This window comes from Bradyrhizobium sp. SZCCHNS3052 (genome assembly GCF_032484495.1).
In the GTDB taxonomy this organism is placed as follows: Bacteria; Pseudomonadota; Alphaproteobacteria; order Rhizobiales; family Xanthobacteraceae; genus Bradyrhizobium.
In genome coordinates this window covers 171,312-286,654 of sequence record NZ_JAUETB010000007.1, presented here as the reverse complement: position 1 = coordinate 286,654, position 115,343 = coordinate 171,312, and the positions used below count along the sequence as shown (strand labels likewise).

The window sequence follows — 115,343 nt, the reverse complement described above, 5'->3', positions numbered from 1 at the left end:
GGGCGAGCCCGGTGTCGATGGTCGATCCCGTCAGGACGATGCTGCCGCTGCGCGCCGTGATGGTCCCGTCGATCCGCTCGACGTTGCCGAGCGTCACGCTGCCACCGGGCAGCACGGTGAGCGCGGCATCTGCGGTCATCTGCAGCATGGCATTGCTGCCGGTGTTGATGCTGACACTGCGGAAGGCTGACGATGTGAGGAGGTCGCTGAACACCGGGAATGCCAGCGTGCCGTCGGCAAGCGCGACCAGCGTCGGAGACCAGGATGTTCCGAGCTTGAACGTCGACATGCCGAACGGATCCAGGCCGGCGTCGGCCCGCGGTTCGAGCAACACTGTGTAGGTCGTGCTGTTGGTGCCCGACAGGGTCACGCCGAGTCCTGCGCCATTCGGCATGCTTTCGAGGCCGGCGCGCTGGCGCTCACCGACAACGATCCCCGATACGAACGATCCTTCCAGAATTGGCGCGGCCGCGGTGAAGCCGGCGGAGCCGGCGCTTCGGCCGGAGACGTAGCCCGGATCATAATAGCCGGCCGCCAACATGCTGGCGTAGGTCTCGGTCACGCCCCAGCGTGCATGATCGACCGTGAAGCCGCTGAGAACGGTGTAGCTGAGATCGGACGGCGCGCTGCCAATGTTGTAGACGCGGCCGTTGGAGCCGACCACCCGTGTCGTGGCCACGAAGCCCGGGGCATATTGGACATAGCCGCCGGAGAGGTTGATCGAGGAACCAGGCAGCGTGATCGCGTTCTGTCCCGCAGTGATCGTGAGCTTGCCGCCCACGGTCAGCAACTCTTCGATCGTCTTCGGAATCAGGCCGGTAAAGCCCTGGGCATTGAGAAGCGGCGAACCGACCCACGAAAATCCGTCGGCCCGCGTTCCGCTGAGCCGTGCATCGATCGTGACGGTGCTGCCGATCAGCCCCCGCGCCAGCGGCGTATCCGCGACCTCGGCAGCAGTCACCTTAAAGCTCAATATGTAGTTGGAAGTCGGCAAGGTCACGCCGACGAGACCTGACAGGTCGATGCTGCTGCCCGTTTCCATCAGAACGGTGCCGCTCGTCCCACTTGACAGAACTCCGGCCGCCAGTTCGACCGCCGCTCCGGGCGCCCTGAGGAACGCCCCTCCAGCACCATCTGCAGTGCCTTGCAGGTCGACGTCACCGCTCGCCTTGATCGAGATCTGCGGCTGGATGTTGGCCGCGAAATAGGTCGACGTGGCCGTATTGGTGGGGATGGTGCTGCTGGTCTCGTCCGGCAGGATCGTCGTCAGGCTGCTCGGTCCGAGCACGATGCTCCCGATCGCTCCGTTGGCCGTCGGAGCCGTGTAGGATGTGCTCAGACCGATCGACCCAGGTCGGGTGACGCTCGTCGTAGCTTCGATCACTCCGAGTTGGCGGATGCTATCGGCGACCACGCTGACCGCACCGTCGTTGGAGACGATCAGGCCATCATTGGTAACGAGGCCGCCATTCGGCAAAACCGTGGTGAGAGATTTGGTCGCGATCGCCGCCGAGAGCGCGATCTGGTCCTGATTCGCCACGTTGACAAACACTGTGGTCGTGCCCGGCGTGAACGAGGTCGCCGTCAGCGCCTGCTTGACCCCGGTCGCCGACGAGAACGGCTCGGTGAGCACGATCCCGCTTCCAGCTGCGAGGACGATCTGGCCATTAATGGCGGTCAGCGTGCCGGAATTGGTGACCGTAGGTCCGATCAGCGCTACATAGCCGTTGCTGGTCGTCGAGCCACCGGGGTTGGCGGTGATGTTCGCACCCGGCTGCACCACGATGCCGCCGCCGCCGAGCGATCCCAGCGTCTGGTCGCCCATCACGAAGACGGCAGATTTGCCGCTGGCCACCGAGAGTCCGTTGGAGTTCGTTGCGGCCGTGACGAAAAGCCCGCTCTGCAGGAAGAAGTCGTTAGCGCCGCTCTCGTTGGCCGGTGCGGCAAACGAGTACGACGTACCGTTCGCGGTGACGCTCTGCAGGCTGTAGTTCGGGCTGGTACCCGAGAAGGCCGAGGCAGCAGCGGTCGAGGTTCCAGCGATATCGTGGGTGGTCGCAATCAGTGACCCGACATTCACCTGACTGGCGCCGCCGAAGATGATGCCGTTCGGATTGATCAGCAGAACCGTGCCATCGGCCTTGATGTTGCCGAGGATCTGGCTCGGCTTGCCGGTCGCATCCACGCGGTTGAGAGCAACCCAGCCGGGATTGCCCTTCTGATCGAAAACGAGTGTGGTGTTCTTGCCGACATTGAACTGGTACCAGGTCATGATCGCCTGAGAGGCGGTCTGCTTGATCGTGACCGTGGTCTGGCCATTGCTCGCGGACTGAACCGGCTGGTCGGCTCCGCTCCAGAGGTTGGTGGCCGTGCCGGCCTGGGAAGCGTTCACGACGCGTGGATCGACCACGAGGCCGCCGGGCGACAAACCGTCGGTCACAGCCGGAAGGCCGACGCCGAGGCTGTTCGACGTGCCGGTCGTCGCGACATTGCGGGCAGCAGCCTGCGCCGCTTGCATCGCCTTCAGCATGGCTGCAGCCTTGGTCATCGCATCCTGCGACTGCTTTGCGATCGTTGCTGCCTGTTGAGAGGCGGCCGAGGCTGCAGCGCTCGCCGCGGCGGCAGCCGACGCCGCCCCCGACGCACCGAGTGGTCGCGCCTGGACGGCAGCGCCATTCAAGAAGAGCGCGATTGCACTCACGCAACCGAGCCATACCAATCGCTTGAAGCGGGACGTATGCGCCCCGCACGCAGCGTGCCGGTACGCGACGGCGGGACCTGCAGCCGGCGCCTGTACCCCGATGTCCGGCGAGCGCCGGCCGCTGTCGCCCGCATGCACAGCACGTCGCTGGCACGTGATCGCCACTGCTGCCCGCCTCGCGTGCATCGACCTGCCCTGCGACATCGTTCGCTCCTGATTTCCGGCGCGCGCAACCTCACCTCCAAGCGCGCGTCCGGGACGCGCGCCGCTGTGGGTCGGTTCACTGGTAAACAGACGATTGATCGGGACCGGCACCGAAAGAGTTTCGGTCGCGATCGGCGGAATGTCGACGCCGCGTGCCGGCCGGATGCGCGATCCAGTCGAATAACGCAACCTGAGCGCATGACCGCCGCCAACGTCCACGGCGGGACGGTCGACCAAGCGAGAACCGAAACGTCAGTACGTCCGGACACTGACGCCGACACGGACCGGCTGCGCCGTTCCGGGCGGTTGTGGGCGACTCATGGTGAGCCCACGCAATGCCGCGATCAAGGATGTATCCCGCGCCGGATCGCCGGATGTGGCGGCCACCTCGACCTGCTCGATGGTGCGCTCGTTGTTGATCCACAGGTTCACGACCGCGCGATAGTTGCCGTCGCGCGTCCGGGGGTTGCTGCGCAGCGCGTTATGGACATCCCTCCGCACCGAGTCACTGAACTCCTGCGAGTGTGACGTGCTCGCCGCTTCGCCCCGGACGTGCAGCGTTCCGAGCGACAGATCCGCGCCAAATCGTGGCGTGACACCATCGGAACCGGTCGGAGCATCAAGCATCAGCGTCACCGCTCCAGGGCGGCTGTATTGGATTTTGAGATCGGTGCCCGCCAGGAGCCTGATCAAGGCCTCACGGGAGGTATAGAGTCCGTCGATCGCCGCGGACTGTCGTCCTTCAGCCGACCTGCTTTCATAGAGCAATTGAACTCCAGCCGTCTGGCCGAAGGCCTGTAGCGCCGCCGCAAGTGGCTGCGCTGGAATTGTAAAGAAGCGGGGCTGCTCGTCGCCTGGGCTGCCGGCTTCGACAGCCAAACTCGCCGCCGCATTGACGAGCATGAACGCCATGGCGACCAGCAGCGGCAAGACGGTACGATGCAGCACGCCGCTCCTGGCCGACACAGCCGCAATTTGATGGTGACGCTCCCTCCCCATCGAACGCTCTGGAACACCTGCAGGCTAATGTTAGACCATGACCGAGTTATGAGCTTAACACGGAGATATGACGGGCATTCGAGACCGTCCGCTTTTCCTTGTGCTCCGTCCGAAAGTTCTGCCGCAAAGGCTGCCGCCGATCAGGCAGCCGGTGCCGCCGCGACCACGTTCGCTCCGTCAAACTCGGAATCCTGCAAGCTGCGCCAGCTCGCCAGCTCCGCGAGTTCGGCTTCAGGCCGCCGCGCGACGATTTCGCAGCGACCGAGATAGATGCAGCCTGCATTGCCGTCGACGGTGATCCAATCACCTGCGGAAATGACCGCTTCACCAATGCGCGCCTGACGAGCTTCGCCATCAACCCGGATCGCGCCACACCCGACCACGCATGGTTTGCCCATCTGTCGGGCGACCAGCGACGCATGTGCGGTGCGAGCACCCACGGCGGTGACGATCCCGGCGGCGGCATCAAAACCGGCGACGTCAGCGGTGCTGGTGTCATGACGCATCAGGATGACTGGATCGCCCGATGCCGCGAGCCGCTCTGCGGAAGCGCTGTCGAATGCAACTCGTCCGGTTGCGACGCCGCTCGACGCCGGAATTCCGACGGCTGCGGGCTGCCCGGTTGCGACAAGCGAGGTCTCCGTGAGCGCGGTGAGGTCGATACCTTCGATCCTTCCGATCGCCTCCGCGCGCGTGGTCAGCCCTTCATGCACCAGATCGACCGCAATGCGGGTCGCAGCATACGGGGTGCGCTTCGCTGCTCGTGTCTGCAGGATCCACAGCCGGCCTTCCTCGATCGTGAACTCCACGTCCTGCACATCGCGAAATTCGCCCTCGAGCCGCTTGAGCGTGGCGCGCAATTGCTCCGCCACCGCCGGCAGCGCCCGCACGAGAGCCGCCTCCGTCTCCGGCGTCCGTCGGCCGGACACGACGTCCTCACCCTGCGAATCGAACAGCACGTCGATCACCGGCTCGCGCGCTCCTGTCGAGGGATCGCGCGAGAATGCGACACCCGCACCGGACGACGTGCCGCCATTACCGAAGACCATGGCTTGCACGGTGACGGCAGTGCCCTTCAGATGCTCCATCCCCTGCAGGCCGCGATAGGTCTGTGCCCGCTCGCTGGTCCAGGATCGATAGACGGCTCGTGCCGAACGTTCCAGCTGGAGCGCGGCATCCTCCAGCCAGCCGTCGTCGTCGAAATCTTCCAAGAGCTTGCGCTCATCGGAAGCCAGGCGCTCGAGCGCCTCGCTGTCCAGCTCGCGATCGTTGCTGACGCGTTCGGCAGCAATCATCTGGTTCAGACGCTCGGCCAGCGGAGCGGGATCGATCCCGAGGACCGTTTCGGCGTAGCTCTCGAGCAGGCGCCGCCTGCAGTCCCATGCCAGGCGGAGCCGTCCGGTCGCGCGAATGAGACCGCGCACGGCGCGGGACGTACAGCCGACGTTGAGAACAGTGTCCAGCATGCCGGGCATCGACCGCGCGGCGCCAGAGCGGACCGAGACGAGCAGCGGGTTGCGGGAGCAGCCGAACGATTTTCCGGTCGTCTGCTCGAGAAAGGCGATCCCCTCCTTCAGTCCTTCGACCAGTTGGCGCGTTGCGTGGCCCTTCCCGGCCACCACGTCCGCGCAAAGTTGCACGGGCAGCACGAAGGCAGGCGGAACCGGCAAGTCCAGCGCCGCCATTCTGGCGAGATTGGCCGCTTTTGCGCCGATGTCTTCCGCCGTGGGCAGCTCACGTCGGCCATCACCGATCCGTACGATCATCATCACATCATTCCTCAAGCCGAGAGGTCACTCATCGTGTAGCGTCGCAGCAGGTGGCCGAAGCCCGCCAGACAATCGGTTGCGCGCTCGATCGCTCGCGCGAGCTCCAGCGCAGCCAGCGATGCGGCGACGTCGAGCCCGCCGGAGAACACGCTCGCGGTGATCTCGCGCTCCCTGGCATCGGCCTCATGCTCCGCATCCATCAGCCGGGCAACGGCCGCAAGCGCATCCTCCGAATCCGCGCGGCGGCCTTCCTGGACCTCTGCGGCGGCAGCCAGTCCAGACGCCGCCTGCTCAGTTGCAGTGACGGTGATGGAGGCCAGACTTCCCAGCGCGGATCTGATCTCCGGCTTCATCGGCCCCGGCGCCAAAGACGCGATGAACGCGGCTTGTTCCAGCTCGTCGATCGTCTGCTCGATGCGATCAACGAGCTCGCCGATGACTGGCTTCGCATTGAGCCGTGCAATTTCAGCACGCGCTTCGATGGCGATCTTGTCGGCCTTGCGCTCGATCCGGCCAGCCCGTTCCGCTAGCTGTCTGACTGCGACCGGATCCGGATCAATCATGGACAAGGATTGCAGAACGAGCGCAGCGACATCGCGCGATAGGCCGATCTGTCGGAGTACCATGGCAAGCAGTGCGCTATCGACGCGATCGAGATGCCTGACGAGGTCGGCGCCGATCCGGTCACGCGCCAGCCGCGAGGACTGACCTCCAAGCAGAGCCTCGGTCGAAATCTGCAATGCCGTCTTGAGGAAGCTGACCGCGCCGTCCCGTCCCAGCACCTGATCGAGCCTCTCGCCGAAGCCGATGCGCGTGGGAGCCGCGCTACGAACGGCTGCACCGAGCAGTTCGTAGCCGCCGAGTTCCAGGAAGCCGCGGTGGCCGATCCGCTGGCGAGCCGCCCACTCCAGGATCCGTACCGCATCGTTCTTCGCGACCCAGCTGCGCAGCAGCTTGCGGGCTTTGTTCCAGTCGATCAAGAACACCAGCGACGCACCGATGACGGCGAGCAATTCGTCTCGATCATCAGGCCTGCCATACTCGTAGGATCCGGTGATGAGATAGAAGGTCCCGTCGTCCTCGAGTCCGGCGGCGGCATGCTTGTCCAACCCGCTCCATTTCAGCGGCCGACCATCGAACAGCGACACGAAGAATTTCGCGCGCGCAAGATGAATGTCGGTATAGGTGATCGTGACAGTACTTGCCGTTACGACGATGACGATCACATGGGCATCGGTGGTGCCGATGTCGTTCTGAATCACCAGGCGATCGCCCGCCCGTATCGCGGTCGCATCCAGCCCAGGATGGTTGAACTTGAGCGGTCGTGTCTCGTTGAGGCCACGCATGAAACTCGCGATCGGAGCGCGATCGGAGTCCTGGATGCCGAACACATGGGCCCCCGCGATGACCGCCTCTGACTGACTTGCGGCCAGACCGTTCAAAGCTTTGTGCAGATCCATCACCAGCCGATGGAGGCTGTCCGGCCCTTCATGGTCCACGCCCGTAAGACGACCAATGCGGGCGATCTCGATTTCCGGCGTCGCGTCGAGATGACCGGCGCTGCGGATCGAAGCCAGGCGCTTTTCGAAGTGTTGGCCTTCGGCCGGATCGCCAGCGGCCGCCGCGCTGATCATCGCGACGATATCGCCCTCGATGCTCTTCAGCAAAGGCGCCAGTCCCGGTGCAACGACCTTGTCGTCGCCGGCGAGATGAGCTCCGCTGATCAGCGTGACCAGCGCGGCAGGCGCAATTCCGGCGGCGCGACTCTCCATCGTGAGATCAGGCACGTTGCCGCGCGGTTGCTTTGCATGTTGTGCCGCCGCCTGCAGCGCACTGAGACGGAGCTTGATGCGATCGTTCGCCGCCAAGCCTTCCGCAACCAGTTGCGGCAACAGGATGTCGGGCTGTCCGAGCTCTTTGACGATGTCTGTCTTCATGGGCTGATGTCGCAGTCTGATGAAGCGCTTCGTAACAGCCATCGACCACAAAGGTCTTGCGCTGGATCATTCATGAAATTGTCACACTCGAAATCGAGCGCGCGGCATCCGCGGCTTGGCCATGAGGATGTATTGCCTGTTCAGAACGTCGTGGTCGTGCGCAGGCCGAATACGATCGCATCTGGAATTCGCCGAGTCTGCGTTGGATTGTTGGGATTGAGCCTTCCGCCACCTGGATGCATCACATATTCGATGATGCGCTCCATGGCTTCGGCGACGTTTTCGACGATCTGCTCGAACAGCACGGCTGCACTCTGAACCCGCTGACCGCCTTCGATCGCACGTCGCGTCACGTCGACCGCATGCGGTGCCTGATGACGTCCGCTGATGAGCAGACGCTCGGTCATCGCAAAGCGCAGCAATCCCGCCTCTTCGGTGGATCCGCCGATATCGCGCGCCAGGTCGGCGATCACGCCGTGCACGCATGCGTCGGATCCGTGCAACTGTTGATAGGTCTCCTTCGACAGCAGCAGCGCCCGGACAGCCGGCGACGGCTCAGCATTGGCCAGCCAGTGCAACGCCCGCGCATCGGCCAGATTGAAATGCAGCCAATACCACCCTTCATGGTCGAGATGCAGCGGGACGTCGTGGCCCAGCGCCTGGGGTGCGCCATCCGCCGTGAAGCGGAAGGCCCACACCAGTCCTTCGAGAGGCGGCACGGTCACAGCAGCGAGGGCCGCTCTGTCAGCGCACATCTTCAGAATATCCGGCTGAAGATCACGTAGAGCGATCCCGAGAGCAGGATCGCGGCGGGCAGCGTCAGCACCCAAGCCATCAACATGTTGCGCACGGTCGACATCTGAAGCCCGGAGCCGTTGGCCGCCATCGTGCCGGCCACGCCGGACGACAGCACGTGCGTGGTGGAGACCGGCAGACCGAACACGTCGGCAGCGCCGATCGTGGCAGCGGCGACCAGCTCGGCCGAGGCACCCTGCGCATAGGTCAGATGCGACTTACCGATCTTCTCGCCGACCGTGATCACGATGCGCTTCCAGCCGATCATGGTGCCGAGCCCCAGCGCGATCGCGACCGCGATCTTGACCCAGGTCGGGATGAACTTGGTGACGCTGTCGAGCGAGGCCTTGTACGCGTTGAGGGTCCCGATCTCGTCTTTGTTGAGATCGTTCTCCTTGTCCTTCATCAGGAAGCGGATCGCCTCGGAGGTCAGGTACATGTCGTTGCGGGTATTACCGACGGCGTCAGCAGGCACCTTGTTCAACGAGCCATAGGTCTGCACCTGGTCGCCGACATCCTTAACCAGCACGGCGAGCGAGGGATAGGTACCCTCATTGATCTTGCGCTGGGAGACGTAGAGCGTCACCGCGGGACGCGGATCACCGATCACGTTGTAACCGGCGCCTTCGCCGCGACCACCTTGGAGGCGGCCTGCGAGGTCTCCTGGAATTTGGCGATCTACGACTCCGGCAGCGTGCGGTTCAGCGCATAGGCTGTCGGAACCGTGCCGATCAGGATCAGCATGGTCAGGCCCATGCCCTTCTGACCGTCGTTTGAACCGTGAGCAAAGCTGACGCCCGTGCACGTCAGGATCAGCAGGCCGCGGATCCACAATGGCGGCGCCTTCGGGCCCTCCGGGGCGGCGTAGAGCGCCGGGTTATGAACGAGGAATTTGAGCAGATAGAGAAGCGCCGCGGCGCAGATGAAGCCGACCAGCGGCGACAGCAGCAGCGCATAACCGATTTCGATCGCCTTGCTCCAGTCCACCCCGGAGGTGCCGTCGCGGCCGCGCAGCAGCGCATTCGCGATGCCGACGCCGATGATCGATCCGATCAGCGTATGCGAGGACGAGGCCGGCAGGCCAAAATACCAGGTACCGAGATTCCACAGGATGGCTGCGATCAGCAACGCGAACACCATAGCGAAGCCGGCGCTCGACCCGACCTGGAGGATCAGCTCGACCGGCAGCAGCGAGACGATGCCGAACGCCACCGCGCCGATCGAGAGCAGCACGCCGAGGAAGTTGAAGAAGCCGGACCACGTCACGGCAAACTCGGCCGGCAGCGAATGAGTATAGATCACAGCGTCCACCGCCTTGGCAGTGTCATGGAAGCCATTGACGAATTCGAAGCCGAGCGCAATCAGCAGCGCGACGAACAGCAGCATATAAGGAAGGTATGTAGTCACCTTGACGCCCGTGGCGTCGACGTCGAGATAGATGCTGTAGGCCACGAACAGCAGTCCCGCGGCAAGAATGCCGAGGAAGAAAATCAGGGTCAGTGGGTTGAAGCCCTTGTCCAGGTTCGGCCGTCCGGCCGGCTCGATCGGCCGTTCGTCTCCGACGGCTTGGTTGAGGGTGATATCGGCCATGTCGCTCGCCTTTTACTTGAGAGCCCGATAGTGAAGCGCGGATTTAAAGCGCAGATGACACCCGGTCGCACCGGCGCAACACAGCCTCTTTTGAGCTGACGGGTAACCTCGCTGGAGAGTGAGTCGCGAAGCATCGGATCTAGGACCCGCTGATTAAGAATCAGCAGTCAAGAATGATCTGGCTTGCTTGGGCCTTCCCGGGCACCGCACCAGTTTCGCACCAGAAACAACGAGGACAAAACACAACGAACGCGATCCATCCGGCATGAAAACGCAGCAAGATCAACGGAGCCGATTGATCTTCTGCCGCTCATAACGATCTGGTTGCAAGTTCAATTCCCCGGGCTTCCCGTGTGTACAATCGGTTGCGGGTGAGTGGAGGCCCGGCGGATGGGGTGCGACACCAGGAACGCACCAATTTGCGGTAAGTCGGGTTGCTTCGAGATCGGACTGGTGCCGCGCCTCTTCGTGCATCGGATAGGTGTTCTGCTTCCCCTCTCGGGGCTCTTAGTCAGAATTGCCCGTCCTTTGCGCGCGAAAATCTGCGACAAGCTTCGACCTGGCAAGTTCGTCTCTGATTTGGGAAGTCTGGCGATGATAGATGTAGGTCGCTTGTGACCGGACAAGTCCCACGAACTGCGCTTGGAATCCATACGACTGCCGCGGCTGTCGAGATTGAGGCCCTTAATGTCGAAACGAGTCATGCAGCCTACGGCTGACACGATCGACCCATCTGCGCCGCTACGTCTAGATGTTGCCGCCAAAATAGCCTTCCCGGATGGATCTATGACCGCTTCTGGCCTGCGAAGAGAAGGCGCTAGAGGTCGACTGACTCTCGAACGGATCGCGAATAGAGACTATACTACCCTTGAAGCTATCAAGGCCATGAGGGAGTTATGTCGCGTCCAAGCAAAGGGATCAGACTCTACAAGAGAAAGGCCCGATACCGAGACGGAAAACTTGTTCACCAGGCGGTCTGGATTATCAAAGATGGAGATCGCCACATCGCCACGGGATGCGTTGCAAGCCCGACTGAAACGAAACCGCCTCGAGAGGCAGAGCAGGCCCTAGCGGATTACATCGCCGAAAAGTATCAACCCGAACGCCGCCGGCAGGATATCGAGGATATCGACTGTGCTGACGTACTGTCGATCTATCTGACCGATATTGGCGAACCGAGCGACCAGTTCGAGATCGGAGCTAGGATTGACCGCCTCAATGAATTCTGGGGCGGCAAGAGACTGTCCGCGGTCAATGCCCAGACCTGCGCCGCATATGTCAGGCATCGTGGCAACCGCGGTGGTGCACGCCGGGACCTGGAGACATTTCGTGCTGCCATCAACCATCATGCGAAAGAAGGCTTTCACCGGGGCTTAGTGCGCGTGTCACTTCCGCCGAAGGGAGTTCCGCGCGACCGATGGCTTACGCGACAGGAAGCTGCGGCGCTTATTTGGCATTGCTGGCGGCATCGAGAGAAGCAGACGATCCATTCAGGAGCGTCGAAAGGTGATCCGGTCAGCACGAACCGTCGGCCACTGAGACATGTGGCCAGATTTATTCTGATCGGCCTTTACACTGGCACTCGGGCTGGGGCTATTGCGTCAGCCTCGCCGTATACGGAGCGGGACCGCTCTTACGTCGACCTTGAGCACGGGATATTCTACCGAAAGCCGATCGGGAAGCGTGCAACCAAGAAGCGCCAGACTCCAGCGCCCATACCCCCGCGGCTGCTCGCCCACCTGCGGCGGTGGAAAGATCGCAAGCTGATCGCCACGTGCTTCGTCGAGTTCAACGGCAAGCCAGTCGCATCGGTAAAGAAGGGGTTCAGCAGAGCCGTCGGGCTGGCTGGCCTGCCCGGCAAAGTCACCCCGCATACCTTGCGCCATACCGCCGCGACCTGGCTGATGCAGCGGGGCGTATCAATCTGGGAAGCAGCCGGGTTCCTAGGAATGTCCCCGGAGATCTTGCAAGACACCTATGGCCACCATCACCCCGACTACCTGCAAGGTGCGGCGGTTGCGATCGGTCAAAAGGGCTTCAATGTTTCGGTGGCCAAAACGGTGGCCAGCCCCATCGAAGATCGTACGCAGGAGAGAAACTCTGGGAAAAAATGGTCGGAGCGGCAGGATTCGAACCTGCGACCCCTGCGTCCCGAACGCAGTGCTCTACCGGGCTGAGCCACGCTCCGACTTGGGAAGCCGGCTTATAGCGTCGGGTTTCCGTCTTCGCAAGGACACAAGGCAGGAAATCGCATCGAAATCGTCGATCGTCGACGGAGGGGTTAACTGCTTGAGGCCGTGGGGCTTTGTCCGGCGGCCATGGCGCGAGCGCAAGGCGACAGGCGATTTGCGCGCTTCATTCGGACGTCCGCGCCCGCTATAGCCGAGCGCGGAAGCCACCGCCGTCCCGTACCATCGATGCCCGCCCCAGACATGCAAGCGATCGAGACCAGGATCCTGCCCGCCGACGCGGCTGGAATCGCGCAAGCCGCGGCGACGTTCGCGCGCGGCGGACTGGTCGCGTTTCCGACCGAGACCGTCTACGGCCTCGGCGCCGATGCGGCCAATGCCGCGGCCATCGCACGCCTCTATCAGGCCAAGGGCCGGCCCGCCTTCAATCCGTTGATCGCCCATGTCGCCGATATCGCAGCGGCGCAGCGCATCGGCCGCTTCAATGCCACCGCCGAGCGTCTGGCCGCTGCGTTCTGGCCGGGACCGCTGACCCTCGTGGTGCCGCAGAGCGACGGCTGTCCCGTCGCCGACCTCGCCACCGCCGGCCTCGATACGGTGGCGATCCGCGTGCCGGCGCATCCGACCGCACAAGCTTTGCTCACGGCGTTCGGCGGCGCCGTCGTGGCGCCCTCCGCCAACATCTCCGGCCACGTGTCGCCGACCACGGCGGCGCATGTCGCGGCCGATCTCACCGGGCGAATCGACCTCATCGTGGACGGCGGGCCGGTCGAGGTCGGAGTCGAATCGACCATCGTCGGCTGCTTTGATGCGCCGACGCTGCTGCGCCCGGGCGGAGTTCCGAGCGAGGCGATCGAGGCCGTGCTCGGCCGTGTGCTGGCGCGGCCCGCCGCAGAGACCGAGACGTCCGAGCAGCCTCTGGCACCGGGTATGCTGGCCTCCCACTATGCCCCGCGCGCCCGCGTGCGCCTCGATGCCAGCGAGGTCGCGCCCGGCGAGGCGTTGCTCGCCTTCGGACCCACCACCCTGCCCGGAGCCCACGAGGCCGCCGCGATCCTGAACCTGTCGCCCTCTGGCGATCCGGCAGAGGCGGCGACGCATCTTTTCGGCTATCTTCGCAGCCTCGATGCCAAGGGAGCGCACAGCATCGCGGTGATGCCAATCCCGAACGACGGACTGGGCGAGGCCATCAACGACCGGCTGCGCCGCGCCGCCGCGCCGAGATAACACTGGAAGCGACCAACGATGAACATTAGCCCGCCTGCCCTGCCGCCGCTGCCGCCCGATTTGATCGCGCAATTCGCCGCCATCGTCGGCGAGCGCCAGGCGCTGACCGCGGAGACCGACGTCGCGCCTTACGTCACCGAGGAGCGCAACCTGTTCCACGGCCGCTCGCCGCTGGTGCTGCGCCCAGGCTCGACGGCCGAGGTCGCCGCAATCTGCAAGCTTGCCAGCCAGCATCGCATCGCGCTGGTGCCGCAGGGCGGCAACACCGGCCTCGTCGGCGGCCAGACGCCGCACAATGGCGAGGTGGTGGTGTCGCTCAGGCGCATGGACAAGATCCGCGACGTCGACACCGCTTCCAACACGATGATCGCCGAGGCCGGCGTCGTGCTGCAGGTGGCGCAGCAGAAGGCCGCCGAGGTCGACCGCCTGTTTCCGCTGTCGCTCGGCGCCGAGGGCACTTGCACCATCGGCGGCAATCTCTCGACCAACGCCGGCGGCACCGCCGCGCTCGCCTATGGCGTGGCGCGTGAGATGGCGTTGGGGGTCGAGGTGGTGCTGGCCGACGGGCGGGTGCTCAATGCGCTGTCCAAGCTCAAGAAAGACAACACCGGCTACGACCTGCGCAACCTGTTCATCGGCGCCGAGGGCACGCTCGGCATCATCACCGCGGCGAGCCTGAAGCTGTTCCCGAAACCGCGCGCGATCGAGACCGCCTTCGTCGGCCTCAAGTCGCCGGAGGACGCGCTCAAGCTGCTGGCGATCGCGCAGCGCGAGGCGGCCGGCAATCTCACGAGCTTCGAGCTGATCGCCGCGATCGCGCTCGATTTCTCGATCCGCCACGCCGCCGGCAACCGCGCGCCGCTCGCGGGCCAGCATCCCTGGTTCGTGCTGATGGAGCTGTCGTCGTCGCGCGACGATGCCCGCGCCACGCTCGAGACCATCCTGGAGCAGGGCCTCGAAGACGGCATCGTCGACGACGCCACGATCGCCGACAGCCTCGCCCAGCGCATGGCGTTCTGGAAACTGCGCGAGGACATCTCTGCGGCGCAGAAGCCGGAGGGCGGCTCGATCAAGCACGACATCTCGGTGCCGGTCGCCGCAGTGCCCGCCTTCATTGCCGAGGCCAATGCCGCCGTGGTGAAGCTGATGCCCGGCGCGCGTCCGGTGCCGTTCGGCCATCTCGGCGACGGCAACATCCACTACAACGTCAGCCAGCCGATCGGCGCCAACACCGCCGACTATCTCGCGCGCTGGCACGAGGTCAACGCGGTCGTGTTCGAGATCGTGCTGCGCATGGGCGGCTCGATCTCGGCCGAGCACGGCATCGGCGTGCTCAAGCGCGACGAGCTGCCTGACGTCAAGGATCCGACCGCCATCGCGCTGATGCGCGCGATCAAGGCACAATTCGATCCGCTCGGGATCATGAATCCCGGCAAGGTGCTCTAGGCTGTCGACGCTCCCATGGATTCTGCTCCCGCTCTCGCCATTTCCGACATCACCGATGCCGACGTGCCCGCGATCATTTCGCTGTGGCAGCGCTGCGGCCTGACGCGGCCCTGGAACGATCCGGCCGCCGACATCGCGCTCGCCCGCCGCGGCGACAGCTCCACCGTGCTGGTCGGCCGCAGCGGCGGCGCCATCGCAGCCTCCGTCATGGTGGGCCATGACGGCCATCGCGGCTGGGTCTACTATGTCAGCGTCGATCCGGAGCATCGCGGCCGCGACCATGGCCGCGGCATCATGGCCGCCGCCGAAGACTGGCTGCGAGCGCGCGGCATCGCCAAGCTGATGCTGATGGTGCGCGGCGACAACACCAAGGTGCAGGAATTCTACCACGCGCTCGACTATGCTGTGCAGGACAGCGTCGTGTTCTCGAAATGGCTCGACGGGCGCCCGCCGACGCCCGGCATGAAATAGAGGCGAGCGATGAGCATCTCCGACCGCATCCGCGTCCACGAGACGCGCGTGCTCTCCGACCATTACGGCACGCTGACCTCGACGAAGTTCGAGTGGCGGCGCGACGACGGCACGTGGCAGATGCAGAGCCGCGACGTGTTCGACCGCGGCAATGCGGCGGCGATCCTGCCCTACAACCTCGCCCAGCGCAGCGTCATCCTGGTCAAGCAGTTCCGCTATCCCGCGTTCGTCAACGGCCATGACGATCTGCTGATCGAGGCGGCGGCCGGCCTGCTCGACGACGCCTCGCCGGAGGAGCGCATCCGCCTCGAGGCCGAGGAGGAGACCGGCTTCCGGCTGCACGACGTCAAGTTCGTGTTCGAGGCGTTCATGAGCCCGGGCGTCGTCACCGAGAAGATCCATTTCTTCGTCGCCGAATACGAGCCTCACATGCGCGTCAGCGCCGGCGGCGGGCTCGCGCAAGAGGGCGAGGAGATCGAGGTGCTGGAACTCTCGATCGACGACGCGCTGGCGATGATCGCCGACGGCCGCATCCAGGACGCCAAGACCATCATGCTGCTGCAGCACGCCGCGCTGAGGATCTTTGCCTGAGCGCGGCCAACGCTCGGTCGCGGGTCTTGCTCCTCTGTCGTCCTCCGCGAAGGCGGGGGACCCAGTATTCCACCGGCAGCCGTTTCGGCGCGAGAGGCCCCGGCGTACTGGATCCCCGCTTTCGCGGTACTGACGATCTTCTCTGTCGAGATATCCCGCCTCAGAACAAACTCCCCTGCCCGTCATCCGCAGGCGCGGGCGAAACTTTGCGGGATGCAACCTTCTTCGCCGGCTTGCGCTGCGCGTCCTCGGCGGCACGCAGCTCCGCGGTCATCGGCAGCAGCAGCTGCTCGTCGTCGTTGGCCACCGTGTTGACGCGCGTGGACACCTCGTACCACGCGAACTCGCCCTCGCGAGGCGCGACCAGCAGCCTCATGGCCTCGTCAGGATCATCGGAACGGCAGTCGAGCCACAGCGCGAAATCATCCGGCCTGATCGTCACGGGAACACGATGATGCAGCGTGGCGAGGTCGCGGCTCGCAGCCGCGGTGACGATCGCCACCGTATCGACCTCCTCGCCGTTCGGCCCGCACCAGGTCTCGGCGAGGGCCGCGAAGCCGAGCGGCGCGCCGTCACTGCGGTGGATGAAGAACGGCCGCTTGCGACCATCGATCACCTGCCACTCGTAATATCCATCAGCGGGCACCAGCACGCGGCGCCGCCGGATCGCATTCTTGAACGCCGGCTTCTCGCGTACGGTCTCCGAACGCGCATTGATCAGCAGCGTGAAATTACGGGGATCCTTGACCCAGGCCGGAATGAATCCCCAGCGCATGAGCCGAAAATGCCTGATGTCCTGATCCAGAAGAACTACGGGAATCGGCTGGGTCGGAGCAATATTGTGCCGCGGCGGAAAGTTCGGCTGTTCCTCGTAGCCGAAAATCTGCCTGAGAGCCGCGGGTGGTGAAGTGATCACGAAGCGTCCACACATAATCTCACTCAAATCGTCGTGTGTTCAGCACCTTTTAACTTGGGTTGCCAACACTGCAGCGGATGACCGCAGCGGCGACCCATTCCGTGCCTACCGATCGCACGACCCAACGACCGGCGGGCAGCGCCATTGACCCGGCGCGGGCCGCGATGCTGCGCGCCGCCAACATCAATCCGCGCACCGGGCTCGCCACCGACTATCTGAATCATTTCAACGAAGCCGTGATGCTGCTCGAAATGATTCCCGATATTCCGGAATGCGCCGAGGATTTTCTGGCGTGGTCGCCGCTGACCTATCCAGAACATTTCACGCACACCAATTTCAAGGCCCGCGATCTCGTCATCGAGGCCTATGAGCAGGCCGACCCGGCGATTCGCGACAAGTTCGATCATCTCACGAAGACCATGACCGACATCCTGCTCGCGGTCGGCAGCGCGATGCGCGCAGCCAAGCAGGACGCCACCAAGGCCAAGCTCGCCGAGCAGGCTGCGGCGTGGGTCAAGCCGCTGGTGACGCAGGCCGGCGGCATCATCAATGGCGACATCGAGGTCGACCCTGACCCGGTCGACGAGGTCGACACCGTCGATGCCATCATGGCAAGCTTCTGAGCAGCACGGGCTACCGGCCCGGTTGTCTTCACGCTACGGTGCAGACCACGCCTGGAGCCATTGGCATGACCGCCCCGACGCCGCCCCGCCACCCCCAGCTCGCCGTCAGCGCCGCCATCTTCCGCGACGGCAAGCTCCTGCTGGTGCGCCGGGCGCGTTCCCCCGCCAAGGGCGTCTACACGCTGCCCGGCGGCCGGGTGGAGCTCGGCGAGACCCTGCACGAGGCCGTCGCGCGCGAGGTCATGGAGGAAGCCGCACTCTCGATCGCAATTGTCGGGCTGGCCGGCTGGCGCGAGGTCCTGCCGGCCCAGGGCGGCGGCGGCCACTATGTGATCCTTCCCTTTGCGGCCCGCTGGCAGGCCGGAGAGCCCCGCCTCAACCCGGAACTGGACGACTTTCAGTGGCGCCTCCCCGATGCGCTCGAGGGCCTCACGCTGACTGACGGACTGCCGGAGATCATCGCCGCCGCACGGACCCTGGTGTAGGCGCCTTGCGTCCGCCGTCCGGCAAAGGCATATGACGTCGGTGTTCCCCATGATCCCCAAGCGCCTCCTGGCCGCCCTCATGCTCGTTTCCGCCTGCGCCATCGTGCCCGCGCGCGCGCAGGATGCGGCCGCGCCGTTCGATGGCGATCTGCAGCGGCTGGCCGAGATCCTCGGAACCCTGCATTACCTCCGCGGCATCTGCGGCAGCAATGAAGGCGCCAAATGGCGCAACCAGATGCAGGCTCTGATCGATGCCGAGACGCCGTCGGGCGAACGCCGCGCCCGGATGATCGCCGGCTTCAACCGCGGCTATAACGGCTTTCAGCAGACCTACCGGACCTGCACGCCGGCGGCGATGGTGGCGATCCGCCGCTACATCGACGAGGGCTCGAAGATCTCGCGCGACCTCACGGCGCGCTACGCCAACTGATGGCCCATGGTTGACGGCGCGCGGGCGTTATCCACGTTTGCGTTAACCTTGTTAACCTTTCCTAAAGAACTGGCCTAGGCGTCCGCCGCCTGCGTGGTAAACCTCACTGGTCCGGCGCGTCCGCGTTCGGAATTCAACGCGCCTCGCGGCCCCGCCAGACTGAATTCAATGAGCTTTCCCGTCACCTTCAGCGCCCTCCCCGCCGTCCTGCCCGACCACGAGCAGAAGCAGGCCGCGCTCAGCTACCTCAACGAAGCCTGGGCGGAAGCGCGCCATGACGGCGTCGACGGCGACTGCCTGGCGCAGGCCAGCCTGTTCGCGGCGCTGGCCGAACTCGTCACCACCTATGGCGAGGACGCGGTGGCGACCTTCGTCGAGGGCCTGCCGGAGCGCGTCCGCAACGGCGAGTTCTCGCTGTCGCGCGCGACGCAGTAGGGTCTCCCGCTCCTCGCGCGTAGCCCGGATGCGCGCAGCGACATCCGGGGTCCCATCCGCAGCCTCGTTGAACCCGGATATCGCTGCGCTCGTCCAGGCTACGACAACTACGTCGACAAACTCCGCGTCATTGCGAGCGCAATGACGGAGCCAAAACGGAGAGCGCCCATCGGGGCCGAGATCCGTCTCCACATCTCAAACAGCATCGAGACACGCCTCATCGTCCTCGCGGCGCGATGCGTCCGAGCGATGACCGACGTTCGGCCCTCGCGACAATCGAGGGCGCAGGGAAGGCTGGGCGTCGGCTGACGCCCATGGCCCCCGTGCGAACAAAAGTGCACGGGGCAGGAACCACAGGTGCAGCCGGATGAGCCCAGCCTTCCCTGCGCGATGGTTTTAACGCTTCTTTCGCGCTCTCCCTGGGGACCGGCTTGATTGCCCCCATCGCCTGCGCCGATGCTCTCGCATCACGCTCAGGCTTGACCTCGGCATCGGGAGGCCAGGACCACGCGACTTCACGTCCGCATCGGGATTGTTCGTCCGCGCAGCCAAAGCCACGCTGCAACCCGACACGTCCACCGCCTGCCCGCCTCGCGTCTCGTGACGACCGCGCGTACGCCCCTCTCGTTGAGGCGGGATGGGTGGAGGATAGACACGTATTCTGGAAAAACGAAAGTTAAATCTTTCGCCCGGAAGATGCTGCGGGCGCGATCACGTTGAGACAATGCGCAAAATTGCCGTTTCGGCACAGGCGTTTCGTGTAGTTGCGGCGAGCGCGAACGACGGCGTTGCAGACCAGATCGCGCGACTGATTCGCCCGACGGGCTTTTTTGCTTTGCGTTTCTTGCGGCGCTTCAGTCCCAATCTAGTCCGCCAATGACGCCAAGAAACCAGCCGCCGATAAAAGCGGCCGTAAGCGCCATGAGATGGATCGTCGCGGAGGGACCAAGTTCCTGGTTGTCTTGAACATGACTAAGTCCAATCAGCCCAAGCTCAAAAATTGCCGCGCAGAATACAGGCCAAAGCGCCCGCCGCCGCGCTGCCAGCCGCTGGGCCGGGCCAGCCCCCCGAGCGTTCCGTGATAGAGTCATGGATCGGCGAAGCGACACCACGGCAGTCAAGACGACCACGATCATAAACGCGATGAAGTACACCGGACATTATCCTTGGGGCCAACCGTACCGTCTTGAAGGTCACAGGCGAATAGCGCGAACCGGTTTCCTCAACCCTAAGAAGACAGCAAAATACAGCCGAATCGGAGCGCTGTTCCCGGGCCCCTGCTTCCGGTTGAGCATCAGAAGCAGACCTTCACGCGAAGCCGGCGACCAGATCCGTTATGGGCCGAAGCGGAAATTGACACTTCCAGCTACATACGACTATGCAGGCCGCACTGCCCGTGGAGCTTGCCGTGGCCGACCAATCATCCAACCTCCCAAACTACCGATTCTTTCTGGGACTATTCATTGTGCATCCAACTTTGACTCCGGAAGAAATCAGTAAAGCCCTTGGAATGGAGGCTGACGTCGCTCACTGCGTCGGTGCTCTTCGAAGAACACCAAAGGGCACGCCTCTTTCCGGGACTTATGCTGACACGCGATGGCGACATAGCACGGAACATGTCATTGAAGATCAATGGTTTGCGTCTGAAGTATCGAGGCTGATCGATAAGCTGCAGGCTCACAAAACCTTCTTTGGTGACGTCAAATCAGCCGGCGGAAAGGCAAGTATCGTCATCCAATTCATGGATGGTTTTCTCGCGGATGAATTACCTACCGGGACCCTCGCGCGGCTTGTGGACCTCGACTTGTCCCTGGGGCTGGAATGTTTCGCAGGTATTCGGCAGGAGCTACCGGGGCATCCGCAATGACCGCTTCGGGGCCATAAGCGGAAATGAAGAGGCGAGCTCGGACCTCCTTCTTGCTATATCGGCTCAATCTCGCCGGGACGCCAAGTTTTGTCGAACCACGGCTGAAGCGGGCCGTAGAGGCGCAGGAGCGTGTTCCATCCTTTGCCGGGGATGGTCTGCACCCAGTTGTTCTCCTTCCCAGCCGGCGCCTTGGGCCCGAAATAGATGTCCACTGACCCGTCCGCGTTCGGCAAGAGTTTCGGGTTCTGGCTGGTTGCGGCTGGCCAACGCTGGTCGGTCTGCAGCATGGAGCGGGTCTGATTGTCGTAGAGGATGACCGACCAAAATTGCTTGACCGGGATATTTGGTGGCAGGTGCAGCTTGTAGTTCTTTCCGCCATCGAGCGGCTTGTTTTGGCTATCTACGAACGCGGCCATATATTGCGATCCCTCGCCAACCGACTTGGAATCCATCGCCGGTGTCACGCCGGTCGCGTAGAAGAAGAATGCCGAGTAGGCATCGAGAATACGCGCGCCGTTTTCCTCGAACTTGTAGCCGCCGAAGAAACCCGTGCGCCATGCGCTGTTGGGATAATAGTAGCTCTCCTTGATCCGCAACCGGCCATTGATTGCACGCGCGGTGGCGTCACCTACCAAGGCGGCTTCGGTCAGAATTTTTTTCATCCGTGTATCGGGCGCGAAGGGCTTACCCTTGCGGATGCCGACCGATGCGTAGAGGCCGAGTGTGACCGGGTCGACTGTATCGGTCGGCTCCTCCTGCACAACCTGATTCAGATACTCCCAGAAGGGATAATCTCCCGGAGCCAGCGTGCTAAATGCTTTGCCGGAAACATGCACGAAATTGAGTTTCGGCGGATTCGCAGCATCTTTCAGGTGATAGATTTTCGTGTGCTCTTCGACCGCGTCGACGCCGGGCTTCGGATCGCCGTTGACCAAGAACGAGCGCCACGGAACCCAGACGCTGAACGTCGCCGGCTTCACGACAAAGTAGCCGGTCGGCACCTCGCCGTTGTAGCCGGGCGGCAAGATCAGGTACTTGCCGCCCTGACCCTTGTCCGGACCGACGAGTCCAACATCAGTGACAAAATTATACCACATGTCGTTGATGAGGCCGAGCACATTGGGTGGCACTTCGAGCACCAGAGGCCCGTCACGCAGGTCGAGCCAAAACCAAGTGTACGGCGTGTTGTTGTTCGGCGTGAGAAAAAGCGACTTCGAGTCCATCCTATCCTCGAAGATCGGCACCGTCAGATTGAATGGACCCAGCTCCGCCATTCCCTTTCGATTTGCCAATTGGTTCACTGGAGCTAAGGCCAACAGGTAAGCTTGGACGGCGTGTTGAAAGTCCAGATTGTCGTAGAGCCTTTCAACGGTCGCATCGTCGGGAAAGCCGTCGAAGAAGTTCAGCGTCCCAAGGCGGGTCTCTACCTTGTCCGGGATTGCAACGCCCGGCGGTATCGGCGTTTGCATTTTGTATTGCTGAGCGTTGAGCGGAATTGCCGAGAGCGCCACGAAAGACAGCGCAGAAATCACTGATGTCACTAATTTCATGATGCGGCCCGCCTTGAAAGATGTTGAGTTTACAACCAGCTCTGCGGAAATCCGATCTTGGGAAATCCGATCTTGGGCTTTCGGGCGAGGCTACAAATCTCGCAAATTGACGGGTCAACGTCTGCCAGCGCGATTGACCGGACCGCCGCGATTCACAGTGCCCACCCCCACCACCGCTTGTCGTGCAACGGGTCGCGGCCTCAGCACTACGCCCGGCCGTACGACGCAATTGGCTGGATAGCCAACGTATGTGCAGTACACCACAGCGCTGGCTTTCTCGGTGCTCGCGGCTACGAACCCAGTTATCAGCAACGTAATCGCTATTGCGAATGAGAGCTTCATTTTCGCCTCCTTCGTTTAAAACAATTAATTCCAATAAAATCGATCTTCGTGTTGACCCAGATCAACAGGTCAAAGCTCAATGTCCGAGGTCAAAAGCTGCCCTAAGCTGCTGCGGGCGCTTACTTCCGGTTGAGCCCCAGCAGCCAACGTCAGCCGGGGCCGATCGGAAGGTCCGAGATGGGCCAACAGGACATTCGAGGAGGGGACTGCTGGCCTATTGTATCGAAATTAGTACCAAAACTGCCGCAGCAAATATTGCGAAACAACTCAGGAAGAGCACAATGTTTGCTCCCTTCCAGGCATTGAAACGGGCTCTCGCACTGAAGGTCCAAACGCTATAGCCCGCTGCGCGTAGTTGCTGGCCGGCGCGAAAATTGCTCCACATTGCTCCGCACCAAGCGGACAAGGCCACGATCCAGCAAAACGTCTTCACCAAAATGCTCATGGCGATCACCTCGAAACCAGCCTTAGTGATGTCATAGCAGCGGTCGTTAACAAATCAGGACGCCCACCAATTCAAATTTTGGCGGCGGCCTTCGCTAAGGCAGTGTCGCCCCGGCGCACGGAAACAGACTAGCGATGCCAGAACGCTTCCTGAACTCGGCGGGTGTGAAGGAATGTCTGTCCGGTCGAGGCCGGGAAGCCGACATCGCGGATGCGGACCGGAAGGTCCGGACCGGGCCAGGACCTGACGTGCGGTCGCCTGGAAGGGCAAATCGTTCATGAACCTGTGGGGAGCATGTGCCGGTACGTTGGAAATACCGATACTGTACATACTCGTGCGCCTTTAATTTCTGGCGTCCGTGCGCATTGCTCCTCATCGCAGGTTATGATTAGGCGCAGGATGATGATCGCGCATAAGTTGCGCCATATCAAAGAGGCAATTTGACAATCTCTTTATAGTAACCAGACACGTGTAGGAGGGTAGTATGCGATTGATCCTGCGAATTGTGTTTTCGGTCGCCGCTCTTTCGATCGCCGCGGGTCTCGGCTCCTCGCCTGTCATGGCGGCCAAAAAGAAGGCCTGCCATATTGAATGTGTTGAGCGTGACAACAATGGACGGTGCATTCTCACCGAGTCAGTTTGTCCGCCGACTGGATCGTGCAACACCAACAACGGGGGCGTAGTTGGTTGCCCAGGGTCGACGAAAAAATGTTACCAGTGCATTAGGTGGTATCCGAACGGCGACTGTATGGCATCGAAAATAGTAGCATGCGATTGAAAGGCGACATCGACCGAGAGTTTTCACATCGGTCGAAGGGAAAGCCATTTCTCGCGCCAACATAGCGCCTGGTCTGCCTGCCCGGAATCAGCGCCTGTAAGACAGAATTGCGGGCAGAAATCCGAGAACCAAGATCCGCCGTCCAAGCGGATCGTGAAGAGCGTTCGGCGAGCCACGCGCAAGTCCGCCAGGGGTCACAGGCAGACATAGGCGGAGGGCGACGGCACCACGTTCGTCCGTCAGCCTCCGGGGCCGTCCTTCATGATGTAGCCCATCAGGTCGTCCACGTCGTGCTCCAGATCCCGGATGATGTTCTTGACGACGTCGCCGATCGAGATCACGCCTACGACCTTGCCCGCGTCCAGCACCGGCAGATGGCGAAAGCCGCGCTGCGACATCATCGCCATGCAGCTGTCCAGCTTGTGGTCCGGCTTGACCGTCACCGGGTTGGCCGTCATCACCTGGCTCACCGGCGTCTGCTTCGCATCGAGCCCGGGCAGCAGCACCTTGATGGCGCAGTCGCCCTGGGTGATGATGCCGACCAGCACGCCGCCGTCGATGACCAGCACCGAGCGCACCCGATTGTCGCGCATCTGCCGCAAGGCTTCGACGACCATGTCGCCGGAATGAACATGGATCACGGCGGCACTCTTCTGGGCCAGCGCGCTTCTGACTGTGCTCATCGACGTCCCCTCCTGGACCCTGTTCTGCCCCGCCTTGATGGTCCGCTGGGCAGGATAGTCGAAATATCCGGCTTCGTCAGCGGCGCGCCGGGGCCGTGCGCCTGACTGTGGACCGCCATTGCGGTCGGGTAGAGAGCCCGGGGGGGGTCAAGCAGCGGCGGACCGGGAACTGCCACACGGCAGCCGCGGCAGCGAGGTCCCGTCAGAAACCCTTCACCATTTGAGGGCCTTTGACGGGAATGAACATGCGCCCTTAACGAAAGCGGGCAAAAATGGGCAGCTATTCTTCATCTGGCTGACTACGGTACCTCTTCGAGCCGCGTTGCGAGCCGGCAACGGCCGAACCGAATCCGAAATGCCTTCACAGAAGAGCAGGCCGGGGGGTGCAACTGCCGCGTGAAGAGTTGGTAAGGAAACGCTAAAGAGAAGTCGGGGATTTCTGACGATCGCGCCGGAAGAAGAGAGATTGCTGAAGACGTACCTGGTCGAGATGTTCGGCCAGATCAGCAGCATGCGGCGCGAACTCGCCGCTCTTCAAGGCGACGGCAAGGGCAGTTTTGCGTCGATGACCGACACCCTCGACGCGATCGTGGAAAATACGGAAGTAGCCGGGAACGCGATCCTCGAAAGCATGGAGGCGATCAGCGCCAGCGTCGGGAAGCTGCAGGGCGTCAAGGACCCGAAGACCATAGCGGTCTGCGACGAGATCGTCGACAGCACGAACAAGGTGTTCGAGGCTTGCGCGTTCCAGGACCTCACCGGGCAGCGGATCACGCGGGTGGTCAAGTCGCTGAAGTTCATGGAGGACCACATCAACAAGCTCGTCCGCATCTGGGGAAAAGAGGAGCTGGCGCGGGTGGCCGCCGAGCTTGCTGCGCCCTCGAGCGTCCCGGACTTGCTGGAGGGTCCGAAACGGCCGGGCGTGGCGATTTCCCAGGACGACATCGACAAGCTGTTCACGTGAACGACGGCCAGGCCGTGATGTCCGCTCCGCGTCATTGCGAGGAGCAGAGCGACGAAGCAATCCAGGGCCGCGCTAAGGACTCTGGATTGCGTCGCTGCGCTCGCAATGACGGAGCAAACTAACGCGCAGCGCCGTTACGGACGCAGCGTCTCCATGAACCGCACCGGCTCGCCGGTCGCCGGCGTCAGCAGCTCGCCCTGCCACATCACGCGCCGGCCGCGGACGAAGGTGCCGACCGGCCAGCCGGTGACGCGCAGACCATCATAGGGCGTCCAGCCGGCTTTCGAGGCGACCCAATCGTGGGTGATGGTCTCGCTGCGCTTGAGATCGACCACCGTGAGATCGGCGTCGTAGCCGGCGGCGATGCGGCCCTTGCGGGCGATGTTGTAGATACGGGCGGGGCCGGCGCTGGTGAGGTCGACGAAACGTTGCAGCGACAGCCGGCCGGCATTGACGTGGTCGAGCATGATCGGCACCAAGGTCTGCACGCCAGTCATGCCGGAGGGCGAGGCCGGATAGGTCTTGGCCTTCTCCTCGGCGGTGTGCGGCGCGTGGTCGGAGCCTAAGATGTCGACGATGCCCTGGTGGACGCCCCACCAGATCACGTCGCGATGATCGGCTGATCGCACCGGCGGATTCATCTGCGCGTAGGTGCCGAGCCGCTCGTAGCACTCCGGCGCCGCCAAGGTGAGATGATGCGGCGTGGCCTCGACGGTGGCGACGTCCTTGTGGTCGCGCAGATACACGATCTCCTCCTTGGTGGAGATGTGCAGCACGTGGATGCGCTTGCCGGTCTCGTGCGCGAGGGTCACGAGACGTTGCGTGGCGCGCAGCGCCGCCTCCTCGTCGCGCCACACCGGGTGTGAGCGCGGATCGTTCTCGACGCGCAGGTCCTTGCGCTCGTTGAGGCGGTACTCGTCCTCGGCGTGGAACGCGGCACGGCGGCGGATCACCTGGAAGATGCGGCGCAGGCTGTCGTCGTCCTCGACCAGCAGCGAGCCGGTGGACGAGCCGACGAACACCTTGACGCCGGCGCAGCCCTCGGCGCGCTCCAGCACCGGGAGCTGCTCGACATTCTCGCGGGTGCCGCCGATGAAGAAGGCGAAATCGCAATGCATGCGATGGCGGCCGGCAGCGACCTTGGCGGTGAACGCCTCCTCGGTCACCGTCAGCGGATTGGTGTTGGGCATCTCGAACACGGCGGTGACGCCGCCCATCACGGCGCTGCGCGAGCCGGTTTCGAGGTCTTCCTTGTGAGTGAGACCAGGCTCGCGGAAATGCACCTGGGTGTCGATCACGCCGGGCAGCACGTGCAGGCCCTTGCAGTCGATGATCTCGGCGGCCGAGGCGGCGCCGAGATCGCCGATCTCGACGATGCGTCCATCTGACACGCCGATGTCGCGGACGCCCTCGCCGTCCTGATTGACCACGGTGCCGGATTTCAGAATGACGTCGAAGCGCTGGTACATGAAGCCCTCATAGGATTTCATTCTCCTGATCACCCCAAGACAGATCGATCATGCTGCGCGCCTGCCCATTTGCCGGCCTCCGGCGGCACGCGAGTCTCGATCTTTAGAATGAAGCCACCGCGCGGCGGCGTTTCAGCCTTGTGGTTTATGCCAGGGCGGCTTACGTTTCAGTGCGGCCTGTCGCAAGAGGTTTTTCGGATGAAGGCGACGTTTCTCGACGACCGGGGCGTGGTCCAGGTCAGCGGCGACGATGCACGCAAGTTCCTCAACGGTCTCTTCACCACCGACGTCACCAAGCTCACGCCCGGCGAGGCCCGGTTCGGCGCGCTGCTGACGCCGCAAGGCAAGATCATCGTTGATTTCCTGGTGGCGCAGGTGCCGGCGACGGATGCCGGCGAGCGCTTCCTGCTCGACTGTCCGCGCGCGCTGGCGCAGGCGCTCACCGACAAGCTCAACCTCTACAAGCTCAGGGCCAAGGTCGCGGTCAGCAATCGCTCCGGAGAGCTCGGCGTGATCGCGGTCTGGGATGGCGCCATCGGCGCCACGCCGGAGCCGAGCTTCGCCGATCCGCGTCATGAGCGCCTCGGTGCGCGCGTCATTGCGCCGCAGGAGGCGCTGGCGGAGATCGCCGCACGGCTCAGCGCCGAGATCGTCGATTCCGACGCCTATGAGGCGCATCGTATCGACTGCAGCGTGCCGCGCGGCGGGCTCGACTTCATGTATGGCGACGCCTTCCCGCACGAGACCAACATGGACCGGCTGCACGGCGTCGACGTCGGCAAGGGCTGCTATGTCGGCCAGGAGGTCGTGAGCCGCATGCATCATCGCGGCACCACGCGCACGCGCGCGGCGAAGGTGCTGCTCGACGGGCCGAGTCCCGAGCCGGGCACGCCGATTCTGGCCGGCGACAAGACGGTGGGCACCATGGGCTCGGCCGCCGCGCAGAAGGGCATGGCGCTGCTGCGCATCGACCGCGCCGCCGAGGCGTTGGAGGCGGGAACGCCGCTCACCGCCGGCGGCCTCGTTCTGCGCATCGCTGATCCCGACGCGCTGCAGGGCGCGCCGAAACAGACGGTCGCCTGAGCCGGTCTCATGGGTCGCGCTGCTGTCGTCCATCCCGATGGCCTGACGCGCTGCCCCTGGCCGGGCAGCGATCCGCTCTATGTCGCCTATCACGACACCGAGTGGGGCGTGCCGGAATACGACGACCGCGCGCTGTTCGAGAAGCTGATCCTCGACGGCTTCCAGGCCGGGCTGTCGTGGATCACGATCCTGCGCAAGCGTGACAATTTCCGCCGCGCCTTCGATGATTTCCAGCCGGAGAAGATCGCGCGCTACGGCGACAAGAAGATCCACGCGCTGATGAACGATGCCGGCATCGTGCGCAACCGCGCCAAGATCGAAGGGACGATTCTCAGCGCGAAATCCTGGCTCGACATCCAGGACAAGGGTCCCGGCTTCTCCAAGCTGCTGTGGGACTTCATGGACGGCGCGCCCAAGGTCAACCAGTTCAAGACCACCGCGAGCGTGCCGGCCTCGACGCCGCTGTCGATCAAGATCTCGAAAGAGCTGGCCTCGCGCGGCTTCAAGTTCGTCGGTCCCACGATCGTCTATGCCTTCATGCAGGCGACCGGCATGGTCAACGACCATCTCGTCACCTGCTTCTGCCACGAGACCTGCAGCGGCAAGCGCCGCGCCCCGCGCCTCAAGCCTCCCAAATGACGACTGACAAGGCCCCGAGCGGGCACGACCGCGTCTGGCAGCGCATGCTGTCCGGCCGGCGGCTCAACCTCATCGATCCCTCGCCGCTCGATGTCGAGATCGCCGACATCGCCCATGGGCTCGCGCGTGTCGCGCGCTGGAATGGCCAGACCACCGGCGCGCACATCTTCTCGGTCGCGCAGCACACGCTGCTGGTCGAGACGGTGATGCGCGCGCGCAAGCCGAACATCGATGCGAAGCTGCGGCTCGCCGCGCTGCTGCACGATGCACCGGAATACGTCATCGGCGACATGATCTCGCCGTTCAAGGCGGTGCTCGGCGACGGCTACAAATCAGTCGAGAAGCGGCTGCTCGGGGCGATCCACATCCGCTTCGGGCTGCCGGCGGAGATTGCTCCGGAGATCGAGCGCCAGATCAAGGCGGCCGACCGCGGCGCCGCCTTTCTGGAGGCGACCCGGCTGGCCGGCTTCTCGGAAAGCGAGGCGAAGAAGCTGTTCGGTCGCGACCCCGGCCTGCCGGACGCCACCGTGACGGATTATCTGACGCCCTGGAGCGCGGCCAAGGCCGAGAAGCAGTTCCTGACCCGCTTCAACGCGGTGCTGGGGGCGTGCTGAGATGCCGCTGACGCCGGACGAGCGCCGCAACGAACGGCTGAAGCTGGCCGCCAACTGGGTCAACACGCTGGCGACGGCCATCGTCACTGCCGGGACGTTCGTGCCGCTTGCCCAGTTCGTCTATGGGGTGCTGCCGCCCAGCACCCCCGCGGGCCTGATCTACGGGTCGGGGGTCGTTTGCATTATCACCGGAGTGCTCATACATTTGCTCGGTCAGTGGATCCTGGGAGGTCTTCGATGACCACGCACCAGTTCGTTGCCCTGAGCTTTCCGCTCCTGACCGCCTTGGCCGTCGCCATCGTGGCCCTGTTCGTGCGCCGTCCCTGGTCCGAGAAACCGGTCGAGATCGCCCCCCAGAACCGTGAGCGGGTGCTCGATCATCTCGAGCGGCTCAACGCGGAGATCGAGGGCAAGGCCCATCTGGTCCGCCAGGAGTTGCGGCAGCTCAAGAACACGCGCTGAGGGCCGTCGGCGCACACATGCGCCAGCCCGACGGCTGACATCCAAAACGCGCTTTTGCCCTTGTGCCCCCATTCGTATAATCGGGCGTTCAAAGGCTCGCCATGATCCACGTCTGCTCACTCGCCGCCCTGCCCGAGACCGTGCGCCTGACCGGCGCCAGCCACGTGCTGACCATCATGGCCAATGTCGAGCAGGTGCGGCGACCGGAGACGATCCGCCCCGAGAACCATCTGCGGGTCTCGGTCGACGACATCACCGAGCAGCTTCCTGGCTTCATGGCGCCGAGCGAGGATCACGTCGCCCAGGTGCTGCAGTTCGTGCGCGGCTGGGATCGTGCGGCGCCACTGGTGATCCACTGCTATGCCGGCATCAGCCGCTCCACCGCGAGCGCCTTCGCCGCGGCCTGCGCGCTCAACCCCAATCGCGACGAGCTCGATATCGCCTGGGCGATCCGCCAGGCCTCGCCGATCGCCTCGCCGAACCGGCTGATCGTCAGCCTGGCCGACAGGGCACTGGGCCGCCAGGGGCGCATGGTGCGCGCGCTGGACGCGATCGGGCCCGGCGCCATGATGGTCGACAGCGCGCCATTCCGGATTGATCTGGACTGAGTTGCGGCGCTGCGTAGCCGCGTACCGGTGCGCTTTGAACTTATGTTCCACGGTTTGACACAGAGGGAACGACGGCCATCGTGCGGCCCGCCGGAGCGGTTGGCCGATTCGCCGGGGTCCGCAAGGGCTCGCAGCTTCCCTCCACCCGTGACGCCTCCCGGCGGCATCGATTTCAGGATTCCCGCGTGATGTTCGATTGGCCCCTCGATTGGATCGCCCTGCTGGTGGCGTTCGCGGCGCTCGCCTTCGCGCGCCGGACCTCCGACCGATTGGCCGAGGTGCAGGCACGGCTGGCCAAGCTCGAGGGGGCCCGGCCGATCGCGGCCGCGCCGGTGGTCGCGCCGCCGCTCAGCCCGCTTCAGGAGCCCGCTGAAGCCCCGCCAATGCCGCCCCCATTGCCGGAGCCGACCGAGGCTACCCTGCAGCCGGCGGCGATGGCGAGCGATGCAGCGGCCGAACAGCCGCCGCTCGTGTCCCCGCCACCCGTGCCGCAACCCGCGGCCGGCTTCGAGGAGCGCATCGGCACCCGCTGGGTGGTGTGGATCGGCGGGCTGACCCTGGCGCTCGGCGGCTTCTTCATGGTGCGCTACTCGATCGAGGCCGGCCTCGTCGGCCCCGAGGTGCGCGTCGCGCTCGGCGCGCTGTTCGCCGCCGCGCTGCTCGCGGCCGGCGAATGGACACGGCGCAAGGAGAGCATCTCGCAGATCGCGGCGCTGCCGATCGCCAACATTCCGGCGATGCTCACCGCGGCCGGCACGGCGGTCGCCTTCGCCACCATCTATGCGGCCTACGCGCTGTACGACTTCCTGCCGCCCGCGATCGCCTTCGTGCTGCTCGGCGTGGTCGCGCTGGGCACGCTGGCGGCGGCGCTGCTGCATGGCCCGGCGCTCGCCGGGCTCGGCATCGTCGCGGCGTTCACGACGCCGGTGCTGGTGTCGACCGGCGAGCCGAACTACTGGGCGCTGTACATCTACCTCGCCATCGTCACCGCCGCCGCGTTCGCGCTGGCACGCGTGCGGCTGTGGCGCTGGCTCGCGATGACCACGATCGGGCTGTCGTTCCTGTGGACCTTGCCCGGACTCGACGCGGGCGTCGAGACGGTGGCGCCGCATGTTTTCCACGTCGCGGTTGGTTTCGCGCTGGCCGCGCTGATCGTGGTCTGCGGCTTCATGTTCGGACCCGCCGCCGAGAACGACGAGGTCGAGCCGATCTCATCCGTCGGCCTAGCGGTTTATCTGCTCGGCGCCATGCTGGTCGTGCTGGCGAGCTTCCATGACGGCCTGGCGCTGATCGGCTTCACGGTGCTGGTCGCGGCGACGCTGGCGGTCGCCTGGCGCGCGCCGAGCGCCGTCGGCGCGGTGGCCGCCGCCGCTGCGACCGTGTTCCTCGTGTTCGCCGAATGGGCGCTGCGCGACAATCCGGACCTGCTGGTGCTGCCCGGCGGCGCGCTGCCCGGGATGGGGCCGAACCCGCTCGGCGCGTCGGTCACGTCGCATCTGGTGACGGCCGCGATCTTCGCGCTGGGCTTCGGCGGCGCCGGCTTCCTGGCGCAGGGGCGCGCGCACAACGCCGTCGTGCCGGTGGTGTGGTCGGCGGCCGGCGTGTTCACGCCGCTGGCACTGCTGGTCGCGCTCTATGCGCGCATCGCCCATCTCGACCGCTCGATCCCGTTCGCGATCCTCGCCGTCGTGCTCGCCGCCGGCCTTGCCGTCGCCACCGAGGCGCTGACGCGGCGCGAGGAACGTCCCGGCCTCAGTGCCTCAATCGCGCTGTTCGCGACCGGCACGCTGGCCGCGCTGGCGCTGGCCCTGACCTTCGCGCTTGAGAAGGGCTGGCTGACGATCGCGCTGGCGCTGATGTCGCTCGGCACCGCCTGGATCTTCGAGAGCCGGCCGATCCCGTTCCTGCGCACGCTCGCGGCCGTCTTTGCCGGGCTCGTGGTGCTGCGCATCGGCCATGATCCGCGCATCGTCGGCGCCGATGTCGGCACCACGCCGATCTTCAACTGGCTGCTGTGGGGCTATGGCGTGCCGGCGGCGTCGTTCTGGGGCGCGAGCTATCTGATGCGCCGCCATGGCGACGACGCGCCGCTGCGCGCGGTGGAGGCCGCCGCGATCCTGTTCACGACCCTGCTCGCCTTCCTGGAGATCCGCCACGCCGTCAACGACGGCGACATGCTGGCGGTGCCGTCGCTCGCCGAAGTGGGACTCGACGTCTGCGTGGCCCTGGCGCTGGCGATCGGGCTGGAGCGGCTGCGGGAGCGCAGCGGCAGCATCGTGCACAACATCAGCGCCGTGATCCTCACCGGATTCGCCGGCGGCGCCACCGTGCTCGGCCTGCTGCTGTTCGAAAACCCGATGATCTCGGACGTCGCGATCAAGGGCGGCCTGCTCAACATCCTGATCCTGGCCTATGCGTTCCCGGCGGTACTGATGCTGCTGTTGTCCTACGCGGTCGCAGGCCGCCGTCCGCCAGCCTATGGCAATACGCTGGCCGCGGGCGCACTGATCCTGGCGCTGTCCTATGTCAGCCTCGAGATCCGCCGCATCTATCACGGCCCCGATCTGACGGCAGGACCGACCAGCGCCGCCGAGCAGTACACCTATTCGATCGCCTGGCTCGCCTTCGGCGTGATGCTGCTCGGGATCGGAATCATCGTGCAGTCGCAGCGCGCGCGTCTGGCATCCGCGATCGTGATCGCGCTGACGATCCTGAAGGCCTTCCTGATCGACATGTCGGCGCTGACCGGCGTGTGGCGCGCCCTGTCGTTCATCGGGCTCGGCCTGGTGCTGGTCGCGATCGGCTGGCTGTACCAGAAGGTGCTGTTCCGACGGCAGCAGCAGGCGCCGCCGGCTCAGCCGGCGGCATAGCGCCATGTCGGATTAGGCTGCGCGCACCGACTCCAGGAACGACGCCACCTCACGCTTCAGCCGGTCGCTGTCCGAGGCCAGCGACTGCGCCGCGGCCAGCACGTGCGTGGAAGCCGTACCAGTCTCGGTCGCGCCGCGCTGCACGTCGACGACGTTCACGGAAACCTGCTGCGTGCCCTCCGATGCCTGCTGGACGTTGCGCGAGATCTCCTGCGTGGCGGCGCCCTGCTCCTCCACGGCCGCCGCGATCGCCGACGAGATTTCCGACAGCCGCTCGATGGTCGTGGAGATCGCCCGGATGGCGCCGACCGATTCCTGCGTCGCGGCCTGGATGCCGGACACCTGCTGGCCGATCTCGTCGGTCGCCTTGGCGGTCTGCTCGGCCAGCGCCTTCACCTCGGAGGCGACGACCGCGAAGCCGCGACCGGCTTCGCCGGCGCGCGCCGCCTCGATGGTCGCATTCAGCGCCAGCAGGTTGGTCTGGCCGGCGATCGTGTTGATCAGCTCGACCACGTCGCCGATGCGCGCCGCCGCCTTGCTCAGCTCGCTCACCCGATCATTGGTCATGCGCGCCTGGTCGACGGCCTCGGTGGCCATGCGGGCGGATTCCTGCACCTGGCGGCTGATCTCGGTGATCGACGACGATAGCTCCTCCGTCGCGGAAGCGACCGACTGTACGTTGGTCGAAGCCTCCTCCGAAGCAGCCGCAACCGCGGTCGAGATCTCCTGCGAGCGCGTCGCGGTGGATGACAGCGCGCCGGCGGAATGCTCGAGCTCGGTCGAGGCCGACGACACCGTCTGCACGATCTCGCCGATCGTCGCCTCGAACTGGCGGGTGATGTTGTCGACGCGCCGGCCGCGTTCGATCTTGGCCTCGGCATCGTGGGCCGCGAGCTCGTCGGCCTCCTTCTTGGCGATCAGCGCCTCCTTGAACACCTGCAGCGTATCGGCCATGGCGCCGATCTCGGTCGGCTCGCCGCGATGCGTCACCTCCGCGCCGAGATCGCCCTTGGCGAGCTCCTGCATCGGCTTGATGATCGACGCAATGCCGGACGAGACGTTCTGCACGAGATAGAAACCGACGGCGACGCCGGCAATGACGGCCGCGGCAATGATCGACATCACCAGCCAGATCGCACGCGTGAAGCTCTCCGCGGCCTGCCGCGTCGCGTTGTCGGCACCCTTGTTGTTGAACTCGATGTCCTGGATGAAATACTTGTCGGCGTCGCGCGCGATCGCCGCGGCCGATTTTTCCAGCATTTCGGTGGCTTCGCGCGGGATCTTTCCGACGCTCTTGTTGGATTCGTCCATCACCTGCTTGACCGCGACGACGTACTTCTCCCAGGACTGCACCCAGTTGTTGTAGATCGCCCGTTCCTCGGCCGAGGTGATCATCGGCTCGTAGGTCTTGCGGTCCTTGTTGATCGTCTCGAGGATTCCGTTGACGCGCTTCTCCGCGCCCTGCTTGGCCTCGGCCGTCTCCGACATCACATGCGCGCGCAAGGCGATGCGCAGCAGATTGATGTCGGCGCGCAGCTCGCCGATCGCGCGCACGCTCGGCAGCCAATTGGTGGCGATGTCGACCGTGTTGGCATTGATCGACTGCATGCTGGTGACGGCGAGCACGCCGAGCCCGCACATGGTGACGAGCATGAAGGCGATGACCGATATGATCTTCGTACGGATGGACATCTTTGACACGGAGGACCCCAGCTGACTGCGTGGTTCGGCCGCGTTCTGCCAGCGCCAAAGACGGCCCGAAGATCCAGGTCTACGCTGCGCTGCGCGGTCGAGGTCAGAGGATCAGAGGGCTCCGAAAATTCCGAACCCGCATGTCGTCTCTGCCGACCTCATTGGGCGCGAAACAGGCTTATCAGAGGTTAATGCTGGAACCGTAAGATTACTGACAATGCCCATAAAATGATGGCGCTCAGGGATGACGCGGTACCCTGAAACCGTCCGCCGCTACACCTGGTCTCCCGATACCGCTAAAGGATCGCGTCGAAGCAAGACCTTTGGAGCGCGCACGGGGCAAAGGACGATTGCCGCCACGACCTGCGCCGCAGCAACCGGAAGACGCTGATCACCGCGCGGATGAATCCGGAGATGAGGTGGCCGGGCCAGGACCGACGTCCGACAGCATCACAAGCGACTGAGCACGAGAGCGTGACGGAGATCGGCGGCGCCGGGGCACGACGCGGAGCCTAGGCCGAACTCCATCAATCCCGACTGACGCGCCCGAGGTGGACGCGGACTTCATCAAATGGCGCCTGCGCGCAGAAGATTGCCGCCACGGCAAACCGGACTCGAATCCGACGGCCAGCGGCGCAATCACCCCGGACAGCTAGACCTCAGCCGACCGCTTCGGACACCAGGCGAATCCGGAACACCGGCTGCTTGGCTTCGTCGAGCAGCTCCATCTGCCACTCGGCCCCCTGCTGCAACGACCTCGAGATCCCGCCGATCAGGTCGGAGCAGACAGCCGTCAGCTCGTTCCAGGCGGTTTCCCGGTTGGCGAATTCATAAGGCTGATCAGCCGCGCCAGAATAGCGGCCCTGGCTGATCCGGAAGAAATAAAGCGACATAACGACCCTTTCTCGTGGGCCACCCCCCTGGTTGCAAACTGCACACGAGTCGCTACCGAGGCATGAATTTGAGATTCCGTACGACTACGGCGCAATGACCACTAACGTGCGGTCAGCTTAAAAAATTACTCTATGATAATAGGGAACCGGTTTTTCAATGATCGGTGAACTAACAACTAATCGGTCGAGCGACGCAGCTCCGGCGCCGCATCCGACTTCGCGTTATCGGATTTGGTAATTTCAGTCTTCGCGTTTTCGGCCTTCATGTTCTCCGTCTTGGAACTTTCCGCCTTGGCGGCCTTCGCAGCATCTGCCTTCAAGGGTTCCACCTTGCTGCGTTCCACCCGCGGGGTCTCGACCCGTGCCGCTACTTCGGTGTGGGAGCCGTCAGCCGCGGGTCCAGCAGCGCGTGCGGCGCGCGGCCGCGCCACGGCGCGCGCCATCAGCATGGTGGCTCCGCCCTGGTGCTGGAAGTCGCAATAGGCGAAGGCGCCGAGCCCGGAGACCGAACCGCGGAAGCTGCGATCGTCCTTCTTGTCGAGGTTGAAGCACGGTTCGAACGGCATGCCCTTGATGGCAGCGCAGACATTCTGGCCGCGAATCTGCAGGGTATTGCCCGGCAGGCGGATGTGACGCACCGGCCCCGAGCCGGAGAACTGCACCGCACCGGCCGCGCCCATGTCGTCGAGGATGCGGCCCGCGCCACGGGTGCCGTCGACGCAGGTGAAGGCGAACACCTTTCCGGCGACGAATTTGCGGGCCTCGTCGGCTGTCATCGAACCCGCCATCGCAGGAGCAATCACGGCACCGGCAGTCACGGTCCCCAGCAATATACGCGCGAGCATGCATCAAACTCCCACTTAACCCCACGCAGCGGGTAAGGCGGTATCTTTACCCCATGCTTACCATACCAACCATGGCAACAATGGAGCAGCATGGTTTGAAAAGTCTGAACGTCCTCAGGATATTCTTACCACCGTACGGCCGCGGACCTGGCCCGCGAGGATCTGCGGCCCCAGCGACGCCACCTGGTCCAAGGCGATTTCGTGAGTGATTTCAGCTAGTTTTGCACGATCCAGATCGGTCGCGAGGCGCTGCCAGGCCGCCTTGCGCGCCGGCAGCGGGCACATCACCGAATCGACGCCGAGGAGGCACACGCCGCGCAAAATGAACGGCGCCACCGACGTTGGCAAATCCATGCCGGCAGCGAGGCCGCAGGCGGCGATGGCGCCGCCATATTTGGTCATCGCCAGCAGGTTGGCGAGCGTATTGGAGCCGACGCTGTCGATGCCGCCCGCCCAGCGCTCCTTCGCCAGCGGCTTGGCCGGTCCGGACAGCTCGTTGCGGTCGATGATCTCGGCGGCACCGAGCGACTTGAGATAGTCAGCCTCGGCCAAGCGGCCGGTCGAGGCGATCACATGGTAGCCGAGCTTGGCGAGCACAGCCGTCGCCACCGAGCCGACGCCGCCGGCCGCGCCCGTCACCACCACCGGCCCGCTCGCCGGCGTCAGCCCGTGCTTCTCCAGGGCGAGCACCGCAAGCATCGCGGTGAAGCCGGCGGTGCCGATCGCCATCGCGTCCCGAGCCGACAGCCCCTGCGGCAGGCCGACCAGCCAGTCGCCCTTGACCCGCGCCCTCTCGGCATAGGCGCCGAGATGGGTCTCGCCCATGCCCCAGCCGGTGCAGATCACGGCATCTCCCGGCTTCCAGTCGGGATGGCTGGACTGCTCGACCATGCCGGCGAAATCGATCCCCGCGATCATCGGGAAGCGGCGCACCACCGGCGCCTTGCCGGTCAGCGCCAGCCCATCCTTGTAATTCAGCGCCGACCACTCGACCTTCACGGTGACGTCGCCGTCCATCAGTTCGGCTTCATCGAACTGCGTCAGCGTCGCGGTCGTTCCCTTGTCCGCCTTGTCGATCCGGATCGCCTTGAACGTTCCCACAGCCGCACTCCCTGCACTTTCTTCGTCTCACGCCATGTTTAGCCGATCGGATCGGCCGCGCAACTCACGTCGCGGGAACGGCGCGCGCCACCGGCTTCTCGACGATCGGCAGGTTGATCAGCGCCGACAGCACGCCGAACAGGATGGAGAGCCACCAGATCGGCGTGTACGAGCCATAGCGCTCGAACACGAGGCCGCCGAGCCAGACGCCGAGGAAGCCACCCACCTGGTGGCTGACGAAGGCGAAGCCATAGAGCGTGGCGAGCCAGCGGGTGCCGAACATGATCGCGACCAGCGACGAGGTCGGCGGCACCGTGGAGAGCCAGGCGAGCCCGGAAACCGCGCCGAAGGCGATCGCGGAAGCCGCCGTGACCGGGAACGAGATGAAGGCGAGCGTCGCCAGCGCACGGGTGAAATAGATGAAGGACAGGATGTAGCGCTTCGGCAGCCGGCTCTGCAGCCAGCCGACACTGAGCGAGCCGATGATGTTGAACAGGCCGATCGCCGCGATCACCCAGCCGCCAACCTGCGCCGAAAGGCCGCGATCGACCAGGAACGCCGGCAGGTGCACGGTGATGAAGGCGAGCTGGAAGCCGCAGGTGAAGAATCCGAGCACCAGCAGCACGTAGGAGCGGTGGCCGAACGCCTCCATCAGCGCGGTCGTGAACGACTGCTGCTCGGCCTCCGACGGCTTGGCCTCGGCTGCCGGCGGCGTCGCCACGGCGAGCGACAACGGCACGATGAACAGCATCAGCGTTGCGAACACCATCAGCGCGCTCTGCCAGCCGAACTGGTCGATCAGCGCGACGCCGAACGGAGCGAACAGGAACTGGCCGAGCGAGCCGGCCGCGGTGCCGGCGCCGAGCGCGACGCCCCGGCGCTCCGGCGGCAGCAGCTTGCTGAAAGCCGACAGGATGAGATTGAACGAGCAGCCCGACAGGCCGAAGCCGACCAGCACGCCGGCGCCGATGTTCAGCGACAGCGGCGAGCTGGAATAGCGCATCATCAGCAGGCCGCCGGCATAGAGCAGCGCGCCGACACAGATGACGCGCATCACGCCGAAACGATCGGCGATCGCGCCGGCGAGCGGCTGACCGAGTCCCCACAACAGGTTCTGCACCGCCACCGCGAGGGCGAACACGTCGCGTCCCCAGGCGAATTCACGGCTCATCGGCTGCACGAAGAAGCCGAGGCTGGAGCGCGGACCGAAGCTCAGCAGCGCAATGGCGCAGCCGCACACGATGATGACCACCGGCGTGCGCCAGCCCTGGTTGCGGGACACCGTACCGAGATCGCCTGCCTGTACCGACATCAGTGTCCTCCCTGCCGCGGTCGCTGTCCGCCGCGCCTCTCCGGTTAATGCATTTGCATTGAACTCCCAAGCTCAAAAGCGGAACCCAGTCATGAAAAATTTCGATGCGGCGGCCAGCCATGAGCAGGTGTCATCCGAAGCGAGTTCCGGCACCGGAACTCGCTCATGCGTCTTTGTCCCCGCGCGAAAACGTCCTGATGCGCGAGTCGCAAACGACGATTCATCCTGTGCGGGAGCGACCTTCAGAACGGCCGCTATTTGTCGCCAAACACCGATAAACAGCGAAGGAAGTCTCTGAAGAAGAACTAACAGGTACCGCGGTACACATGCGCACGGAATGTGGAATTTGGACAGCACATGGACCACGATCAGATCGAGACATCCGGCCACGTCGTGATCGTCGGTGCCGGAGTTGCCGGACTGTTCTGCGCGCTGAAGCTCGCCCCGCAGCCGGTCACGTTGATCTCCGCGACCTCATTGGGTGAGGCCTCGTTCGGCACGACGATGCAGGCCGACATCGCGGCAGCGGTGTCATCCGGCGACAGCCCCGATACCCATGCCGCCGACATGATCGCCGCGGGTGGCGGCCTCGTCGACGCGACGGCGGCGCTGGCGCTCGCGCGCGATGCCTCGGCTGCAATCGAGGACCTGGTCCGTCTCGGCGTGGCATTCGATCGTGATCACGGCGGCAGGCTCGCGACGTCTCGTGCGGCTGCGCACGCCGCGCGACGGATTCTCAGCGTTCGCGGGGACTTCACCGGACAGGCGATCATCACCGCGCTGTCGCAAGCCGTGCGCGCGACGCCCTCGATCCGCATCATCGAGGGCCATGTCGCCGACGCGCTGCTGACGGAAGACGGCGCGGTGCGTGGCCTGCAACTGCGGCCGACCGATGACGACGCGGCCGCGCCGATGCTGATCGCCGCGCCGGCAATCGTGCTGGCCACCGGCGGCATCGGCCGGCTGTTCGCGGCGACCACGAATCCGCCGCACGCCACCGGCATCGGCCTCGCCATCGCCGCCCGCGCTGGCGCGGTGATTGCCGATCCGGAGTTCGTGCAGTTTCATCCGACCGCGATGATGGCCGGTCACGATCCGGCGCCGGTTGTGAGCGAGAGTCTGCGAGGCGCCGGCGCGATCCTGATCAACCGGCGCGGCCAGCGTTTCATGCTGCCGCGCCATCCGCTGGTCGATCTTGCCCCGCGCGACACGGTGGCCCGCGGCGTCATGGCCGAGATCATCGCTGGACGCGGCGCCTTTCTCGATGCGCGCGACGTGCTCGATGACGACGTCGCCGAGCGCTATCCGATGCTGCACCGGGCCTGCGTCGCCGCGGGGCTCGATCCGACCCGCCAGCCGATTCCAGTGGCACCGGCGGCGCATTTCCACATGGGCGGGATCGCGGTCGACGCGCAGGGCCGCAGCTCGATCGAGGGGCTCTGGGCGGCAGGTGAAGTCGCCGCGACGGCAACGGATGGCGCCAACCACATCGCCGGCAACGCGCTGCTCGCGGCGCTGGTGTTCGCCCGGCGGATTGCCGACGACATCTCCGGCCGGACGTTGACCGCGTCCTCGACCCTGCAGCACGTTGCATTCGCCGATCCGGCCGGATCCTGCGCGGGCGCAGCGCAGGTGTCGCTGCGCGAGATGATGACGAGCCAGCTCGGTGTCATCCGCGACGAGGAGCGGCTCGCCGAGGCCATCGCCGCGATTGCCAGGATGGAGCGCGACGCCGGCAGCCCGAGGCTGCGCAACATGGCGAGCGCCGCGCTGCTGATCGCCACCGCGGCCTGGAGCCGGCGCGAGAGCCGCGGTGCGCATTGCCGCGCCGACTGCCCCGCGGAGAATCCGAGTTTCGCGCAGCGGACGATGACCACATTGGCCGCTGCCCGCGAGATCGCCGACGAGCTCGCGGCACGGCCGACGGCGCGGCAGTCGCGGCCATTGAGCGCGTAGCAAGAGCTGATCCGACTGCGTCACGACGGAGCTCGGCAGTCGCGTTTTCACCGTCATTCGTGATCACCGTCATTCCGGGTTCAGGGCCTGCGGCCTTGTCCCGGAATGACGGTGCTCATGACGAAGCAGCCATCGTCGCCCAATACAGATATTACGACTCGTTGTTATTTGCTGCCTCGCCGGTATTTGGGGGCAGGCACGATGTAATTAGTGCGTGCCGTGTCGGCCGCGTGCATCCATTGATCCGCGGGCGCTGGACGAACAAGTCGGCCGTACCGTTGCGCTGGTGCTCGTAGTCATCACGCGCACGATCTGAGCGGCCCTCGCCAATGAGTTGGACGAGGCCTTTCGTCGAAGCAGCTGCAAATCGCCGCACGGATCGAGCACATCCTCTACGCGCGCGACTAATTCGCATCGATCTGTGGGGATACGCCACATGCCCCTTCGCCATGGCTTCAGATCGTTCTCGGCCAGACGCCGCCGCACTATCTCGTGCGCCCCGGCGCCGCCGGCATTTACCAGCACCAACTAAATGGCTGGACAGGTTCGCCATGATTTCGGCAAAAGAACCGCGGAACCTGTACAAATAAGAAAAAGAGATGGTCGAAATTTAGCGGTGCTCAAGTAGTAGCGCGCGTTTTGTCCGTCCTGCTGACGAGGAAATGGGAATTCACGGCTGCCAGATCGCCGATTCACCGCTTGGCATGGCCATAGATTCGGTCATCGGTCTCGCCGCCGGTTTGGAAGCTGAGTCGCCGAGCAGAAAGGCGCCAAACGGTCCAGGGAGTGTTGCGGGGCGACGCGATGGCGCGTGTCCGCAGGAGTAGTTGAGGATGAGTTCCTTATTGCGGAGTAGCGGATCGCGGATCACCGTGGGTGATGCGCAGAGCGAACGTTGGCGCCCGGCAAAGCCTGCCGCTTTGTCCAACAGCCTCGCGCATGCGACGTCTGAGCCTGATGAGGATGCGGCCACCGATCTCTCCCGGCCGTGGTGGCAAACCGCTTCAGCGGTTGACGATGCGCCGATGCCAATGGCGCCAGCAGAAGCGGACCGATCCTGGCAGATCCCTTCACTCGATCCCGTCGTGATGCCTCCACCTCCGCCCGAACGGCTCGAATTCGATTCTGTTTTCCGGTTCGGTGCCGCAGCGGCCGCGCTTGCGTGCCTCGCGTTCTTTGCGGTGCGCATCATGCAGGCTCCGGACATTGAAACAGTTACGAAGTCTGAAGCGACCGCTTCATCGTCTCCCCGAAACTTCGGGACAGCGGGGAAATCGAAATCCGATGACGGCCAAGCATCGCTGGACGCCGCGGCGCACACGATCGGACGGGCCGATTCGATCGTGGCGTCGGTCCCGATCGTCAAGCCGGCTCCGGGCGGAGGCGAGACCCCGCAGTCAATTCCGCCGAAAGCATCTCGGACCACCGCGACCAGGAGCCCTGCACCGGCGGCCGCGTCTGCGCTGACCAAGAACGAGATCAGCGAAATGCTGAAGCGCGGACGCGATCTCATCGGCGCGGGCGACGTTGCGAGTGCCCGCCTGATCCTGGCGCATGTCGCGGAAGCGGACGCCGAAGCATCACTGACGCTGGCCGGGACCTATGACCCCGCGATCTTGTCCAACCTGAAAGCCGTTGGCGTCGCGCCCGATCCGGCCAAGGCCCGCGCCTGGTACGCGAGAGCCGCCGAACTCGGGTCACTCGAGGCTCGACGGCGGCTCGAGTGACCCGAGCTTCGAAACCGGGTGATCCAGCGCGGTCTCACGCCGGTCGCTGCGCAGGAATTGCGGCGGGGCGCGGACCGCCGGATCCTGGTCGATGGTGTCGTGCGGGCGACGCGCGTCCCCGCAAAGTGTTGTGTTGCGTGATGAGGTCCATGATGGGAATGTTTGATCGTCTGTTGCAGCCGGCCTTGTCGTCGGCGCCCCGTGGTCCTCGGCTGCTTGGCGCGCCGGGTTCTCCGACCGTGGCGTTGCTCCTCGTGCTTGCCGCCGTGCCAGGCCTGGCGCGTGCTGCCGAGGGCGAGATCCGGATCGGCAATACGACGCCCTACAGCGGGCCGGCGGCCGCCTACGGCAGCGTGAGCAAGGTCATCTCCGCCTATTTCCAGAAGGTGAATGACGAGGGCGGGATCAGGGGCCGCAAGATCACCTACATCTCCTATGACGACGGCTATAATCCGCAGAAGACGGTGGAGCTGACACGACGGCTGGTGGAGGAAGACAAGGTCGACGTCATCTTTGCGAGCGTTGGAACAGCGACCAGCGCGGCGGTGCGGCCTTATCTCAACGCGAACAGGATACCGCAATTGTTCGTCGGCTCCGGCGCCTCGATCTGGGATCAGCCTCGCGACTATCCTTGGACCATGGGAGCGCAACCTAGCTACCAGATTGAAGCTCATATTCACGCGCAATATCTGCTCGAGCAACATGCCGGTGGCGCGCGCATCGGTGTGCTTTATCAAGACGACGAGTTCGGCAAGGACTATCTGAAGGGTTTGAAGGACGGGCTCGGCGGCAAGCTGCCGATCGTCGCGGAAGCGGCTTACGCGGTCACCGATGCCGACATCAATCAGCAGATCGCGAAGCTGAAGACCGCCGGAGCCAACATCCTGGTCGACGTCAGCACCCCGAAATTCACGGTGCTCGCGATCCGCCGCCTCGCCGAGCTCGGCTGGAGACCCGAGCACATCATCCCCACGGTTTCGGATTCGGTTGCCACCGTGCTGCAGCCTGCAGGCCTGCAGAACGCGGAAGGACTGCTTTCCGCCACCATCCTGTACGAGGGCGGTGTGCAGGGCGGCGATCCCGGCTTCGCCGAGTGGTCCGCGTTCATGGATCGCTACGCGCCTGCAATCAGCAAGAACAACAGCTTGGGAATCGTGGGCTACGCGCTTGCCAACCTGATGGTTGCGGTCCTGCGCAATTGCGGCGACGACTTCTCCCGCGACAACATCATGAGGCAGGCGCGTTCCTTGAAGGGGACGCCAATTCCCATGTTGATTCCCGGGATCGTCGCCAATACCAGCGCCAGCGACCACGCGCCGATCGAGCAGATGCAGATGAAGCGTTTCGTCGATGGCCATTGGGAACGGTTCGGGCCGGTGCGCAGCGGAATCGACCCGGGTGCGGTCAGCGATTCCTTCAAGGCGATCTTCCGCTATGCGTCGGCCAAGCGGGACCTCGCGAGCCAGCTCAACGCCAATACGGTGAGCCTGATGACGGGCTCGTATGGCAGCACCTATTCCCAGATGGGCGCCGACGTCGCCTCGGTCCTCAATGACGGCATCAACCTGCGGGTCATGCCGGTCCTCGGCAGCGGCTCGGTTCAGGCGGTGGCCGACATCCTCATGCTCAAGGGCGTTGACGTGGGAATCGTGCGCAAGGACACGCTGTCCTATCTCGAACGCAAGGACTTCGCGAGCAACATCCGCAATCAGCTCGTCTACGTCACCAAGATGTTCAACGAGGAAATGCATGTTCTGGCACCGCGATCGATCCGCACCATGCGGGAGCTCGACGGCAAGACCGTTGCGGTCGACCTGCCGGACGGCAGCACCTTCGTGACCGCGATCAACGTGTTCGAGCGGCTCGCGATCAAGCCGCATCTGCTCTATATCGAGCCGCGCATCGCGCTCGAAATGTTGCGCAAGGGGGAGATCGACGCGATGATTGCGGTCGACGGCAAGCCGGTGCCCTGGCTCAGCCAGATCACGGATGCCAATCTGCATCTCGTCCCGGTCGGCTACGACAAGACCTTGCGCGAGGATTACCTTCCATCCAAGCTCACCGCGGACGACTACCCCAACCTGATCTCCAATTCCGAGTCGGTGGAAACGATCGCAGCAGAGGCAATCCTGGCGTCGTATAATTGGCAGCCGGGAAGCGACCGCGATCGCCGGCTGTCGCTGCTGGTCGAGTCGCTGTTCTCGCGCATGTCGCAGCTGCAGCGGCCTCCCTTCCATCCGAAATGGCAGGAGATGGCGCCGCGCGCGCCGGTCGCCGGCTGGACCAGGTTCCGGGCCGCGCAGGAATGGCTCGATGGAACGACACGGATTCCGGCGGCCACTACGGCCACCGTTAAACCGTCGAAGCCGGTCGCGGCCGCCGCACCGTCCCCGCGCATTCCTGTCACGGCAAAGCCGGCGGCCGCAACGCCGCCGGACCAGGCGCGCCAGACCGAGTTGTATCGCCGCTTTCTCGAGTGGAATGCGACGCGTCGCTAGATGATTAGCGCCGCGTCCAGTTCGGATTGCTCTCGGCCTCGCTCTTGGCGGCCTCGGTGAGCTCGGCCGAAATGGCCGCGGTCTGCTGCGGCGTGCCCCAGCTCGGCGCGTCGCTGCCGTCGCCCCACTTCTTCGGCCGATAGAAGGTGTGAACGCCGAACTTGTACATGCGCTTCATCTCGGCGACCCAGGACGGCCGCACCCAATAGGCATGATAGTGGGTCGACTTGCCCACCTCCGGCAGCCAGATCAGCCCGTCCAGCATGGCCTTCGCGATCTTCCTGGCGCGATCCCACATCTCGGGCTCGCGGATCACATCCGGATTGTTGTCGCAGGCGAAGGTGAACTGGCAGGCGAAGTGGCGGTATTTGTTCTGGTAGACGACGCCGCACACCGTCGTCGGATAATAGCCGGAGAACGCTCGGTTCAGCACGACCTGCGCCACGGCCATCTGGCCGCGCACCGCCTCGCCGCGGGATTCGAAATAGACTGCTTCGGCAAGACACTTCTCGGACTTGAAGCGCGCCTTCTCGTCCGTGAGCCCCAACCGTTCGGCCGGAGTCCTGTCGCGCTGATTGTCGGCATTGACCTCGCCCTTCGGCGCGATGCTCTCGCCGCCATCACCGGCCTTGGCAGCATCGTCGGCCGGATGTGACAGCACCGCCATCGGCTTGAGGTCCGGATCCGGCATCACGATCAACGGCGCCTCGCCCGGCAGCCATGTCTCCATGGTGCCGGCAGCACCGCCCAGCGACGACGTGCCGAAATAGAGGTTGGACGTCTTGATGTTGAGGCCGTCATAGCTGACGGCGCCGTCCACCCGGATTTGATCGGCTGCAGGCTTCAGTTCGCCCGATGGCTGGATCTCGGACTTCGCCGCGTCGTACTGCACGAGCGGCGGCGCGCTCAGCGCCTCCTGCAATTCGGGATCGAGTGCAGAACGCTGCGGGAGCGGCGCCTGCGCCGGCGCTTCCGTCGTCTTGGCGCCGAACACCGAGGAATTCGAATCTGGTTGCGTCGATGGCGTGGGTGCGGGCTCGGAGGGCGCGGGCTCGACGGGCGCGGCCGATTCGGTCGACTGCGCCGACGGCGTCGGGGGGCGCACGACGAGACGATCGCCCTTCAGCGTGCGATCGACCTTGGGGAAGTCGGAGGCCTGATAGCGTGGCGGAACCTGCAGCGCCGGATTGCGCGGCGTCGATCCGGTGATGTCGAGATCGCGCCCATCGAGGCTTGCGAGGCGGATGCTCACCGCCTGCGGCGCCGAGGTTCCGATCGGACGACCGAAACTATAGGTGGCGAGCTGAATGGAGGCCGCAGCCGAGAACACACGCTTCTGCCAGCGTTCGGCGACGCCCGGCTGGCGGGCGAGCAGAGAAGCGATGTCTTGATACCCGGTCTCTGTCGGCATCAGAGCGAAGACGCAGAGACCGAGTCCGAAGGACGCAAATCGCGCGCCCTTCGGATCGGGACGCAGAACTAACATCGATACGCTCAACGCAACGCTTACTGGATCGACCGAACGACAGTGCTTCCGTGCAATTCGATCTTCTCTCTTCGTATCGGGTTTAGGTTGCCGAGGAGTTAATCCGCGTTGCAATTGTGAAACAGGCAAGCGGGGAAGTTGCAGAGCGCCGAGTGATCGAGATGCTTGGTAAACAGCGCACCGACGAGAACGGGTGAACATTCAGTCAACAGATGCGGTGAATGAGAATCATCTGCACATCATGAGGCGGAGTGTTCCATCGGCCTGCGACGTTCGCTCTCTCCACTCGTCATTCCGGAGCGCCCCCGGAATGACGGCCGTGGTGGAGAAGAAGTGCACCTTGCGTCACGTGCGCGCCGCACCGCGACGAACCCTCACCAATGAAAAAGGCCGGCAACATGTGCCGGCCTTCATCAGGATCAGATCGGTCGCAGCAGGATCAGGCCTGGCTCGCGATCTCCTTGCCGAGCGCGGATTGCGCAGCGGCCAGGCGGGCGATCGGCACGCGGTAGGGCGAGCACGACACGTAGTTCATGCCGACCTTGTGGCAGAACGCCACCGAGGCGGGATCGCCGCCATGCTCGCCGCAGATGCCGACCTTGAGGTTGGGTCGCGTGGCGCGGCCGCGCTCGACGCCGATCTTGACCAGCTCGCCGACGCCCTCGCGGTCGATCGAGATGAACGGATCGATCTCGAGGATGCCCTTGGCGACGTAGGCGCCGAGGAAGCTGCCGGCGTCGTCGCGGCTGATGCCGTAGGTGGTCTGCGTCAGGTCGTTGGTGCCGAACGAAAAGAACTCGGCGGCCTCGGCGATCTGGCCGGCCATCAGGGCTGCGCGCGGCAGCTCGATCATGGTGCCGACCTGATACTCCAGCTTGGCGCCGGTCTCGCGGATCACGGCCTGCGCCATCGCGTCGATGCGCGCCTTGACCAGGTCGAACTCGGCCTTGGTCGCGATCAGCGGCACCATCACCTCGAGGCCGACGGCCTCGCCGGTGCGCTTCTCGGCCTCGACCGCCGCCTCGAAGATCGCGCGCGCCTGCATCTCGGCGATCTCCGGATAGGCAATCGCCAGACGGCAGCCGCGGAAGCCGAGCATCGGGTTGAACTCCGACAGCTCGCGGGCGCGATCGGCCAGGCGGCGCGGATCGGTGTTCATCGCGCGCGCGACTTCCTCGACCTCGGCCTGGGTGTGCGGCAGGAACTCGTGCAGCGGCGGATCGAGCAGACGGATCGTGACGGGAAGCCCCTTCATGATCTCGAACAGCTCGACGAAGTCGGCGCGCTGCATCGGCAGCAGCTTGGCGAGCGCGGCGCGACGCTCCTGCTCATCCTCGGAGAGAATCATCTCGCGCACAGTGCGGATGCGGGTCTCCTCGAAGAACATGTGCTCGGTGCGGCACAGGCCGATGCCCTCGGCGCCGAACTTGATGGCGGTGCGCGCATCCTCCGGCGTGTCGGCGTTGACGCGCACGCCGGTCTCACGCACGGCGTCCGCCCAGCCCATCAGGGTGCCGAACTCGCCGGACAGCTCCGGCTCGATCATCGGCATGCGGCCCGCGAGCACCTGGCCGACCGAGCCGTCGATGGTGATGACGTCGCCGGTCTTGAAGGTGCGCCCGCCGATGCTCATCGTGCCGCGGCCGTAGTCGACGCGGATGGTGCCGCAGCCGGAGACGCAGGGCTTGCCCATGCCGCGCGCGACGACGGCGGCGTGCGAGGTCATGCCGCCGCGCGTGGTCAGGATGCCCTCGGCAGCATGCATGCCGTGGATGTCCTCCGGCGAAGTCTCGATACGGACCAGGATCACCTTGCGACCGTCGGCCTGCAGCTTGGTGGCCTCGTCCGAGGAGAACACGATCTCGCCCGATGCCGCACCGGGCGAGGCCGGCAGGCCGGTCGCGACCACGTCGCGCTTGGCGGCCGGATCGATGGTCGGGTGCAGGAGCTGATCGAGCGAGGCCGGGTCGACGCGGAGCACGGCGTCGTTCTCCGAAATCAGGCCCTCATTGGCGAGTTCGACCGCGATGCGCAGCGCCGCCTTGGCGGTGCGCTTGCCGCTGCGGGTCTGCAGCATCCACAGCTTGCCGCGCTCGACCGTGAACTCCATGTCCTGCATGTCACGGTAGTGCTTCTCGAGCAGCGTGTAGATCCGCGTCAGCTCCTTGAACGCGTCGGGCATCGCGACTTCCATCGACGGCTTGTCGGAGCCGGACTCGACGCGGGCGTCCTCGGTGATGTCCTGCGGGGTGCGGATGCCGGCGACGACGTCCTCGCCCTGCGCGTTGATCAGGAACTCGCCGTAGAGCTTGCTCTCGCCGGTCGAGGGATTGCGGGTGAAGGCGACGCCGGTGGCCGAGGTGTCGCCCATGTTGCCGAACACCATGGCCTGGACGTTGACGGCGGTGCCCCAGGATTCCGGGATGTCGTGCAGCTTGCGATAGGTCACCGCGCGCGCGTTCATCCAGGATGAGAACACCGCGCCGATGGCACCCCACAGCTGGTCGTGCGGGTCCTGCGGGAAGTCCTTGCCGGTCTCGTGGGCGACGGCGTCCTTGTACTTGCCGACCAGCATCTCCCAATCCTCGGAGGAGAGGTCGGTGTCGAGCTGATAGCCCTGGGTGTCCTTGAAGCTGTCGAGGATGTCCTCGAAATGATGGTGCTCGAAGCCGAGCACGACATCCGAATACATCGTGATGAAACGGCGATAGCTGTCGAAGGCGAAGCGGCGGTCGCCGGACAGCTGTGCCAGCGCTTCCACCGTCTGGTCGTTGAGGCCGAGATTGAGCACGGTGTCCATCATGCCCGGCATCGAGGCGCGGGCGCCGGAGCGCACCGAGACCAGCAGCGGGTTCTCCGGATCGCCGAATTTCTTGCCGGTCAATTTGCCGATGTAGTCGAGCGCCTTGTCGACCTGCGACTGCAGCTCCTTCGGGTAGGTCTTGTCGTTGGCGTAGAAGTAGGTGCAGACCGAGGTCGGGATGGTGAAGCCCGGAGGCACCGGCAGGCCGAGATTGGCCATCTCGGCCAGATTGGCGCCCTTGCCGCCGAGCAGGTCGCGCAAGCCGGCCTTACCTTCGGCCTTGCCGTCACCGAAGGTGTAGACCCACTTGTTCGGCTTGATCGCGGTGACCGCGCTCTTGGCCGGGGCCTTCGCGGCCGACGCCTTCGCGGCCTTGGCGACCGGCTTGGCAGCCGTTTTGGCCGGCTTCTTCGGAGCGGTTTTCACTGGCGCTTTCGGTACAGACCTGGGCGCGACCTTGGCCGGGGCCTTGGCCACGGGCTTCGACGCCGTCTTGAGCGCCTTGCGCGGTGGAGCGAGTGCTGCGGTCTTGGCCTTGCCGGGCTTGGAAGGCTTTGATTTCGCTGTAACTTTCTTAGACTTCGCTACCGCTTTGGCCATGAGGTGCTTCGATCCGCAAATGGGAGGAGAAATCGCGCGCCTTACACCACTTTGGGCGCTGCGGCGCAAGCTCGGGGGTTCCCGACCTTGGGACTAGAACCTGGGACTAGAAGTGGAGCCACTTCAGCAGGCCCATGCCGATCAGGCCGTTCAGGATGAGGAAGATCGCGACGATCAGGTTCAAGAGGCGCGGCATGATCAGGATCAGGACGCCGGCGATCACGGACATGATCGGCGAGATATGGGCAACGGTCAGGGTCATCGACGAGCTCTGAATGATTGAAGGACGAGGCTGGGGCGATTCGATTTGGCCGGACTTTATCCTGGCCCATCGTGGCGGAATAGGAGACGCACGGCACGAGTTCCGGTTCCCCCACCGCTGGATCTGCCGCAAAAATGCCGCTCGTTCCACGTGGCGTTGCGCGGAACGATGACCTGTTGCCGGCATTGGGAGCAGATGCCGGCGCGCGCCGGCCTCTCTCAGCGATCAACAGCTCAGGAGTCCCGTCCATGCGAACCCATCTCACCCTTGCCGCCCTCGTGGCCGCACTCGTGATTCCGGCGGCCGCACAGGCGCAATCCTACACCACGGGCGTCGGCCGCAGCGTCGTGGTCGAGGAGGACGCTCCAGTGATCACGGTCGAGCGACGGCCGGAGTTTCGCGAATATGTCGTTCGCGAGCGTGTTCCCAACTATGTGATCCCCGATCGCGTCGTTGTTGGCACCGTGCTGCCAGAGTCCGGTGTTACATATTACGACGTCCCGCAGCGCTTCGGTGCGACACCTTACCGTTACACCGTGGTCAACGGCGAAACTGTTCTGGTCGAACCGCGATCCCGGCGGATCATTCAGGTTGTTGAGTAGTTATAGAGCTGCATTTGGTCGCCAACGCCCCCGCAAGCGGCCAGATGTGAAAGGCCCTGCCCGGTTCCCCCCGCCGGGTGGGGCTTACTTTTTTCGCCGTCATCGCAAGCGTCGCGACGCGATCCAGGGGCGACCGACGACGCCTGCTGTGAGCCAGGGCGCACTTTGCGCTCAGGCAGCCGTCTTCACCACCAGGCGATGGATGACCTTGCCCGAGGAGGCACTGACCACCTCCTCATCGAGCAGGCTCGTATCAGCTTCAAAGAGTGCGCGGATGGTTGCGAGGTCGACCACCGCATAGAGCCGGCCGTGGGCATCGCGCTGATCGGCCTGCTCCGTCACCCGCCAGCTCAGATACAGGACGCCACCGGGCTTCGTGATCGCGCGCATCCGCCGCACCGACGGCACCACGTCGCTGCGATCGAGATGCATCAGCACGGTCTCGCACAGCACGTTGTCGAAGCTTGCATCCGCGATGTTGGCGAGAGCGGGCAGTTCGGCACGCGTGAACGACGCGTTCGAATAGCGCGTGCGCGCTTCAGCCAGCAGTCCCTCCGACGCGTCGAAACCTTCCGCAGGATACCCGTTGGCATTCAGCCAGCCGACCTCGCGGCCGCTGCCGCAGCCGATGTCCGCGGTGCGGCCACCGAACACGAAGAAGCGCCTGACGATGTCGTGGAGATCGGCCGACGCCGGCTGCGCATGCCAGTCGGCCGCGAACACCGCCGCCTCACGGTCATAGGCGGCGAGCGTCGGCCGGTCCACTCTCAGCCCTCGATCTTGGAGAAGTCCGCGACCGCACGCGTGGCGCTGCGGATTTCGTTCAGCAGCCTGAGCCGGTTCTCGCGGATCTTTGGATCGTCGTCGTTGACCTTCACCCTGTCGAAGAAGGCATCCACCGCCGGGCGCAGCTTCGCCATCGCGCGCATCGCGGCGGCAAAGTCCTCCTTGGCGACGGCAGCACCCGCTTCCGCAGCGACCTCGCCGATCGCCTTCGCCAGCGCCTTCTCCTCATCGAGCTTGTACAGCGCAGCATCCGGCGCGCCGTCGAACTTGCGCTTGTCCTTCTTCTCCTCGATCGCGAGGATATTGGACGCGCGCTTGGTGCCGGCAAGCAGGTTCTTGCCGTCGTCGCTGTCGAGGAATTTTCCGAGCGCCTCAACGCGGCGCACGACCATCAGCAGGTCATCCTTCATCTCCTCTTCCGGCGGAGGCTCACGATCCAGGGCCTCCTGGCTGCCGGCTGCTTCGATGAGATCAAGTTTGGCTGCACCACTTCTCACGGCATCCGACCGCCACCAAGGGGAAGGTGATGTCGCGAAAACGGCATCGACAAGATCGTGCCGGGCGCCTTGCTCACGAAGTTGCACTTTCAGACGGTCGGCGAAGAATGAGATGAGATCGACAACTGCCACTGGGACGCTGCGTCTACCAAACGTTTCCGCATCCACCCTCACAACAAACGTAGTGAACCCAGGCTTCTCACTACTCTCCACCTGCTTCACTTCGTTCCCCACTTCGCGCGCGCGAATTGCCGTAGCCAGTTGGAAAAACCAAGGCCCGCAGATACTAGCGAGGTGAAGTCGGAGATTATTTTCCAAGATGATCCGGATCACACCTAAAGCCGCGCGACGCAGCGCATACGGGTCCTTCGATCCCGTCGGCTTTTCTTTGATCGCCCAGAATCCGACCAGCGTGTCGAGCTTGTCGGCGAGCGCCACGGCCACCGATACCGGATCGGTCGGCACGCGATCACCAGGTCCCTGCGGCTTGTAGTGCTCCTCGCAGGCTGCGGCGACGGAGGCGTCCTCGCCCTGGGCCAGCGCGTAGTACTTGCCCATCAGCCCCTGCACTTCCGGGAACTCACCGACGACCTCGGTGAGCAGGTCGGCCTTGGCGAGCTTGGCGGCGCGCGCGGTCTTCGCAGCATCGGCGCCGACCAGCGGCGCGATCTCAGCGGCGAGCTTCTCGATGCGGGCGATGCGTTCGGCCTGTGTGCCGAGCTTCTCGTGGAACACGATCTGCTCGAACTTCGGCAGGCGGTCCTCGAGCCTCGTCTTCAGATCCGTCTCATAGAAGAACTTCGCGTCCGACAGCCGGGCGCGGATGACGCGCTCGTTGCCGGCGATGATGGTCTTGCCGCCGTCGGTCGCCTCGATGTTCGCGGTCAGGATGAACTTTGGCGCCAGCCCGCCGGTCTTGGGGTCGCGCACCACGAAGCATTTCTGGTTGTTGCGGATGGTGGCGCGGATCACCTCGCCGGGGACCTTCAGATACTCCGGATCGAACGAGCCCATCAGCACCACCGGCCATTCGACCAGGCCCGCGACTTCGTCGAGCAGCACGGGGTCCTCGACCAGCTCATAGCCTTGCGCAAAAGCGAGCTGCTTGGCGTCGGTAACGATGGTGTCCTTGCGCCGGTCAGGATCGAGCACGACCTTGGCGTCGAGCAGCTTGGCCTCATAGTCCTCGAGGCGGCGCACCGAAATCGGCGACGGCGACATGAAGCGGTGGCCGAATGTTGTCTGGCCCGCCTCGATACCGTCGACGGCGAAGCTGACGACGTCCGGCTCCTCGGTCTCCAGGCCGAACGTGGCAGTGATCGCGTGCAGCGGCCGCACCCAGTTGAGCGCGCCCGGTCGCTCCGAGCGCTTGCCCCAGCGCATCGATTTCGGCCAGGGGAAGGTCCTGACGATCACCGGCAGCATCTCGGCGAGCACGTCGAGCGTGGCGCGGCCGGGCTTCTCGATCAGCGCGACGTAGAAGTCGCCCTTCTTCGGATCGCGCTGGATCGTGGCCTCCTCGATCGAGGACAGGCCGGTGGCCTTGAGGAAGCCTTGGATCGCGGCATCGGCGCCGCCGACGCGCGGGCCCTTGCGCTCCTCCTTGAGATCAGCCTGCCGCGCCGGGATGCCGTGCACGGTCAGTGCCAGCCGCCGCGGCGTCGCGAACGCCTTGGCGCCCTCATAGACGAGGCCCTCGGCGACGAGCTTGTCGGTCACCATGCGGCGCAGATCGTCGGCCGCCTTGGCCTGCATGCGCGCGGGAATTTCTTCGGAGAACAGTTCGAGGAGAAGATCAGGCATATCTCAAGTCTCTCTGCACGAAGAACCACCCTCCCCTGGAGGGGGAGGGTCGCCTGCCAAGGGCAGGCGGGGTGGGGTGACCGCGATCTCCGTGTGAATGGCTTCGAGCACCGCCTCAGTCCTGGTCATAACGTCGTTGTTCCAAAATCGCAAAACGCGAAAGCCTTCCGAGTTGAGCCAGCGCGTCCGGGCCTCGTCGCGCTGGATGTTCGCATCCTCTCCGTGCTGCGAGCCGTCCACCTCGATGATGAAGCGACGGGCCAGGCAGGCAAAATCAGCAACGTAGGGGCCGATCACCACCTGTCGTCTAAAGTGTGTCCCTTCGATCTCGAGGCGCCGCAGGTGACGCCACAGAATATCTTCGGCCGCCGTCGTGTTTTCGCGCAGCCGTTTCGCGGTTCGGCGTTTGAAGTCGCTGATCGGCCGTTTGCCCATCTGGCACCTTCACCCCACCCCGCTCGCTTCGCGAGCGCCCCTCCCCCTCCAGAGGAGGATGATCATGTCATCCAGCCACGAGCACAGGGCCCACCCTCCCCTGGAGGGGGAGGGTCGATTGCTCATGCGCAAGCATGAGCAATCGGGGTGGGGTGACAGTCTATCCATCATCAACAGTGCCCGAGCCGAGAGATCACCCCACCCCGGCACGCATCTCGCTTCGCTCGATCGCGTGCCGACCCTCCCCCTCCAGGGGAGGGTGAAGAGTCACTTCCCGCGTCGATATTGACTCAAACTCCCGCCCCGCCCGCTTCCGTATGCAGCCAGGCCTCGCCGCAGGCCTTGGCGAGCTCGCGGACGCGCAGGATGTAGCTCTGGCGCTCGGTGACCGAGATGACGCCGCGGGCGTCGAGCAGGTTGAAGACGTGGCTGGCCTTGATGCACTGGTCGTAGGCCGGCAGCGCCATCTGATGCTCCCGGCGGTTGCCCAGCTTTGAATTTTCTTGCCAGCCGGCGGCGAGATATTTGCGGCACGCGCCCTCGGCCATCTTGAACTGCTCGAACAGCATGTCGGTGTCGGCATGCTCGAAATTGTGCCGGGAATATTCCCGCTCGGCCTGCAGGAAGACGTCGCCATAGGTGACCTTGGCGTCGCCGTCGCGGCCGTTGAAGTTGAGGTCGTAGACGCGGTCGACCCCCTGCACGTACATCGCCAGGCGCTCGAGGCCGTAGGTGAGCTCGCCCGCGACCGGCGCGCATTCGAAGCCCGCGACCTGCTGGAAATACGTGAACTGCGACACCTCCATGCCGTCGCACCAGCACTCCCAGCCGAGCCCCCACGCGCCCAGCGTCGGGCTCTCCCAATCGTCCTCGACGAAACGGATGTCGTGCACGGCGGCGTCGATGCCGATCGCGCCGAGCGACTTCAGGTACAATTCCTGAAGGTTCGGCGGCGATGGCTTCATGATCACCTGGAACTGGTAGTAGTGCTGCATCCGGTTGGGATTCTCGCCGTAGCGGCCGTCCTTCGGCCGCCGCGACGGCTGCACGTAGGCGGCATTCCACGGCTTCGGCCCGAGCGCGCGCAAGGTCGTCGCCGGGTGGAAGGTGCCGGCGCCCATCTCCATGTCGTAGGGCTGCAGGATCACGCAGCCCTGCTCGGCCCAGAACCGTTGCAGGGCCAGGATGAAGCCCTGGAACGAACGTTCGGGGCGCATGTGCGGAGGCAGCGAGTCCATCGTCGGTATCGGTCTTTCGCAGGCGTCGGAAAAGCGCGCGGACCGTATCGGCGGGGACATCAGGAATCAAGGCAATAGGGTCTCCGAACGGCGGCGACGTGCCGTCGTTCGAAGATCAGCGGCTCGCGTCAGCCCGGCCGGTAGGCGCCCGTGACGGGATCGCGGCGCAGAGTCTTGATCTCGGCGGCCTGTGCAGCCTCGGCGACGCGCGACAGCCGCGCCTCTTCGAGCTCGCGGTTGATCTTCTGCGCAGCCTTGTAGGCCCAGCGAACCACGGCAAGCCCGCCCAGCATACCCGCGAAAGCAACGAACGGCGGCATTGGTCGATCCTCGTTCATGAACAGAGCCACCCCGAATCCCATTGTCGCCGATCCCGGTTCCCCCCGCAATCCGGATTGCGAGGGGCGAAATGGCGCGCCCCCAGTCTAGAACCCAAAGCGGGCCCAGATCGCCCGGGTTTCGGCCGCGGAGATCACCTCCTCGGCCAGCCCCGTCCAGCCGAATCCCAGGCTGCCGGCGCCCGCGGCGCGGCGGCCGAGCAGACCTGACAACAGGCCGGACGCCGGCGCCACGACAGGCGTTGCGACCTTGTCGCCGAAGCGGGTGCGCAGGACGGCGCGGAGGTCGCCGATGGCGTCCGCCAGCCCCAGCGTGACGGCGCTGTCGCCGGCCCAGTACTCGCCGGTGAACAGCACATCGTCGGCGCCCTTCAGCCGGGTCGCGCGGCTCTCCTTGACCAGCGAGATGAACAGCGCGTGGATCTCGCGCTGGATCTTCTTCAGCCGCGCCACGTCGTCGGGATTCTCCGGCAGGAACGGATCGAGCATCGCCTTGTGCTCGCCGGCCGTATACAGCCGGCGCTCGATGCCGATCTTCTTGATCAGGTCCTGCAGCCCGAACGAGCCGCCGACCACGCCGATCGAACCGAGGATCGAGGACGGATCGCAGAAGATCTCGTCGCCGGCGCAGGCGATCATGTAGCCGCCGGAGGCCGCGACATCCTCGACGAACACGAGCACCGGCAGCTTCTTCTCCGCCGCGAGCTGACGGATGCGCAAGTAGATCTGGCGCGACTGCACCGGCGAGCCGCCGGGCGAATTGATCACCAGCGCCACCGCCTTGGCGTTGCGCATGGAGAAGGCGCGCTCCAGCACCTTGGCGACGCCCGCAAGCGTCAGGCCCGGCCGCAGCGGCGTCACCGCGCCGATCACGCCGGACAGGCGGACGACCGGTACCACCGGTACGCCGCGCAGCCGCGCCGGAAGCAGCGCCTTCAGCCGATCGAAGAGCCCGGCTGCATCGCTGGGTTGTGTCAAATTGTCCACCATCCTGTTACCTCGGATTAACCACTTTTTATCGCGCCGCTGCCATTCAAAGGGCTGGAACGAGCCTTGCAATCTCCTGGGCAATCGCACGGCGAGCCAAGGTGCAGAGTGCGGCGGAGGAATACATGAAGGTCTACCTGTTGATGCTGCTGATCGGTACTCTATTGACTGCGATCCGGTTCACGACGGTAACCGAACGCCAGTCCGAAGCTCAGACGCAATAACGCCCGACCACGACCAACCGTTCAGGGGGTGCTCAAGGCCAGCGCCCCCTGCCCCGACAGCACCCGCACGGCCTCGTCATTCGGCACGCCTGCCGCCTCATTCAGCACCACTCCGGCGAGAAGCTGGGTCGGCGCCCGCCCTCCCTTAACGGCCCTGACCAGGATACGGATCGCCGGCTTGCCCGCTTGGCCGTGAACCGGTTGAACGGCAAGACTGCCGAAGCCGCGCGCCAGCGCCGCGACAACCCCGCTCAAACCATCGGCCCGCCAGATCAAGGTCAGCACGCCACCGGATTTCAGCATCCGCCGCGCGGCATGCGTCCAGATCTCCAACGTCGTCGCCGTTGCCATGTGCGCGGTCGCGCGCGCGGCGTCGGGCGAGGCACGGTGACGCGCGGCATCGTGGAACGGCGGATTCATCAGCACGACGTCGACACTGTCGGGCCCGAGCCCTGCGGCCGCGAAAGCAGCCGCGTCCGCGGCGACGTCCAGCACCACGACCTCCGCGGGCAAGGCATTGGCGCGTGCGTTGTCGCGCGCGAGGCGCGCCAGATCCGGCTCGCGCTCGACCAGCGTCAAGCCGAGACCGCCCACGCGCCGGGCCAAGGCCAGCCCGGCCGTCCCCACGCCGGCACCGAGATCGACCACCCGCTCGCCCGAACGCGCGGCCGTCGCCGCCGCCAGCAGGATTGCGTCGTGGCCGGCGCGATGGCCCGTCGTGGGCTGCCGCAGCCGCAATTGGCCGCCGAGCACGGCGTCCTCGGAGATGTCGACAGCGTCACTCATCAGGGCGCAGCTCATGCGCCAGCCCGGCGTCGGTGAGAAGCCGCCGGGCCTGGAGATTGTCGTCCTCATGCACAAGGATCCGGCGCGGCAGGATGCCGAGCGAGCCCTCGATGATGCTCATGTTCTGATCGAGGACGAGGTGATGGATGTCGGCGCCATCGAGCAGCGCCCCGATCGCCGAAACCAGCACGATATCATTGGTCCGAACCAATTCCTTCAATCGTTATGTCTCCATGCGGGCTTGGGTCAAGAAGGGCTTGGGTCAACCAGGCTTGGGTCAAGGTTCCGTGTCTGCCCTTGCCGCCTGCGGCCGCAGTTTCTATTGTCGTTTCGAGCATAGCAAAATCGGAGACCAGAGTGGCGGTTATCGTACCTTTCGAGAGTCCATCGGGAGCCTCCATCGATGGGCTGGTCGCGCTGGTCGCAGCCGACATGGAACGGGTCAACGCTACGATTTTGTCGCGCACCGGCTCGGACGTCACGATGATCCCGGAGGTCGCAAACCACCTGATCTCCTCCGGCGGCAAGCGGTTGCGACCGATGCTGACGCTGGCGATGGCGCATCTCACCGACTACACCGGCGACGGTCACGTCAAGCTCGCCGCGGCCGTCGAGTTCATGCACACGGCGACGCTGCTCCATGACGACGTGGTTGACGAGAGCGAAATGCGCCGCGGCAAATTGTCGGCGCGCATGCTGTGGGGCAACGAGGCCAGCGTGCTGGTCGGTGACTTCCTGCTCGGCCAGGCGTTCCGCATGATGGTCGAGGTCGGCTCGCTGCGCGCGCTCGACATTCTCTCGGCCGCCGCCGCCACGATTGCCGAGGGCGAGGTGATGCAGCTTGCCGCCGCCAAGAACACCGCAACCACCGAGGACGAATATCTCGCCGTGATCCGCGGCAAGACCGCCGAGCTGTTCGCCGCGGCCTGCGAGGTCGGGCCGGTGCTCGCCGATCGGCCCAAGGCCGAGCAGACCGCCTCGCGGTCCTTCGGCATGAATCTCGGCATCGCCTTCCAGCTCGTCGACGACGTGCTCGACTATGGCGGCAAGGCCGCCAAGCTCGGAAAGAATGTCGGCGACGATTTCCGCGAGGGCAAGATCACGCTGCCGGTGGTGCTGGCGTTCCGCCGCGGCAGCGACAGCGAGCGTGCCTTCTGGATCAAGGCGCTGGAGCGCGGCGAGATCAGCGATCACGATCTCGACCATGCGATCGGGCTGATGAATAAGCATCGCGCCTTGGAGGACACGATCAGCCGCGCGCATCACTACGGCGCCATGGCCGTCGACGCGCTGGCGCTGTTTCCGGCGTCACCGATGAAGACCGCGCTCGAGCAGGTGGTGGCGTTCTGTTTGGCCAGGTCGCATTAGTTGGTGAATCGGGGCCTGCCCTTCGTGATGTCATGCCCCGGCGCAGGCGGTGTGGGTTAATGCGCCCTCGCCCCTTGTGGGAGGGGGCATGCAGGACAGAGCAACAAGCTCGCTTGGGTGAGGGGTATGCCTCAGCAAGCGCGGCGTCCGCGGACAGATGCCCCTCACCCAACCCAGTACGTGGATGAGCCGGCGATGCCCTCTCCCACAAGGGAAGAGGGCGCTGTATCGGGAAGCCGCTCGCCGCTAGTAAGTAGTTACGACTAACTCAACGTCCCCGCATGCACCCACCATTCGGGGTGCGCGACGGCGATCTCTGCGCCGGCGGCCTTCGCGTCGACCTCGCTGCCGTAGATCGCAAAGCATGTGGCGCCAGAGCCGGACATGCGTGCCAGCAGCACGCCGGCGCTCGCACGGAGAGCGTCGAGCACGGTGCCGATGATCGGCTGCACCTTCAAGGCTGGCGGCTCGAGATCGTTGCGCACCTGGCTCAGCGTCTCGATCCAGTCGCTGACCGACGCTCCGGCACCAGGCCAGGACGGCGCCGTGAGAACATCCGTCACGCCGACCAGCAGATCGCCCGGCCTGAGGCCGAGCGCCTGGAACACGTCCTTGGTCGCCACCGGCACGCGCGGATTGATCATCACGCAGGGCAGGACGGGAAGCGCGAGCGGCTGCAGGTTCTCGCCGACGCCGGTCATGGTGCAGGCGCGCGAGGGCACGCAAACCGGCACGTCGGCGCCGGTCTTCAAGGCGACCGCAGTGAGACGCGGGTCGTCCAGCGACAGGCCATTCAGCTTCGCCAGCAGCCGCAGCGCCGCTGCGGCATCGGCCGAGCCGCCGCCGATGCCGGCGGCGACCGGCAGCACCTTCTCCAGCGTGAAGGCGCCAAGCCTCAGGCCCGGAACGGCCTCCGCAAGCAGCCGCGCCGCCTTCAGCACCAGATTGTCCGTGGTCTCGCCGCAGGCCTCCGCGAGCGGCCCGGTTGTCGTCAGCCTCAGCTCCGGGCCCGGCACCAGCGTAAGCTGGTCCGCGCAGTCGGCGAAAGCAACGACGCTTTCGAGATCATGGTAGCCGTCGACCCTGCGGCCGACGACCCGCAGGGTCAGATTGACCTTGGCGCGCCCCTGCTCCTGCAGCGCGCCGGTGACCGTGGACGCCAACATCGGCGCAATGCCCCCAGCATGTTCGGTGGCGGATCCGGTATCGCGCTCGGCCAGCGGCCGAAACGAACGTGGCCGGCACCGCCACACGCTTCATCAAAATCATCCGGGCTCCCCGGCAAGCCGAGGAGCCCGTGATGGCTCTCACCTCGTGATCGGGGCGACCTAGCCGCCCTTGCCGTCGTCCTTCTTGGCGTCGGACGGCGTGTCCTTGCTGTCGTTGCTCGCCGCGGCCGGCGCCGGATCGTCGGTCAGGCCGTTCTGGATCTTCGCCTCGATCTTCGGCAGCTCCTCGGCCTCGGGCTTCAGGTCGCGGGCATGAGCCCACTGGAACTTGGCTTCCAGCTTGCGGCCGATCTTCCAATAGGCGTCGCCGAGATGGTCGTTGATGGTCGGATCCTCTGGCTTGAGGTCGATCGCGCGCTCGAGGTTCTTCACCGCCTCTTCGTAGTTGCCGATGCGGAAATAGGCCCAGCCGAGCGAATCGACGATGTAGCCGTCGTCCGGCCGCTGCTCGACCGCGCGCTTGATCATCTTCATGCCTTCGTCGAGATTGACGCCCTGGTCGATCCACGAATAGCCGAGATAGTTCAGCACGTGCGGCTGGTCGGGCTGCAGCTCGAGCGCCTTGCGCATGTCGGCCTCGGCCTTCGGCCACTGCTTGGAGCGCTCCAGACAGATGCCGCGATAATAGTAATAGACGCTGTTGGCCTTGTCGTTGTTGGCGGGCAGCGAATCGACGCCGAGCGAATAGGTCTTGGCGCAATCGGCGAACTTCTTGCGGCCGCGCTCGATGTTGCCGAGCGCCATGATCGCCTCCAGGTCCTTCGGATCCTGGGCAATCACGTCCTTGAGGATCTTGATCGCCTCGTCGCTGCGGTCGGCGCTGTCGAGATCGGTCGCCAACTGGATCTGCGCATTGCGCTTCAGCGGCGAGCTCGCCGGCACCCGCTCATAGACCTTGATCGCCATCTGCGGCTTCTTCACCGTCTCGTAGAGATCGGCGAGTGACAGCAGCGCCAGCGGATGATTCGGCTGCAGGTGCAGCGCGAGCTGCAGATAGACCAGCGCCAGATCCTCGCCGCCGCGGCGGCTCAACGTGGCGCCGATGCCGTACAGCGCCTCGGCGGCGCCGGCCTGCGCCGAATCGACCAGCGGCGGCAGCTTCCTGCCGGCCTTGGTCTCGCGCAGGCCCTCCTGCACCAGCGGATGGCGCGCGAGCTTCTTGTCGAAGGCTTCATAGATCGCGGTCGCCGCCGCCGCATCCTTGTTGCGCGACAGCCAATGCGCATAGGCCTCGGTGATGCGCAGCATCGAATCGTCGAGCTTGTAGGCGCGCTCGAACCGCGTGCCGGCGTCCTTCTCCTTGCCGGCCAGCTCCAGGATCATGCCGGCATGAAGATCCTTGAACAGCGGATACCATTCGGGACCGGTCAGCTTGTCGATATTGGCGACGGCGGCCTTCGAATCGCCCGCGCCCGCCGCGGCCCACGCCGACAGCAGGGTGGCGACGAGATCGGTGATCGGCCCGCGCACCGACTGGTTGATGTTGGTCTGGGCGGCAGCGTATTTCTTCTGCTTGATGTCCTGCACGCCGACCACGAGACGCGCGATGCGGTTGGACTTGTCGATCGTGAGCACGCGCTCGGCCAGCTTCACGGCCTCGTCGATATCGCCATCGGCGACCGAGGAGATGAAGGCGCGGTCGAGCAGCTCGTTGTTCTTCGGGTCGCTGCGTAGCGCCGAGCGGTAGAACGCCGCCGCCGAGGCCGCGTCGCGCTCGACGCTGGCGTGGCGGGCCGCCAGATAGCTGCCCGACGTGGTGAGCGACTTCAGATCGACGCCGGTCGGAAATTTTGCGGCGTTGTCCGCAGGATGATCCGGCGTCTGGGCCAGGACGGCACCGGGGATCAGCAAGGCAGAAACGGCAATTGCGGTCCAGCGATTGCGAATTGACAACATCACGGTGCGCTCTGGTTGTTGGAAATGACGGATCGGTACGGACACGAACCCGATCGGCAGCTCTTCAAGGCGCCGACAATGCCGCGTTTGGCGGCCAACCGCAAGGATCTGCAGGATATTCGGGTCAGCCGGGAGCCCCTTTGGCGAAGGTGACCTGCGTCAAACCGCGCCAGTATGGCCGTATCGTGGCCGGCTGCCCTCCCCGGAGCAGCCGACTCACGCAATCGTGCGTTATACGAGGCTACATCGCCTCGTAGTTCGGCCCACCGCCGCCTTCCGGAGGAACCCAGGTGATGTTGCCGTTGGGATCCTTGACGTCGCAGGTCTTGCAGTGGACGCAGTTCTGCGCGTTGATCACGAAGCGCGGGCTGGTGCCCTCCTCGACCCATTCGTAGACGCCCGCCGGGCAATAGCGGTTGGACGGCCCGGCATAGACGTCGTGCTCGGAGCTCTTCTGCAGCGCCATGTCGGCGACCTTCAGATGCACCGGCTGGTCTTCCTCGTGATTGGTGTTCGACAGGAACACCGAGGACAGCCGGTCGAAGGTCAACTTACCGTCCGGCTTCATCGCCGGCTTCGGCTTGTGCGCCTTGGCGGGATCGAGCGTGGCGCGATCGGGCTTGACGTGCGACTGGGTGCCAAACAACGAGAAACCGAGCGTGTTGCACCACATGTCGAAGCCGCCGAGCGCGACGCCGAGCACCGTGCCGAACTTCGACCATAGCGGCTTGACGTTGCGAACCTTGAACAGATCCTCGCCGACTGGCGAGCCGCGCCAGGCGTTCTCGTAACTGACCAGCTCGTCATTGGCACGGCCGGATGCGAGCGCGGCATTGACGTGCTCGGCCGCGAGCATCGCGCTGCCCATCGCGTTGTGCACGCCCTTGATGCGCGGCACGTTGACGAAGCCCGCGGCGCAGCCGATCAGCGCGCCGCCGGCGAACGACAGCCGCGGCACCGACTGGTAGCCGCCCTCGGTGATCGCGCGCGCGCCGTAGGCTAGCCGCTTGCCACCCTCTAACACGCCGCGGATCGAGGGATGGGTCTTGAAGCGCTGGAATTCCTCGAACGGCGACAGATAAGGATCATCGTAGTTCAGGTGGACGACGAAGCCGACCGCAACGAGGTTGTCGTCGTAGTGATACAGGAACGAGCCGCCGCCGGTCTTCATGTCGAGCGGCCAGCCGAACGAGTGCTGGATCAGGCCCTTCTGGTGCTTGGCCGGATCGATCTGCCAGACTTCCTTGAGGCCGATGCCGAACTTCGCCGGCTCGCTCTTGGCGTCCAATGCGAACTTCGAAATCAGCTGCTTGGACAGGCTGCCGCGCGCGCCCTCGGCGAACAGCGTGTACTTGCCGAGCAGCTCCATGCCGCGCGTGAACGAGGCTTTCGGCTTGCCGTCCTTGCCGATGCCCATGTCGCCGGTGGCGATGCCGCGCACCGCGCCCTGCTCGTCATACAGCACCTCGGTGGCCGCGAAGCCCGGATAGATCTCGACGCCGAGCGCCTCGGCCTTGCGCGACAGCCAGCGGCAGACATTTCCGAGCGAGCCGATGTAGCAATGATGGTTGTCCATCAAGGGCGGCATCGCGAAGCCCGGCAGCGAGATCGCGCTGCTCTCGGTCATCCAGAAGAACTTGTCGACCTTGACCTGGGTCTTCAGCGGGCAATCCTCGTCCGACCGCCAGTCGGGGATGAGCTTGTCCAGCGCCGCCGGATCGATCACCGCACCAGACAAAATGTGCGCGCCGACCTCGGAGCCCTTCTCGACCACGACGATGTTGAGGTCGGCATTGAGCTGCTTCAGCCGGATCGCGGCAGTCAGGCCCGAGGGGCCGGCGCCCACGATGACGACGTCGAACTCCATGGATTCGCGCGGAGGTAACTCTTCGGTGCTCATGTCTCTCAATCTCAGGCCCGGCCGGTGCAGTGGATTTGACCTTTGCATCCCCCTGGCGCGTGCAAAGGTCAAACCCGGAGCTGCAACAGCAACAATGACTTAACTAGAGTTCCTGGAGGCGCCGGCGGTTCGCTGATGGGCTGGTCCTGAGGGGGAGCGAACGCTGGCGCCGGAACACTAGGGCGTTCCGTCCCTTTTTTGGGTTATTCCAAGCTCTTGTTTCCGATTTTTCGGGGCAGGACAACCACCGAAATGCATTCCGCCATGCGCCGAGGCGGCGTACATTGTTGCCACGATCGATCATGATGACCCCCGAGCCCCTCCCCGACGTCCGCCAACTGCTCGCCTTCTATCTGGAGGCCGGGGTCGATTGCGCCTTGGCCGACGAGCCGATCAACCGGCTGGTGGAGCCTGAGGCCGCATCCCCTGCCGCTCCTGCCGCCCGTCCGGCGGCGGCGCCGCAAGCCGGCCGGCTATCCGCGCCGGCGATCATTGCGCCGCGCGGCGAACCGCCGCCTCCGCCGGAAGCGGCCGTCGCCTCGGCCCGCGAGGCGGCGCTGACAGCGCCGACCCTGGAGGCGCTGCGCGAGCTCCTGGAGACTTTCGACGGTTGCGCACTGAAGCAGACGGCGTCGCGACTGGTGTTCGCCGACGGCAATCCGCAGGCGCGCATCATGCTGGTCGGCGAGGCGCCCGGCCGCGACGAGGACATCGAGGGCCTGCCATTCGTCGGCCGCTCCGGCAAGCTGCTGGACCGCATGATCGGCGCGATCGGGCTCGACCGCAGCAAGGTCTACATCGCCAACGTCATTCCCTGGCGCCCGCCCGGCAACCGGACGCCGACGCCGCAGGAGACGCAGATCTGCCTGCCGTTCATCCGCCGCCAGATCGAGCTGGTCGATCCCGACGTGCTGGTGACGCTCGGCAACCCGTCGACGCAGGCGCTGCTCGGCACCACCGAGGGCATCATGCGCACGCGCGGCAAATGGCGCGACTACGACACCGGCAAGCGCACCATCCGCGCGATCGCCACCTTCCATCCGGCCTATCTGTTGCGCTCGCCGTCCTACAAGCGGCTGTCATGGCAGGATTTGCGCGCGATCGCGAAGGTGATGGCGGTCTGAGCCGAACTCCCTCCGCGTCATTGCGAGCGAAGCGAAGCAATCCAGAATCCCGCCCAAGCCTCTGGATTGCTTCGTCGCTTCGCTCCTCGCAATGACGGCTTATGGAAAGCGCTACGGTCCCTTCGGCCGCACGATGGCCCAGCCGATGCGCAGCACCGGCTGGCGGCCATTGATCAGCCAGTCGAAGCTGCGCGGCACCTCCGGCACCAGCCCAGGAAAGCGCTGGGCGATCTCCGGCGGTGGGGTGCCGACCGTGTCGGAGGCGCGCCATACCACGACGCCGCCACTCTCGGCGAATTTGGCCAGCGTGACCCAGGGCGTCCGCTGCGGGGTGGCATCGAGGAACAGATGCGCGCGGCGGCGGCCGAGCGCGACCAGGCTGGCGAGCTGCGGATCGCCGGCGACCGCCTGGAGCGGCTGGTTGGTACGGCGCTCAAAACTCTCGACGAAGAAACGGGAGATGTCGCGGGCCGGCATCGCCGTCGCGACCTCGCGGTCGCCGAGCAACGGCAGCACCACAGCGCTGCCCGCCGCGAGGATGGCGGGCGCGGCGATCGCAACCGCCCAGACCAGGCGCAGCAGCCGCTGCCGCCGCAGATAGATCAGATCACCCGACGCGACCACCAGGGCAAGGCCGACCATGGTCAGGGTCACGGCAGTGCCGCCGAACACGGTCGAGAGGCCGAACAGGCCGGCGATCAGACTGCCGGCCAGCGCCGGTGCAATCGCGAAGCAATAGACGAAGTCGCGCGCGAGCGGCGGCACCGAGCGGCGATAGATGATCGGCGCATCGGTCTCGCCGCGATTGATCCAGCCGGCGTCGAGCAGCACCAGCAGCAGCACGGCCGAGATCGCCAGCAGCAGCCCCCCCGCCAGCGCGAGCCAATGCCAGGCGCGCACCGAGAGCTCGGCGAGAATGGGCAGCGCTGGTAAGCCGACACTGTCGGAGCGCAGCACGAAAATGAGATAAGGCAGCGCCAGCGCCACCACCACGAGCAGCGCGAACAGCGGATCGAACGAGCGCAGCACGCGGCGGCCCTGCGCGGTCGAGACCACGAAGCCCGCGATCAGCAGCAGCAGGCCGGTGGCGGCCGGCGTGGTCAGCAGCAGCAGGCCGGCCTCGATCGACCAGGCAAACCAGGCGTTGCGCCGGCCCTCGCCGAGAATCCGCCAGCTATGCAGCAGCAGCAGCGCCCAGAGCGGACGCGCCAGCACCTCCGGACCGAATTCCAGCGTGGGCGCACCGAACGCGGTGATGGTCATGGTCAGCAGCACGGCAAGCACCGCCTGCTGGCCGCCGACGATCGCCGCCGCCAGGAGATACATCACCCACAGACTGAGCGCCGAGCACAGCACGGCCAGCACGTAGACGCCGAGCAGATGATTGCCGGCAAGGCGATAGGCGACGTCCGACAGCCAGACCGACAGCGGCGGCCCGAGATCGGTGCCGACCTGGTACTCGCGTCCGAACGCGATGGTGGTGGCAAGCTGGCCGGGCGGGCTGCGATAGAACAGCATTGCCACGCCGAGCCACATCAGGGCCTGGCACAGCACCACGATGACGACGACCAGCCGCGGCCTTGCGCGGATCAGTTCGACAACCAGGGACGTGAAACGCATGAACGGCTGGATCGCTTGGCTGAATCGCTGAGGACGTCGAGGAGGCCGGCAGGACCGTCGCTCATCCGCAGCAGCCTCGCTGTCCGACGCCCGCAATCGATACCGCACGATCGGGGCGCACAACACCGCCCCTGCTGCGAGGAGTGACACTTCGTGCTGGCTGGCTGACCAAAACTATTAAGACCGCGGCGACCGCGAGGCAACCTGCATCAGACCCCGACCGAGATTTCGGTGGATGTCACCACGGTCACCTCGGCAAACAAATCCGGCTCCGGGACGTCGGTCCACGGCTGGTGCTTGCGCCGTGCGGCCACGACGGGTGCGAACAGGCTGCGATGATGCACCGACGGTCCGAGCCGGTCCAGCGCAGCGAGGTGCTCCGGCACGGCATACCCCTTGTGCTGCTCGAAGCCGTAGCCGGGGCAATCCTGCGCCAGCGCGCACATCAGCCGGTCGCGCGTGACCTTGGCGACGATCGAGGCGGCCGCAATCGACATCACCAGGCCATCGCCGCCGATCACCGCCTCGCAGCCGCAATCGACGTCGATGCGGTCGCGGCCGTCGACGAAGACGTGCTTCGGCGCCTCGGGCAACGCCCTCACGGCGCGCGACAGCGCCCACAGCGAGGCCCGCAGGATGTTGTCGCGATCGATTCGCGCCGGCGAGGCGACAGCCACTGCGAACGCCGACGTCTTGCAGATCTTGTCGAACAGCGCCTCGCGCTGCTCCGCGCTCAGCCGCTTGGAGTCATCGAGGCCTTTCGGGATGCGCGCGGGATCGAGAATCACGGCCGCGGCGACCACCGGACCGGCCAGCGGCCCCCGTCCCGCCTCGTCGCAACCGGCGACCGGCCAGATGCCCTGCTTGAGCAGCGCGCGCTCCCGCCGGAAGCTCGGCGGCGCCACCGCGATGACGCCCTTGCCGAGCCTGGCGGCCGACCTGCCGGCAGCATTCGTGGCGACAGGCTTGGTTGCGGCCTTTGCAGGTGCGCTCTTCGCCACGGCGCCGCTCGTCGCCTGCGCCCTGCCCGGCTTCTTTGACTGATCGCGAATCATGGCCGGCATGGTGCGAAACGGCCCGCGGCGGCGCAACCCCGAACGGACCTCATTCCCCGCTATTCGCCCCTTGCCGGCGACCGACTACGCCGGCAGGTGCACTCGATCATCCTCGCCGACATCAATCCCCGGCGCGATCACCACTTCCCAGACATGACCGTCCGGATCGGAGAAGTAGCCGCTGTAACCGCCATAGTCGGTTCGTTGCGCCGGCTTCAGCAGCATCGCGCCTTTCTCCACCGCCGACGCGAGCGCCGCATCGACCTCGGCCTCCGAGCGGCAGTTCCATGCCAGCGTCACGCCGCGGAACGCCTGGGGGCGAGGTGCGTCCGGCACGCCCGCATCATCGGCGAGCGCGCCCCACGGGTACAGCGCCAGCACCGTCCCGCCGGTCTCGAAGAATGCCACGGCCTCGCCGGTCGCGCGGAATTTTCGGGCGAAGCCGAGCGACGTATAGAAGGCGATGCTCCGCCGCATCTCGGATACACCGAGTGTGATGACGGTGAACCGCGGAACGCTCGCTTGTGCGCTCATCAACTGCTCTCCGCACGCTTCAGAACAGGCTGAGTTGCTGCCCGCCGCCCTTCGGCCGGACGAAATGATCGGTCGTCAGCTTGGTCCGGCGCTTGTTCAGGCCGAGCTTTTCGCAGGCGATCTCGAAGCGGCGGCCTATCATCCAGGCCATCGGGCCTGTCCCCTTCATTCGCGTGCCCCATTGCGAGTCGTAATCGCGGCCGCCGCGCATGTCGCGGATCAGGGTGAAGACGTGGCGGTAGCGGTCGGGATAATGCTCGAGCAGCCATTCGCGGAACAGGTCGCGCACCTCCAGCGGAAGGCGCAGCAGCACATAGGCCGCCTCCTTGACGCCGGCATGGGCGGCGGCATCGAGGATGCGCTCGATCTCGCTGTCGTTCAGCGCCGGGATCACCGGCGCCACCATCACCGTGGTCGGAATGCCGGCCCTGGACAGCGCCTGCAGCGCCTCCAGCCGTTTCGACGGCGTCGAGGCCCGCGGCTCCATGGTGCGCGCCAGCTTCGGATCCAGCGTGGTCACGGAGATCGCGACCTTCGCCAGGTTCCTCTTGGCCATCCGCGCCAGGATGTCGGCATCACGCATCACCAGCGCCGACTTGGTCACGATCCCGACGGGATGGCCAACCTTTTCCAGCACCTCGAGGATGCCGCGCATGATCTTCCGCTCGCGCTCGATCGGCTGATAGGGATCGGTGTTGGTTCCGATCGCGATCATCCTCGGCTCGTAGCCGCTGGCCGCGAGCTCCTTTTCCAGGAGCGCGGGCGCATCCGGCTTCACGAACAGCTTGGATTCGAAGTCGAGACCAGGCGACAGCCCGAGAAACGCATGGGTCGGTCGCGCGAAGCAGTAGACACAGCCATGCTCGCAGCCGCGATACGGGTTGATCGAGCGATCGAAACCGATGTCCGGCGAGTCGTTGCGGGTGATGACCTTGCGCGAGGTATCGGTCGCGACCGTGGTCTTGAACGGCGGCAAGTCCTCGAGACTCTGCCAGCCATCGTCGAAGACGACGCGAGCCTCCGCTTCGTAGCGGCCGCTCGCATTGGATTGTGCACCCCGGCCGCGGCGCCGGCCCCGTTCGATGGCGACCGCGAGTTCGGGGAAGTCGTTTTCCGGGCCAGATGAAGGCGCGCCCACCGGCTCGGAGGGCACCGGGACCGGCGGGCGCTTGAGGGCATGTGAAGATGCTCGGCTCATGGCCAAGACATAGCACATAGAAAGAACAATACAAGAACAAAAGAGAACAACGCCTCGGAACGGTTCTGGAGCCCGCGCAGGGCCAACCATCACATTCCCGTTCTATCCTTCGCAGCGCACTGGAACGGAATGGTGCGGCGTTACTCTAATGCACTTCCCGCAGGCGCGAAGCGGACGGCAAGCGAGGTTCCATGAACATCACGTCTTCCCATCAGACCAACACAGCCGACGATCTCGACCTGCTCGATCGCTATTGGCGCGCGGCGAACTATCTCTCGGTCGGGCAGATCTATCTGCTGGACAACCCGCTGCTGCGCGAGCCGCTGAAAGCGGAGCACGTCAAGCCGCGCCTGCTCGGCCACTGGGGGACGACGCCCGGACTGAATTTCATCTACGCCCATCTCAATCGCGCCATCCAGGCGCAGGATCTCGACGTCATCTACGTGTGCGGTCCCGGCCATGGCGGCCCCGGCATGGTCGCCAACACCTATCTCGAAGGCAGCTACAGCGAGATCTATCCGGACATCACGCGCGATGCCGATGGCCTGCGCAAGCTGTTCCGGCAGTTCTCCTTCCCCGGCGGCATTCCGAGCCATGCCGCGCCCGAAACGCCGGGCTCGATCCACGAAGGCGGCGAGCTCGGCTACGCGCTGGTCCACGCCTATGGTGCGGCGTTCGACAACCCCGATCTGATCGTGGCCTGCGTGGTCGGCGACGGCGAAGCCGAGACCGGGCCGCTCGCCGCATCCTGGCATTCGAACAAGTTCCTGAACCCGGCCCATGACGGCGCGGTGCTGCCGATTTTGCATCTCAACGGCTACAAGATCGCCAATCCCACCGTGCTCGGCCGCATGGGCGATGCCGAGATCAAATGCCTGTTCGAGGGCTACGGTTACGAGCCGCTGTTCGTCGAAGGCGCGGAGCCGAAGGCGATGCATCGCCAGATGGCGGACGCGCTCGATGTCGCGCTCGCGAGCATCCGCTCGATCCAGCAGAATGCGCGTCAGCCGGATGCAACGATCCAACGGCCGCGCTGGCCGATGATCGTGCTGCGCAGCCCGAAGGGCTGGACCGGGCCGAAGGAGGTCGACGGCCTCAAGGTCGAAGGCTTCTGGCGCGCCCATCAGGTGCCGATCGCCAATCCCCGCGGCAAGCCGGAGCATCTCGCGCTGCTCGAAGCGTGGATGAAAAGCTACGAGCCGGAAACGCTGTTCGACGGCCACGGCCGGCTCGTGCCGGAGCTGCAGGCACTGGCACCGAAGGGCACGCGGCGCATGGGCGCCAACCCGCATGCCAATGGCGGTCTGCTCAAGCGCGAGCTCAGGCTCCCAGACTACCAGCATTTTGCGGTCGAGGTGTCCTCTCCGGGCCAGACCATGGCTGAAGCCACGCGCGAGCTCGGCAAGTTCCTGCGCGACGTGATCACGCTGAATGCAGAGACACGCAACTTCCGCATCATGGGCCCGGACGAGACCGCCTCGAACCGGCTCGATGCCGTATTCGAGGTCACCGAGCGGGTGTGGATGGAAGGCATCGAGCCCTACGATGTCCACCTCGCCCATGACGGCCGCGTGATGGAGGTGCTGAGCGAGCATCTCTGCCAGGGCTGGCTGGAGGGCTATCTGCTCACCGGCCGCCACGGCCTGTTCTCCTGCTACGAGGCGTTCATCCACATCGTCGATTCGATGTTCAACCAGCACGCCAAATGGCTGAAGGTGTCACGCGAGCTGCCGTGGCGGCGCCCGATCGCGTCGCTGAACTATCTCCTGACCTCGCATGTCTGGCGGCAGGACCATAACGGCTTCAGCCATCAGGACCCCGGCTTCGTCGACCTCGTTGCCAACAAGAAGGCGGACATCGTCCGCATCTACTTCCCGCCGGACGCCAATACGCTGTTGTGGATCGCGGACCACTGCCTGCGCACCTACGACCGCATCAACGTCATCGTTGCCGGCAAGCAGCCGGCGCCGCAATGGCTGTCGATGCAGGAGGCGGCGACGCATTGCGACGCCGGCATCGGCATCTGGTCTTGGGCCGGCACCGAGCCCGCCGACGAGGAGCCCGACGTGGTGATGGCCTGCGCCGGAGATGTCCCGACCCTGGAGACGCTCGCAGCCGTCGACCTGCTGCGCAAGGAATTGCCCGACCTGAAGATCCGTGTGGTCAACGTCGTCGACCTCATGACCCTGCAGCCGAAGCAGGACCATCCGCACGGCCTCAGCGACCGCGACTTCGACAGCCTGTTCACCACCAACAAGCCGGTGATCTTCGCCTATCACGGCTATCCGTATCTGATCCATCGCCTCACCTACAGCCGCACCAACCATGCCGGCATGCATGTGCGCGGCTTCATCGAGGAAGGCACCACGACGACTCCGTTCGACATGGTCGTGCTCAACGAGCTCGACCGTTTCCACCTCGCCATCGAGGCGATCGAACGCGTGCCCGGCCTCAGCGTGTCGGCGGCCCATGTGAAGCAGAAATTCCGCGATGCGCTGATCGAGCATGCCCGCTACATCCGCGCGCATGGCGAGGACATGCCGGCGATCCGCGACTGGGTGTGGCCGAACAGCGCCGGCGGCACCACGCCGACGCAGGCAGGCGACTGAGCCAGTCAAGCGCGAGCTTCAGCAACACGGCACCTTGAAATAGCACCGTTCGGGCGCGGCCCCGAACGGCGCGGCCAGGTGCGTGCTGCAAAATTCCGCAGCGCAGCGGGCTGATTTGGCTATGACAAGATGATAACAGTCAAGCCGGAGGCGCGACAGATAGCGATGCCAGTTTCATGCTGAGCGTGATCATTCCGACCGAAGGTGTCGAGCAGACCGCCGTGGCCACCCTGTCCGCGCTGGTGCCGGGCGCCGCGGCCGGTGTCGTCACCGAGGTGCTGCTGGTCGATCGCTCGCCCGATTCCAGCGTGATCGAGCGGGTCGCGGACGTCGCTGGCTGCCACTTCATGAAGTTCGAGGGCTCCCAGGCCGCGGCCCTGGCTGCAGGGGCCGCCAGCGCGCGTGCGCCCTGGCTGATGTTTCTGCCCGCCGGCGCGATGCTCGATCCCGGCTGGATCGATGAAACCATGCAGTTCGTCCAGAGCGTCGCCACCGCCGGCCGGCCGCGCGCTGGCGTCTTCCGCTATGCCCGGTCTCCCTATGCCGCAATCAGCCTGCGCGACCGGCTGCGCGCGGTTGCGCGGGTCCTGGTCGGGCCGCTCGGCGACCAGGGTCTCTTGATCGCCAGGGATCACTACCGGCAGCTCGGCGGATACAAGCCCGACCACAAGCGCGCCGAAACGCGGCTGCTGCGTCAGCTCGGCCGTTCCTCGCGGACGATGCTGCGCAGCCGGATCGTGATGGTGTAGCGGCACGACAATACTTGCCAAAGTCAATCAATTGGTTGACAATGGCAAATATTGGAGGTGCCCCATGAATTCCGCCCCAGCCGACGGCCAGGTCGCCGCCATCCGCGCGTTCAACCGTTTCTACACGAGGAAGCTCGGCGCGCTGGACCAGCATCTGCTCGACAGTCCGTTTTCTCTGGCCGAGGCGCGTGTGCTCTATGAACTCGCACAGTACGACGCCATCTCGGCCAAGGAGATCGGTCTCTCGCTCGGCCTCGATGCCGGCTATCTCAGCCGCATCGTCCAGAGCTTCGACGAGCAGGGGCTGATCACCCGCACGCCTTTGCCAACCGATCGCAGGCAGCAGCAGCTCGGCCTGACCGCAAGAGGCCGGCAGGCCTATGCCAAGCTCGACCGCAGCTCGCAGAAGGAGATCGCGGCCATGCTGGCGCCGCTGGCGCCATCCGTGCGCGACCGGCTGGTCGGTGCAATGACGACGATCGAGACCGCCCTGGAGCCGCAGCAGCCGGGCCGCTCCCCAGTGCTGCTGCGCAGCCATCGCCCGGGCGACATCGGCTGGGTGGTTTCACGGCACGGCGCCGTCTACGCCGAGGAATATGGTTGGGACGTCTCGTTCGAGGCGTTGGTCGCCGAGATCGGCGCACAGTTCATCAGGAGCTACGACCCGGCGCGCGAGCACTGCTGGATCGCCGAGCTTGCGGGCGAGCCGGTCGGCTCGATCTTCCTGGTCAAGGGCAGCGACGAGGTCGCCAAGCTGCGGCTGCTGCTGGTCGAGAAGAAGGCCCGCGGTCTCGGCGTCGGCCGGGCCCTGACCGAACAATGCATCCGCTTCGCGCGCGAGAAGAACTACAGGATGATCGAGCTGTGGACGCAAAGTATTCTCACCGCCGCGCGCGACATCTATGCCCGCGCCGGGTTTCGCAAGATCGCCGAGGAGCCGCACGCCATGTTCGGCGTCCCGCTGACCGGCGAGACATGGCGGCTCGAGTTGTAGCCGGGCAGCTCGTGCAGCAACCGCCGGTAGGCCGAGATCACCTCCACAACAGGCTGCGCATGCCGATTGCGAAGTTCCCGCGCGCCGGTACTATCCCGCCAAACAGGGCGGGAGCAGTGATGGAATCGATGGTGCGATCGAAGCTTGCGGCGCTTGTCGCGCTCGCGGGCCTGTTTGGGGTCGAGGCCGGGACGGCGGCTCGCGCCGCGCCCAAAGGGCGCGCAACGGTCGCGATTACGCGCACGACGGACTTCCTCTATCTGGCGGCTCCAGCGGCGATCGAGATCAACGGCGCCAAGGTGGCGAGCCTTGGCCGCGGCGAGAGCTACAGCGGCTCGATTGCGCCCGGCGCCACCACGATCACAGTGTCGACATGGTCCTCGCCGGGCTCGTCGAACATTCGTTTCACCGCCGTGCCTGGCAAGACCTACCGGATGGTCGTGGGACCGCGCGGCCAGAATTTCGCGGCCAGCATGATGGGCGGCCTCATTGGCGCGGCCATCGAAGGCGGCGGCGCTTTCGAGATCGTACCCACGAAGTGAGACGCGCGATGGACGCGCGCCGCGTCGTCGTCCCGTGGCCCTATGCCGTCGCGCCCTGCGCCTTGGGCCGGCGCAGATGCTCGTCGAGCCGCGGCATGATCTCGACGAAGTTGCAGGGTCGCGTGCGGTAGTCGAGCTGGGCGGCGAGGATGCCGTCCCAGCCGTCACGGCAGGCCCCCGGTGATCCCGGCAGGCAGAAGATGTATGTCGCGCCGGCGACGCCGGCCGTGGCCCGGCTCTGGATCGTCGACGTCCCGATCTTGGCGTGGCTCAGCATGTGGAAGGCGATCGAGAAGCCGTCCATGCGCTTCTCGAACAGCGGCTCGATCGCTTCCGGCGTGACGTCACGGCCGGTGAAGCCGGTGCCGCCGGTGGTGATGACGACGTCGACGCCGGGATCGGCGATCCACGACTTCACCACCGCGCGAATCTTCTCGACGTCGTCGGTGACGATCTCGCGCGCCGCGAGCCTGTGGCCGGCAGCGGTCAGGCGGTCACTCAGGGTGGTACCGGACTTGTCGTCGGCAAGCGAACGCGTGTCGGACACCGTCAGCACGGCGATGTTGAGGGGAATGAAGCTCTTGCTCTCGTCGATCGCCATCATCGCGTCTCCCTACAGCGAACTGGCGCTGAACGTATTGCAGGCCTGCACCGTGCCCTGCTGGTAGCCGATCATGAACCAGCGTTTGCGCTGCGCGGCGGAGCCATGGGTGAACGAATCCGGCACCACGCGTCCGGTCGCCTTCCGCTGCAAGGTGTCGTCGCCGATCGCCGAGGCCGTCGTCAGCGCGGCGTCGATGTCGCCCTCCTCGAGGAAGCCCGGACGCTTCTTGGCCTCGCGATTGACCCAGACCCCGGACAGGCAGTCGGCCTGCAGTTCGACCTTGACCTGCAGCGCGTTGGCTTCGGCCTTGTTGTCCGACTGCTGCTGCATCCGCGTCACGCGCGGCAGGATGCCGAGCAGGTTCTGGATGTGGTGCCCGGCCTCGTGCGCAATGATGTAGGCCGCGGTGAACTTGCAGGCGCTGCCCGAGCAGCCCCGGAAGCGCGTCTCGACCTCGCGGAAGAAGTTGGTGTCGAGGAAGATCTGCCGGTCCGGCGGACAGTAGAACGGCCCCATCGCCGACTGCGCCATGCCGCAGCGGCCGCCATTGGTGCTGTTGCGAAACAGCACGATCTTGGGCCCGGTGTAATTCTGGCCGCTGGCCTGGAAGATCTCGCTCCAGCGGTCGTCGATCTCGCCGAGCACGCCGGCGATCATGTCGCCCATCTCGTCCTTCGGCGCGCCGGTCTTGCCGGGCGAGCGCCGATCGGCCTGCTGGGTCGGTGCGCCGCCGTGGCTGAGCATCTCAGCGCCGCCGATCAGGATGCGCGGATCGATGCCGAAGGCGTAGCCGATCAGGCCGAGAACGATGATGGTGCCGATGCCCAGCCCGCCGCCGCCGATCGGCAGACCCATACCACCGCCCATCCCGCCGCCTTCGTCGCGACGGTCATCGATGTCGTCGCTGCGACGGAAATCATCGTAACGCATGGGCGGCCTTTCCTCACGATTCTTGCGCGGCTCTGCGCGAAATGCCTAACGCGGCAAACAGGTAAAATTTCCACTGTGTTAATCAATAACCCGGCCGGCAAATTTTGCCTAGCGCCGCCGAAAAAACTGGCCCGCGCCGAACCTCGATCGGCTGCGCTCGCGCTCGACCGGCGCGAAAAACCCATCGCAATCGGCGTCTTGCGCAGAGACCATCGTGTATCGACGAACGGAATTCGTCGCCGGTGCGCGTGATGAATGCGTGCGCATCGATGCGAATAATTTTCCGGGTTAAGTCCATTTTTACTTTGCCGGGTCAATGTGTGGGCAGTCGGTTGTTAGGTCCCGCGTCGCCGACAGCGTCGCCTGAGTCAGAGTTCTTGAGTCATGGTAGAGTCGCGTCGCGGGGCGTCTGCAAGGGCGCCCCGCACTAAATTTCAGACCCTCGAAGAGCAACGAATCATCGTCGGCGACTGCGTCGCCGAGATGTCGAAACTGCCAGGCGCATCGGTCGACCTGGTGTTTGCAGATCCTCCCTACAATCTGCAGCTCAAGGGTGAGCTCAAGCGTCCCGACGAATCGCAGGTCGATGCGGTCGACGACGATTGGGACAAGTTCTCCTCGTTCTCCGCCTATGACGACTTCACGCGCGCCTGGCTGCTCGCCGCGCGCCGCCTGATGAAGCCGAGCGCGACGATCTGGGTGATCGGCTCCTATCACAACATCTTCCGCGTCGGCGCGATCATGCAGGATCTCGGCTTCTGGATCCTCAACGACATCGTCTGGCGCAAGTCCAACCCGATGCCGAACTTCCGCGGCCGCCGCTTCACCAACGCGCACGAGACCATGATCTGGGCCGCGCGGGACGAGAAGGCGAAGGGCTACACGTTCAACTACGAAGTGCTGAAGGCCGCCAACGAGGACGTCCAGGCGCGCTCGGACTGGCTGATTCCGCTGTGCACGGGCGAGGAACGGCTGAAGGACGGCGACGGCAAGAAGATCCATCCGACGCAGAAGCCGGAAGGCCTGCTGGCGCGGGTGCTGCTGTCATCCTCGAAACCCGGCGATCTGGTGATCGATCCGTTCAACGGCACCGGCACGACCGGAGCCGTGGCAAAACGCCTCGGCCGCCGCTACATCGGCTTCGAGCGCGACAAGGTCTATGCGAAGGCGGCAGAGCGGCGCATCGCCGCGGTCGAGCCGCTGCCGGAGGCAACGCTCGCACCGTTCATGACGGCGCGCGAAGCGCCGCGCGTCGCCTTCTCGGAGCTGATCGAACGCGGCATGATCGCGCCCGGCACCAAGCTCGTCGACTCCAAGCGCCGCCACGGCGCGCTGGTGCGCGCCGATGGGGCCATCATGCTGGGTGACAAGGTCGGCTCGATCCACCGCATCGGCGCGGTGGCGCAAGGCCTGCCGGCCTGTAACGGCTGGACCTTCTGGCATGTCGAGACCAAGGGCGGCCTCAGGCTGATCGACGAATTGCGCGCCGAGATCCGCTCCGAGATGTCCGCCGCCTGACGCTCAGGAATTCCGGCGTTCCTGTCCGGAATAGCGCGCCAGCAGGTCTTCGACCTCGTACTGCTCATCGTAGCGAGCGTCGTCGCGCGGCACGACCGAGACCTGCGCTGTCGACTGCGACGATTTACCCCGGCGTCCCGCCAGCGCCGGATAGTAGCTGTCCACCGGCGGCAGGTGCATGCGATCGAGCTCGGGCTCCGCCGGCCAACGCGTGACGCGCCGGGCGGCCACCGGCTCGATGCGAAGCTGCCGCCTGCTCCGGGCGCGCGCAAACAGCACGCTGATCGAGAAGCCCGCGATCGCGACTGCGCCCAGGAAAGCAAACATCCGCGTCTTGGACGCATCATCCCCGGACATGCCGATCGTCACGGCCGGCGACGCATCCGCAGCGGCCAGCGCCGGCGTCGCGGGAGCAGCCGCTTCCGCGGCGTTGGTGTCGCTGGCGGCCGCGAGCGTGTAGGATGACGCGCGGGGCGCAGCGGGCTGCGCCGCGGCCTGCAGCGTGCCGGACTGGTCGGGCCAACGCGTCGCAACAGCAGATTCGTTCACAGCCGCGCCGACCGGGTCGGGCGCAGCCGCCGCCGGCGCTGACACCACGGGCGCCGGCGCGACGACCGGCGCAGGCGCGGCCGGAAATGCAGCAGCCGACGGAAAGGCAGACGCCGCCACGGTCGGTGTCGAGGACACGACCTTCACCTCATCGGCGGCGTCCTTGGACGACGATTGGATCTCGGCACGTGCATTTGCCGCGGTCGACGAGAGCTGAGCCCGTTCCTTCTGCGAGGCGAGCTTGCGCGTGACCAGCGACGCGCCCTTCGCTTCGCGATCGTCGTCGCGCAGATACCAGCACTGCTTCTTGGTCGCGCGATCGATGCGATAGAACCAGTGCTTCCCCGCCGGCGTCCCCGCAGGCTTTGCAAGGCATTCGTCTGCAGCCGATGCCGGTGTAAACTCGATTGTCGTCGCAGCCGCTCCCGCCAGCACGGCGACAGCAACGCACGGCAACAAACTCGTCGTTCGATTCGTCATCAGACCTCCGACGATTCAACGCGCCCCCGCTGCGCCGTTTCGGCGATGACTTCGTTCGGAATAAGGCTGCGGAGGTTCCATTTGTCGAAACAATGTTAGAACAGCGGTGTCCTTTGGATGCGTTCTAATATTTTTGGGCTGTTTTGTCGCAGCAACAGTGGGAATAGTCGATGATCTGTCTCCCGTCGTGCGTTGTCGCGCTCATGTGCAACACGCGGATGTGAGAAAACCCAAGACTGCAATCATGAATGCCAATCACCGCGACGCGCAAAGCCGACCTTGATGCGCGTGCGACTCATTTGATCTTCGTCAATGCCTTCTCGACGACTTCGCGCGTGTACGGCTTCTGAATCACCGGCATGTCGGACAGCTCCGCCGGAATCGGCGCACGCTCGCCATAGCCGGTCGCGAACATGAAGGGCACACCGAGTTCCTTCAGCCGGTGCCCGACAGGCAGGCTGCTTTCCGCGCCGAGGTTGATGTCGAGCAGTGCGAAGCTCGGCACCGCGCGCTCGATCGACTTCAGCGCCTGACTGACCGACGCCGCGGTGTCGATGTGCCGCGCTCCCAGCTCGAGCAGAATCACTTCAGCGCCCATCGCGATGATCAGATTGTCCTCGACGATCAGCACCGTACCGGACAGGCGCGGCGTGTCCTCTTCCTTGCGCTGGTGCCTGGAGGGTGCCCCCGTCATCGCCGGCACCATCTGGACGAAATTGGCAGGGATCACGAAGCGCGCCTGCACGCCGAGCAGGTCGAAGCGGATCTCGGCGTCGCCCTTGAGGTCGAACGGCACCGAACGCTCGATGATGGTGGTGCCGAAGCCGCGCCGCGACGGCGGCTGCACCGGCGGCCCGCCGCTCTCCTTCCAGTCGATGACCAGGCTCGCCCCGGGATCGAGCCGCCAGATCACCTGCACCTGCCCTGTGGAGTCGGCGAGCGCGCCGTATTTCGCTGAGTTGGTCATCATCTCGTGCACGACGAGCGCGAGCGTTGCGAACGCCTTGGGGTCGAGCGCGACCTCTGGACCTTCCATGCGCACCCGTCCGGCCCTTGAGCCGAGATAGGCGCCAGCCTCCGATTCGAGCAGATGGCGGAGCGCGACGGGGGCCCAATTCAGGTTGGTGATCTGGTCGTGCGCCCGCGCCAACGCCTGGATGCGGCCGCCGAGCACGGACGCGAACTCCTCCACCGAGGTCGCCGTGTCCTTGCTCTGCGCGACGAGGCCACGCACGAGACTGAGGATGTTGCGGACGCGATGATTGAGCTCGGCGATCATCAGCTCCTGCCGCTCCTGCGCGCCGCGGCGCTCGCGCGCGGCGAGCTCGGAGAGTTGCAGGATCACTTCGAGCAGCGTGACGCGCAGGCTCTCGGCGATGCGCAAATCCGCCGCCGTCCACGGCTTCGACTGGCCGGCCACCGTCTGCTGCCACAGCTCGAAGCTCTTGCGCGGCGTCAGGCGGGAACCGTTCGGGCCCTCGGCATAGCTCTTATTCGGATCGCCCGCCCAGTTGACCGCGCGCAGCACCTCGCGGCGGAAGAAGATCAGGCAGTCGCGCGGCGTGCGCGAGATCGGAATGGCGAGGAAGCCGGCGGCGCGATCGCGAAATGCCTCGCCCGCCGCGTAGACCTTGGCAATCTCGGCGCTGGCGCAGATGCGGCCGGGGGAGGTCCGGTTGATGAAGCCGATGAGGTCCTGCACCTCCTCTTCGGTCGGCGTCTCGCCGTCGAGCGTGATCTCGTCATCGGACCACACGGCGATGCCGTCGCACTCGATCATCTGGCGATAGTCGGCGACGAACTCCAGGATCGCGCGCTTGCTGTGGGCCTGCGCGGCCGCGCGCTCGATCAGCCGCTCCTGGATCTGATGCGCGCGCGTCTCGTAGGCGATGTCGGTCTCGCGCTCGCGCGCCTCGAGCAGCCAGGAGTACATCTGACCGAACAGCTCGGCCGCAGTGCGCTTCTCGAACGACAGGTGATGCGGCGCATAATGATGGCAGGCGAACAGGCCCCACAGTTTGCCTTCGCGCAGAATCGAGACCGACATCGACGCGGCGACGCCCATGTTGCGGAGATACTCGATGTGAATGGGGGAGACCGCGCGCAGCACGCTCATCGACAGGTCGAGCAGTCCGGCATTGTGCGTCGGCGTCGACAGCAGCGGCGCCGGCGCCGCGTTGATGTCGGCGATGATCCGCAGCCAGTTGCGCTGATAGAGCTGCCGCGCCTGCTTGGGAATGTCCGAGGCCGGATAATGCAGCCCGAGGAACGGCTCCAGGCCGGAGCCCGCGACCTCGGCGATCACCTCACCCGAGCCGTCGGGATGAAACCGATACACCATCACCCGATCGAAGCCGGTCAGCAGCTTGAGCTGGCGCGCCGCCTCCTGCGCCAGGTCCATCATCCCCGCCGTCTTGCGGATGCGGCCGAGCATCAACCGCACCAGCTCGCCGGAATTGACGCCGGGCTCGATCAGACTGGGCTCGGCCTCGACGACGAGATACGCACCGGAAAAGTGGATGGCGAGATCGAAAAGCTTGCCACGGCCCTGCAGATCGACGCCGAACACGCGCTCGACCGCATCGGGGCCGCTGAGATAGTCGACCCTGGCGCGGATCGCGGCCGCGGCCGCCTCCGAGAGCACGGCGTCGAGCGGCCGCTGCAGCAGCCAGCCGATATCGCCGCCGAGAAAATCCGGCGCGTTCTCCGAGGCCATGCATATGGTGAAGTCCGACACCAGCGCCAGCAGGAAGCCAAACGGCTGAACCGTCCCGGGAACATGGATAGGCTCGCGATCGCAATTGGTGAGGTTGACCGGCTCGTTCATGCTGCTGCCATCGCCTTCGCAAACATCGCGAACGCTTCGCGTGCACTCACGATCATCCTGACTTCCTCGTCGGCCGTCGTCCGCGCCTGCGCGAGTTGCGACAGGAAGCTGCTCCACAAGCCCTGCCGCGCGCCATGGCCGAGATAGCGCGTCGCGCGTCTCACCCGCGGATCGGCGGAGGCCGCGACCATGCGCAGCAGATAGGCTGCGCCGAGCCGAGATCCCTCGAGTACGTAGAGCGTGCCGAATACGCCCGCACGGTCGAGCGAGAGTGCGGGAAGGTCCATCGGAATCGGCACGGCACCGAAATCCGCGAGATCGCTGGCGATCGCCTGCGATCGTCGGCGCTGCGGCCAGTCCTCGATCAGATCATCCACCCCGGCCTGATCGAGCGCCGCCTCCAACGGCAGCAGCGCGGCTGCGCTGGCCTGCAGGAACCGGCGATAATGAGCCGTCGTGGTGAGATCGAAATGAACGAGCCCCTCATCCAGCGCGCGGTGCGCCGAGGCCGTCGCCGCCTTCAGTCTCTCGCGGATGCTCTCGGTGCCGGTCACGCGCAAACGGTCATCTGAAACGGCAGCCGGCAACATCAAGGGGTCCCAGAAAAGGAGATCGGTCGCAGGCGCGCCACGGCTTCCTGCAACGTCGATGGCCGGATTTGGGTTCCAGCTTCGCGCGGCTATTTTTTCCGCTCTCCCGATGCGCCATGCTGGCGGGCGCTGTTCCGACGCCATGGCCTCGAGGATGGCCGTCAGCCCGCCAGCTCGGCCAGCGCCTTCTTGACGGCCGGCCGCCCGGACATGCGGCCAAAATGGTCGGCGACCTTCGGGAAGGCGTTGATGTCGACGCCGTCGCCTTCGAGCCATTGCGCGATCGTGAAAAGATAGGGATCGCAGATCGTGTACTGCTCGCCCATCACCCACGGGCCGCGCAGCATCTTCTGCTCGATCAGCGCGAAGCAGGCGCCCATCGTCTCCGGCACCTTCTTCTTCATGTCGGCGAAGGAGGACTCTTCGGTGGCCCAGCGATAGCCCCGCATCTTGTGCGCGTGGGCGATGTGGACCGTCGAGCAGAGATAGCTGTTGAAGGACTGCACCTCGGCAAAGGCGAAGACGTCGTCGAGCGGCGCAAGCCGCGCTTCCGGAAAGCGCTGCGCGATATAGGCGAGCATCGCCGGCGTCTCGGTCAGGACGCCCTGCTCCGTCACCAGCGCCGGCACGCGCCCCTTGGGATTGATCGCGAGATAGTCCGGGCTGTTCTGCTGGTTGGTCTTGAAGCTGAGCTTCTCGGCGACGTAGTCGGCGCCGGTCTCGGCCAGCGCGATGTGTGAAGCGAGCGCGCAGGTGCCCGGCGCGACATAGAGCTTGAGCATGGTGATCCCTGACAGATGATATCCGACCCTATCTGCACCGGTCCGGACCGTCCACCCCTGGCCGCCCGCGTGCGCCGTCATGGGCGATCTGCATTCTGCGGGCCGCGTGCTCGACCCGCGCGGATCCGGACACGACCCATGCCGATCGATGGCGATGCGACGACAGACATCCCGATGAAGGACATGAGCTCACCCTCTCGCGGCGCGCCGCGCCCGAGGTGTTGCCGAGAAGGACCCTCGCAAATGAGGAGGGCGCAGGGAATGCCGGGCGCTGGCCGCAACCCATGGCCCGCCTGCAGAAAGATAAGCAGGCGGCAGTCACCACAGGTCCAGCCGGTCATCCGGCATTCCCTGCGCGATGGGCTTTACGTCTTATACGTGATCTCCCTGGTGCGCCGGGCTTTCTGGCCACCATCCCCACGCGAAGCGAAGCCTCGTCGCGAGTTGACATCAGCATCGGGATGCCAGGACCACACGATTTCGACGTCCGCGAAAGACCTCGCACCCGCGCCACGCCGGCAAGCCGCCGCAGCTCTGCACGAGGCCGGTCGACGTCGCTCGTCCTGACGACGCCGTCGCAGCCACCGCATCCCGCCCCGCGTGTCGTGACGACGCGTACGCCCCTCCTGCCGGGACGGAACGGCGTGGATAAGACATCTGATTTGGGGGTGGAGTCAAGCAATATTCTGAAAAACGGAAGCTGCAATTCGGAACGAAACCGGACGACAGATCGGGATGACGACCACGGTCGGCGCATTCTGCATGCCGAATGCGATCAGCACCGACCTGCACGACGCATCCGTCTCGTCGGTACTGCTCGCTACGCAAGTTTTTATGCACTGAAGATCATCTAGCCGGCCTTCGCAAGCGAGAAGGCCGTGGAGCTAAAGTGAATTCGTAATCATCGAATCACTTTCGACCACGAGGAGGCGAGGATGATGTACAGCGGGATTGATCTGCATTCCAACAACAGCGTTATCGCGATCATCGACGATGCCGATAGTCGCGTAATCGTCTCATGCCGTCGGCGCCGGCGGACCGAGCGCAGTCTCGATCAGCAGCGTGTCGCAATATTCGATCCATTCTACGATGCGGCCGTTCTCCAGGCGAAGGACGTTGCAATAGCTGTTGTTGTAAACCTTGCCGTCGCTCGTCGTATTGCGGCCACGCGCCTCGACCACGACGCGGTCAGCCTCGGCCGTCAGCCGGATCGGGATGGTGGTGATGCGGCCGAGCCGCGCCCGCAGCGGCGCGAACAACTCGGCGAGAACGACCGCCTTGCCGTCATAGCTGCGCGACCAGGATCCGCTGCCCATGATGACGAAGCGGAAATCATCCGCAAGATGCGCGAGCAGCGGCTGCGCATTGCTCTTCGCCAGCTCGTCGAACACATGCTGCACGATCCGCTTGTTGTCATGACCCGTGGCTTCTACGGCGCTCATCGGCAAACTCTCCTTGAATTCGGTCATTGTCGCATCAACCGGTCTGCTTGAGCGCAGCCGGAAACGGTCCCAGCACCGCTTCCGTCAGCGCCGAGTCGCAATATTCGCGGATCTCGACGATGCGCCCCTCGTGCAGCCGAAAGATCAGGCAGTAGTCGTTGTTGTAAGGGCGCCCGGATCTAGTGCGCATCTCGCCCTTGCCCTCGATCACGACGAGGTCGTCCTCCGCCATGAAACGCAGCGGAACGGTGCGGCGTCCCTCCGCCAGCAGGCTGTTGAGATGGCCATGGAGATTGCGCAGCAGCGCGTCCTTGCCCTGATCGTCTGCGACCACGAATATTGTCCCGTGATCACCATCGTAACGTCGTCGGCAATGGCCGCGACATAGGCCGCGCGGTCGCCGGCGGCGGCCTTGGTGAGCAGCTCTTGCATCAATCGCTTGTTGGCGCTGGCGGTCATGACATCTGTCTCCCGATCTCCTCTGCGACAGGGCGAAGCATGACGGGTGGCGGCGCATTCTTCCAATCGATATCGGATATGATATCAATTCGTCCTATGAATTTGGCCGCACTCGATCTCAATCTGCTGGTGGCGCTCGACGCGCTGCTCCGCGAGAGCAGCGTCAGCCGGGCTGCGCTGCGGATCGGACTGTCCCAGCCGGCCACCAGCCACGCGCTGCAGCGGCTGCGCGACTTGCTCGGCGATCCCCTCCTGGTCCGCACCGGCGCGCGGATGGAGCTGACCCCGCGCGCCCTTGCGCTGCAGGCCCCGCTCGCCCAGGCGCTGGATCAGGTGCGCGGCCTGTTCACGCCCGACGCGTTCGACGCTGCACGGAGCGAACGCCAATTTCGCCTGATGATGCCTGATCTCGCGGTCGAGCTGCTGATGCCGTCGTTGATGGCCAAGGTGACGCGCGCCGCGCCCAACCTCCGCATCGACGTCGTGCCTTGGCGAGGCCCTGCGATCTTCCACGCCGAGTTCGCCCGCACCATCGACATGGTGATCTCGATCGGCAACGCCTTCAAGGGCTTCCATCGCCAGTTGCTCTACACCGACAGCGATGCGCTGGCGGTGCGGCGCGGTCACCCGGCCGGCAGGCGACTGAACCGGCGAGACGCCTTCCTGGCCGCCCGGCATGTCGCGGTGGTGCTGCGCGGCCAGAGCGAGGACCTGATCGACGGCTGGCTGCGCAGCAAGGGCTGGGAGCGGCGGATCGCGCTGGTCGTGCCGAGCTACATCGAGGCGCTGCATGTCGCCGCGCGCACAGATCTCGTCGCCTTCGTGCCGCGCCGCCTGATCGCGGCGCTGGCGCAGGCCTTGTCGCTGTCGACCGTCGCGCCGCCGCTCGATCCTGGCATCGACGAACAATACATGTTCTATCCGACCAGGGCGCAGGTCGAGCCGGGGTCGATCTGGCTGCGCACGCTGATGCTGGAAACGGGCCACGAACTCGGCGGCGCGCCAGGACGTCCGACGAAACCGACGTGAGCATCCGGCGCCCGCGCGTCGTGCTCTGTCAGGCCGCCAACAGCAAAATGCGTTGATACAGTTGAGGTCGCTCAGGGTGGGCAAAGCAGCCGCCCGGCAGGGCGGCAGCGTGCCCACCGCGGTGCTGCGCACTCCGAGTCAGATGGTGGGCACGGCGCGGGATCGAGCGCAGTCCATGGTGAGTACGGTGATGCGCGCCTTTGCCCACCCTCCCCTCCAAACCGGCTAGCGCAGCAGCGGCATGAATTCCGGCTCGTTCAGTTTTTTTTGGCTGGCGTCCGCCTTGTTGTCAGGCTATCAGACGCCTGCTGCGCTGATGCGCACCGTAAGCGTCTCACGTCAGGCAACGCATTCAACGGATCGGCTCGATCCGGAGGAATGCAGGACGCGTTGCCCGTGATCGACCGATCGAATTCCGGAACTGCCATCATGAAACCATCTGGTGAACGGCGCGCGCGCAGAAAACTGCCGGCGCGCTATTCGGCCGTCGTCATGCCATTGACACTCTCAGTGCTGATGACGTTCGTCGTGTCGGCGATCGCCACGCTGAGGAGCCTTGGACCGACACAGGCGTTCATCGAGACCTGGCCCGCAGCGTGGGCCATCTCCTGGCTCGTCGCGTTCCCCACGTTGCTCGCTGTCCTGCCGCTGGTGCGGCGGATCGTGGCGCTGGTGGTGGAGACGCCCAAGCCGAATTAACGAGCCGAATTGATCGGAGCAAGCGGGGCCGCCGAACTGCGGCCCCGTTTTACGCCCCGCCCCCGCGCAAGGGATGAACTGATCGCAAGCCTCGGGCATGATGTGCCGCGCGAACGCGGACGCGTCCCGGTCTCTGTTGCTCGTTCAAGCCGCTGGTTGAGCCGTGAATCCGCCTCGTCCACCGCTGTCGTCCAGGACAAGCCCCGCCGCCGTCGTGATGGGAAAAATGCCAATGACCCCTGTGCATCAAACCACTGCCTGTGGGTATGGGCCCCGGCTCAAGGCCGGGACGACGGCGGAGCGCGTGGATACAGTTCTCGTAGAAGCAACACATAGCGGAACGTCCGGCCCGCCCCGTGGTCTGAGCTTGAGGGTCGCATTATTTGGCGAGCGCCTTAGCCGCCTCCACCAGCCGCGCACTTGCGCTCGCGGTTGCGATCAGGGCGCCGTCGCCGTTGGTAAGACGTCCCTCGATGAAGGCGATGGTCTTGCCGAGTTGAAGCACGCGCGCCTCGCCCACGATCGGCCCGGGCTGCGCCGGCACAAGATAGTTGACGGTCATGCTCACCGTCGTCGTGTAGAGTCGACCTTCGGTCCTGATAAAGACGGCGGGCCCCATCGTGTCGTCCAACATCGATGCAAGCAGGCCGCCCTGGATGAAGCCGGCGGGATTGCAGAACTCCTGCTTGCCGTCGAAACCGATCTTAATCCACCCGTCGGCCGGGTTGGCGTCCAGCAACCGCCATCCGAGCAGTTTTGCGCAGGGTGGCGGGGTCAGCGTATCGAGTGCGGTTGCGACCATGGGCGTCTCCTCTATGCGCCCGTTCTAGCTCCGCACTGCTGCCAGCCTCGTGTCAGCAGCGGCGAGATCAATCCCCCAGCCCATGCGCCACGACCTTGCGCATCACGTTGGGCAGCGCCTCGCCGTCCAGCGTCGCGACCGGGACCCAGCGCATGCCGTCCGGTGCGCGTGTCCGCGCCGGGACCCGCGCGGTATAGACCACGAGCTCCAGCGGGAAATGCGTGAAGACGTGGGTGACGACGCCGAGCCTGCGGTGCCAGCGTTTCACGCCGGCCAGCTCCGGCGCCTGGGCGAGCGCGTCGGCATCGTCCTGGCCAGCGAGCCATTCCGAGCCGGGAACCTCGGTCATGCCGCCGAGCAGGCCCTTTGCGGGGCGGGAGCGCACCAGCAGCTCGTCGCCTCGGATGACGACGAAGGCGGCGCCGCGACGGAGCGTGCCGGTCTTCTTGGCGGCCTTGCGCGGGAACGTCTCCTGGTCGCCGCGCTCGCGTGCGGCGCAGTCCTCGCTCAAGGGACACAGCGCGCAGGCCGGCTTCTTCGGCGTGCAGATGGTGGCGCCGAGATCCATCAGCGCCTGCGCGCTGTCGCCGGCGCGCGACGGCCCGAGCAGCGTCGCCGCCAGCGCCTGGATCTGCGGCTTGGCCTGCGGCAACGCCTCCTCCACCACGAACAGCCGCGAGACGACGCGCTCGATGTTGCCGTCGACCGGCATGGTCAGCCGATCGAACGCGATCGCGGCAATGGCCGCCGCGGTGTACGGACCGATGCCGGGCAGCGCGCGCAGCCCCTGCTCGGTGTCCGGGAACACGCCGCCATGCTCGCGCAGCACGGTGACGGCACAGGCATGCAGGTTGCGCGCCCGCGAATAATAGCCGAGGCCGGCCCACATCCGGAGCACGTCGTCGAGCTCCGCGCTGCCGAGCGCGGAGACATCCGGCCAGCGCGCCAAAAACTTCTCGAAATACGGCCCGACCGCCTTCACCGTGGTCTGCTGCAGCATGATTTCCGACAGCCAGACGCGATACGGATCGGAGCGCTGCCCGGCCGGCGCGCGCCACGGCAGCCGCCGGCGGTGGCGGTCGTACCAGGCGAGCAGTTGTGCGGGGCGCTCGGCGGAGCCGCGATTCTCTGGTCGGCTCTTGCGCTTGGAAGGAAGGGCTGATGACACCATTGGCTTAATCTAGTACGTCAGGAGCCATCGTCGCCCGCTGGACCGCCGTCTCGTCTGCGGCATCCACGGCTTTCTTCGAGCCCAGGCGGCTCGGACGGGCGGCAGACCACGAGAAGCCTGCATCGATGGCAAAGCCCGGCCGCCTCACCGCAAAACCGCTGTCGCTCATGATGGGCGACGTGCTGACGGCCGCCTATGCCAAGCAGGGCTTTGCCGCGCGCGAGCTGGTGACGCGCTGGCCGGAGATCGCGGGGCGCGAGATCGCCGAGCACGCCCAGCCGCTGAAGATGCAATGGCCGCGGCCGGTCGAGGGCCAGCCGCAGGAGCCGGCGACGCTGATTTTGCGCGTCGAGGGGCCGATGGCGCTGGAGATCCAGCATTCGTCGGACGTGATCCTGGAGCGGGTCAACCGCTTCTTCGGCTGGCACGCGGTCGGCAAGCTGGCGCTGCGCCAGGGGCCGCTGTTGCGCCCCCCAGTGAAGCGCCGCCCGGTGCCGCCCGATCCGAAGACGGTCGCGAAGGTCGCGCAGACCCTGACCGCGATCGAGGACGACGCCCTGCGCGACGCGCTGGCCCGCCTGGGCGCCGCCATCAAGCGAAATTGACGCTGACGCTTTGATCCCCATTTGCCGCCCGGCATTGCCTCCGGGTGGGTTTCAAGCTAGCGAAAAGCCGAGTTACGAGCGTTTCAGGCGCGAGATGCGCCCATTTCGGAGCAGAGCCTTGATCATCACCCGCCGCGCCTTCACCGCTGCCCTGTCGCTGACCGGCCTCGCCGCTCTGGCCGGCTTCTCCCCGCTGCGGCTGATCTCGGACGCGATGGCGCAGAGCGCCGCCGATGTCGCCAAGCCTCAGTCGTTGCCCGACATGGCGATCGGACCGGCGGACGCTGCGGTGACCATCACCGAATATGCCTCCATGACCTGCCCGCACTGCGCGGCGTTCAACGCCACCGTGTTCCCGAAGCTGAAGGCCGAATACATCGATACCGGCAAGATCCGCTACATCTTCCGCGAGTTCCCGCTCGACATCAAAGCCGCCGCGGGCTCGATGCTGACGCGCTGCATCGCCAAGGACGACGCGCAGAAGTATTTCGCGGTCACCGACATGCTGTTCCGCTCGCAGAACGACTGGGTGGTGAAGAACACGACGGAGACGCTGACGCGGATCGGCAAGCAGGCCGGTCTCAGCCAGCAGCAGGTCGAGGCCTGCCTCAAGGACCAGGCGTTGCTCGACAAGATCGCCGCCGACCAGAAATATGCGAGCGACATTCTTAAAGTCGATTCGACGCCGACCTTTTTCATCAACGGCGAGAAGATCAAGGGCGAGGCTTCGATCGAGGAGTTTCAGAAGAAGATCAACCCGCTTCTGAAGAGCTGATTCGAATCACTGAGTCATCAAAGACACAGCGCGGCCCCTCAATGGGGCCGCTTCTGTTTCGTGGGCCGTTCGCCACGAGAAAGCCTTGGAAAAGCAGGCCCGGCGGGTTGCCCTGGGGACCAGCCCTCGCCATTGTCCCGCCCTCAGAATGAGGCGCCAGGGCGACTCAGTCCACATTGACATTGCCTTCCATGGTATTGTCGGGGCTGGGAGATTCGTCTCCCGCTAACAGAGAATCTGTGCATGAAACTCACGCGTCTTCGTCTTCACGGTTTCAAGACGTTCGTCGAACCGACTGACTTCGTGATCGAACCCGGCCTCACCGGCGTCGTCGGTCCGAACGGTTGCGGCAAGTCGAATCTGGTCGAGGCGCTGCGCTGGGCGATGGGCGAGACCTCGCACAAATCGCTGCGCGCCGCCGACATGGACGCTGTCATTTTCTCCGGCTCGAACACGCGGCCGTCGCGCAACCACGCCGAAGTGGTGATGACGATCGACAACAGCGATCGCACCGCGCCGGCGGCCGTGAACGACCGCGACATTCTCGAGATCTCGCGCCGCATCGAGCGCGAGGCGGGCTCGGTGTATCGCATCAACGGCCGCGACGTGCGCGCCCGCGACGTGCAGATCCTGTTCGCCGACGCCGCCACCGGCGCGCGTTCGCCGGCGCTGGTCCACCAGGGCAAGATCGGCGAGATCATTCAAGCGAAACCTGAGCAGCGCCGCCGCGTGCTGGAAGACGCCGCCGGCGTCGCCGGCCTGCATGCGCGCCGCCACGAGGCCGAGTTGCGGCTGAAGGCGGCGGAGACGAATCTGCTGCGCGTCGAGGACGTCATCGGCCAGCTCTCCGGCCAGATGGAAGGCCTGCGCAAGCAGGCGCGGCAGGCGATCCGCTACCGCGAGGTCGCGGCCAAGGTGCGCAAGGCCGAAGCGACGCTCTATCATCTGCGCTGGATGGGCGCGCATGCCGACCTCAACGACGCCGCGCATGTGCACGATGTCGCCGTGCGCGAGATGGCGGAGCGGACCCGCGAGCAGGCCGAATCGGCCCGCATTCAGGCGATCCGTTCGTCGCATCTGCCGGCGCTGCGCGAGGCGGAAGCCCGCGCCGCCGCGACGATGCAGCGGCTGAAGAATGCCCGCGATCTGCTCGACCGCGAGGAGGTGCGCGCCAAGGAGCGCGTTAGCGAGCTCGATCGCCGCCTGATGCAGCTCACCGCCGACGTCGCCCGCGAGCAGCAGCAGAACCAGGACGCGCAGGTCGCGCTGCAGCGCCTGGAGACCGAAGACGCGGAGCTGAAGGAAGAGATCAAGGCGCGCGTCGAGATGCGCAGCGGCGTCGACGAGCGCGTCGCCGAGGCCGAGGCTCTTCTCGCTGAGACCGAGCGGCAGTTCACGGAGCTGACGACGCAGCTCGCCGACCTCACCGCCCGCCGCAACCAGCTCGAAGCCAACGTCCGCAGCCATCGCGAGCGTCTCGCCCGGCTCGACCAGGACATCGCCAATGTCCGCGCCGACGAGGAGCGACTGGCGCAGGAGACCGCACATCTCGGTGATCTCGACACGCTCGCCGCTGCGCTCGAAGCGGCCGAGGAATCCGAGGCGCAGGCCGAGGCCGCGGTGCAGACCAACGAGTCGGCGCAGGCCAATGCGCGGCAGAAGCTCGAAGCCTCGCGCGCCCCGCTTGCCGAGGCCGAGAAGCGGGTGCAGCGGCTGGAGACCGAGGCGCGCACCATCTCCAAGATGGTCAACAGCGAGACCAAGAATCTGTGGCCGCCGATCATCGACGGCGTCACCGTGGCCAAGGGTTATGAGAAGGCGCTCGGCGCCGTGCTCGGCGACGACCTCGATGCGCCGGTCGATGCCTCCGCGCCGATGCACTGGACGGTCGCCGGCGCCGAGGTCACCGACCCCGCGCTGCCCGATGGCGTCGAGCCGCTCGCGGCCTATGTGCAGGCGCCGCCGGAGCTGTCGCGCCGCCTGGCCCAGATCGGCGTGGTGTCGCGCGACCGCGGTGCTCAACTCGTCTCTCAACTCAGGACCGGCCAGCGGCTGGTGTCGCCGGAAGGCGACGTCTGGCGCTGGGACGGCTTCATCGCCGCCGCGCATGCGCCGACCGGCGCGGCCCGCCGTCTCGCCGAGCGCGCCCGCCTGATCGATATCGAGGCCGAGCTGGAGCAGGCGCGCATCGACGCTGCCGACAAGCGCCAGGCGCTGGAGAGCGCCGAGGCCGAGGTGAGGGCCGCGACCGCCGCCGAGAGCGCCGCGCGCGAAGCCTGGCGCGCCGCGCAGCGCGAGGTGAGCTCGGCGCGCGAGCGCCATGCCAATGCCGAGCGCGAAATCAATCGCCATTCGGCGCGCAAATCGGCGCTGGTCGAGGCCTCGACCCGCCTCGCCCATGACCGCGCCGAGATCGCCGAGCTGCACCAGAATGCGCTGGAGGCGATCGAGGAGCTGCCGGCGACCACCGAAGCCGATGGCCGGCTGGCGGCCGTGCGCGCCGAGATCGAGGCCAAGCGCCGCGCCGCGGCGCAGGTGCGCGCTGAAGCTCAGGCATTGGCCCGCGAGGCCGAGCTCGCCGACCGCCGCGTGCAGGCGATCATCAGCGAGCGCAACGACTGGTTCAACCGCATCCGCGGCGCCGGCTCGCAGATCGCCACCATCGAGGCGCGCATCGCCGAGGTGAGGGACGAGCGCGCCGAGCTCGACAACGCGCCGGAGATCTTCGCCGAGAAGCGCAGCGCGCTGATCGACGAGCTCGCCATCGCCGAGGAGGAGCGCCAGGTCGCGGCCGACGCGCTCGCCGAGGCCGAGACTGCGATGGGCGACACCGACCGCGCTGCGAAAGCGTCGCTGGAAGCGCTGTCCAAGTCGCGCGAAGCGGCCGCCCGCGCCGAGGAGCGGCTGGAGAGCGCCAAGCGCCGCGTCGGCGACGTCGAGCGCGAGATCCACGACATGCTCGAATGCGAGCCGCAGGCGGTCGCGGCGATGGCCGAGATCGGTCCGGACACGCAACTGCCGCCGCTGCACGAGATCGAAGAAACCTTGGAGAAGCTGCGCCGCGACCGCGAGCGGCTCGGCGCCGTCAACCTGCGCGCCGAGGAAGAACTCACCGAGGTCGAGGGCTCGCATACCGCGCTGACCACCGAGCGCGACGACCTCGTCGAGGCCATCAAGCGGCTGCGCCAGGGCATCCAAAGCCTCAACAAGGAGGCGCGCGAGCGCCTGCAGTCCTCGTTCGAGACCGTCAACGACCACTTCAAGCGGCTGTTCACCGAGCTGTTCGGCGGCGGCGAAGCGGCGCTGCATCTGATCGAGAGCGACGATCCGCTCGAGGCCGGTCTCGAGATCATCGCCAAGCCGCCGGGCAAGAAGCCGCAGACGCTGTCGCTGCTGTCGGGCGGCGAGCAGGCGCTGACGGCGATGGCGCTGATCTTCGCGGTGTTCCTCACCAACCCTTCGCCGATCTGCGTGCTGGACGAGGTCGACGCGCCGCTCGACGACCACAACGTCGAACGCTTCTGCAACCTGCTGCACGAGATGAAGGGCTCGACCGAGACCCGCTTCATCATCATCACCCACAACCCGATCACCATGGCGCGCATGAACCGGCTGTTCGGCGTCACCATGGCCGAGCGCGGCGTGTCGCAGCTCGTCTCGGTCGCGCTCGACGAGGCCGTGAAGATCCTCGACCAGCAGGTGGCTTGATCTTGCTCCGTCATTCCGGATCGCCGCCCGCGCGGCGGCCGGACTGACGCGTGGAGAGGACCGATGATCTCTCCTGATCTGCCCGCCGCGCTGAAGGCGTCCCTCGAAGCCATGCTGCACGGGCAGTCGCGGCAGGATGCAGCCGCTCGGGCGGCCCGCATCTCGGCCGCCTACCGCAGCGGCGGCAATTCCGGAACGATCACGAGCGACGCCGACGCCATTGCCTATGCCACGGTGCGAATGCCGGCGACCTACGCGGCGGTTGCAGCCAGCCTCAATGCCGTGATGCAGGCGAGCCCGGACTTCGCCCCGGCCTCGCTGCTGGATGTCGGTGCCGGACCAGCGACCGCGAGCTTCGCTGCGGCGGAAGCGTTTCCGCTGCTGACCTCGTTCAACGCCGTCGATTCCAATCCAGCGCTGCGCGGGCTGGCGCTGACGCTCGCTGACGAGACGATGCGCCTGCGCGGTCTCGCCTATACGCTTGGACCGGCGCGAGCGCTGCTCGATCGTGCCGGAAGGGCCGATCTCGTCATCGCCAGCTACATGATCGGTGAGCTGACGGATGCCGAGCGCTCTGCGACCGTCGACGCGCTGTGGGCCAGGACCGGCGATGCGCTGCTGATCGTCGAGCCCGGCACGCCCGCTGGCTATCAGCGCATCATCGCCGCGCGCGACCGCCTGATCGCAGCAGGCGCTCATGTCGCGGCGCCCTGCCCGCACGCAGCGCCGTGCCCCCTCGTGGCACCGGACTGGTGCCACTTCGCGCAGCGGCTGGCGCGATCGCGGGCACATCGCGAACTGAAAGGGGCTGACGTCCCGTTCGAGGACGAGAAGTTCAGCTTCGTTGCCCTCACCCGCAAGCCAGCAACGCATCGGCCCGCCGCACGCGTGCTCGCGCCGCCGTCGGTCACCAAGGTCGCGACAACCGCGAAGCTGTGTCAGGCGGACGGCGCCGCCGGCGTCATCAGCGTTCCCCGCCGCGACAAGCCCGCCTTTGCCGCCGCCCGCCGCTGGGACTGGGGCGACGGCGTGGAGCCGCCGCCACGGCCGTAGATACCGTCGCGGCCGCAGATGGTTAACGACAGGTCGTGTTTGTCTCTCATTTTCGCGATTTCGCGAAACCCGAGAGAAATCGATGCTTGCTACGGAGAGCTGCAACAGGCGCTGGATGCGCTGCTCACACGGGAACGCGTTTCGATGTTCAGGACGATGATGATCACCGCCGCGCTGCTGGCTTCGGCAGGAACGGCCCTGGCAAACGGCCACGGTGGTGGATCCTCGGCACCGCCCCCACCGAAACAGGAGGGCCCGCCGGCCAAGGCCATCGTCGGCAAGAACGGTCCCGTCCTGGTCGACCCAAAAGGAATGACGCTCTACTATACCGAACGCGACAACACCGGGAACAAGTCGACCTGCGACGGTGCCTGTGCCGAGAAGCGGCCGCCGCTGATGGCACCTGACAACGCGACCGCCAGCGGCGACTTCACCGTCATCACCCGCAGCGACGGCAAGAAGATGTGGGCCTACCGCTACCGGCCGCTCTACACCTCGCAGCTCGACAGCGCCCCCGGCGATATCAAGGGCAACGACCCCACGCAGCAATGGCGGGTCGCCCGTCCCTATTGAGCCCTGCGCATCGTTGCCTCCGACGCCAATTCGGTCGCCTGGGCGTCCATCGAACGGACCGGCCAGGCTCAAGCGACTTGAACGGGCACCCCCCCTGATGCGACCAATGCACGCCGGTCCACCTGCGGACCGGCGGCGCCGTCGCGTGTCGGCCGCCTCGTTCTCCCGCCCTCTCCCTCGGAGCCCGTCATGTCCGGCTGGATCGTCCTCGGCATCATCGTCATTCTCGTGCTGTTCGCCCTTGGCGCCTACAACCGGCTGGTCGCCCTCAGCCAGCGGGTCGGCCAGGCCTTTGCCGACATCGACGTCCAGCTCAAGCTGCGCCACGACCTGATTCCGAATCTGGTCGAGACCGTGAAGGGCTACGCTGCGCATGAGCGCGGCACCCTCGACGAGGTCATTAAGGCTCGCAATGCGGCGATGTCGGCGCAGGGCCCGGCCCAGGTCTCGGCCGCCGAAGGCCAACTTTCCGGCGCACTCGGTCGCCTGATCGCGCTGTCCGAGGCCTATCCGGACCTCAAGGCCAACGCCAACTTCCAGCAGCTCGCCGGCGAGCTCTCCGACATCGAGAACAAGATCGCCGCCAGCCGCCGCTTCTTCAACAACGCGGTCCAAGAGTATAATACCGGCATCCAGCAGATGCCCGCCGCACTGTTCGCCGGGACCTTCGGCTTCACGCGCAAGGAGTTCTTCGATCTCGGCGCCAGCCGGACCGAAGTCGAGGCCGCGCCGAGCGTCAAGTTCTGATCCCGCGCCCTCCGCGCTGAAGGGTCCGACGCCATGGCCGCCTACGGTCTCTACACCCACATCGCATCGAACAAGACCCGTTCGGTACTGCTGCTCGGCGGCCTGTTCCTGCTGATCTACGTGCTGGTGTTCGCCGGCGCGCTGATCGCGGAGGTCATGATCAACGGCAATGGCAGCGTCGCCTATTACATGAACGCGGCCACCCGCGACCTGATCAGGGCGCTGCCCTGGGCCACGCTGGGCGCGGCGGCCTGGATCGTGATCGCCTATTTCTTCCACCAGAAGATGATCGACGCGGTCACCGGCGGGACCGCGGTGACGCGTCAGGAGCAGCCGCGGCTGTACAATCTGCTCGAAAATCTCTGCATCTCGCGCGGCATCACCATGCCGCAGCTGAAGATCATGGACAGCCCGGCGCTGAATGCCTTCGCGACAGGCCTGAACCCGCGGCAATACGCGGTCACCGTCACGACCGGCCTGCTCGACGCGCTCGATGACCAGGAGATCGAGGCGGTGCTCGGCCACGAGCTGACCCATATCCGCAACGGCGACGTCCAGCTGATGGTCGTGGCCGTCATCATCGCCGGCGTGGTCGGCTTCTTCGGTGAACTGTTCTTCCGCCTGTTCACCAACATGAGCTGGGGCGGCGGCTGGGGTCGCTCGTCGTCGTCGTCCTCCTCGTCCGACTCCGACCGCAAGGGCTCCGGCGGCGGGGCCATCATCGTCGTGATCATCGCGGTGGTGCTGATCGTGGTGGCCTGGCTGCTGTCCCAGGTGGTCAAGCTGGCCCTGTCGCGCACCCGTGAATACCTTGCCGATGCCGGGTCGGTCGAGCTGACCAAGAATCCGGACGCCATGATCACCGCCCTGCGCAAGATCGAAGGGCGCGGCGAACTGCCCGGCGCCACCTCCGCCGTCATGGAATTGTGCGTCGACAATCCGCGCGAGGGCTTTGCCGACCTGTTCGCCACCCATCCCTCGATCGATGCCCGGGTCCAGGCGCTGATCAGGTTCGCCGGCGGCCATGATCCGGGCCCGCTGGCGCTGCCCACGGACGAGGCACAGCCCGACGATACCGGAGCCGATGCTCCAGACGGCGACGCTCCGCCACCGTTGCCGTCCGGTGGTCCCTGGGGCCAGGCCGATGGCCCGGCCCCGCCATCTGGCCAGGGTCAAGCCGCTCCCCAGGGACCGTGGACCACCCCCGCGACCGGTCCCTGGGGCCGGCACTAGTCGCCGCCTTCGCCGCGGAATTCAGCCGCCAATCCCGTGCGACGGGCAATTGTCCTGCCATTCGCTTGCAAGTGCTTCCTCGCCGGCTCGAACGCGCGGGCCGGAATGCCTCCGATTGCTCCAGCCTGTTGCGGCGAAGGCGCAAATTTCCCCGGTCCCGTGCTGCAATGAATTTGAATTCTCCAGCGTTTCTGCCATGTTCGCGCCCAAAGCAGAATGCAATGCGCCGGCCCCCTGGCCGGCCTCAGGGCTGAAGGACTTTCCATGGCGAAACCGGCAGTGGTTGTGGTGGGTGCGGACAAGGGCGGGGTCGGCAAGACCACGGTGTCGCGGACGTTGCTCGATTATTTCAGCGCCAACAACGTCCCCACCCGGGCGTTCGACACCGAGCATCCGCGCGGCACCTTGAAGCGCTTCCACCCGGAGATCACCGAGATCGTCGACATGAATTCGACGCCGGACCAGATGAAGATCTTCGACACCCTGAGCGCGGTGGCGCCGTCGGTGACCGTGATCGACGTCCGCGCCGGCCTGATGTCGCCGACGCTCGCCGCGCTGCGCGACATCGGATTCCTCGACGCCGCCCGCTCCGGCCAGATCACCTTCGCGGTGTTCCACATCCTGGGCTCGTCGATCGCCTCGCTCGACGAGATCGCCGAGACGGCGAGCTACATGATCGGCGCGAAATATTTCCTGGTGAAGAACTTCATCAACAACACCAGCTTCTTCGAGTGGGACCAGTCGACCTACAATTCCTACTTCCACCGCATCAAGGACGCGACCGAGCTGACCATCCCGAAGCTCAACGAAATGGCGTTCGAGCAGGTCGAGGTCGCCTCGGTGCCGTTCCTCAAATTCGTCGCCAACAAGGGTCCCCGCGACGAGGCCGCCAACTACTCCTTCGTGCTGCGCGGCTATGTCCGGCATTGGCTCGCCAACGTCTGGAGCGAGTACGACCGCATCAAGCTGACCGACATCGTCGGCTCGACCAAGGCGGCGGCGCCGCGGCCGGCCGGGGAAAAATAGCAGCTCCGTGAAGGATGGGACTTTATCGCAACCGCATTTGACCTGATATAGGTCGGATGCCCGCGACGCCTGTCTACATCGTCTGCTCGCCCCGGCCGCAATCCGGGAAGACGCTGCTTGCGCGGGTGCTGAGCGAGTTCCTACTGCTGAAGAACGGCCAAGTGCTCGCCTTCGACGTCACCTTGCGCGAGCCGTCGCTGCTCGACTTCCTGCCGCAGATCACGGAGACCGCGACGATCGAGGACACCTACGGCAAGATCCAGCTGATGGACCGGGTGATCCTCAACGACGGCATCCCCAAGGTGATCGACCTCGGCTACTACTCGTTCGACGAGTTCTTCAAGATGTCCGAACAGATCGGCTTTTTGAAGGAGGCCGCGCGGCGGAACGTGGTCCCGATCATTCTGTTCTGCGCCGAAGGCGACCGGGTCTCGATGCGCGCCTACGATGCCCTGCGGCGCCAGATCCCGAAGCCCCAGCTGATCGTGGTCGAAAACGACCACGTCCTTCGCGAGGAGCTCCCCGACCTCTACAGCCGCAGCAAGCATCTGCACATTGCCGCCCTGCCCGCGTTCCTCAGAACCTATATCGAACGTTTTTCGTTCTCCTTCACCGGCTACCTGCGCCAGGAGAAGGACCCCTCCACCGAGCTCTATCAATGGATCCGGCGCAACTACTATGCGCTGCGCGAGATCGAGAACGAGCTTCTGATGCAGCGGTCCTGACGCCGCCGCGCGCTTCTCAGTGCCCTTCGAAGGAGATCAGCGTGCGCACGGGCACGTCGAGCGCGCGCAGCTTGGCGGCGCCGCCGAGATCCGGCAGGTCGATGATGAAGCAGGCCGCCACCACGGTCACGCCGATCTGGCGCAACAGCTTCACCGCGCCCTCGGCCGTGCCGCCGGTGGCGATGAGGTCGTCGACCAGGATCACGCGCTCGCCGGGCTGCACCGCGTCGACATGCATCTCCATCTCGTCGGTGCCGTATTCCAGCGCATAGGACATGCTGACCGTCTTGTGCGGCAGCTTGCCTTTCTTGCGGATCGGCACGAACCCGGCCGACACCTGATGCGCCACTGCGCCTCCGAGGATGAAGCCGCGGGCCTCGATGCCCGCGACCTTGTCGATCTTGGAGCCGGCCCAGGGATGCACCAATTCGTCGACCGCGCGGCGGAACGCGCGCGCGTCCGCCAGCAGGGTCGTGATGTCCCGGAACAGGATGCCCGGCTTCGGATAGTCCGGAATGGTGCGGACGGTGTTCTTGATGTCCAGATCGAACGTCATCGTGCTCTCATTGCCTCGTTTGGCCGTGACCGCGAGGAATTCATCATTGCGAGCGAAGCGAAGCAATCCAGGGCCGCGAAAACAACTCTGGATCGCTTCGTCACTCACGCTCCTCGCGATGACGGCAACCACCTCTCTCTCACCCCGGCTGATTGAGCCGGAACGCATTCTCCACGATCCTCAAACCCACGGCATCGCCGAGTGACATCAGCGATTCCGGATGGAACTGCACGCCGCCGACCGGCAGCGTCTTGTGCTCGATCGCCATCGCCACGCCGTCCTCGGTTGCCGCCGTGACGGTCAGCACCTCCGGCATGCTGTCGCGCTCGACGAACAGCGAATGATAGCGGCCGATGACGATCTCGTTCGGCAGGCCCTGCATCAGGCGGCCGCCGCGCACCTGGACCCGCGAGGGCCTTCCATGCGCCGGCTGGGCAAGCTGGCCGAGCTGGCCGCCGAAATACTCGCCCATCGCCTGCACGCCGAGGCACACGCCGAAGATCGGCAGCTTCTTCGCGAGCGCAGCGTCGATCGTCGTCGAGATCTTGAAGTCCTCGGGGCGGCCTGGCCCCGGCGACAGCACGATCAGATCCCAGCTTCGTTCGGCGAGCATCTTCAGCGCGTGGACATAACGCACCACGGTGACGTTGGCGCCGACCTGGCGGAAATAGTCGGCCAGCATGTGAACGAAGCTGTCGTCGTGATCGATCAGCAGCACGTTCTTGCCGGAGCCGGTGGCATCCGGCGCGGTCGACGACAGCGGCTTCGGCGGATCGCCGCGCAGCGCCTGGAACAGCGCCGCCGCCTTGACCTGGCACTCACGATCCTCGGCCGCGGGATCGGAATCGAACAAACAGGTGGCGCCGACACGGACCTCGGCGAGCCCGTCCTTCATGCGGATGGTGCGGATCGTCAGGCCGGTGTTGATCGAGCCGTCGAAATTCACCGCGCCGATGGCGCCGGCATACCAGCGCCGCGGCGAGCGCTCATTGTCCTCGACGAACTGCATCGCCCACAGTTTTGGCGCGCCGGTCACGGTCACGGCCCAGGCGTGGGTCAGGAAGGCATCGAGCGCGTCGAAGCCCGGCCGCAGCATGCCCTCGACGTGATCCACCGTGTGGAACAGTTTCGAGTAGGTCTCGATCTGCCGGCGCGCCAGCACCTTGATGGTGCCGGGCACGCAGATGCGCGCCTTGTCGTTGCGGTCGACGTCGGTGCACATGTTGAGCTCGAACTCGTCCTTCTCCGAGTTCAGGAGCTGGCGGATCTGCTCGGCATCGCCGATGGCGTCGCGGCCGCGGGCGATGGTGCCGGAGATCGGACAGGTCTCGACGCGACGGCCGTCGGAGCGGACGAACATCTCGGGTGAGGCCGAGACCAGGAACTCGCCGTCGCCGAGATTCATCAGCGCGCCATAGGGCGACGGATTGATCCGGCAGAGCCGCTGGAACACTTCCGCCGGCGAGCGCTCGCACGGCTCGGCAAAGAGTTGGCCGGGCACCGCCTCGAACAGGTCGCCGCGGGCAAACGCGGCGCGGGCCTTCTCGACCGTCGCCTGGTACTCGCCGGGCGCGTGATCGGCAAACCCCTGGCGCGGCTCCTTGAGATAGATGCTGGCGTCGGTGTCGCGCGACAGGCCTTCCGTCGACTGTCCGTTCCAGGAAAAATCATAAGACAGCACGACGCCGCGGCCGGTGGCGCGGTCGTAGGCCAAGAGGCGATCCGGCACGTAGAGCACGATGTCGCGCTGGTCCTTCTCGCGCGGCCGCTTCTGCTGGAGGTCCTCGATCTGGAACACGAGGTCGTAGGCGAAGGCGCCGAACAGGCCGAGCAGCGGGTCGTCATTGGCCGAGAGCGCCGCGATCATCGCCCGCACCAGCGACATCACGCTGGCGCGCCGCGTGCGCTGGTCCTCCTCGACCGGGGCCGGGCCGCGGACGATGTGTCCAGCGAGCCGCGCCGGCGAAGCTTCGGTGATGACCACACAGGGCTCGCGCAGCGTGTCCTTCAGGAACGCGATCAGCACCTCGCCGCGGCGGTTCAGCGCCTGCAGGGTGAAGTCAGTGCCCTTGGTCTCCAGCACCAGCGGCGGATCGGCGAAGCCGAGGTCGAAACTCTCGTAGCGGCCGGGCACGGTCGTGCCCGAGGACAGCACCACGCCACGGCGGCGGTCGAGCAGGTCGATCAGGTCATCGAGCCGGCTGGCGCCACCGGAAAACTGCTCGACGGCGCGCGTGATTGCGAGCCCGCTGGAGGTGCGGTAGTCGCTGCGGGCCGGAAGGGCGAAAACGGTCCTGTTCATGGGGTCCTCTTGGGCGTCCTCTTACGGAATTTGCCGAGGAAACGCCACACAGGACCAACCGGAAGCCGCCGCTGCGTGGCGGCCCCTCTGCGATCTCATGTCAAACAAATCGCACCGGCCACCTCTTACAAGGTGCGCCACCAGAGACGGGCTGGGCGGACAAGGGTGCTCATGCGGCGGAACTGACCACGGCGGGCAGCCGGGGTCAAGGGCGGCTGGGCCACAAATGGGGGTGGGATGCCTCAGCCGATCAACAGAGGCACCGCGGGCCGGCTGCCCGATACAGCGCCCTCGCCCCTTGTGGGTCCCCTTGTGGGTCCCCTTGTGGGAGAGGGCGTGTGCGGCCCATCCGCTAACGCGGCTGGGTGAGGGGTCTCTCTCCGCAGCGGCGCTTGCAGAGGCATACCCCTCACCCAACCGAGCATGCCGCTCTGTCCTACATGCCCTCTCCCACAAGGGGCGAGGGCGCAATAATGCGCACCGGCGAGCGGAAGGCACTGGCGCCGACGAGAATGACAAAGGAACATGCAGCAGCATTCTCGCGACACATGATGCCCGAGTGATGATCATCAATTCCGCCCTCCAAGTCGAGGGCGCAGGGAAGGCCGGGCATCGGCTGATGCCCGTGGCCCGCCTGCAGCAAAAAAAGCAGGCGGCAGTCACCACAGGTCAGCCGGACGACCGGCCTTCCCTGCGCGATGGTCTGACGGCTTATACGCACTCTCCCCGGGGACCGGGCTGTCTTGCCCCCGTGACCGGCGGATCATCATCACCACCGGCGCGGCCTCAGCGTCGGGAGGCCAGGACCATGCGACTTCACCGTGCGCGCCCGCCGTTCGTCCGCACGACGTCTGCCATGCTGCGACGTGACACGCCCACCGCATCTCCACCCCGCGTGTCGTGACGATCGCGATACGCCCCTCGTGCCGGGTGGGACGGAGATATCAGAGCACGAATTCCGAAAAATAGAAACAGGAATATTTTTTGGCGAAGGACTGGACAGGGCAAATCAGCTTGAGGCGGCTGATGAATTTCGCGGGGCGGCGCATGATCGACCAGCCCGGCACGGAGATCATCGGCAGAGCGAATATCCGAATTGCCGGGCATGCAGTGCCCGGTCTATGCTGCATCGTCTCCCTTGCTGAAGGCATTCGTCCTTTGCGACGCCATCCCCTGGCCTTGCCCGCCATGCTCCTCTTTGCCGCGGCGACGGCACCCGACGCTGTTGCGCAGGGCGAGCCGCCACTGGCCTGGTGCCTGGACCGCCGTTTCCCGGTCGACCAGCGGATCGAGAGCTGCACCTTCGCATTGCAGTCCGATCGATGGTCCGGACAAGATCAGATCCACGGCTATTTCAATCGTGGCAATGCGTACTATGAGAAACAGGAGTACGACCGCGCCATAGCCGATTTCACCGAAGCGATCAGGCTCGATCCCTCCTACCCGGCGGCCCGCAACAATCGTGGGTTCGCCTACGCAGGCAAAGGCGACTACGATCGGGCGATTGCAGATTATGACGAGGCGATCAAGCTCGATTCGAAGAAGCCGCTCTACTACTACAATCGCGGCTTGGCCTACTTCTCGAAAGAAAATTATGATCGGGCGCTCACGGACTTCAATCGAACGTTGGCGCTGGACCCCGAGCAAGCCAAGCCCTACGTTGATCGCGGCGCAGTCCATGTTCTGAGGAACGACTTCGATCGCGGCCTCGCAGATATAGACGAGGCGATCCGACGCGACCCGACTGACGCCACCGCATACACCCTTCGCGCCGCCGTGCATAAACACAAGAAGCAGTTCGACCGCGCCATTGCCGACTACAGCGCTGCGATCAAATTCGGCCTGACGCCCGCGAAAGCCCTTAACGCCCATTTCAACCGAGGGATCGCGTATTTCGAAACAGGTGACATCGATCACGCCATCGCCGATTTCGACGAAACGATCAGGCGCGATCCGGGTCACGTTCTTGCCCATGTCAATCGCGGCATTGCATATGACGATAAGGGCGATCACGACCGTGCCATCATAGATTTCGGCGTGGCGATCAAGCTCGAGCCGCAACACGCGAAAGCATACATGAACCGCGGCGCGGCCTACGACAAGAAAGGCGATCATGACCGCGCCATCGCCGATTTTGACGAGGCTCTGAGGCTGAATGGCGAGCTTGCAGAGGCCTTCAACCGTCGCGGTATCGCCTACGACGACAAAGGGAATCACGACCGGGCCATCGTCGACTTCGATCAGGCCATCAGGCTCGATCCGAGCTATGCCGATGCCTACAACAATCGCGGCCTCGCCTACAAGGAGAAGGCAGACTACGATCGCGCGATCGCCGACTTCGACGCGGCCATCGCCCTGGCGCCGGATTTCTCCGAGGCTCAAGGCAACCGGGATGCGGTTCGCGAGCTGAAGAAGAGCCGCGGGGCTGCAATGCCGGCCCCGGAACGTTAGACGGGTCCGCGGCTGATGCGGACGCGGCGCTGGGTCCGGCCAACCCGGCTATTCCTGACGCGTCATGCGCAGCCGCCCGCTAACCGCAACTCACTGCGATGCATATCGAACAGGTCGCCACGAGACTCGAGGCAACCTGCTGCTACGAGCGCACGGGCGCGCGCGAACAACTCGATATCGCCCGTCTGCAGCACAATCGTCCCGGTTTCGCAAAGCGCCTCCCCGATAATGCTCGCCGCCTTCTGCCAGTCGGCCGTGGCAAATGACAGCAGCACCGAATCGAAGAACGAGATCGGCGCTGACAGCAATTCGCCGTCGCGAATGACGCGCAACGGCGCGTTCTCCGCTTTGAGGCGCGCCCAACGTTCTCGGCAGGCATCACGCCGGCTTGGCGACAGAACGGTCCGCAGATCCCACAGTGCATTGTCGCGAATTGTCTCCGGCGACACTAAACCCAGGCTGACGGCCAGCCGTGGCGCCTTCGGCCCTGTCTCCCCTGCCCGCACGACTGTGTCGGTGAGATCGACGATCTCGATCGGCTCATCGCCGAGCCGCCACAGGAGTTCGAGGAAGCCGGCATATTCCTGGGTCGATCGCCGCGTGAACCAGGCGATCCGTCGGTTGTTGCTCGAGAGTGCCTCGTCCCAGAACGATGTTGCCTGGCCGCCCACCTCTTCCCAGCCTGACACTTGCAATTCCTGGTCCATCCAGGCGGTTCGCAGCTCCGGGTCGGGTGGATTGATCGGACCAAAGCTCAGGCTGTCGGCAAAGCCAATCACGCGGTCGCTGCGCCCAGCCTGCTGGAGCGCAGCGCGCAACGTGCCTGCAGCGGACATGTTGAAGACGACATGAAGGATCGCGTGGGGAATTGTTATCTCCCTTGCCAGACGTGCGTTCGCGTGGGGCGAGTCACGATGACGCTTCCCTCGCGCCCCATCGCCGCGCGAGCTTGCTGAAGCGCACCGATGACTCGATCGAGCTCTTCGGCCGCCATGAAGACCTCGATGTCGCCGTCCGTCCTCAACGACAGCGACAATCCAACGCTGCTGCCGACGACGCGAACCAGCACGCATGCGTCGTCGCCGGACGACTTGTCGACGAACGTGATCGGCTCGGTGCTCATGCGGGATCCAGGATCATCTGATAGGCCATGCTAGCAGATATCGAAACGTCGTTGGATTCGACATGCCGCCAAACTGGCGGTGCGCTCCCCTCCCCCTTGCGGACAGGGGAGCTCACTGGCGTTGGGGCGAGCGGCACCTCACAACTTGCGAAGCCGAGCGCTCGCGCGGCAGCGGCTCTACAGCAGCGCCAGCGCGGCTTGTTTGAGGTGGGCGGCGATGGCATCGCGGGCTTCGCGTGAGCCGACGCTGCGCGCCATCGTCACCCCTCCCGAGAGGATCGCCATCAGCGACCAGGCCTTTTGCAGCCGAGCTTCATCGGTGCTCCCCTGCAACCCCTTTGCGATCTGCTGCGCGACCCTTTCGAGCGCGGTGCCATAGGCGGCCTTCGTTTCCTCGCTGGCGCGCGTCACGTCCGGCGTCAGGCTCTGCAGTCCGCAGCTCGAGTCCAGGATGCAATGGAGACGTTCTCCGAGATAGAATGCGATGAACGCCTCGGCCCAGCGCGCTCCCATCTGCTGCTGAAGACTCGCAATGCCCGTCCTGAGATCGTCCAGCCCGGCCAACGCGGCGGCTTCGAACGCGGCGTCCTTCGACTTGAAGTGACCGTAGAACGCGCCGGACGTGACCCCGGCTTCCTTGGCGAGGCCGTCGACGCCGATGCCGCCATAGCCAAGCCGGCGAAAGCCGCGCCCCGCGGCCTCCAACAACTTCGTCTTTGCTTCCTGCTTATGCTCGGCGTGGTACCGCATCTGGCGCCTTCCATAGCGATCGTTATTTCATGCTTGACTGATAACGATCGTTATTCTATTGGTGGATCACGGTCGTTATATAATGACCGCCGTTCCCCGGGACAACCGCCCTAGGGCGAGCACAGGAGGAGTCATGCCGATCAGTCTCACACTCACCGAAGGCGTCATCGCTGCCGACCAGGCGCCGATCGCCGTTGCGCGGATCACGGAATCGTTCCTGAGACACCATGGTCTGGCGGGCAACAGGATCATGGGGGCGAACGTCACGGCCCATCTGAACATCCTGCCGAAGGGCCATACCTTCGCCGGCGGCACGCCGGTCGATGGCGCCTGGATCGAGACCAAGACGCCGTCATTCGCGCTCGCCAGTCACGAGGTCCAGACGGCGTTCTTCGGCGAAGCCACCGACATTCTGCATGACCTCTCCGGCGGGGCGCTTGCCAGGGACCGGATCTGGTCCAACGGCGTCCACGCCGTCGACGGCACCTGGAATCTCGACGGCAGGCCGATGACCAACGACGCGCTCGTGGGGGCCATCACCGCAGGCTGACCACGGTCATCACGGCCGCTACCGCATTGGGCGGCGGCGGCCGTGATGAATGCCGACCGCTCACGTCCCCGGCTTCACCAGCCCCAGCTCGGCGAACTTCATCTCCGTCGCCACCACCGCGTTCTCATACACCTCGCCGCGCTCGACGAAGTAGTTGAAGTAGCCGGCCGGCGTCTCCGGCTGGATCTCGACCAGCTCCACGGTCTTGTATTTCGGATCGGTGATCACGCCGCTCGCGATCAGGTCGTTGATGCGCTTGAGCGCGTCGACCTCGGCCTTGTAGCCGACCGAGAACCACATCTCCGTGGTCCAGTCCTGCACCTCGAACCAGTTGGCCGGCGCCTGGCCCTGCCACCCCTCGGCGAGCGGGCGGACGGCAAAGACGCGGTCGAAACCGTGCAGCTCGGAGATGATGCTGGCGCGGTGATAAGCGCCGTCCATCTGTCCCTGGGGCAGCTTGGTGAAGCCGTAGAGCGACAGCCACAGCGCGGCCTTGACCGCCTCCGGCGTGATCGGGCGGATGGCGCGCTCGGCCAGCACCTCGGAGGCGTAGCGCAGGTCGCGCTTGGCCGCCGATTGCCGCGCCTTGACGGCATGGGCGTTGGGAACCGACTTCTCCGCCGGCAGCAGCGCCCGCGCCGCCTCGTTGCCGTAGAGATAGCCGGTGCCGGTCTCGGGATCATAGGTGTTGAACACGACGCCGACCGACGTGGCGTTGAGCGTCTCCGCCGCGTGCGCGAAGTCGGCCTCGCTCCGCACCGGGACATATTGCTGCGCCGGCCACAGCCGGTCGGCGAGGGCGTTGAACGGGCCGTCACGCCAATCCGGCCAGGAGACGAAGCGCGCCAGCGCCTCGGCATAGGCGGGACGAAACACCCCGGGATAGCCGAACATCACCGTGCGCAACTGCGACGCCGGATCCCGGTGGCGGTCGGAGGACATCAGCTCGTTGCGCAGATCGAGACCCTGAAGCCACGCCGACAGCACCAGGATCTGGCCGGACGTCGCGGTGACGAGATCCGGCGTCACGCCCCAGGCGCGGGCAGTGTCGAGGAAGCCGGCGCCATGGGCGTTCAAGCCGCCCAGCCCGGCCAGCGCAAAGGCCACTCGCACGGCTTTCTCCATCAGCAGAGGGACCGGAGAACGCTACCTCAGATTGTTTCGGCGACGCAACCGACGGCGAGACGCGGCGAATTCGAACATCGAACGAAGCGACGCGCTTCGAACATGATCGATGCTCAGATCTCCGCGGGATCCCGGTGATTCGCCGAAACGTGACGGCGCCAAGCGACGAAAAGCTGCAGCCGGCGGCTGTGTGGTGCCTCACAACCTCATGTTGCGCGCGTGCACGCCGCCTCGGGATCGACCCATGATTGTCGCAATCCAAAAAAGTTACATAACTTGGCTGTGCGCGAGGGCAACACTGTTGTCTATCTGCAATAGTGTGGCAATGATTGGTTAACCATATTGAATTACCTTGGTTAACATGGCCCGCGGCAAACAGCCCTCAGTGTCGCATGCGCTCCCGAAGCAGCCGACGCTGCTCGATTGCTTCCTCGAAGCGCAGGCAAAGCGGACGAAGCGTCGACGGCGCTCCGCCGACGCAGTGACCAGCGCCGACCCCTTGGCTCCTTCAGACGACGCTCCGACTCTTGGTGAGGCCGAAGCGCCCTCGGCCGAAACCAAGACCGCCCGCGCGGTTTGAGTCCGCACGGCGCGGTTTGGAACCGACGCGCCGGCCCTCAGCTCAGCCGAGGTGCTTGTGGAAAAACGCCGTGGCGCGGCCCCAGGCGAGCTCGGCGGCCCTGCGATCGTGCACGGTCATGCGCTGCTCGTTCACGAAGGCATGCTCGGCATCGTAGCGATAGAGCTCGAGCGACTTGCCGGCGGCCTTCATCGCCTTCTCGAAGCCGTCCACCAGCGCCGGCGTGCACCAATCATCCTTGTTGGCAAAGTGGGCCTGCAGCGGGATCTTGACGTCGGCCGGCTTCGCCGCCTGCTCAGGCGGAATGCCGTAGAACACGACGCCGGCGGCGAGCTCGTCGATCTTGGTCGCGCCGATGATCGTCACCGCGCCGCCGAGGCAGAAGCCGGTGAGGCCGACCTTGGCGCCGTTGCGCGCCAGATATTGCGCGGCCCCGCGCACGGTCTGCGTGGTCGCGTCCATGAAGTCGAGCGAGTTCATCTCCCGGCCCGCCGCATCCGTATCGTGATAGGGCACCACCGTGCCCTTGTAGAGATCGGGCGCCAGCGCGTTGAAGCCGGCGAGCGCGAAACGATCGCACATCCCCTTGATCTGGTCCTGCAGGCCCCACCATTCCTGGATGACGACGACGCCCGGCGCATCGGCCTGCGCGGCCTTGGCGAGATAGCCCTTGGCCTCCTGGCCATCGGGGCGCTTGAAGCTGATCAGTGTGCCCATGTGTTCCTCCGCAGGTTTTGTTGGAAGCTGAGGAGCGGGGTTTACCGCAAATGCGCGTCCGGCGCGACGGGAGGCGATCGGGTTCGCTGCAACGTGAGAGGATTCGTAGCCCGGATGAGCGCAGCGACATCCGGGGTCCTCGCCGGCACTGTTGCGATCCAGGATGTCGCTGCGCTCATCCGGGCTACGGGCGCTAGACCGGCATCGCGCGCGGCGCGAACAGGATCACGGCCATGCCGGCGAGGCAGATCAGGGCGCCGGCGGCGTCCCACGGATCGGGGCGATGGCCCTCGACCAGCCAGCCCCATAGCAGCGCCGCGGTGATATAGATGCCGCCATAGGCGGCGTAGGCGCGGCCGGCGAGCGGGCTGTCGGCCACGGTGAGAAGCGTCGCGAAGCCGGCGAGCGCGGCCATGCCGGGCAACAGCCATAGCGGCGACTGCCCGAGCCGCAGCCAAGCCCAGAACGCGAAGCAGCCGCCGATCTCCAGCACGGCGGCGCCGGCGAAGGCGAGAAGTGACGGCATGGGCGAACTCCGTTTTCCCGGCTGCGCCGCGGACAAGGCCTCCCCTGGCCCGAGCCCAACTAACACAGGGACAACAAAAAAGCCCCCGGAGGGGCTTTTCGTTTTCATCAGACGTTTCCGATCACCGCTCAATGCGCGGCGGCCCAGACCCGCTTCTTGGTGAAGTACATCAGGCCGGCGAAGATGATCAGGAAGATGAACACCTGATAGCCGAGGCGCTTGCGCGCTTCCATGTGCGGCTCGGCGGTCCACATCAGGAAGGTCGCGACGTCGTGGGCATACTGCTTCACGGTGGCCGGCGAGCCGTCGTCGAACGTCACCTGGCCGTCGGACAGCGGCGGCGGCATCTTGATCGCATGCCCGGGGAAGTACTTGTTGTAGTACGAGCCGTCCGGAATGGCGACGCCGTGCGGCGGAGTTTCTTCATAGCCCTGCAGCAGCGCGTTGATGTAGTTCGGGCCCTGCTCCTGGAACTGGGTGAAGAAGTCGATCAGGAACCAGGGGAAGCCGCGCTTGTAGGAGCGCGCCTTGGCCATCAGCGACAGGTCCGGCGGGGCCGCACCGCCATTGGCGGCCCGTGCGGCCTGCTCGTTCGGGAACGGCGACGGGAAGTAGTCGGCCGGCCGGCCCGGACGCTCGAACATCTCGCCGGCGTCGTTGGGACCGTCCTTGATCTTGTACTCGGCCGCGAAGGCGGCCGCCTGCGCCGGCGAGTAGCCCGGGCCGCCGGGCTCGGCGAGATTGCGGAACGCCACATATTGCAGCGAATGGCAGTTCGAGCAGACTTCCTTGTAGACCTTGAGGCCGCGCTGCACGGCGCCGCGATCGAAGGTGCCGAACGGACCGGCAAACGACCACTTCGCCGACGGCGGGTTCTCCTGGCCTTCGCTGGCACGGGCGTCGCCCATGCTGCCGGCGAGCAGCGACACCGCGGCGACCAGCGCGATCACGGTCGAGACCATCGGTGCCGCCTTGCGGCCGGTCCTGGCCAGCACGTCATCAGCGATCGAGTTCGGCAGCGGGCGCGGCCGCTCGATGCGCGCGAGCAGCGGCAGCACGATCAGGAAGTAGGCGAAGTACAGCACCGTCAGGATGCGGCCGAGCACGACATAGACACCCTCCGGCGGCTGCGCGCCGAGATAGCCGAGGCCGATGCAGACGACGACGAAGATCCAGAAGAACTGCTTGCCGAGCGGGCGGTACTTGTTGGAGCGGGTCTTGGCCGAGTCGAGCCAGGGCAGGAACACCAGCACGATGATGGCCGCGAACATCGCGATCACGCCGGCGAGCTTGTTCGGGATCGAGCGCAGGATCGCGTAGAATGGCAGGTAGTACCATTCGGGCACGATGTGCGCCGGCGTCACCGCCGGGTTGGCCGGGATGTAGTTGTCGGCCTCGCCGAGATAGTTCGGCATGTAGAAGATGAACCAGGAATAGAAGATCAGGAAGCAGGCGACGCCGAAGAAGTCCTTGATCGTCGCGTAGGGCGTGAACGGCACCATGTCCTTCTCGGTCTTCGGCTCGACGCCGGCCGGGTTGTTCTGGCCAGTGACGTGCAGCGCCCAGACGTGCAGCACGACCACGCCGGCGATCAGGAACGGCAGCAAATAATGGAGCGCGAAGAAGCGGTTCAGCGTGGGATTACCGACGGAGTAGCCGCCCCACAGCAGGGTCACGATGCTCTCGCCGAAATACGGCACGGCCGAGAACAAATTGGTGATGACGGTCGCGCCCCAGAAGCTCATCTGGCCCCACGGCAGCACGTAGCCCATGAAGCCCGTCGCCATCATCAGGAGGTAGATGATGACGCCGAGGATCCAAAGCACCTCGCGCGGCGCCTTGTATGACCCGTAATACAGGCCGCGGAACATGTGGATGTAGACGGCGAGGAAGAACATCGACGCGCCGCAGGCATGCATGTTGCGCAGCAGCCAACCGTAGTTCACGTCGCGGACGATCAGTTCGACCGACTTGAAGGCGAGGTCGGCATGCGGCGTGTAGTGCATCGCCAGGACGACGCCGGTCACGATCTGGATGCCGAGCATCATCGAGAGGATGGCGCCGAACGTCCACCAATAGTTCAGGTTCCGCGGCGTCGGATAGGCAATGAAGGACGAGTGGACCAGGCCGATGATCGGAAGTCGTTGCTCGAGCCACTTCAAGGCGGGGTGGCTCGGCTGGTAGTCAGAAGGTCCACTCATGATGCGTTCCTGAAGAAATTATCTTGCACGATCGAGCGTGAGCTCAAGACGAACGTCTGCTCAGCCGATCTGGATCTTGGTGTCGGAAACGAACTGATAGGGCGGGACGGGAAGATTGAGCGGCGCCGGCCCCTGGCGGACGCGACCGGAGGCGTCGTACTGCGAACCGTGGCACGGGCAGAAGAAGCCGTCGTAATTGCCTTCGTGGGCGATCGGGATGCAACCCAGATGGGTGCAGATGCCGATCACGACCAGCCACTGCTCGTGGCCGTCCTTGGTGCGGGACTGGTCGGTCGCCGGATCCGGCAGGCTCGACACCGGCACCGCGCGGACCTCCTCGACCTGCTTCTTGGTGCGGTGGGAGATGTAGATCGGCTTGCCGCGCCAGAACACCTTGATGTCCTGTCCTTCGGCGACGGGCGCGAGATCGACCTCGATCGGCGCACCGGCCGCGATGGTCGAGGCATCGGGATTCATCTGGGAGATGAAGGGCCACAGGGCGGCCACAGCACCGACCGCTGCGGTCGCGCCCGTGGCGACGAAAAGAAAATCCCGGCGTGTCGGATGATCCGCAGTAGACGCTGTCACGATTCCAACCCTTTCTTCGTTGCAGCCGGTGGAACCGCCCCGCTCGACGTCTTACGATCTCGACCTTGGAGATCACGTGACCGGGAGATCCTGCCGGCGCCCGCGTCCCCCGCGGCGGCAGAAAACGGCTCGCTCCACCGCCCCTGGGGAACAAGCCGTCCAGAATCGTTCTATTGGCACCCTTGCGATACGAGCGCAAGCCCGCTATCGGCCCTGCAGCACGCCATGCACCAATTCCCGCTTCGGAAGCGGACTTTCCGCCTCAGTCCTAAGACCAATTCGCATGCAGATCGCGCTCTATCAGCCCGACATTCCGCAGAACACCGGAACGATTCTGCGCCTGTGCGCCTGCCTCGGGCTCGCGGCCCACATCATCGAACCGGCGGGCTTTCCTGTGTCTGACCGGCAGTTCCGCCGCGCCGGCATGGACTATCTGGACCAACTGAATTGGCGGCGGCACGATTCCTGGAGCGCGTTCGAGGCCTGGCGGTCCGCAGAGGGCCATCGCCTGCTGCTGCTGACGACCAGGGCCGCGACCTGCTATCTCGACTTCAGTTACGGCCCGGACGACATCCTGCTGCTCGGGCGCGAGAGCGCCGGCGTGCCGGGCGCCGTGGCGGCGGTCGCCGATGCGCGGCTGCGGATTCCGCTGCAGCCGGGGCTGCGCTCGCTGAACGTGGCGATGGCCGCGGCGATGGCCGCCGGCGAGGCGCTGCGCCAGACCGGACAATTCGTCCAATTGCAATCCGCACAAGGAGCCGAAGGGTGAGCTACGCGGTGAAGGAAATCTTCATGACCCTGCAGGGCGAAGGCGCCCAGGCGGGCCGCGCTGCCGTGTTCTGCCGCTTCGCTGGCTGCAACCTGTGGAGCGGCCGCGAGGCCGATCGCGCAACCGCGACGTGCCGGTTCTGTGACACCGACTTCGTCGGCACCGACGGCACGCTGGGCGGCCGTTATGAGACCGCCGCAGCGCTGGCCGAGGCCATCGGCGGGCAATGGACAGGCGGGGCCGCCGACCGCTATACGATCCTCACCGGCGGGGAGCCGCTGCTGCAGGTCGATGCCGACCTGATCGAGGCGCTCCACGCCCGCGGCTTCGCGGTCGGGGTCGAAACCAACGGCACGCTCATTCCGCCCGACGGGATCGACTGGATCTGCGTCAGCCCGAAGGCCGGCGCCGAGCTGAAGCTGCGGCAGGGCCACGAGCTGAAGCTGGTCTACCCGCAACACGGGGCCGAGCCGGAGACGTTCGCGGGGCTTGCCTTCGAGCGCTTCTCGCTGCAGCCGATGGACGGGCCCGAATCGGCCGCGAACACGGCGCGCGCCATTGATTACTGCCAGCATCATCCGCAATGGCGGCTCAGTCTGCAGACGCACAAGATGATCGGCATCAGGTAGGGATTGTGACTGACACGATGTGGGAATTGACCAAGTCGTTCACCTTCGAGGCCGCGCATACGCTGCCGATCACGACGCTCGGCGAAGCCAGCCAGGAGATCCATGGCCACTCCTTCCGCGCCGAGGTGACGGTGCGCGGCGATGCGACCCATCCCGAGACCGGCATGGTGGTGGATTTCGGCGTGCTGACGCAGCGGCTGAGCGAGATCCAGGCCATGCTCGACCACAAGTTCCTGAACAAGATCGAGGCGATCGGGCTGCCGACGCTCGAGAACCTGTCGCGCTTCATCTATGAGCGCGTCCGCTCGATCGGCCATGTCACCAAGGTCAGCGTCCACCGCGACAGCTGCCGCGAGACCTGCACCTATTTCGGTCCGCAGGGCTGATCGATTGTGGTAGGACCGAACCGTAGCGACAACAGCGCTGTCACCTCCGGCTGTCATGGACGCTTGACGGCAGGGTGAGCGCCAATGTGCCAGGGGAACGTCCATGACCACCGCCGCCATCGAGGATCGCAAGGCCCGCGCCCGCGCCTGGTTCGAGAGCCTGCGCGACCAGATCTGCGCGGCGTTCGAGCGGCTCGAGGACGAGGCGCCGGCTGACCTTTATCCGCGCACACCGAGCCGGTTCGTCCGAACGCCGTGGGAGCGCACCGACCATGCCGGCGGCCCGGGCGGCGGCGGCGTCATGAGCATGATGCACGGCCGGCTGTTCGAGAAGGTCGGCGTGCACTGCTCGACCGTGCATGGCGAGTTCGCCCCGGAATTCCGCAGCCAGATTCCCGGCGCCTCGGAAGACCCGCGGTTCTGGGCCTCGGGCATCTCGCTGATCGCGCATCTGTGGTCGCCGCACGTGCCGGCGGTGCACATGAACACGCGCTTCGTCGTCACGACGAAAGCCTGGTTCGGCGGCGGCGCCGACCTGACGCCGGTGCTGGACCGCCGCCGCACCCAGGAGGACGCGGATACGCTGGCCTTCCACGCCGCCATGAAGGGCGCCTGCGACGCCCATGCCGCGGTGGCCTCGTACGACAAGTACAGGCGCTGGTGCGACGAGTACTTCTATCTGCCGCACCGCAAGGAGCCGCGCGGCATCGGCGGCATCTTCTACGACCATCACGATTCCGGCGACTGGGAGGCCGACCTCGCCTTCACCCAGGATGTTGGCCGCGCCTTCCTGAAGGTCTATCCCGAGCTTGTCCGGAGCAATTTCAGCAGCCCCTGGACCGCCGCCGACCGCGAGGAGCAGCTCATCCGCCGCGGCCGCTACGTCGAATTC

General features: G+C 65.4%; 98 protein-coding genes, 1 tRNA gene and 4 pseudogenes (2 of these 103 cut by a window edge). 46 read left to right on the top strand and 57 right to left on the bottom strand.

The window, feature by feature from the left end:
* The 7 genes and pseudogenes from QX073_RS22640 to QX073_RS22610 all read right to left on the bottom strand — a co-directional run.
* Positions 1-2,548, bottom strand: partial view of a filamentous haemagglutinin family protein gene (locus tag QX073_RS22640; RefSeq protein WP_316226391.1) — the beginning only. 11,168 nt of this gene lie to the left of the window's left edge; the window shows 2,548 of its 13,716 coding nt (coding positions 1-2,548); the start codon lies at positions 2,546-2,548; the stop codon falls past the left edge of the window.
* A 609-nt stretch (positions 2,549-3,157) separates the two neighbouring features.
* On the bottom strand, positions 3,158-3,853 hold the full coding sequence (locus tag QX073_RS22635) for a TonB C-terminal domain-containing protein (protein WP_315718477.1): 696 nt from the start codon (positions 3,851-3,853) through the stop codon (positions 3,158-3,160).
* Positions 3,854-4,044: 191 nt separating this feature from the next.
* Positions 4,045-5,673, bottom strand: a complete 1,629-nt coding sequence (locus QX073_RS22630) for a PEP/pyruvate-binding domain-containing protein (RefSeq protein WP_315718476.1) — start codon at positions 5,671-5,673, stop codon at positions 4,045-4,047.
* A gap of 11 nt (positions 5,674-5,684) precedes the next feature.
* Positions 5,685-7,610, bottom strand: coding sequence for a hypothetical protein (locus tag QX073_RS22625; RefSeq protein WP_315718493.1), 1,926 nt, complete (start codon positions 7,608-7,610; stop codon positions 5,685-5,687).
* 140 nt (positions 7,611-7,750) lie between these two features.
* On the bottom strand, positions 7,751-8,308 hold the full coding sequence (locus QX073_RS22620; protein WP_316226390.1) for a CorA family divalent cation transporter: 558 nt from the start codon (positions 8,306-8,308) through the stop codon (positions 7,751-7,753).
* Positions 8,309-8,367: 59 nt separating this feature from the next.
* Positions 8,368-9,995: pseudogene (locus QX073_RS22615) on the bottom strand (inorganic phosphate transporter).
* A gap of 1,067 nt (positions 9,996-11,062) precedes the next feature.
* Positions 11,063-11,362: a hypothetical protein gene (locus QX073_RS22610; protein ID WP_246741431.1), complete on the bottom strand. Its 300-nt coding sequence runs from the start codon at positions 11,360-11,362 to the stop codon at positions 11,063-11,065.
* A 9-nt stretch (positions 11,363-11,371) separates the two neighbouring features.
* On the opposite strand from QX073_RS22610, the pseudogene QX073_RS34440 reads away from it, so the two are divergent.
* Positions 11,372-11,932, top strand: a pseudogene (locus tag QX073_RS34440) (site-specific integrase); the annotation flags it as partial.
* Positions 11,933-12,106: 174 nt separating this feature from the next.
* Here the strand turns inward: QX073_RS34440 and QX073_RS22605 are convergent.
* A tRNA-Pro gene (locus tag QX073_RS22605) sits at positions 12,107-12,183 on the bottom strand.
* A gap of 229 nt (positions 12,184-12,412) precedes the next feature.
* Between QX073_RS22605 and QX073_RS22600 the strand changes: the two genes are divergently transcribed.
* The 4 genes from QX073_RS22600 to QX073_RS22585 are packed head-to-tail and all read left to right on the top strand — an operon-like array spanning position 12,413 to position 15,919.
* Positions 12,413-13,411: an L-threonylcarbamoyladenylate synthase gene (locus tag QX073_RS22600; protein WP_316226389.1), complete on the top strand. Its 999-nt coding sequence runs from the start codon at positions 12,413-12,415 to the stop codon at positions 13,409-13,411.
* Between the two features lie 18 nt (positions 13,412-13,429).
* Positions 13,430-14,857 carry an FAD-binding oxidoreductase gene (locus QX073_RS22595; protein ID WP_316226388.1) on the top strand — a complete coding sequence of 476 codons (1,428 nt, stop codon included), beginning with the start codon at positions 13,430-13,432 and terminating at the stop codon, positions 14,855-14,857.
* Between the two features lie 15 nt (positions 14,858-14,872).
* Positions 14,873-15,328, top strand: coding sequence for a GNAT family acetyltransferase (locus QX073_RS22590; protein WP_316226387.1), 456 nt, complete (start codon positions 14,873-14,875; stop codon positions 15,326-15,328).
* Positions 15,329-15,337: 9 nt separating this feature from the next.
* On the top strand, positions 15,338-15,919 hold the full coding sequence (locus QX073_RS22585; RefSeq protein ID WP_316226386.1) for an NUDIX domain-containing protein: 582 nt from the start codon (positions 15,338-15,340) through the stop codon (positions 15,917-15,919).
* A gap of 160 nt (positions 15,920-16,079) precedes the next feature.
* Here the strand turns inward: QX073_RS22585 and QX073_RS22580 are convergent, their stop codons facing one another.
* A complete protein-coding gene (locus QX073_RS22580; RefSeq protein WP_316175994.1) occupies positions 16,080-16,850 on the bottom strand; it encodes an SOS response-associated peptidase in 771 nt (256 codons plus the stop codon).
* A gap of 86 nt (positions 16,851-16,936) precedes the next feature.
* On the opposite strand from QX073_RS22580, the gene QX073_RS22575 reads away from it, so the two are divergent.
* From QX073_RS22575 to QX073_RS22560, 4 genes are all read left to right on the top strand, one after another.
* Positions 16,937-17,458 (top strand): hypothetical protein, encoded by a 522-nt coding sequence (locus QX073_RS22575; RefSeq protein ID WP_315828341.1) that lies wholly within the window; start codon positions 16,937-16,939, stop codon positions 17,456-17,458.
* A gap of 65 nt (positions 17,459-17,523) precedes the next feature.
* Entirely contained in the window at positions 17,524-17,943 is a 420-nt protein-coding gene (locus QX073_RS22570; protein WP_316226385.1) for an NUDIX hydrolase, read from the top strand.
* 49 nt (positions 17,944-17,992) lie between these two features.
* Entirely contained in the window at positions 17,993-18,373 is a 381-nt protein-coding gene (locus QX073_RS22565) for a TIGR02301 family protein (RefSeq protein WP_410052382.1), read from the top strand.
* A gap of 168 nt (positions 18,374-18,541) precedes the next feature.
* Positions 18,542-18,808 carry a hypothetical protein gene (locus QX073_RS22560; RefSeq protein ID WP_315717207.1) on the top strand — a complete coding sequence of 89 codons (267 nt, stop codon included), beginning with the start codon at positions 18,542-18,544 and terminating at the stop codon, positions 18,806-18,808.
* Positions 18,809-19,662: 854 nt separating this feature from the next.
* On the opposite strand, the gene QX073_RS22555 is transcribed toward QX073_RS22560, so the two are convergent.
* Positions 19,663-19,962 carry a hypothetical protein gene (locus QX073_RS22555; RefSeq protein WP_315828339.1) on the bottom strand — a complete coding sequence of 100 codons (300 nt, stop codon included), beginning with the start codon at positions 19,960-19,962 and terminating at the stop codon, positions 19,663-19,665.
* A gap of 254 nt (positions 19,963-20,216) precedes the next feature.
* On the opposite strand from QX073_RS22555, the gene QX073_RS22550 reads away from it, so the two are divergent.
* On the top strand, positions 20,217-20,675 hold the full coding sequence (locus tag QX073_RS22550) for a DUF4279 domain-containing protein (protein WP_315717209.1): 459 nt from the start codon (positions 20,217-20,219) through the stop codon (positions 20,673-20,675).
* Between the two features lie 53 nt (positions 20,676-20,728).
* Here the strand turns inward: QX073_RS22550 and QX073_RS22545 are convergent, their stop codons facing one another.
* Both QX073_RS22545 and QX073_RS22535 read right to left on the bottom strand, forming a co-directional pair.
* Positions 20,729-22,225: a DUF1254 domain-containing protein gene (locus tag QX073_RS22545; RefSeq protein WP_316226383.1), complete on the bottom strand. Its 1,497-nt coding sequence runs from the start codon at positions 22,223-22,225 to the stop codon at positions 20,729-20,731.
* 1,804 nt (positions 22,226-24,029) lie between these two features.
* A complete protein-coding gene (locus QX073_RS22535; RefSeq protein WP_316226381.1) occupies positions 24,030-24,473 on the bottom strand; it encodes a CBS domain-containing protein in 444 nt (147 codons plus the stop codon).
* A gap of 490 nt (positions 24,474-24,963) precedes the next feature.
* Here QX073_RS22535 and QX073_RS22530 point away from each other — a divergent pair, with 490 nt between their 5' ends.
* Entirely contained in the window at positions 24,964-25,437 is a 474-nt protein-coding gene (locus QX073_RS22530; RefSeq protein ID WP_316226380.1) for a protein phosphatase CheZ, read from the top strand.
* A gap of 134 nt (positions 25,438-25,571) precedes the next feature.
* Here the strand turns inward: QX073_RS22530 and QX073_RS22525 are convergent, their stop codons facing one another.
* Positions 25,572-26,906, bottom strand: a complete 1,335-nt coding sequence (locus QX073_RS22525) for a dihydroorotase (protein WP_316226395.1) — start codon at positions 26,904-26,906, stop codon at positions 25,572-25,574.
* A gap of 198 nt (positions 26,907-27,104) precedes the next feature.
* On the opposite strand from QX073_RS22525, the gene QX073_RS22520 reads away from it, so the two are divergent.
* The 7 genes from QX073_RS22520 (at position 27,105) to QX073_RS22490 (ending at position 33,182) form a co-directional block, all read left to right on the top strand.
* Positions 27,105-27,989 (top strand): folate-binding protein, encoded by an 885-nt coding sequence (locus QX073_RS22520; protein WP_316226379.1) that lies wholly within the window; start codon positions 27,105-27,107, stop codon positions 27,987-27,989.
* Positions 27,990-27,998: 9 nt separating this feature from the next.
* Positions 27,999-28,628: a DNA-3-methyladenine glycosylase I gene (locus QX073_RS22515; RefSeq protein WP_316226378.1), complete on the top strand. Its 630-nt coding sequence runs from the start codon at positions 27,999-28,001 to the stop codon at positions 28,626-28,628.
* On the top strand, positions 28,625-29,242 hold the full coding sequence (locus tag QX073_RS22510; protein ID WP_315717218.1) for an HD family hydrolase: 618 nt from the start codon (positions 28,625-28,627) through the stop codon (positions 29,240-29,242). The genes QX073_RS22515 and QX073_RS22510 overlap by 4 nt, the downstream gene beginning before the upstream one ends.
* A gap of 1 nt (position 29,243) precedes the next feature.
* On the top strand, positions 29,244-29,483 hold the full coding sequence (locus QX073_RS22505; RefSeq protein WP_315717219.1) for a hypothetical protein: 240 nt from the start codon (positions 29,244-29,246) through the stop codon (positions 29,481-29,483).
* Complete coding sequence (locus QX073_RS22500; RefSeq protein WP_315717220.1) at positions 29,480-29,704, top strand: hypothetical protein; 225 nt, start codon at positions 29,480-29,482, stop codon at positions 29,702-29,704. The genes QX073_RS22505 and QX073_RS22500 overlap by 4 nt, the downstream gene beginning before the upstream one ends.
* A gap of 101 nt (positions 29,705-29,805) precedes the next feature.
* The gene (locus QX073_RS22495) at positions 29,806-30,312 is read left to right on the top strand and encodes a protein tyrosine phosphatase (protein ID WP_315754022.1); all 507 of its coding nucleotides are present in this window, start codon (positions 29,806-29,808) and stop codon (positions 30,310-30,312) included.
* Between the two features lie 188 nt (positions 30,313-30,500).
* Positions 30,501-33,182 carry a DUF2339 domain-containing protein gene (locus tag QX073_RS22490; protein WP_316226377.1) on the top strand — a complete coding sequence of 894 codons (2,682 nt, stop codon included), beginning with the start codon at positions 30,501-30,503 and terminating at the stop codon, positions 33,180-33,182.
* Between the two features lie 12 nt (positions 33,183-33,194).
* On the opposite strand, the gene QX073_RS22485 is transcribed toward QX073_RS22490, so the two are convergent.
* The 5 genes from QX073_RS22485 to QX073_RS22465 all read right to left on the bottom strand — a co-directional run bounded on the left by QX073_RS22485 (position 33,195) and on the right by QX073_RS22465 (position 39,025).
* The gene (locus tag QX073_RS22485; protein ID WP_316167488.1) at positions 33,195-34,883 is read right to left on the bottom strand and encodes a methyl-accepting chemotaxis protein; all 1,689 of its coding nucleotides are present in this window, start codon (positions 34,881-34,883) and stop codon (positions 33,195-33,197) included.
* A 650-nt stretch (positions 34,884-35,533) separates the two neighbouring features.
* Positions 35,534-35,767, bottom strand: a complete 234-nt coding sequence (locus QX073_RS22480; protein ID WP_315717224.1) for a DUF6894 family protein — start codon at positions 35,765-35,767, stop codon at positions 35,534-35,536.
* A gap of 176 nt (positions 35,768-35,943) precedes the next feature.
* A complete protein-coding gene (locus QX073_RS22475) occupies positions 35,944-36,612 on the bottom strand; it encodes a hypothetical protein (protein WP_315826955.1) in 669 nt (222 codons plus the stop codon).
* A 114-nt stretch (positions 36,613-36,726) separates the two neighbouring features.
* On the bottom strand, positions 36,727-37,713 hold the full coding sequence (locus tag QX073_RS22470; protein ID WP_315750437.1) for an MDR family oxidoreductase: 987 nt from the start codon (positions 37,711-37,713) through the stop codon (positions 36,727-36,729).
* Between the two features lie 64 nt (positions 37,714-37,777).
* The gene (locus tag QX073_RS22465; protein ID WP_316200687.1) at positions 37,778-39,025 is read right to left on the bottom strand and encodes an MFS transporter; all 1,248 of its coding nucleotides are present in this window, start codon (positions 39,023-39,025) and stop codon (positions 37,778-37,780) included.
* 357 nt (positions 39,026-39,382) lie between these two features.
* On the opposite strand from QX073_RS22465, the gene QX073_RS22460 reads away from it, so the two are divergent.
* Positions 39,383-40,981, top strand: coding sequence for an L-aspartate oxidase (locus QX073_RS22460; protein ID WP_315826957.1), 1,599 nt, complete (start codon positions 39,383-39,385; stop codon positions 40,979-40,981).
* Positions 40,982-41,237: 256 nt separating this feature from the next.
* Here QX073_RS22460 and QX073_RS34435 read toward each other — a convergent pair.
* A pseudogene (locus QX073_RS34435) lies at positions 41,238-41,479 on the bottom strand (IS630 family transposase); the annotation flags it as partial.
* Between the two features lie 335 nt (positions 41,480-41,814).
* Between QX073_RS34435 and QX073_RS22455 the strand changes: the two are divergent.
* Complete coding sequence (locus QX073_RS22455; RefSeq protein WP_315750434.1) at positions 41,815-42,708, top strand: hypothetical protein; 894 nt, start codon at positions 41,815-41,817, stop codon at positions 42,706-42,708.
* A gap of 152 nt (positions 42,709-42,860) precedes the next feature.
* Complete coding sequence (locus QX073_RS22450; protein ID WP_316226376.1) at positions 42,861-45,206, top strand: ABC transporter substrate-binding protein; 2,346 nt, start codon at positions 42,861-42,863, stop codon at positions 45,204-45,206.
* Positions 45,207-45,210: 4 nt separating this feature from the next.
* Here the strand turns inward: QX073_RS22450 and QX073_RS22445 are convergent, their stop codons facing one another.
* From QX073_RS22445 to QX073_RS22435, 3 genes are all read right to left on the bottom strand, one after another.
* On the bottom strand, positions 45,211-46,692 hold the full coding sequence (locus QX073_RS22445; RefSeq protein ID WP_316226375.1) for a cell wall hydrolase: 1,482 nt from the start codon (positions 46,690-46,692) through the stop codon (positions 45,211-45,213).
* Between the two features lie 439 nt (positions 46,693-47,131).
* Entirely contained in the window at positions 47,132-50,095 is a 2,964-nt protein-coding gene (gene ppdK, locus QX073_RS22440; protein WP_316200689.1) for a pyruvate, phosphate dikinase, read from the bottom strand.
* A 106-nt stretch (positions 50,096-50,201) separates the two neighbouring features.
* Positions 50,202-50,357 carry a DUF3096 domain-containing protein gene (locus QX073_RS22435; RefSeq protein WP_012042558.1) on the bottom strand — a complete coding sequence of 52 codons (156 nt, stop codon included), beginning with the start codon at positions 50,355-50,357 and terminating at the stop codon, positions 50,202-50,204.
* A 248-nt stretch (positions 50,358-50,605) separates the two neighbouring features.
* Between QX073_RS22435 and QX073_RS22430 the strand changes: the two genes are divergently transcribed.
* Positions 50,606-50,959, top strand: coding sequence for a DUF1236 domain-containing protein (locus QX073_RS22430; protein ID WP_315717233.1), 354 nt, complete (start codon positions 50,606-50,608; stop codon positions 50,957-50,959).
* A 171-nt stretch (positions 50,960-51,130) separates the two neighbouring features.
* On the opposite strand, the gene QX073_RS22425 is transcribed toward QX073_RS22430, so the two are convergent.
* The 8 genes from QX073_RS22425 to QX073_RS22390 all read right to left on the bottom strand — a co-directional run bounded on the left by QX073_RS22425 (position 51,131) and on the right by QX073_RS22390 (position 58,273).
* On the bottom strand, positions 51,131-51,724 hold the full coding sequence (locus QX073_RS22425) for a class I SAM-dependent methyltransferase (RefSeq protein WP_316193409.1): 594 nt from the start codon (positions 51,722-51,724) through the stop codon (positions 51,131-51,133).
* Positions 51,725-51,726: 2 nt separating this feature from the next.
* A complete protein-coding gene (gene glyS / locus QX073_RS22420; RefSeq protein WP_316193410.1) occupies positions 51,727-54,045 on the bottom strand; it encodes a glycine--tRNA ligase subunit beta in 2,319 nt (772 codons plus the stop codon).
* A 3-nt stretch (positions 54,046-54,048) separates the two neighbouring features.
* The gene (locus QX073_RS22415; RefSeq protein ID WP_316226374.1) at positions 54,049-54,480 is read right to left on the bottom strand and encodes an endonuclease domain-containing protein; all 432 of its coding nucleotides are present in this window, start codon (positions 54,478-54,480) and stop codon (positions 54,049-54,051) included.
* Positions 54,481-54,770: 290 nt separating this feature from the next.
* Positions 54,771-55,718, bottom strand: coding sequence for a glycine--tRNA ligase subunit alpha (locus tag QX073_RS22410; protein WP_315750428.1), 948 nt, complete (start codon positions 55,716-55,718; stop codon positions 54,771-54,773).
* Positions 55,719-55,846: 128 nt separating this feature from the next.
* Positions 55,847-56,038, bottom strand: a complete 192-nt coding sequence (locus tag QX073_RS22405) for a hypothetical protein (protein ID WP_315717238.1) — start codon at positions 56,036-56,038, stop codon at positions 55,847-55,849.
* A 105-nt stretch (positions 56,039-56,143) separates the two neighbouring features.
* Positions 56,144-57,046, bottom strand: coding sequence for a S49 family peptidase (locus tag QX073_RS22400; RefSeq protein ID WP_315717239.1), 903 nt, complete (start codon positions 57,044-57,046; stop codon positions 56,144-56,146).
* Positions 57,047-57,288: 242 nt separating this feature from the next.
* Positions 57,289-58,053: a tRNA1(Val) (adenine(37)-N6)-methyltransferase gene (locus QX073_RS22395; RefSeq protein WP_315750427.1), complete on the bottom strand. Its 765-nt coding sequence runs from the start codon at positions 58,051-58,053 to the stop codon at positions 57,289-57,291.
* Entirely contained in the window at positions 58,046-58,273 is a 228-nt protein-coding gene (locus QX073_RS22390; RefSeq protein WP_006613556.1) for a DUF2007 domain-containing protein, read from the bottom strand. Before QX073_RS22390 ends, QX073_RS22395 begins: the two co-directional genes overlap by 8 nt.
* Before the next feature lie 137 nt (positions 58,274-58,410).
* Between QX073_RS22390 and QX073_RS22385 the strand changes: the two genes are divergently transcribed.
* Complete coding sequence (locus QX073_RS22385; RefSeq protein ID WP_315717243.1) at positions 58,411-59,421, top strand: polyprenyl synthetase family protein; 1,011 nt, start codon at positions 58,411-58,413, stop codon at positions 59,419-59,421.
* 263 nt (positions 59,422-59,684) lie between these two features.
* Here QX073_RS22385 and QX073_RS22380 read toward each other — a convergent pair whose 3' ends face one another.
* From QX073_RS22380 to QX073_RS22370, 3 genes are all read right to left on the bottom strand, one after another.
* Complete coding sequence (locus QX073_RS22380; RefSeq protein ID WP_316175984.1) at positions 59,685-60,587, bottom strand: 4-(cytidine 5'-diphospho)-2-C-methyl-D-erythritol kinase; 903 nt, start codon at positions 60,585-60,587, stop codon at positions 59,685-59,687.
* Between the two features lie 162 nt (positions 60,588-60,749).
* Complete coding sequence (locus QX073_RS22375; protein WP_315717245.1) at positions 60,750-62,546, bottom strand: tetratricopeptide repeat protein; 1,797 nt, start codon at positions 62,544-62,546, stop codon at positions 60,750-60,752.
* 241 nt (positions 62,547-62,787) lie between these two features.
* The gene (locus tag QX073_RS22370; protein ID WP_316188118.1) at positions 62,788-64,446 is read right to left on the bottom strand and encodes an electron transfer flavoprotein-ubiquinone oxidoreductase; all 1,659 of its coding nucleotides are present in this window, start codon (positions 64,444-64,446) and stop codon (positions 62,788-62,790) included.
* Positions 64,447-64,751: 305 nt separating this feature from the next.
* On the opposite strand from QX073_RS22370, the gene QX073_RS22365 reads away from it, so the two are divergent.
* The gene (locus QX073_RS22365; protein ID WP_316167476.1) at positions 64,752-65,570 is read left to right on the top strand and encodes a uracil-DNA glycosylase; all 819 of its coding nucleotides are present in this window, start codon (positions 64,752-64,754) and stop codon (positions 65,568-65,570) included.
* Between the two features lie 111 nt (positions 65,571-65,681).
* Here QX073_RS22365 and QX073_RS22360 read toward each other — a convergent pair whose 3' ends face one another.
* From QX073_RS22360 to QX073_RS22345, 4 genes are all read right to left on the bottom strand, one after another.
* On the bottom strand, positions 65,682-67,190 hold the full coding sequence (locus QX073_RS22360) for a glycosyltransferase family 39 protein (protein ID WP_316226373.1): 1,509 nt from the start codon (positions 67,188-67,190) through the stop codon (positions 65,682-65,684).
* Positions 67,191-67,399: 209 nt separating this feature from the next.
* Positions 67,400-68,254 (bottom strand): ribonuclease HII, encoded by an 855-nt coding sequence (locus QX073_RS22355; protein WP_316226372.1) that lies wholly within the window; start codon positions 68,252-68,254, stop codon positions 67,400-67,402.
* 75 nt (positions 68,255-68,329) lie between these two features.
* Positions 68,330-68,779 (bottom strand): VOC family protein, encoded by a 450-nt coding sequence (locus QX073_RS22350; protein WP_316226371.1) that lies wholly within the window; start codon positions 68,777-68,779, stop codon positions 68,330-68,332.
* Between the two features lie 19 nt (positions 68,780-68,798).
* Positions 68,799-69,977: a PA0069 family radical SAM protein gene (locus QX073_RS22345; protein WP_315717250.1), complete on the bottom strand. Its 1,179-nt coding sequence runs from the start codon at positions 69,975-69,977 to the stop codon at positions 68,799-68,801.
* Between the two features lie 191 nt (positions 69,978-70,168).
* On the opposite strand from QX073_RS22345, the gene QX073_RS22340 reads away from it, so the two are divergent.
* The 4 genes from QX073_RS22340 (at position 70,169) to QX073_RS22325 (ending at position 74,871) form a co-directional block, all read left to right on the top strand.
* Positions 70,169-72,586: a phosphoketolase family protein gene (locus QX073_RS22340; protein WP_316226370.1), complete on the top strand. Its 2,418-nt coding sequence runs from the start codon at positions 70,169-70,171 to the stop codon at positions 72,584-72,586.
* A gap of 176 nt (positions 72,587-72,762) precedes the next feature.
* On the top strand, positions 72,763-73,335 hold the full coding sequence (locus tag QX073_RS22335; RefSeq protein WP_316167468.1) for a glycosyl transferase: 573 nt from the start codon (positions 72,763-72,765) through the stop codon (positions 73,333-73,335).
* Positions 73,336-73,399: 64 nt separating this feature from the next.
* On the top strand, positions 73,400-74,329 hold the full coding sequence (locus tag QX073_RS22330) for a helix-turn-helix domain-containing GNAT family N-acetyltransferase (protein WP_316226369.1): 930 nt from the start codon (positions 73,400-73,402) through the stop codon (positions 74,327-74,329).
* 119 nt (positions 74,330-74,448) lie between these two features.
* A complete protein-coding gene (locus tag QX073_RS22325) occupies positions 74,449-74,871 on the top strand; it encodes a hypothetical protein (RefSeq protein WP_316171363.1) in 423 nt (140 codons plus the stop codon).
* Positions 74,872-74,911: 40 nt separating this feature from the next.
* Here the strand turns inward: QX073_RS22325 and moaB are convergent, their stop codons facing one another.
* Together moaB and QX073_RS22315 are read right to left on the bottom strand one after the other, a co-directional pair.
* Positions 74,912-75,475 (bottom strand): molybdenum cofactor biosynthesis protein B, encoded by a 564-nt coding sequence (moaB, locus tag QX073_RS22320; protein WP_315739947.1) that lies wholly within the window; start codon positions 75,473-75,475, stop codon positions 74,912-74,914.
* Between the two features lie 9 nt (positions 75,476-75,484).
* On the bottom strand, positions 75,485-76,405 hold the full coding sequence (locus tag QX073_RS22315) for a neutral zinc metallopeptidase (RefSeq protein ID WP_315717256.1): 921 nt from the start codon (positions 76,403-76,405) through the stop codon (positions 75,485-75,487).
* Between the two features lie 384 nt (positions 76,406-76,789).
* Here QX073_RS22315 and QX073_RS22310 point away from each other — a divergent pair, with 384 nt between their 5' ends.
* Positions 76,790-77,923 (top strand): site-specific DNA-methyltransferase, encoded by a 1,134-nt coding sequence (locus QX073_RS22310; RefSeq protein ID WP_315717257.1) that lies wholly within the window; start codon positions 76,790-76,792, stop codon positions 77,921-77,923.
* Between the two features lie 3 nt (positions 77,924-77,926).
* Here QX073_RS22310 and QX073_RS22305 read toward each other — a convergent pair whose 3' ends face one another.
* From QX073_RS22305 to QX073_RS22280, 6 genes and pseudogenes are all read right to left on the bottom strand, one after another.
* The gene (locus QX073_RS22305; protein ID WP_315750421.1) at positions 77,927-78,952 is read right to left on the bottom strand and encodes a hypothetical protein; all 1,026 of its coding nucleotides are present in this window, start codon (positions 78,950-78,952) and stop codon (positions 77,927-77,929) included.
* 295 nt (positions 78,953-79,247) lie between these two features.
* Entirely contained in the window at positions 79,248-81,779 is a 2,532-nt protein-coding gene (locus tag QX073_RS22300; protein WP_315750420.1) for an HWE histidine kinase domain-containing protein, read from the bottom strand.
* Positions 81,776-82,369, bottom strand: a complete 594-nt coding sequence (locus QX073_RS22295) for a biliverdin-producing heme oxygenase (protein ID WP_315826973.1) — start codon at positions 82,367-82,369, stop codon at positions 81,776-81,778. The genes QX073_RS22300 and QX073_RS22295 overlap by 4 nt, the downstream gene beginning before the upstream one ends.
* A 161-nt stretch (positions 82,370-82,530) precedes the next feature.
* Complete coding sequence (locus QX073_RS22290; RefSeq protein WP_315750418.1) at positions 82,531-83,151, bottom strand: glutathione S-transferase family protein; 621 nt, start codon at positions 83,149-83,151, stop codon at positions 82,531-82,533.
* Positions 83,152-84,167: 1,016 nt separating this feature from the next.
* Positions 84,168-84,593 carry a nuclear transport factor 2 family protein gene (locus QX073_RS22285; RefSeq protein ID WP_315750417.1) on the bottom strand — a complete coding sequence of 142 codons (426 nt, stop codon included), beginning with the start codon at positions 84,591-84,593 and terminating at the stop codon, positions 84,168-84,170.
* 34 nt (positions 84,594-84,627) lie between these two features.
* A pseudogene (locus QX073_RS22280) lies at positions 84,628-85,052 on the bottom strand (nuclear transport factor 2 family protein).
* A gap of 96 nt (positions 85,053-85,148) precedes the next feature.
* Here QX073_RS22280 and QX073_RS22275 point away from each other — a divergent pair.
* A complete protein-coding gene (locus QX073_RS22275; protein WP_316201115.1) occupies positions 85,149-86,081 on the top strand; it encodes a LysR family transcriptional regulator in 933 nt (310 codons plus the stop codon).
* A gap of 429 nt (positions 86,082-86,510) precedes the next feature.
* Positions 86,511-86,780, top strand: a complete 270-nt coding sequence (locus QX073_RS22270) for a DUF2798 domain-containing protein (protein ID WP_315827130.1) — start codon at positions 86,511-86,513, stop codon at positions 86,778-86,780.
* A 379-nt stretch (positions 86,781-87,159) separates the two neighbouring features.
* On the opposite strand, the gene QX073_RS22265 is transcribed toward QX073_RS22270, so the two are convergent.
* A complete protein-coding gene (locus tag QX073_RS22265) occupies positions 87,160-87,582 on the bottom strand; it encodes a PaaI family thioesterase (RefSeq protein ID WP_316167462.1) in 423 nt (140 codons plus the stop codon).
* 67 nt (positions 87,583-87,649) lie between these two features.
* Positions 87,650-88,753 carry an A/G-specific adenine glycosylase gene (gene mutY / locus QX073_RS22260; protein WP_315826974.1) on the bottom strand — a complete coding sequence of 368 codons (1,104 nt, stop codon included), beginning with the start codon at positions 88,751-88,753 and terminating at the stop codon, positions 87,650-87,652.
* Positions 88,754-88,878: 125 nt separating this feature from the next.
* On the opposite strand from mutY, the gene QX073_RS22255 reads away from it, so the two are divergent.
* From QX073_RS22255 to QX073_RS22215, 9 genes are all read left to right on the top strand, one after another.
* Positions 88,879-89,358 carry a DUF721 domain-containing protein gene (locus QX073_RS22255; protein ID WP_315717265.1) on the top strand — a complete coding sequence of 160 codons (480 nt, stop codon included), beginning with the start codon at positions 88,879-88,881 and terminating at the stop codon, positions 89,356-89,358.
* Positions 89,359-89,476: 118 nt separating this feature from the next.
* The gene (locus tag QX073_RS22250; protein ID WP_315717267.1) at positions 89,477-90,133 is read left to right on the top strand and encodes a DsbA family protein; all 657 of its coding nucleotides are present in this window, start codon (positions 89,477-89,479) and stop codon (positions 90,131-90,133) included.
* A gap of 243 nt (positions 90,134-90,376) precedes the next feature.
* Positions 90,377-93,841, top strand: a complete 3,465-nt coding sequence (gene smc / locus QX073_RS22245) for a chromosome segregation protein SMC (protein WP_316226368.1) — start codon at positions 90,377-90,379, stop codon at positions 93,839-93,841.
* Between the two features lie 63 nt (positions 93,842-93,904).
* Complete coding sequence (locus QX073_RS22240) at positions 93,905-94,894, top strand: small ribosomal subunit Rsm22 family protein (protein WP_316226367.1); 990 nt, start codon at positions 93,905-93,907, stop codon at positions 94,892-94,894.
* A gap of 144 nt (positions 94,895-95,038) precedes the next feature.
* Entirely contained in the window at positions 95,039-95,467 is a 429-nt protein-coding gene (locus QX073_RS22235) for a hypothetical protein (RefSeq protein ID WP_316171353.1), read from the top strand.
* Between the two features lie 189 nt (positions 95,468-95,656).
* Positions 95,657-96,214 (top strand): LemA family protein, encoded by a 558-nt coding sequence (locus tag QX073_RS22230; protein ID WP_315717271.1) that lies wholly within the window; start codon positions 95,657-95,659, stop codon positions 96,212-96,214.
* 33 nt (positions 96,215-96,247) lie between these two features.
* Positions 96,248-97,447, top strand: coding sequence for a M48 family metallopeptidase (locus QX073_RS22225; protein ID WP_316171351.1), 1,200 nt, complete (start codon positions 96,248-96,250; stop codon positions 97,445-97,447).
* Positions 97,448-97,711: 264 nt separating this feature from the next.
* On the top strand, positions 97,712-98,473 hold the full coding sequence (locus tag QX073_RS22220) for a hypothetical protein (RefSeq protein WP_009025709.1): 762 nt from the start codon (positions 97,712-97,714) through the stop codon (positions 98,471-98,473).
* 56 nt (positions 98,474-98,529) lie between these two features.
* Positions 98,530-99,198 (top strand): hypothetical protein, encoded by a 669-nt coding sequence (locus QX073_RS22215; RefSeq protein WP_315717273.1) that lies wholly within the window; start codon positions 98,530-98,532, stop codon positions 99,196-99,198.
* Between the two features lie 16 nt (positions 99,199-99,214).
* On the opposite strand, the gene QX073_RS22210 is transcribed toward QX073_RS22215, so the two are convergent.
* Both QX073_RS22210 and QX073_RS22205 read right to left on the bottom strand, forming a co-directional pair.
* A complete protein-coding gene (locus QX073_RS22210; RefSeq protein WP_316226366.1) occupies positions 99,215-99,754 on the bottom strand; it encodes an adenine phosphoribosyltransferase in 540 nt (179 codons plus the stop codon).
* Positions 99,755-99,893: 139 nt separating this feature from the next.
* On the bottom strand, positions 99,894-102,056 hold the full coding sequence (locus tag QX073_RS22205) for an anthranilate synthase component I (protein ID WP_315826979.1): 2,163 nt from the start codon (positions 102,054-102,056) through the stop codon (positions 99,894-99,896).
* Between the two features lie 984 nt (positions 102,057-103,040).
* Here QX073_RS22205 and QX073_RS22200 point away from each other — a divergent pair.
* On the top strand, positions 103,041-104,507 hold the full coding sequence (locus QX073_RS22200) for a tetratricopeptide repeat protein (protein ID WP_315826980.1): 1,467 nt from the start codon (positions 103,041-103,043) through the stop codon (positions 104,505-104,507).
* 62 nt (positions 104,508-104,569) lie between these two features.
* Here the strand turns inward: QX073_RS22200 and QX073_RS22195 are convergent, their stop codons facing one another.
* The 3 genes from QX073_RS22195 to QX073_RS22185 form a co-directional block, all read right to left on the bottom strand.
* The gene (locus QX073_RS22195; protein WP_316171391.1) at positions 104,570-105,364 is read right to left on the bottom strand and encodes a DUF3658 domain-containing protein; all 795 of its coding nucleotides are present in this window, start codon (positions 105,362-105,364) and stop codon (positions 104,570-104,572) included.
* Between the two features lie 14 nt (positions 105,365-105,378).
* Entirely contained in the window at positions 105,379-105,630 is a 252-nt protein-coding gene (locus QX073_RS22190; protein ID WP_316171396.1) for a hypothetical protein, read from the bottom strand.
* 177 nt (positions 105,631-105,807) lie between these two features.
* Positions 105,808-106,380 (bottom strand): TetR/AcrR family transcriptional regulator, encoded by a 573-nt coding sequence (locus tag QX073_RS22185; protein ID WP_315717278.1) that lies wholly within the window; start codon positions 106,378-106,380, stop codon positions 105,808-105,810.
* A gap of 133 nt (positions 106,381-106,513) precedes the next feature.
* Here QX073_RS22185 and QX073_RS22180 point away from each other — a divergent pair, with 133 nt between their 5' ends.
* The gene (locus QX073_RS22180) at positions 106,514-106,930 is read left to right on the top strand and encodes a 4-oxalocrotonate tautomerase (RefSeq protein WP_315717279.1); all 417 of its coding nucleotides are present in this window, start codon (positions 106,514-106,516) and stop codon (positions 106,928-106,930) included.
* Between the two features lie 60 nt (positions 106,931-106,990).
* Here QX073_RS22180 and QX073_RS22175 read toward each other — a convergent pair whose 3' ends face one another.
* The 5 genes from QX073_RS22175 to petA form a co-directional block, all read right to left on the bottom strand.
* Positions 106,991-108,043, bottom strand: coding sequence for a hypothetical protein (locus QX073_RS22175; protein WP_315717280.1), 1,053 nt, complete (start codon positions 108,041-108,043; stop codon positions 106,991-106,993).
* A gap of 634 nt (positions 108,044-108,677) precedes the next feature.
* The gene (locus QX073_RS22170) at positions 108,678-109,352 is read right to left on the bottom strand and encodes a dienelactone hydrolase family protein (RefSeq protein WP_315717281.1); all 675 of its coding nucleotides are present in this window, start codon (positions 109,350-109,352) and stop codon (positions 108,678-108,680) included.
* Between the two features lie 193 nt (positions 109,353-109,545).
* Positions 109,546-109,878: a YnfA family protein gene (locus tag QX073_RS22165; protein ID WP_315717282.1), complete on the bottom strand. Its 333-nt coding sequence runs from the start codon at positions 109,876-109,878 to the stop codon at positions 109,546-109,548.
* Positions 109,879-110,006: 128 nt separating this feature from the next.
* Positions 110,007-112,079 carry a cytochrome c1 gene (locus QX073_RS22160; protein ID WP_316226365.1) on the bottom strand — a complete coding sequence of 691 codons (2,073 nt, stop codon included), beginning with the start codon at positions 112,077-112,079 and terminating at the stop codon, positions 110,007-110,009.
* 60 nt (positions 112,080-112,139) lie between these two features.
* Complete coding sequence (gene petA / locus QX073_RS22155) at positions 112,140-112,670, bottom strand: ubiquinol-cytochrome c reductase iron-sulfur subunit (RefSeq protein WP_315717369.1); 531 nt, start codon at positions 112,668-112,670, stop codon at positions 112,140-112,142.
* A gap of 280 nt (positions 112,671-112,950) precedes the next feature.
* Between petA and QX073_RS22150 the strand changes: the two genes are divergently transcribed.
* From QX073_RS22150 to hemF, 4 genes are all read left to right on the top strand, one after another.
* Positions 112,951-113,436 carry a tRNA (cytidine(34)-2'-O)-methyltransferase gene (locus QX073_RS22150; RefSeq protein WP_316226364.1) on the top strand — a complete coding sequence of 162 codons (486 nt, stop codon included), beginning with the start codon at positions 112,951-112,953 and terminating at the stop codon, positions 113,434-113,436.
* The gene (gene queE / locus QX073_RS22145) at positions 113,433-114,065 is read left to right on the top strand and encodes a 7-carboxy-7-deazaguanine synthase (RefSeq protein WP_316226363.1); all 633 of its coding nucleotides are present in this window, start codon (positions 113,433-113,435) and stop codon (positions 114,063-114,065) included. The genes QX073_RS22150 and queE overlap by 4 nt, the downstream gene beginning before the upstream one ends.
* A gap of 17 nt (positions 114,066-114,082) precedes the next feature.
* Positions 114,083-114,451, top strand: a complete 369-nt coding sequence (locus QX073_RS22140; RefSeq protein ID WP_315750453.1) for a 6-carboxytetrahydropterin synthase — start codon at positions 114,083-114,085, stop codon at positions 114,449-114,451.
* A 103-nt stretch (positions 114,452-114,554) separates the two neighbouring features.
* Positions 114,555-115,343, top strand: partial view of an oxygen-dependent coproporphyrinogen oxidase gene (hemF, locus tag QX073_RS22135; RefSeq protein ID WP_316226362.1) — the 5' portion only. It continues 99 nt past the right edge of the window; only the first 789 of its 888 coding nucleotides appear in the window; it begins with the start codon at positions 114,555-114,557; its stop codon lies off the right edge, out of view.

Bases quoted from the DNA above. Each gene is read 5' to 3' on its own strand.
- QX073_RS22630 (WP_315718476.1), bottom strand. From the start codon at position 5,673: ATGATGATCGTACGGATCGGTGATGGCCGACGTGAGCTGCCCACGGCG.
- QX073_RS22625 (WP_315718493.1), bottom strand. From the start codon at position 7,610: ATGAAGACAGACATCGTCAAAGAGCTCGGACAGCCCGACATCCTGTTG.
- QX073_RS22600 (WP_316226389.1), top strand. From the start codon at position 12,413: ATGCCCGCCCCAGACATGCAAGCGATCGAGACCAGGATCCTGCCCGCC.
- QX073_RS22595 (WP_316226388.1), top strand. From the start codon at position 13,430: ATGAACATTAGCCCGCCTGCCCTGCCGCCGCTGCCGCCCGATTTGATC.
- QX073_RS22590 (WP_316226387.1), top strand. From the start codon at position 14,873: ATGGATTCTGCTCCCGCTCTCGCCATTTCCGACATCACCGATGCCGAC.
- QX073_RS22585 (WP_316226386.1), top strand. From the start codon at position 15,338: ATGAGCATCTCCGACCGCATCCGCGTCCACGAGACGCGCGTGCTCTCC.
- QX073_RS22580 (WP_316175994.1), bottom strand. From the start codon at position 16,850: ATGTGTGGACGCTTCGTGATCACTTCACCACCCGCGGCTCTCAGGCAG.
- QX073_RS22570 (WP_316226385.1), top strand. From the start codon at position 17,524: ATGACCGCCCCGACGCCGCCCCGCCACCCCCAGCTCGCCGTCAGCGCC.
- QX073_RS22565 (WP_410052382.1), top strand. From the start codon at position 17,993: ATGATCCCCAAGCGCCTCCTGGCCGCCCTCATGCTCGTTTCCGCCTGC.
- QX073_RS22560 (WP_315717207.1), top strand. From the start codon at position 18,542: ATGAGCTTTCCCGTCACCTTCAGCGCCCTCCCCGCCGTCCTGCCCGAC.
- QX073_RS22545 (WP_316226383.1), bottom strand. From the start codon at position 22,225: ATGAAATTAGTGACATCAGTGATTTCTGCGCTGTCTTTCGTGGCGCTC.
- QX073_RS22535 (WP_316226381.1), bottom strand. From the start codon at position 24,473: ATGAGCACAGTCAGAAGCGCGCTGGCCCAGAAGAGTGCCGCCGTGATC.
- QX073_RS22530 (WP_316226380.1), top strand. From the start codon at position 24,964: ATGTTCGGCCAGATCAGCAGCATGCGGCGCGAACTCGCCGCTCTTCAA.
- QX073_RS22525 (WP_316226395.1), bottom strand. From the start codon at position 26,906: ATGTACCAGCGCTTCGACGTCATTCTGAAATCCGGCACCGTGGTCAAT.
- QX073_RS22520 (WP_316226379.1), top strand. From the start codon at position 27,105: ATGAAGGCGACGTTTCTCGACGACCGGGGCGTGGTCCAGGTCAGCGGC.
- QX073_RS22515 (WP_316226378.1), top strand. From the start codon at position 27,999: ATGGGTCGCGCTGCTGTCGTCCATCCCGATGGCCTGACGCGCTGCCCC.
- QX073_RS22510 (WP_315717218.1), top strand. From the start codon at position 28,625: ATGACGACTGACAAGGCCCCGAGCGGGCACGACCGCGTCTGGCAGCGC.
- QX073_RS22505 (WP_315717219.1), top strand. From the start codon at position 29,244: ATGCCGCTGACGCCGGACGAGCGCCGCAACGAACGGCTGAAGCTGGCC.
- QX073_RS22500 (WP_315717220.1), top strand. From the start codon at position 29,480: ATGACCACGCACCAGTTCGTTGCCCTGAGCTTTCCGCTCCTGACCGCC.
- QX073_RS22495 (WP_315754022.1), top strand. From the start codon at position 29,806: ATGATCCACGTCTGCTCACTCGCCGCCCTGCCCGAGACCGTGCGCCTG.
- QX073_RS22490 (WP_316226377.1), top strand. From the start codon at position 30,501: ATGTTCGATTGGCCCCTCGATTGGATCGCCCTGCTGGTGGCGTTCGCG.
- QX073_RS22480 (WP_315717224.1), bottom strand. From the start codon at position 35,767: ATGTCGCTTTATTTCTTCCGGATCAGCCAGGGCCGCTATTCTGGCGCG.
- QX073_RS22475 (WP_315826955.1), bottom strand. From the start codon at position 36,612: ATGCTCGCGCGTATATTGCTGGGGACCGTGACTGCCGGTGCCGTGATT.
- QX073_RS22465 (WP_316200687.1), bottom strand. From the start codon at position 39,025: ATGTCGGTACAGGCAGGCGATCTCGGTACGGTGTCCCGCAACCAGGGC.
- QX073_RS22460 (WP_315826957.1), top strand. From the start codon at position 39,383: ATGGACCACGATCAGATCGAGACATCCGGCCACGTCGTGATCGTCGGT.
- QX073_RS22455 (WP_315750434.1), top strand. From the start codon at position 41,815: ATGAGTTCCTTATTGCGGAGTAGCGGATCGCGGATCACCGTGGGTGAT.
- QX073_RS22450 (WP_316226376.1), top strand. From the start codon at position 42,861: ATGGGAATGTTTGATCGTCTGTTGCAGCCGGCCTTGTCGTCGGCGCCC.
- QX073_RS22445 (WP_316226375.1), bottom strand. From the start codon at position 46,692: ATGTTAGTTCTGCGTCCCGATCCGAAGGGCGCGCGATTTGCGTCCTTC.
- ppdK (WP_316200689.1), bottom strand. From the start codon at position 50,095: ATGGCCAAAGCGGTAGCGAAGTCTAAGAAAGTTACAGCGAAATCAAAG.
- QX073_RS22435 (WP_012042558.1), bottom strand. From the start codon at position 50,357: ATGACCCTGACCGTTGCCCATATCTCGCCGATCATGTCCGTGATCGCC.
- QX073_RS22430 (WP_315717233.1), top strand. From the start codon at position 50,606: ATGCGAACCCATCTCACCCTTGCCGCCCTCGTGGCCGCACTCGTGATT.
- glyS (WP_316193410.1), bottom strand. From the start codon at position 54,045: ATGCCTGATCTTCTCCTCGAACTGTTCTCCGAAGAAATTCCCGCGCGC.
- QX073_RS22415 (WP_316226374.1), bottom strand. From the start codon at position 54,480: ATGGGCAAACGGCCGATCAGCGACTTCAAACGCCGAACCGCGAAACGG.
- QX073_RS22410 (WP_315750428.1), bottom strand. From the start codon at position 55,718: ATGGACTCGCTGCCTCCGCACATGCGCCCCGAACGTTCGTTCCAGGGC.
- QX073_RS22405 (WP_315717238.1), bottom strand. From the start codon at position 56,038: ATGCCGCCGTTCGTTGCTTTCGCGGGTATGCTGGGCGGGCTTGCCGTG.
- QX073_RS22400 (WP_315717239.1), bottom strand. From the start codon at position 57,046: ATGGTGGACAATTTGACACAACCCAGCGATGCAGCCGGGCTCTTCGAT.
- QX073_RS22395 (WP_315750427.1), bottom strand. From the start codon at position 58,053: ATGAGTGACGCTGTCGACATCTCCGAGGACGCCGTGCTCGGCGGCCAA.
- QX073_RS22380 (WP_316175984.1), bottom strand. From the start codon at position 60,587: ATGTTGGCGTCCACGGTCACCGGCGCGCTGCAGGAGCAGGGGCGCGCC.
- QX073_RS22375 (WP_315717245.1), bottom strand. From the start codon at position 62,546: ATGTTGTCAATTCGCAATCGCTGGACCGCAATTGCCGTTTCTGCCTTG.
- QX073_RS22370 (WP_316188118.1), bottom strand. From the start codon at position 64,446: ATGAGCACCGAAGAGTTACCTCCGCGCGAATCCATGGAGTTCGACGTC.
- QX073_RS22365 (WP_316167476.1), top strand. From the start codon at position 64,752: ATGACCCCCGAGCCCCTCCCCGACGTCCGCCAACTGCTCGCCTTCTAT.
- QX073_RS22360 (WP_316226373.1), bottom strand. From the start codon at position 67,190: ATGCGTTTCACGTCCCTGGTTGTCGAACTGATCCGCGCAAGGCCGCGG.
- QX073_RS22355 (WP_316226372.1), bottom strand. From the start codon at position 68,254: ATGCCGGCCATGATTCGCGATCAGTCAAAGAAGCCGGGCAGGGCGCAG.
- QX073_RS22350 (WP_316226371.1), bottom strand. From the start codon at position 68,779: ATGAGCGCACAAGCGAGCGTTCCGCGGTTCACCGTCATCACACTCGGT.
- QX073_RS22345 (WP_315717250.1), bottom strand. From the start codon at position 69,977: ATGAGCCGAGCATCTTCACATGCCCTCAAGCGCCCGCCGGTCCCGGTG.
- QX073_RS22340 (WP_316226370.1), top strand. From the start codon at position 70,169: ATGAACATCACGTCTTCCCATCAGACCAACACAGCCGACGATCTCGAC.
- QX073_RS22335 (WP_316167468.1), top strand. From the start codon at position 72,763: ATGCTGAGCGTGATCATTCCGACCGAAGGTGTCGAGCAGACCGCCGTG.
- QX073_RS22330 (WP_316226369.1), top strand. From the start codon at position 73,400: ATGAATTCCGCCCCAGCCGACGGCCAGGTCGCCGCCATCCGCGCGTTC.
- QX073_RS22325 (WP_316171363.1), top strand. From the start codon at position 74,449: ATGGAATCGATGGTGCGATCGAAGCTTGCGGCGCTTGTCGCGCTCGCG.
- moaB (WP_315739947.1), bottom strand. From the start codon at position 75,475: ATGATGGCGATCGACGAGAGCAAGAGCTTCATTCCCCTCAACATCGCC.
- QX073_RS22315 (WP_315717256.1), bottom strand. From the start codon at position 76,405: ATGCGTTACGATGATTTCCGTCGCAGCGACGACATCGATGACCGTCGC.
- QX073_RS22310 (WP_315717257.1), top strand. From the start codon at position 76,790: ATGGTAGAGTCGCGTCGCGGGGCGTCTGCAAGGGCGCCCCGCACTAAA.
- QX073_RS22305 (WP_315750421.1), bottom strand. From the start codon at position 78,952: ATGACGAATCGAACGACGAGTTTGTTGCCGTGCGTTGCTGTCGCCGTG.
- QX073_RS22300 (WP_315750420.1), bottom strand. From the start codon at position 81,779: ATGAACGAGCCGGTCAACCTCACCAATTGCGATCGCGAGCCTATCCAT.
- QX073_RS22295 (WP_315826973.1), bottom strand. From the start codon at position 82,369: ATGTTGCCGGCTGCCGTTTCAGATGACCGTTTGCGCGTGACCGGCACC.
- QX073_RS22290 (WP_315750418.1), bottom strand. From the start codon at position 83,151: ATGCTCAAGCTCTATGTCGCGCCGGGCACCTGCGCGCTCGCTTCACAC.
- QX073_RS22285 (WP_315750417.1), bottom strand. From the start codon at position 84,593: ATGAGCGCCGTAGAAGCCACGGGTCATGACAACAAGCGGATCGTGCAG.
- QX073_RS22275 (WP_316201115.1), top strand. From the start codon at position 85,149: ATGAATTTGGCCGCACTCGATCTCAATCTGCTGGTGGCGCTCGACGCG.
- QX073_RS22270 (WP_315827130.1), top strand. From the start codon at position 86,511: ATGAAACCATCTGGTGAACGGCGCGCGCGCAGAAAACTGCCGGCGCGC.
- QX073_RS22265 (WP_316167462.1), bottom strand. From the start codon at position 87,582: ATGGTCGCAACCGCACTCGATACGCTGACCCCGCCACCCTGCGCAAAA.
- mutY (WP_315826974.1), bottom strand. From the start codon at position 88,753: ATGGTGTCATCAGCCCTTCCTTCCAAGCGCAAGAGCCGACCAGAGAAT.
- QX073_RS22255 (WP_315717265.1), top strand. From the start codon at position 88,879: ATGGCAAAGCCCGGCCGCCTCACCGCAAAACCGCTGTCGCTCATGATG.
- smc (WP_316226368.1), top strand. From the start codon at position 90,377: ATGAAACTCACGCGTCTTCGTCTTCACGGTTTCAAGACGTTCGTCGAA.
- QX073_RS22240 (WP_316226367.1), top strand. From the start codon at position 93,905: ATGATCTCTCCTGATCTGCCCGCCGCGCTGAAGGCGTCCCTCGAAGCC.
- QX073_RS22235 (WP_316171353.1), top strand. From the start codon at position 95,039: ATGTTCAGGACGATGATGATCACCGCCGCGCTGCTGGCTTCGGCAGGA.
- QX073_RS22230 (WP_315717271.1), top strand. From the start codon at position 95,657: ATGTCCGGCTGGATCGTCCTCGGCATCATCGTCATTCTCGTGCTGTTC.
- QX073_RS22225 (WP_316171351.1), top strand. From the start codon at position 96,248: ATGGCCGCCTACGGTCTCTACACCCACATCGCATCGAACAAGACCCGT.
- QX073_RS22220 (WP_009025709.1), top strand. From the start codon at position 97,712: ATGGCGAAACCGGCAGTGGTTGTGGTGGGTGCGGACAAGGGCGGGGTC.
- QX073_RS22215 (WP_315717273.1), top strand. From the start codon at position 98,530: ATGCCCGCGACGCCTGTCTACATCGTCTGCTCGCCCCGGCCGCAATCC.
- QX073_RS22210 (WP_316226366.1), bottom strand. From the start codon at position 99,754: ATGACGTTCGATCTGGACATCAAGAACACCGTCCGCACCATTCCGGAC.
- QX073_RS22205 (WP_315826979.1), bottom strand. From the start codon at position 102,056: ATGAACAGGACCGTTTTCGCCCTTCCGGCCCGCAGCGACTACCGCACC.
- QX073_RS22190 (WP_316171396.1), bottom strand. From the start codon at position 105,630: ATGAGCACCGAGCCGATCACGTTCGTCGACAAGTCGTCCGGCGACGAC.
- QX073_RS22185 (WP_315717278.1), bottom strand. From the start codon at position 106,380: ATGCGGTACCACGCCGAGCATAAGCAGGAAGCAAAGACGAAGTTGTTG.
- QX073_RS22180 (WP_315717279.1), top strand. From the start codon at position 106,514: ATGCCGATCAGTCTCACACTCACCGAAGGCGTCATCGCTGCCGACCAG.
- QX073_RS22170 (WP_315717281.1), bottom strand. From the start codon at position 109,352: ATGGGCACACTGATCAGCTTCAAGCGCCCCGATGGCCAGGAGGCCAAG.
- QX073_RS22165 (WP_315717282.1), bottom strand. From the start codon at position 109,878: ATGCCGTCACTTCTCGCCTTCGCCGGCGCCGCCGTGCTGGAGATCGGC.
- QX073_RS22160 (WP_316226365.1), bottom strand. From the start codon at position 112,079: ATGAGTGGACCTTCTGACTACCAGCCGAGCCACCCCGCCTTGAAGTGG.
- QX073_RS22150 (WP_316226364.1), top strand. From the start codon at position 112,951: ATGCAGATCGCGCTCTATCAGCCCGACATTCCGCAGAACACCGGAACG.
- QX073_RS22140 (WP_315750453.1), top strand. From the start codon at position 114,083: ATGTGGGAATTGACCAAGTCGTTCACCTTCGAGGCCGCGCATACGCTG.